The sequence below is a fragment of the Cohnella herbarum genome (genome assembly GCF_012849095.1).
GTDB classification, from domain to species: domain Bacteria; phylum Bacillota; class Bacilli; order Paenibacillales; family Paenibacillaceae; genus Cohnella; species Cohnella herbarum.
The window spans coordinates 4,615,172-4,730,514 of the sequence record NZ_CP051680.1 but is presented as its reverse complement, the minus strand read 5'-3'; the positions used below and the strand labels follow the sequence as shown (position 1 = coordinate 4,730,514).

General features: G+C 45.5%; 103 protein-coding genes and 2 pseudogenes (2 of these 105 running past the window's edge). 95 read left to right on the top strand and 10 right to left on the bottom strand.

Annotated features, from left to right (window positions below):
- From HH215_RS20220 to HH215_RS37190, 8 genes and pseudogenes are all read left to right on the top strand, one after another.
- Positions 1 to 584 carry the 3' portion of a Gfo/Idh/MocA family protein gene (locus HH215_RS20220; protein ID WP_169284490.1) on the top strand. It extends 442 nt beyond the left edge of the window, so 584 of the gene's 1,026 nt are visible here — the last part of the coding sequence; its start codon lies beyond the left edge, outside the window; it ends in the stop codon at positions 582 to 584.
- A 5-nt stretch (positions 585 to 589) separates the two neighbouring features.
- Complete coding sequence (locus tag HH215_RS20215) at positions 590 to 1,711, top strand: DegT/DnrJ/EryC1/StrS family aminotransferase (RefSeq protein ID WP_169281534.1); 1,122 nt, start codon at positions 590 to 592, stop codon at positions 1,709 to 1,711.
- Positions 1,708 to 3,057: a nucleotide sugar dehydrogenase gene (locus HH215_RS20210; protein WP_169281533.1), complete on the top strand. Its 1,350-nt coding sequence runs from the start codon at positions 1,708 to 1,710 to the stop codon at positions 3,055 to 3,057. Before HH215_RS20215 ends, HH215_RS20210 begins: the two co-directional genes overlap by 4 nt.
- Before the next feature lie 11 nt (positions 3,058 to 3,068).
- Positions 3,069 to 4,145, top strand: a complete 1,077-nt coding sequence (gene wecB, locus HH215_RS20205; RefSeq protein WP_169281532.1) for a non-hydrolyzing UDP-N-acetylglucosamine 2-epimerase — start codon at positions 3,069 to 3,071, stop codon at positions 4,143 to 4,145.
- Positions 4,146 to 5,200: 1,055 nt separating this feature from the next.
- Positions 5,201 to 5,641: a DDE-type integrase/transposase/recombinase gene (locus HH215_RS36105; RefSeq protein WP_217362230.1), complete on the top strand. Its 441-nt coding sequence runs from the start codon at positions 5,201 to 5,203 to the stop codon at positions 5,639 to 5,641.
- Positions 5,563 to 5,742 carry an ATP-binding protein gene (locus HH215_RS20195; protein WP_169281531.1) on the top strand — a complete coding sequence of 60 codons (180 nt, stop codon included), beginning with the start codon at positions 5,563 to 5,565 and terminating at the stop codon, positions 5,740 to 5,742. Before HH215_RS36105 ends, HH215_RS20195 begins: the two co-directional genes overlap by 79 nt.
- Entirely contained in the window at positions 5,690 to 6,094 is a 405-nt protein-coding gene (locus tag HH215_RS20190) for an ATP-binding protein (protein WP_310735491.1), read from the top strand. The genes HH215_RS20195 and HH215_RS20190 overlap by 53 nt, the downstream gene beginning before the upstream one ends.
- A gap of 211 nt (positions 6,095 to 6,305) precedes the next feature.
- Positions 6,306 to 7,375: pseudogene (locus HH215_RS37190) on the top strand (IS3 family transposase).
- Positions 7,376 to 7,796: 421 nt separating this feature from the next.
- On the opposite strand, the gene HH215_RS20170 reads toward HH215_RS37190, so the two are convergent.
- The 5 genes from HH215_RS20170 to HH215_RS20150 are packed head-to-tail and all read right to left on the bottom strand — an operon-like array spanning position 7,797 to position 13,596.
- Positions 7,797 to 8,774: a sulfotransferase domain-containing protein gene (locus HH215_RS20170; protein WP_169281527.1), complete on the bottom strand. Its 978-nt coding sequence runs from the start codon at positions 8,772 to 8,774 to the stop codon at positions 7,797 to 7,799.
- 50 nt (positions 8,775 to 8,824) lie between these two features.
- On the bottom strand, positions 8,825 to 9,424 hold the full coding sequence (gene cysC, locus HH215_RS20165) for an adenylyl-sulfate kinase (protein ID WP_169281526.1): 600 nt from the start codon (positions 9,422 to 9,424) through the stop codon (positions 8,825 to 8,827).
- Positions 9,425 to 9,448: 24 nt separating this feature from the next.
- A complete protein-coding gene (asnB, locus tag HH215_RS20160; protein WP_169281525.1) occupies positions 9,449 to 11,365 on the bottom strand; it encodes an asparagine synthase (glutamine-hydrolyzing) in 1,917 nt (638 codons plus the stop codon).
- A 51-nt stretch (positions 11,366 to 11,416) separates the two neighbouring features.
- Positions 11,417 to 12,301 carry an NAD-dependent epimerase/dehydratase family protein gene (locus tag HH215_RS20155; RefSeq protein WP_169281524.1) on the bottom strand — a complete coding sequence of 295 codons (885 nt, stop codon included), beginning with the start codon at positions 12,299 to 12,301 and terminating at the stop codon, positions 11,417 to 11,419.
- Between the two features lie 23 nt (positions 12,302 to 12,324).
- Positions 12,325 to 13,596, bottom strand: a complete 1,272-nt coding sequence (locus tag HH215_RS20150) for a hypothetical protein (protein ID WP_169281523.1) — start codon at positions 13,594 to 13,596, stop codon at positions 12,325 to 12,327.
- 344 nt (positions 13,597 to 13,940) lie between these two features.
- Between HH215_RS20150 and HH215_RS37075 the strand changes: the two genes are divergently transcribed.
- The 6 genes from HH215_RS37075 (at position 13,941) to HH215_RS20120 (ending at position 20,360) form a co-directional block, all read left to right on the top strand.
- Complete coding sequence (locus HH215_RS37075; RefSeq protein WP_169281522.1) at positions 13,941 to 14,690, top strand: ABC transporter permease; 750 nt, start codon at positions 13,941 to 13,943, stop codon at positions 14,688 to 14,690.
- A 4-nt stretch (positions 14,691 to 14,694) separates the two neighbouring features.
- A complete protein-coding gene (locus HH215_RS20140; protein WP_169281521.1) occupies positions 14,695 to 15,441 on the top strand; it encodes an ABC transporter ATP-binding protein in 747 nt (248 codons plus the stop codon).
- A gap of 38 nt (positions 15,442 to 15,479) precedes the next feature.
- Positions 15,480 to 16,847 carry a hypothetical protein gene (locus HH215_RS20135; protein ID WP_169281520.1) on the top strand — a complete coding sequence of 456 codons (1,368 nt, stop codon included), beginning with the start codon at positions 15,480 to 15,482 and terminating at the stop codon, positions 16,845 to 16,847.
- Between the two features lie 85 nt (positions 16,848 to 16,932).
- Positions 16,933 to 18,165: a glycosyltransferase family 4 protein gene (locus HH215_RS20130; RefSeq protein ID WP_169281519.1), complete on the top strand. Its 1,233-nt coding sequence runs from the start codon at positions 16,933 to 16,935 to the stop codon at positions 18,163 to 18,165.
- Between the two features lie 14 nt (positions 18,166 to 18,179).
- Positions 18,180 to 18,920, top strand: coding sequence for an acyltransferase (locus HH215_RS20125; protein ID WP_169281518.1), 741 nt, complete (start codon positions 18,180 to 18,182; stop codon positions 18,918 to 18,920).
- Positions 18,921 to 18,989: 69 nt separating this feature from the next.
- Positions 18,990 to 20,360, top strand: a complete 1,371-nt coding sequence (locus tag HH215_RS20120; RefSeq protein ID WP_169281517.1) for a sugar transferase — start codon at positions 18,990 to 18,992, stop codon at positions 20,358 to 20,360.
- A 64-nt stretch (positions 20,361 to 20,424) separates the two neighbouring features.
- Here HH215_RS20120 and HH215_RS20115 read toward each other — a convergent pair whose 3' ends face one another.
- Positions 20,425 to 21,351, bottom strand: coding sequence for an NAD-dependent epimerase/dehydratase family protein (locus HH215_RS20115; protein ID WP_169281516.1), 927 nt, complete (start codon positions 21,349 to 21,351; stop codon positions 20,425 to 20,427).
- A 184-nt stretch (positions 21,352 to 21,535) separates the two neighbouring features.
- On the opposite strand from HH215_RS20115, the gene HH215_RS20110 reads away from it, so the two are divergent.
- From HH215_RS20110 to HH215_RS20060, 11 genes are all read left to right on the top strand, one after another.
- Complete coding sequence (locus HH215_RS20110) at positions 21,536 to 22,033, top strand: hypothetical protein (RefSeq protein WP_169281515.1); 498 nt, start codon at positions 21,536 to 21,538, stop codon at positions 22,031 to 22,033.
- A gap of 161 nt (positions 22,034 to 22,194) precedes the next feature.
- Positions 22,195 to 22,746, top strand: a complete 552-nt coding sequence (gene rfbC / locus HH215_RS20105; protein ID WP_169281514.1) for a dTDP-4-dehydrorhamnose 3,5-epimerase — start codon at positions 22,195 to 22,197, stop codon at positions 22,744 to 22,746.
- A 13-nt stretch (positions 22,747 to 22,759) separates the two neighbouring features.
- Positions 22,760 to 23,740, top strand: a complete 981-nt coding sequence (gene rfbB, locus HH215_RS20100; protein ID WP_169281513.1) for a dTDP-glucose 4,6-dehydratase — start codon at positions 22,760 to 22,762, stop codon at positions 23,738 to 23,740.
- Entirely contained in the window at positions 23,737 to 24,585 is an 849-nt protein-coding gene (rfbD, locus tag HH215_RS20095) for a dTDP-4-dehydrorhamnose reductase (protein ID WP_169281512.1), read from the top strand. Before rfbB ends, rfbD begins: the two co-directional genes overlap by 4 nt.
- A 118-nt stretch (positions 24,586 to 24,703) precedes the next feature.
- Positions 24,704 to 24,967, top strand: coding sequence for an alpha/beta-type small acid-soluble spore protein (locus HH215_RS20090; RefSeq protein WP_169281511.1), 264 nt, complete (start codon positions 24,704 to 24,706; stop codon positions 24,965 to 24,967).
- A 130-nt stretch (positions 24,968 to 25,097) separates the two neighbouring features.
- Positions 25,098 to 26,300, top strand: coding sequence for a methionine adenosyltransferase (metK, locus tag HH215_RS20085; protein ID WP_217362229.1), 1,203 nt, complete (start codon positions 25,098 to 25,100; stop codon positions 26,298 to 26,300).
- Positions 26,301 to 26,648: 348 nt separating this feature from the next.
- Positions 26,649 to 30,689, top strand: coding sequence for a SwmB domain-containing protein (locus HH215_RS20080; RefSeq protein WP_169281509.1), 4,041 nt, complete (start codon positions 26,649 to 26,651; stop codon positions 30,687 to 30,689).
- Complete coding sequence (locus HH215_RS20075; RefSeq protein WP_169281508.1) at positions 30,686 to 31,039, top strand: MmcQ/YjbR family DNA-binding protein; 354 nt, start codon at positions 30,686 to 30,688, stop codon at positions 31,037 to 31,039. Before HH215_RS20080 ends, HH215_RS20075 begins: the two co-directional genes overlap by 4 nt.
- A gap of 194 nt (positions 31,040 to 31,233) precedes the next feature.
- Positions 31,234 to 33,939 (top strand): stalk domain-containing protein, encoded by a 2,706-nt coding sequence (locus HH215_RS20070; protein ID WP_169281507.1) that lies wholly within the window; start codon positions 31,234 to 31,236, stop codon positions 33,937 to 33,939.
- Positions 33,940 to 34,083: 144 nt separating this feature from the next.
- The gene (locus HH215_RS20065; RefSeq protein ID WP_169281506.1) at positions 34,084 to 35,262 is read left to right on the top strand and encodes a sensor histidine kinase; all 1,179 of its coding nucleotides are present in this window, start codon (positions 34,084 to 34,086) and stop codon (positions 35,260 to 35,262) included.
- The gene (locus HH215_RS20060; protein WP_169281505.1) at positions 35,252 to 35,974 is read left to right on the top strand and encodes a response regulator; all 723 of its coding nucleotides are present in this window, start codon (positions 35,252 to 35,254) and stop codon (positions 35,972 to 35,974) included. Before HH215_RS20065 ends, HH215_RS20060 begins: the two co-directional genes overlap by 11 nt.
- A 437-nt stretch (positions 35,975 to 36,411) precedes the next feature.
- Here HH215_RS20060 and HH215_RS20055 read toward each other — a convergent pair whose 3' ends face one another.
- On the bottom strand, positions 36,412 to 37,095 hold the full coding sequence (locus HH215_RS20055; RefSeq protein ID WP_169281504.1) for a putative endonuclease domain-containing protein: 684 nt from the start codon (positions 37,093 to 37,095) through the stop codon (positions 36,412 to 36,414).
- Between the two features lie 307 nt (positions 37,096 to 37,402).
- Between HH215_RS20055 and HH215_RS20050 the strand changes: the two genes are divergently transcribed.
- The 62 genes and pseudogenes from HH215_RS20050 to argF all read left to right on the top strand — a co-directional run bounded on the left by HH215_RS20050 (position 37,403) and on the right by argF (position 99,852).
- Positions 37,403 to 37,789: a hypothetical protein gene (locus HH215_RS20050; protein WP_169281503.1), complete on the top strand. Its 387-nt coding sequence runs from the start codon at positions 37,403 to 37,405 to the stop codon at positions 37,787 to 37,789.
- A gap of 189 nt (positions 37,790 to 37,978) precedes the next feature.
- Positions 37,979 to 40,153: a helicase-related protein gene (locus tag HH215_RS20045; protein ID WP_254450157.1), complete on the top strand. Its 2,175-nt coding sequence runs from the start codon at positions 37,979 to 37,981 to the stop codon at positions 40,151 to 40,153.
- 66 nt (positions 40,154 to 40,219) lie between these two features.
- Positions 40,220 to 40,975, top strand: a complete 756-nt coding sequence (locus HH215_RS20040) for a ComFC family protein (protein ID WP_169281502.1) — start codon at positions 40,220 to 40,222, stop codon at positions 40,973 to 40,975.
- A gap of 123 nt (positions 40,976 to 41,098) precedes the next feature.
- Positions 41,099 to 42,286, top strand: a complete 1,188-nt coding sequence (locus HH215_RS20035; protein ID WP_169281501.1) for an acyltransferase — start codon at positions 41,099 to 41,101, stop codon at positions 42,284 to 42,286.
- An 89-nt stretch (positions 42,287 to 42,375) separates the two neighbouring features.
- Positions 42,376 to 42,795: a flagellar protein gene (locus HH215_RS20030; protein WP_169281500.1), complete on the top strand. Its 420-nt coding sequence runs from the start codon at positions 42,376 to 42,378 to the stop codon at positions 42,793 to 42,795.
- Positions 42,796 to 42,878: 83 nt separating this feature from the next.
- On the top strand, positions 42,879 to 43,145 hold the full coding sequence (locus HH215_RS20025; RefSeq protein ID WP_169281499.1) for a flagellar biosynthesis anti-sigma factor FlgM: 267 nt from the start codon (positions 42,879 to 42,881) through the stop codon (positions 43,143 to 43,145).
- A gap of 19 nt (positions 43,146 to 43,164) precedes the next feature.
- A complete protein-coding gene (locus HH215_RS20020) occupies positions 43,165 to 43,665 on the top strand; it encodes a flagellar protein FlgN (RefSeq protein ID WP_169281498.1) in 501 nt (166 codons plus the stop codon).
- A gap of 49 nt (positions 43,666 to 43,714) precedes the next feature.
- Complete coding sequence (gene flgK / locus HH215_RS20015; protein ID WP_169281497.1) at positions 43,715 to 45,292, top strand: flagellar hook-associated protein FlgK; 1,578 nt, start codon at positions 43,715 to 43,717, stop codon at positions 45,290 to 45,292.
- A gap of 14 nt (positions 45,293 to 45,306) precedes the next feature.
- A complete protein-coding gene (flgL, locus tag HH215_RS20010; RefSeq protein WP_169281496.1) occupies positions 45,307 to 46,197 on the top strand; it encodes a flagellar hook-associated protein FlgL in 891 nt (296 codons plus the stop codon).
- A 62-nt stretch (positions 46,198 to 46,259) separates the two neighbouring features.
- The gene (locus HH215_RS20005) at positions 46,260 to 46,688 is read left to right on the top strand and encodes a DUF6470 family protein (RefSeq protein ID WP_169281495.1); all 429 of its coding nucleotides are present in this window, start codon (positions 46,260 to 46,262) and stop codon (positions 46,686 to 46,688) included.
- A 27-nt stretch (positions 46,689 to 46,715) separates the two neighbouring features.
- The gene (gene fliW, locus HH215_RS20000) at positions 46,716 to 47,153 is read left to right on the top strand and encodes a flagellar assembly protein FliW (protein WP_254450156.1); all 438 of its coding nucleotides are present in this window, start codon (positions 46,716 to 46,718) and stop codon (positions 47,151 to 47,153) included.
- Positions 47,153 to 47,413: a carbon storage regulator CsrA gene (csrA, locus tag HH215_RS19995; RefSeq protein WP_169281493.1), complete on the top strand. Its 261-nt coding sequence runs from the start codon at positions 47,153 to 47,155 to the stop codon at positions 47,411 to 47,413. The genes fliW and csrA overlap by 1 nt, the downstream gene beginning before the upstream one ends.
- Before the next feature lie 5 nt (positions 47,414 to 47,418).
- A complete protein-coding gene (locus HH215_RS19990; RefSeq protein ID WP_169281492.1) occupies positions 47,419 to 47,832 on the top strand; it encodes a flagellar protein FlaG in 414 nt (137 codons plus the stop codon).
- Between the two features lie 51 nt (positions 47,833 to 47,883).
- Positions 47,884 to 49,308 carry a flagellar filament capping protein FliD gene (gene fliD / locus HH215_RS19985; protein WP_169281491.1) on the top strand — a complete coding sequence of 475 codons (1,425 nt, stop codon included), beginning with the start codon at positions 47,884 to 47,886 and terminating at the stop codon, positions 49,306 to 49,308.
- A gap of 43 nt (positions 49,309 to 49,351) precedes the next feature.
- Positions 49,352 to 49,747, top strand: a complete 396-nt coding sequence (gene fliS / locus HH215_RS19980) for a flagellar export chaperone FliS (RefSeq protein WP_254450155.1) — start codon at positions 49,352 to 49,354, stop codon at positions 49,745 to 49,747.
- The gene (locus HH215_RS19975) at positions 49,734 to 50,159 is read left to right on the top strand and encodes a hypothetical protein (RefSeq protein WP_169281490.1); all 426 of its coding nucleotides are present in this window, start codon (positions 49,734 to 49,736) and stop codon (positions 50,157 to 50,159) included. The genes fliS and HH215_RS19975 overlap by 14 nt, the downstream gene beginning before the upstream one ends.
- 149 nt (positions 50,160 to 50,308) lie before the next feature.
- Positions 50,309 to 51,124, top strand: coding sequence for a flagellin N-terminal helical domain-containing protein (locus tag HH215_RS19970; RefSeq protein ID WP_174887632.1), 816 nt, complete (start codon positions 50,309 to 50,311; stop codon positions 51,122 to 51,124).
- 111 nt (positions 51,125 to 51,235) lie between these two features.
- Positions 51,236 to 51,829 (top strand): DUF8042 domain-containing protein, encoded by a 594-nt coding sequence (locus HH215_RS19965; protein ID WP_169281489.1) that lies wholly within the window; start codon positions 51,236 to 51,238, stop codon positions 51,827 to 51,829.
- Positions 51,826 to 53,664 (top strand): motility associated factor glycosyltransferase family protein, encoded by a 1,839-nt coding sequence (locus HH215_RS19960; protein ID WP_169281488.1) that lies wholly within the window; start codon positions 51,826 to 51,828, stop codon positions 53,662 to 53,664. The genes HH215_RS19965 and HH215_RS19960 overlap by 4 nt, the downstream gene beginning before the upstream one ends.
- Positions 53,665 to 53,670: 6 nt before the next feature.
- Positions 53,671 to 54,684, top strand: a complete 1,014-nt coding sequence (locus HH215_RS19955; protein WP_169281487.1) for a UDP-N-acetylglucosamine 4,6-dehydratase family protein — start codon at positions 53,671 to 53,673, stop codon at positions 54,682 to 54,684.
- 44 nt (positions 54,685 to 54,728) lie between these two features.
- On the top strand, positions 54,729 to 55,880 hold the full coding sequence (locus tag HH215_RS19950) for a glycosyltransferase family A protein (protein ID WP_169281486.1): 1,152 nt from the start codon (positions 54,729 to 54,731) through the stop codon (positions 55,878 to 55,880).
- Between the two features lie 125 nt (positions 55,881 to 56,005).
- On the top strand, positions 56,006 to 56,776 hold the full coding sequence (gene rfbF / locus HH215_RS19945; RefSeq protein ID WP_169281485.1) for a glucose-1-phosphate cytidylyltransferase: 771 nt from the start codon (positions 56,006 to 56,008) through the stop codon (positions 56,774 to 56,776).
- A pseudogene (gene rfbG, locus HH215_RS19940) lies at positions 56,773 to 57,851 on the top strand (CDP-glucose 4,6-dehydratase). The gene rfbF and the pseudogene rfbG overlap by 4 nt, the downstream one beginning before the upstream one ends.
- Complete coding sequence (locus HH215_RS19935) at positions 57,841 to 59,076, top strand: class I SAM-dependent methyltransferase (protein WP_169281484.1); 1,236 nt, start codon at positions 57,841 to 57,843, stop codon at positions 59,074 to 59,076. The pseudogene rfbG and the gene HH215_RS19935 overlap by 11 nt, the downstream one beginning before the upstream one ends.
- The gene (gene rfbC, locus HH215_RS19930) at positions 59,037 to 59,606 is read left to right on the top strand and encodes a dTDP-4-dehydrorhamnose 3,5-epimerase (RefSeq protein WP_254450154.1); all 570 of its coding nucleotides are present in this window, start codon (positions 59,037 to 59,039) and stop codon (positions 59,604 to 59,606) included. The genes HH215_RS19935 and rfbC (HH215_RS19930) overlap by 40 nt, the downstream gene beginning before the upstream one ends.
- A gap of 23 nt (positions 59,607 to 59,629) precedes the next feature.
- Positions 59,630 to 60,715, top strand: coding sequence for an ATP-grasp domain-containing protein (locus tag HH215_RS19925; RefSeq protein ID WP_169281483.1), 1,086 nt, complete (start codon positions 59,630 to 59,632; stop codon positions 60,713 to 60,715).
- The gene (locus HH215_RS19920) at positions 60,672 to 61,961 is read left to right on the top strand and encodes an NAD-dependent epimerase/dehydratase family protein (RefSeq protein ID WP_169281482.1); all 1,290 of its coding nucleotides are present in this window, start codon (positions 60,672 to 60,674) and stop codon (positions 61,959 to 61,961) included. The genes HH215_RS19925 and HH215_RS19920 overlap by 44 nt, the downstream gene beginning before the upstream one ends.
- Entirely contained in the window at positions 61,954 to 62,742 is a 789-nt protein-coding gene (locus tag HH215_RS19915; RefSeq protein ID WP_169281481.1) for a class I SAM-dependent methyltransferase, read from the top strand. Before HH215_RS19920 ends, HH215_RS19915 begins: the two co-directional genes overlap by 8 nt.
- A gap of 16 nt (positions 62,743 to 62,758) precedes the next feature.
- Complete coding sequence (locus HH215_RS19910) at positions 62,759 to 62,923, top strand: hypothetical protein (protein ID WP_169281480.1); 165 nt, start codon at positions 62,759 to 62,761, stop codon at positions 62,921 to 62,923.
- A gap of 1 nt (position 62,924) precedes the next feature.
- Positions 62,925 to 64,061 carry a DegT/DnrJ/EryC1/StrS family aminotransferase gene (locus HH215_RS19905; protein WP_169281479.1) on the top strand — a complete coding sequence of 379 codons (1,137 nt, stop codon included), beginning with the start codon at positions 62,925 to 62,927 and terminating at the stop codon, positions 64,059 to 64,061.
- Positions 64,062 to 64,149: 88 nt separating this feature from the next.
- A complete protein-coding gene (locus HH215_RS19900; protein WP_169281478.1) occupies positions 64,150 to 65,529 on the top strand; it encodes a glycosyltransferase family A protein in 1,380 nt (459 codons plus the stop codon).
- A 588-nt stretch (positions 65,530 to 66,117) separates the two neighbouring features.
- A complete protein-coding gene (locus tag HH215_RS19895; RefSeq protein ID WP_169281477.1) occupies positions 66,118 to 67,149 on the top strand; it encodes a glycosyltransferase in 1,032 nt (343 codons plus the stop codon).
- A gap of 36 nt (positions 67,150 to 67,185) precedes the next feature.
- Positions 67,186 to 68,292 (top strand): glycosyltransferase family 2 protein, encoded by a 1,107-nt coding sequence (locus HH215_RS19890; RefSeq protein ID WP_169281476.1) that lies wholly within the window; start codon positions 67,186 to 67,188, stop codon positions 68,290 to 68,292.
- A gap of 24 nt (positions 68,293 to 68,316) precedes the next feature.
- On the top strand, positions 68,317 to 69,516 hold the full coding sequence (locus HH215_RS19885; protein WP_169281475.1) for a glycosyltransferase: 1,200 nt from the start codon (positions 68,317 to 68,319) through the stop codon (positions 69,514 to 69,516).
- 52 nt (positions 69,517 to 69,568) lie between these two features.
- Positions 69,569 to 70,654 (top strand): GDP-mannose 4,6-dehydratase, encoded by a 1,086-nt coding sequence (gene gmd, locus HH215_RS19880; RefSeq protein ID WP_169281474.1) that lies wholly within the window; start codon positions 69,569 to 69,571, stop codon positions 70,652 to 70,654.
- Between the two features lie 52 nt (positions 70,655 to 70,706).
- A complete protein-coding gene (locus tag HH215_RS19875; RefSeq protein WP_169281473.1) occupies positions 70,707 to 71,648 on the top strand; it encodes a GDP-L-fucose synthase family protein in 942 nt (313 codons plus the stop codon).
- Positions 71,649 to 71,661: 13 nt separating this feature from the next.
- Complete coding sequence (locus HH215_RS19870) at positions 71,662 to 73,050, top strand: sugar phosphate nucleotidyltransferase (protein ID WP_169281472.1); 1,389 nt, start codon at positions 71,662 to 71,664, stop codon at positions 73,048 to 73,050.
- A 93-nt stretch (positions 73,051 to 73,143) separates the two neighbouring features.
- Positions 73,144 to 74,145: a CatB-related O-acetyltransferase gene (locus tag HH215_RS36890; protein ID WP_310735489.1), complete on the top strand. Its 1,002-nt coding sequence runs from the start codon at positions 73,144 to 73,146 to the stop codon at positions 74,143 to 74,145.
- A 937-nt stretch (positions 74,146 to 75,082) separates the two neighbouring features.
- The gene (locus HH215_RS19860; protein ID WP_169281471.1) at positions 75,083 to 75,811 is read left to right on the top strand and encodes a cytidylyltransferase domain-containing protein; all 729 of its coding nucleotides are present in this window, start codon (positions 75,083 to 75,085) and stop codon (positions 75,809 to 75,811) included.
- Positions 75,808 to 76,881: a UDP-2,4-diacetamido-2,4,6-trideoxy-beta-L-altropyranose hydrolase gene (pseG, locus tag HH215_RS19855; RefSeq protein ID WP_169281470.1), complete on the top strand. Its 1,074-nt coding sequence runs from the start codon at positions 75,808 to 75,810 to the stop codon at positions 76,879 to 76,881. The genes HH215_RS19860 and pseG overlap by 4 nt, the downstream gene beginning before the upstream one ends.
- A 1-nt stretch (position 76,882) precedes the next feature.
- Entirely contained in the window at positions 76,883 to 77,935 is a 1,053-nt protein-coding gene (gene pseI / locus HH215_RS19850; protein WP_375140454.1) for a pseudaminic acid synthase, read from the top strand.
- A 34-nt stretch (positions 77,936 to 77,969) separates the two neighbouring features.
- Entirely contained in the window at positions 77,970 to 79,289 is a 1,320-nt protein-coding gene (locus tag HH215_RS19845) for a DUF4910 domain-containing protein (RefSeq protein ID WP_169281469.1), read from the top strand.
- The gene (locus tag HH215_RS19840; protein WP_169281468.1) at positions 79,286 to 80,086 is read left to right on the top strand and encodes a formyltransferase family protein; all 801 of its coding nucleotides are present in this window, start codon (positions 79,286 to 79,288) and stop codon (positions 80,084 to 80,086) included. Before HH215_RS19845 ends, HH215_RS19840 begins: the two co-directional genes overlap by 4 nt.
- A gap of 31 nt (positions 80,087 to 80,117) precedes the next feature.
- Positions 80,118 to 80,657, top strand: coding sequence for a UDP-4-amino-4,6-dideoxy-N-acetyl-beta-L-altrosamine N-acetyltransferase (gene pseH, locus HH215_RS19835; RefSeq protein WP_169281467.1), 540 nt, complete (start codon positions 80,118 to 80,120; stop codon positions 80,655 to 80,657).
- A 53-nt stretch (positions 80,658 to 80,710) separates the two neighbouring features.
- Positions 80,711 to 80,905, top strand: a complete 195-nt coding sequence (locus HH215_RS19830; RefSeq protein ID WP_169284483.1) for an acyl carrier protein — start codon at positions 80,711 to 80,713, stop codon at positions 80,903 to 80,905.
- A gap of 3 nt (positions 80,906 to 80,908) precedes the next feature.
- Positions 80,909 to 82,153, top strand: coding sequence for an ANL family adenylate-forming protein (locus tag HH215_RS19825; protein WP_169281466.1), 1,245 nt, complete (start codon positions 80,909 to 80,911; stop codon positions 82,151 to 82,153).
- Positions 82,150 to 82,875, top strand: a complete 726-nt coding sequence (locus HH215_RS19820) for an SDR family NAD(P)-dependent oxidoreductase (RefSeq protein WP_169281465.1) — start codon at positions 82,150 to 82,152, stop codon at positions 82,873 to 82,875. The genes HH215_RS19825 and HH215_RS19820 overlap by 4 nt, the downstream gene beginning before the upstream one ends.
- Positions 82,876 to 82,935: 60 nt before the next feature.
- A complete protein-coding gene (locus HH215_RS19815; protein WP_169281464.1) occupies positions 82,936 to 83,883 on the top strand; it encodes a dTDP-glucose 4,6-dehydratase in 948 nt (315 codons plus the stop codon).
- 47 nt (positions 83,884 to 83,930) lie between these two features.
- On the top strand, positions 83,931 to 85,010 hold the full coding sequence (locus tag HH215_RS19810) for a nucleoside-diphosphate sugar epimerase/dehydratase (protein WP_169281463.1): 1,080 nt from the start codon (positions 83,931 to 83,933) through the stop codon (positions 85,008 to 85,010).
- A gap of 18 nt (positions 85,011 to 85,028) precedes the next feature.
- Positions 85,029 to 86,201, top strand: coding sequence for a UDP-4-amino-4,6-dideoxy-N-acetyl-beta-L-altrosamine transaminase (gene pseC, locus HH215_RS19805; protein WP_254450152.1), 1,173 nt, complete (start codon positions 85,029 to 85,031; stop codon positions 86,199 to 86,201).
- Positions 86,202 to 86,342: 141 nt separating this feature from the next.
- Entirely contained in the window at positions 86,343 to 86,540 is a 198-nt protein-coding gene (locus HH215_RS19800; RefSeq protein WP_115993872.1) for a cold shock domain-containing protein, read from the top strand.
- A 219-nt stretch (positions 86,541 to 86,759) separates the two neighbouring features.
- The gene (hpf, locus tag HH215_RS19795) at positions 86,760 to 87,323 is read left to right on the top strand and encodes a ribosome hibernation-promoting factor, HPF/YfiA family (RefSeq protein WP_169281462.1); all 564 of its coding nucleotides are present in this window, start codon (positions 86,760 to 86,762) and stop codon (positions 87,321 to 87,323) included.
- 262 nt (positions 87,324 to 87,585) lie between these two features.
- On the top strand, positions 87,586 to 87,990 hold the full coding sequence (locus HH215_RS19790; protein WP_169281461.1) for a hypothetical protein: 405 nt from the start codon (positions 87,586 to 87,588) through the stop codon (positions 87,988 to 87,990).
- A 229-nt stretch (positions 87,991 to 88,219) separates the two neighbouring features.
- The gene (secA, locus tag HH215_RS19785) at positions 88,220 to 90,733 is read left to right on the top strand and encodes a preprotein translocase subunit SecA (RefSeq protein ID WP_169281460.1); all 2,514 of its coding nucleotides are present in this window, start codon (positions 88,220 to 88,222) and stop codon (positions 90,731 to 90,733) included.
- A 35-nt stretch (positions 90,734 to 90,768) separates the two neighbouring features.
- Positions 90,769 to 91,888 (top strand): peptide chain release factor 2 gene (prfB, locus tag HH215_RS19780; protein WP_217362227.1). Its coding sequence is split into 2 segments (ribosomal slippage): positions 90,769 to 90,846 and positions 90,848 to 91,888, totalling 1,119 coding nucleotides; the frame shifts between segments, so codons are not numbered across the junction.
- Positions 91,889 to 92,014: 126 nt separating this feature from the next.
- Positions 92,015 to 92,818, top strand: coding sequence for a hypothetical protein (locus HH215_RS19775; protein ID WP_169281459.1), 804 nt, complete (start codon positions 92,015 to 92,017; stop codon positions 92,816 to 92,818).
- A 35-nt stretch (positions 92,819 to 92,853) separates the two neighbouring features.
- Positions 92,854 to 93,768 carry a YitT family protein gene (locus HH215_RS19770; protein ID WP_174887631.1) on the top strand — a complete coding sequence of 305 codons (915 nt, stop codon included), beginning with the start codon at positions 92,854 to 92,856 and terminating at the stop codon, positions 93,766 to 93,768.
- 255 nt (positions 93,769 to 94,023) lie between these two features.
- Complete coding sequence (gene argC, locus HH215_RS19765; RefSeq protein WP_169281458.1) at positions 94,024 to 95,076, top strand: N-acetyl-gamma-glutamyl-phosphate reductase; 1,053 nt, start codon at positions 94,024 to 94,026, stop codon at positions 95,074 to 95,076.
- A 29-nt stretch (positions 95,077 to 95,105) separates the two neighbouring features.
- The gene (gene argJ, locus HH215_RS19760) at positions 95,106 to 96,335 is read left to right on the top strand and encodes a bifunctional glutamate N-acetyltransferase/amino-acid acetyltransferase ArgJ (RefSeq protein ID WP_169281457.1); all 1,230 of its coding nucleotides are present in this window, start codon (positions 95,106 to 95,108) and stop codon (positions 96,333 to 96,335) included.
- 14 nt (positions 96,336 to 96,349) lie between these two features.
- Positions 96,350 to 97,141 carry an acetylglutamate kinase gene (argB, locus tag HH215_RS19755; RefSeq protein ID WP_169281456.1) on the top strand — a complete coding sequence of 264 codons (792 nt, stop codon included), beginning with the start codon at positions 96,350 to 96,352 and terminating at the stop codon, positions 97,139 to 97,141.
- A gap of 42 nt (positions 97,142 to 97,183) precedes the next feature.
- On the top strand, positions 97,184 to 98,374 hold the full coding sequence (argD, locus tag HH215_RS19750) for an acetylornithine transaminase (protein ID WP_169281455.1): 1,191 nt from the start codon (positions 97,184 to 97,186) through the stop codon (positions 98,372 to 98,374).
- Between the two features lie 518 nt (positions 98,375 to 98,892).
- Positions 98,893 to 99,852, top strand: a complete 960-nt coding sequence (gene argF, locus HH215_RS19745) for an ornithine carbamoyltransferase (protein WP_169281454.1) — start codon at positions 98,893 to 98,895, stop codon at positions 99,850 to 99,852.
- A 433-nt stretch (positions 99,853 to 100,285) separates the two neighbouring features.
- On the opposite strand, the gene HH215_RS19740 is transcribed toward argF, so the two are convergent.
- Positions 100,286 to 100,423: a hypothetical protein gene (locus HH215_RS19740; RefSeq protein ID WP_169281453.1), complete on the bottom strand. Its 138-nt coding sequence runs from the start codon at positions 100,421 to 100,423 to the stop codon at positions 100,286 to 100,288.
- A 30-nt stretch (positions 100,424 to 100,453) separates the two neighbouring features.
- Between HH215_RS19740 and HH215_RS19735 the strand changes: the two genes are divergently transcribed.
- Both HH215_RS19735 and argH read left to right on the top strand, forming a co-directional pair.
- A complete protein-coding gene (locus HH215_RS19735; protein WP_169281452.1) occupies positions 100,454 to 101,695 on the top strand; it encodes an argininosuccinate synthase in 1,242 nt (413 codons plus the stop codon).
- 246 nt (positions 101,696 to 101,941) lie between these two features.
- Complete coding sequence (gene argH / locus HH215_RS19730; RefSeq protein WP_169281451.1) at positions 101,942 to 103,357, top strand: argininosuccinate lyase; 1,416 nt, start codon at positions 101,942 to 101,944, stop codon at positions 103,355 to 103,357.
- A gap of 80 nt (positions 103,358 to 103,437) precedes the next feature.
- Here the strand turns inward: argH and HH215_RS19725 are convergent, their stop codons facing one another.
- Both HH215_RS19725 and HH215_RS19720 read right to left on the bottom strand, forming a co-directional pair.
- Positions 103,438 to 104,982, bottom strand: a complete 1,545-nt coding sequence (locus HH215_RS19725) for a response regulator (protein WP_169281450.1) — start codon at positions 104,980 to 104,982, stop codon at positions 103,438 to 103,440.
- Entirely contained in the window at positions 104,975 to 106,801 is a 1,827-nt protein-coding gene (locus HH215_RS19720; protein WP_169281449.1) for a cache domain-containing sensor histidine kinase, read from the bottom strand. The genes HH215_RS19725 and HH215_RS19720 overlap by 8 nt, the downstream gene beginning before the upstream one ends.
- Positions 106,802 to 107,028: 227 nt before the next feature.
- On the opposite strand from HH215_RS19720, the gene HH215_RS19715 reads away from it, so the two are divergent.
- From HH215_RS19715 to HH215_RS19690, 6 genes are all read left to right on the top strand, one after another.
- Entirely contained in the window at positions 107,029 to 108,351 is a 1,323-nt protein-coding gene (locus HH215_RS19715) for an ABC transporter substrate-binding protein (RefSeq protein ID WP_169281448.1), read from the top strand.
- An 84-nt stretch (positions 108,352 to 108,435) separates the two neighbouring features.
- Positions 108,436 to 109,305, top strand: a complete 870-nt coding sequence (locus HH215_RS19710; RefSeq protein WP_169281447.1) for a carbohydrate ABC transporter permease — start codon at positions 108,436 to 108,438, stop codon at positions 109,303 to 109,305.
- 1 nt (position 109,306) lies between these two features.
- Positions 109,307 to 110,173, top strand: a complete 867-nt coding sequence (locus HH215_RS19705) for a carbohydrate ABC transporter permease (protein ID WP_169281446.1) — start codon at positions 109,307 to 109,309, stop codon at positions 110,171 to 110,173.
- Between the two features lie 43 nt (positions 110,174 to 110,216).
- Positions 110,217 to 111,161, top strand: coding sequence for an alpha-amylase family protein (locus HH215_RS19700; protein ID WP_169281445.1), 945 nt, complete (start codon positions 110,217 to 110,219; stop codon positions 111,159 to 111,161).
- Entirely contained in the window at positions 111,098 to 114,370 is a 3,273-nt protein-coding gene (locus HH215_RS19695) for a DUF4082 domain-containing protein (protein WP_169281444.1), read from the top strand. The genes HH215_RS19700 and HH215_RS19695 overlap by 64 nt, the downstream gene beginning before the upstream one ends.
- 77 nt (positions 114,371 to 114,447) lie before the next feature.
- Positions 114,448 to 115,343: the start of a DUF4838 domain-containing protein gene (locus HH215_RS19690; RefSeq protein ID WP_169281443.1), read on the top strand. Its footprint extends 1,075 nt past the window's final position; only the first 896 of its 1,971 coding nucleotides appear in the window; its start codon is at positions 114,448 to 114,450; its stop codon lies beyond the right edge, outside the window.

Sequence of the window (115,343 nt, the reverse complement as noted above, 5' to 3'; positions counted from 1 at the left end):
CAACAGTAAGATGGAACCGAAATAAGGAGTATTATGAACAAGCGCCATGGAGAGGAACAAGGGTAATGGATGGCGGAGTGCTGATGAACCAAGCCATCCATAACCTTGACCTTCTACTCTGGCTCATGGGGCCGGTTGGTGAGCTTCAAGCATACACGGCAACACGATTTCGTGATATCGAGTGCGAGGACGTAGCCGTAGCCGTGGTTACTTTTGAATCAGGAGCATTAGGAGTCATTGAAACAGCAACTACTGTTTATCCTAAAAACCTTGAAGAATCTATTAGTATATTTGGTGAGAAGGGGACTGCTATTATCCGAGGGACGCATGCTAATAAGTTCGAACATTTGGTGATAGAGGGTTTATCAGATGACGAAACGAAAACCATAATGGATATAGGAGAAAAACAGCAAGAAAAGTCAGGTCATGCATGGATTATCGAAGATATGATTGAATGTATCAATAATGACAAACAGCCTATAATAGGCGGTCAAGATGGACTCAACGCGGTAAAGTTGGTTAATGCGATTACCGAGGCAGCGGAAAGCAAACGGCCTGTTATATCTACTACTAATAAAAGGTGACTGAGATGACGCAAAATATTCAATTGATAGACTTGAAACGACAATATGAAAGCATAAAGGATGAAATCAGAACATCGGTGTTCGATGTTCTTGATAGCGGGAATTATATATTAGGACCTCACGTCCAGAAACTCGAGCAAGAAATCGCTGATTATTGCGGGGCTCAATATGCGATTGGAGTGGCTAATGGTACAGATGCGCTGTTACTGAGTTTAGATGCTCTAGGTATCGGTCCAGGCGATGAGGTGATAACAACACCCTTTACTTTTTTTGCAACCGCAGAAGTAATCTCACAATTAGGTGCCATTCCGGTATTTATCGATATCGATCCTAAAACTTATAATATAGATTGTTCCAAAATCGAACATTCCATTACCGAGAAAACTAAAGCCATTATCCCTGTACATATATTCGGACAACCAGCCAATATGGATGAGATCTTATTGCTTGCAGATAAATATAACCTGCATGTCATAGAGGACGCGTGTCAAGCTATTGGATCAGAATATAAAGGGAAAAGAATAGGCTCTATGGGAACGGTAGGATGCTTCTCGTTCTTCCCAACCAAGAACCTCGGAGGGTATGGGGATGGTGGCATCATTGTTACCAATGACGAGCAACTGGCCAAACGATTAAGAATCCTAAGAGCGCATGGAAGTAATCCGAAGTATTATCATTCCATGATCGGCTATAATAGTCGTCTTGATCCTTTGCAAGCCGCGATGCTGTCCGTAAAATTAAAGTACTTAGATGGCTGGAATACAAGAAGGAAAGAGTTGAGCTTAAGGTATAACGAAGCGCTTAAGGATCTTCCTATCACGTGCCCCTATGCAGAGGATGATCGCAGACATGTATATCATCTCTATATCATTCAATCCGATAATAGGAATGAATTGATAAGTTATCTAGAGAATAACGGAGTAGCATCGGGTGTCTATTATCCAGTTCCGCTACACAGACAGGAAGTTTATTCGGACCTTGGGTACCAGGAAGGTAGTATGCCGGTATCGGAAGAAGCATCCAAACGGACTTTAGCATTACCATTGTATCCGGAAATGACAGATGGAGAACAGAATTACGTAATTAGTATCGTCCGGAATTTCTTTGAGAAGAAGGTGAGTCAATGAGCGCGGTTTCAGCAGAACAACTAGCAACTGCTTCACTGGCGGATCAGTTGATGCAGAAGCTTGCCGAGAAAACGGCTGTAATTGGCGTAGTTGGCTTAGGGTATGTAGGATTACCGTTAGCCGTCGAGAAAGCTAAAGCTGGATTTCGCGTAATAGGTTTCGATGTTCAGTCCAATCGAGTAGATATGGTTAATCAAGGGGTTAATTACATCGGCGATGTGGTTGATTCAGATCTAAAGACTATCATCAATGATCGATTACTTAAAGCCACTACAGATTATTCCTTCATCGATGAAGTTGATGCGGTTGCCATCTGCGTTCCAACACCGCTTGATCGTTATCAACAACCGGATACAAGCTACGTGGAGTCCTCAACGGAAGCCATCATGAAGCATCTCAAGCCAGGAATGCTTGTAGTGCTAGAAAGTACTACGTATCCGGGTACGACTGAAGAAGTCGTTAAACCGATACTTGAAAAATCAGGGCTCAAGTGCGGCGTGGATTTCTTCCTCGCCTATTCGCCTGAACGAGTGGATCCGGGCAATAAGAGCTTTAATACGAAGAACACTCCTAAGGTCGTTGGAGGCGTCACGCAACGTTGCACGGAAGTAGCCGCAGCCATGTATGGGGCAGTGTTAGAAGGCGAAATTCATCAAGTCTCAAGCCCAGCCGTTGCCGAGATGGAGAAGATCTACGAAAATACGTTTCGTCACATTAATATAGCCCTTGCCAATGAAATGGCTATCTTGTGTAATCGTATGGGCATCGATGTGTGGGAAGTGATTGACGCAGCGAAGACTAAACCCTATGGATTCATGGCGTTCTACCCTGGTCCTGGTCTTGGCGGGCATTGTATTCCGATCGATCCATTCTATTTGACATGGAAAGCACGGGAGTATAACTACCATACAAGGCTGATTGAGCTAGCTGGCGAGATTAATAATGCGATGCCTGAGTTTGTTGTAGAAAAGATGAGTCACATTCTCAACATGGATCGAAAAGCTTTGAACGGTTCGAAGATCGTTATCGTTGGCGTTGCGTATAAAAAGGATATCGATGATTATCGGGAATCGCCAGTACTAAAGATCATAGAACTTCTTGAGTATAAAGGTGCAGAATTAGTTATTTGTGATCCATATGTGAAGAGTTTTAAACATAATAAGAGGGTTTATGAGACGGTTAATGTAGGAGCTGATGATTATGCAACTGCAAACCTTACGCTGATTACAACCGATCATTCTAACGTAGATTATGAATCGATCTTGCGTTATTCAAAGAAAATTCTCGATACCCGAAATGCTTTGAAGCATCTAAGTCCAAGTAAGGACAACTATTTCCGTCTGTGAAAGGAATAGACATGAAAAAGATCGTAACTGTAGTCGGGGCTCGCCCTCAATTTATTAAAGTTGCACCAGTCTCGAGAGTATTGAGAAAGCAATATCATGAAATAATTGTAAATACAGGGCAACATTATGATGCCAATATGGCAGATGTTTTTTTTCAGCAATTAGACATCCCATTGCCAGATTACAATTTGGGTGTAGGCTCCGCGACACACGGAAAACAAACCGGTCAAATGTTGCAGATGATCGAATCCGTGCTTATAGATGAAAAGCCGGAGGCAGTGTTAGTATATGGGGATACTAACTCAACTCTTGCTGGAGCGCTTGCAGCATCCAAGATGCATATTCCAATAATTCACGTTGAAGCCGGATTAAGAAGTTTTAATAAAAAAATGCCGGAAGAAGTCAATCGTGTTATGACGGATCATATATCGACGTTACTTTTTGCTCCCACGGATACTGCAGTGTCCAACCTTTCAAAGGAAGGAATTGTGAATGGGGTTTACCAAGTGGGCGATGTAATGTACGATGCAATGATTTACAATATCGAGTTGGCACAACAACGCTACTGTATCGAGGATTTTGGATTGAAATCGAAGCAATATTATTTATCAACTATCCATCGGGCTGAAAATACGGACAACAGGGATTTGTTGAAGAATATATTGTTGGCATTGTCAAATTTGAATGTCGATGTTATACTTCCGCTTCATCCTCGAACAAAAGTAAAAATGAACGAATACGGCTTAGGAAATATTCTAGAATCATCAAATATTCGTGTAATAGAGCCAGTATCTTATTTAGAAATGATTTTATTGGAACAGCAAGCGAGAGGAATTATTACAGATTCGGGAGGAGTTCAAAAGGAAGCATACTTCTTGCAAGTTCCATGTTATACATTAAGAACGGAGACGGAATGGGTTGAGACGGTTAATTGTGGATGGAACCAATTGCTCCATCCGGACACTCCCGATCTTGCCCATGCTATTTTAAGAGAATGTGAACGCCCATATATCCCAAATCTGTTCGGTGACGGGAGAGCTTCAGAAAAAATAGTTAGTTCTATTCGTACACTTTGGAGAACTGAATAATAGACATGCTACTTCAGAAGTATAGTTAAGTGTCATCAGCCACTTGAGTTGACGGTCAATCCGAGACCACCAATTCCAGTGGTTTTTTCAATTGATACTGGCTCAACGATCAAGAATCGTTTAATGTAATGTACTGGTGTTTAAGTAATAATTTTTCTCTACCCACCAGGATGCGACTTTAGGCTTGGGCTTTACTACGGACGACTTGTTACTATTCAGATCCCCTCAAGCGAAACTTTCAGAACAGCATTCCCTTCTTTAAATCAGCTCTTGCGGTATCGGATTTTGGCGACATTGTCGAATAAATGATGCGAGTGACCCTTTTGCCTTATGGCCTATAACCGTTAATCGTACGAACGGCTCGTTTTAAATGACTTCGCCTTTGTAGGCGAGCCCGGCGACAAGGGTCTTCATGTTGTTAGGCATTGCGTGATCCCCAAAATTATTTGAACGTCTCTTAAGGCAGCCCACGAGCGTGTCAAATCGCTCATTCAGAGTTAACTCTACATAGAATATAGCCCTCGAAAATCGAGTACTCTGACGAAATGTACGCAGTAATGGTAAAATCCCCATAAACAGCAATTGAAAATTCCCCACTTGAGGCCGACATACTCTTCGAGCAGAGAGTAAAATGGTCAAGAATGGGGAGCACTTCATGATTAAAGAAATGCATCAAAAATGGATGAGTATTTCTCAAATTGCGAACGAGCTCGAAGGGGGCGGAAGACGATTCGCAGTTGGCTGAAAGAGAGTGAAACCGAAACGTATCAACGCCAACTGACGATTAAACCTTGCTTGCTGGAACCGTTCAAAGATTGAGTGAACGGCGCATGGAAGTTGCCTCAAAGCTGTCGTCCTCTTCGACGAGATCAAGGCGCAAGGCTTCGCCGGAAAAACAAAAATGCTGCGTCACTTCATGAGTCCGCTTCGCCCAGTTGTTATCTCGCAAGCGATTGAGCGCTATGAGACGCCACCGGGATAGCAAGCTTAAGTAGGACTGGGGGCTGTTCAAAGCCAAGTGGAATGGCACCTATAAGCGTTTATATGCTTTCGTTATGGTCTTGGGTTACTCACGTATGTTGTATGTGGAGTTTACTGAAAACGAGCGGCTCGACACGTTAATGGGCTGCCATCTCCGCGTCATACAGTACTTCAGCGATCGTACACAGACCTGTCTGTATGACAACATGAAAACGGTCGTTTCCGGGCTAGATGCCCAGGGTGAGGTGGTATGGAACGAGCGGTTTACTAAATTTGCAAATCAACATGGCTTTGTCTTGCGCCGGTGTCGCCCCTATCGCGCTCGAACCAAGGGAAAAGTTGAAAGTGGCGTGAAATATGTACGCAGGAACTTCTGGCCTCGCGTACAAACCTTCACGGATTTACACGATCTAAATCTCTCCAAGCAAGAACACGGATGGACAAGACAGCGAACGTGCGGGCCATTTTTCTGGGACCGCTGGGTGTTGGGAAATCGCATTTGGCTGTCGCGCTAGCCTACGAAGCACTACAGATGCGTTACACCGTGTACTTCGTAACTGCGCATGATCTGGTTCAGAGCTTACAACTGGCGCATCAGAACCATACGATTAAGTAGCGAATGCGGACATGTACAAAGCCGGACCTGCTCATTATTGCCGAAATTGGTTACCGAAAAATGGATGGCACGGCTGCACATTTCTTTTTCCAGATTGGAAAGGATAAATCATTATATCTTAACTAGCAACAAGTCGTTTGGGAGCTGGGGTGAGATCTTCGGAGTTTCCGTGTTGGCCACAGCAATTCTTGATCGTTTGTTGCAACACTCCAGCACGATCAATATTAAGGGTCAAAGTTGCCGAATTAAAAAGAAGAAAAAGGCAGTATTTTTAAAATCGGAGCCCAAGAAGAAAAGAAAGTTTATGGATATTTTTCAAATTCCCTCTCGGGGGGTGGATATAAACCCTTGAGTGAGGAATATTCAAGTGTTGATAATGAGTAAAATTCATTTGCTGTTGACAACGGGGGCAACAGAGAATAATGCTGTTGCCCTTCAATGACAATAATTCCGTCAGGTTCTGGACAGAATACACCGTAGATTTCCGGACATTATGCGGCGTCAGTAACAATATGAAACAGATCAAGCATGATGAAGGGTAAAAGAAGCAAACAGTTAAATATATAAAGGAGAGTGGGAAATCGGTAGCAGAGATCGGACGTGAGTTAAATATTAATGCAAATATTTTATATGGCTAGGAGAAAAAGTATGGCAGTGAGCCGGAAATCGTTGCTGTACAAGCGCTAGTCCCAGAGGATTAGAGAATAAAAGAGATGCAAAAATATATTCATAATCTCCAAGAGGAGAACGAAATCTTGAAAGAAAGCGATGCACTTCTTCGCGAAAGACCGTCGGTAAAATATATGTTCATCTACGAACACCGCTCCGAGTACCGACTAGAAAAGATGTGCCGTGTAATGGAAGTGTCTCGAAGCGGCTATTACAAATGGCTAGGACGCTCTGAGAGTGAACGCGAGCGTCAGCACAAGGAATGGACTGAACAAGTCAAGGAAGTCTACGACCAGAATCGGCAACTATACGGAAGTCCTAAGATAACTGAGCGAAAGCATCAAAAAGGCATCACAGTCTCACAGCGTACCGTCAAACGCATTATGAAAAAAAACGGGATCCGTTTCGTTCAAGACCGTCAAAAAATACAAGGCTACAACCAACTCTAAGCACTCCCTACCGGTTCAAGAAAACGTAATGAACAAGGAGTTTACAGCAAGTAAACCGAATGAGAAATGGGTGACTGAGATTACATATGTCTCCACCGATGAGGGTTGGCTTTATTTGGCGAGCGTAATGGATTTGTACTCGCGTGAAATTGTCGGTTGGCATATGAGTGAGTGGATGACGAAAGAGCTGGTATTTCAGGGTTTAAGGCAGGCTCATGGCCGAAAACAGCCAGGAGCAAGATTATATTGCACCACTCGGATCGCGGAAGCCAGTACGCATCTCACGATTACCAGAAGTAACTCAAGATTTATGAGATGACAGGTAGCATGAGTCGTAAGGGAAATTGTTACGACAACGCTTGCATCGAGTCGTTCCACAGCGTTCTGAAGAAGGAACGAAAAAGAGTATCTTTGAATACATCGAAGTTTTTTACAACAACCAACGTATCCATTCTGAGATTGGATACCACACGCCTTCTGATTACGAACGTATTTACCCTCGTCAGGCAGCGTAAGAAAAAATCTGTGTCTACTATCTTGACAGAGGTTCAATTATGAGCTAATTGCAAAGTTAACCAACGTTTTTGTCAATGAAAAGATAGCGTGAGCACTCAGTTAAACGTTTGGAAGCAGATAAAGAATATGCTACTGCAGTACGGACAAATTCGAGTGCTACTGAAAATCGAATGAACTGGCTTGTCTGATTGTCTAGAAGGGAGGATATAACATGATGATTAATAACATGAAAAATGCCAGATTCGCAAGTAGCCGATGTTTACGGATCTAGACTGTACATACATTGTGATGATAGCGTTGAGCTTATCAACAGGTTTTTATCGGTAATATTTTCGGGCTACTCTGCCAATCCAAATAGAGAATCCATGGCTTTTTCCGTCATGGGGTAAGGAATTGTTTGGAAGTAGAGCCTATTGAATATTAATCATGATACCCAAATATTCGATTTAAGTCATGCCCCCCTAAATTTCTAAAAATCTCATCTACTTTATCACTCCAATATGCCTTCCATTCCGTTCTCTTTCCCGACGAAGTAATGGTTTCAGTTGATTTAATAGCCTCGATGTCTTCAGTATTTAAAAGAGAACCATTTCCCGTTGTAAATTTCGCTATTTCCTCGATTACTTGCTTTTTTTTGAAATCTCCGTTATCACCAACAATATCTTCGTAACGAACGGTTAATACATCACTTTCATTAAGCCATCCGAGCATCGGATTAGCTAAATCAAAAAATACACTGCCATCAAGTTCTGCGAACATTTCCATTTGCAGACGCTTGTCATCTAATGAACTCCAGCCTTTTTCTATTGCGGATCCAAAACCATTCTGGGCGGAATATCTCATGAATGATACAAAACAATCCCTTAAATCACGAATCAGAAAAATACTTTTAAAATCAGACGAGGTAGAAAACACCTCTGGGTCAGCAGGCAAGTGGGAAAGCACGTACTCGCCGCTTCTCACTAATTGGATGTAATCTGACAAATTAATTACTTTGTTTTTTTGCGCTAAATTTTTAAGGATACTACTTTTATGATCAAATCGTAAATCGGCAAACCCCCATTTTGCAGCATGGACCCCTGAATCTTTAAACCTTAATCGTTTTAGGATTTCGCCCATCATGTAAGTACCGGCTTTGGGAATGGATAGAACTAATACTTTTTCGGTCCATTCAACATGAGTTGAGTTAAAATAGGTTTTTTTATTTGCTCCGACATATATAGGAAAGTCACTTCCGGCAAGTGCTGAAATAGACTCGTGAATCGTATTTAATTCAGAAAGTTTAATGCTGGCATGGTCCAATTCATTTGAAATCCTCTCTTTTTCGAGAAGCAGGTTAATATATTTAACATTACGAATTAATGTGAAACCTAGTTTGCGGAAAAGATTTTGTATCATAGAAATAACCAACTCCTTATTCGAGAGTTTGTTGTCCTGAATTAACTATGTTAAACCATTTTCGTTCTTTCCAAATAATTAATAATGATTTCTACGGATTCTTCTACAGTTAACCTATCCGTTTCAAGAGTTAGTTCCGGGTTTATAGGCTCTTCATAGGGAGCACTAATCCCTGTGAACTCTTTAATAATTCCCTCACGGGCTTTTTTATATAGACCTTTAGGATCGCGATTTTCACATTCATGAATACTGCACTTTACATAAATCTCAATGAACTCATTTTCTTCGAAGTTGTATCTTACCATTTCGCGGTCATTTCGATACGGCGAAATGAATGCTGATAATGTCATCAAACCTGCATCAACCATTAGCTTTGATACATCGCCTATTCGACGGATGTTTTCTGTACGATCTTCTGGACTAAATCCAAGATTTTTGTTTATCCCATGGCGTACATTGTCTCCGTCCAAGACATAAGTGTGAATCCCTCTTTGATATAGTGCAGCCTCAACTGCAACGGATAAGGTAGACTTTCCGGCACCGGATAAACCTGTGAACCATAACACGGCACTTTTATGCCCTTTTAAGGATTGGCGATTTTTTTTAGTTATTTGCCCATCATGCCAAGTAATATTTGTTGACCTCACCATATCAACCCACCCTTAAACGACAATCTATAAGTTGCATAATTCCGTTATACTACCGTCATTAGGCGTCAGTTCAACATCATTATCAATAAAAATTCGGAACCATAATTCTACATTCAACAACATCCATATAAAAAGGGGTTGATCACCTGAATTCAACAAGTTTTTTAATTCCTTCGGATTAAAAAGTTCTCTTTTCGTTGAACGTTCATCAAGCAAGATGTTCTCAAGTCGTTTTTTATCGTTTCTCATCCAAAATTCAATCGGGGTAGGAAAACCTTTTTTATCTTTTCTACTTATAATCTTTTTGGGAATAATACCTTTGACTGCCTTCTTCAAGATATACTTTGGTTCATAATGCTTTACTTTAATATCCAATGGAATAGTTGCGGCAAACTCGACAATTCTGTGGTCCAATAGCGGAACTCTAGATTCTAGTGAGACTGCCATACTAGTACGATCTTCGACGTGCAGCAAAGCTGGCAAATAGCTCTTCAAATCATGATACAACATCTTATTAAAATTACTAAGATCCTGTCTTTTATTTAAATATTTTAGAAAAGTTTGCTTACTGTCATATGTGACGATTCTTTCTTTGAACTTGTTCGAGACTACGGGGTGTGAGAGATCAATGCGGGTATTCATTTTGGTCCATATATCATTAAATGTTAAATGGGCTGAAGCCTGACTCTCCATTGTTTTTCTCAGTTTTTGAATCGTTCTTTTTATTCCGTGTTGATTAATGTTGTTTCTCAGTATTCTAAACTTAGAGATGATTTTTGGTGTTAATTTTTGACCTTTTAGCTCGGATGAGACGTAATAACGGTTGTAGCCCCCGAATAATTCATCTCCGCCTTGTCCGCCCAAAACAACACGAACATGTTTACTTGCTTTCTCGCTGACCAGAAACTGCGATATCATACCCGGTCCAGCGCAAGGTTCGTCCATATGCCATATTAACTTCGGCAAAACTGTTCTATAATATCCTTCTTCCGGGCTAGCCTCGATATAATTCGTATTCGCATGCTTAGAGACGATCTTAGCATATTTGGTTTCATCAAAGTATTTTGACTCACTAAATTTCCCCGTGAATGTCATCAGGGGCGCGGCGATCTGATTGGATGACAAGCAGCTTACTGTACTGGAATCCAAGCCGCCGCTTAAGTGACAACCAATCTGAACGTCACTTCGTAATTGCAACTTTATTGAATCCGTGAGAAGGTTCTGTAACTCAACAATGTATTCCTTTTCCGATTTATTATTTATTGAATAGTCGACATCCCAATATTCCGATATTGTAAGTCCCTTATTAAGATTGAGAGTACCAAAATGGCCCGGAAGAAGTTTTTTAATTCCTTGAAAAAAAGTCTTCTCGTCCGGTATGTACATAAAATGAAGATAATCTGAAATTCCCTCGTAATTAGGTTCTCGCGGGATAGAATCATCGGCAATAATCGCTTTAATCTCGGATGCAAATACAAAACGAGAGCGATCAAAATAATAGTAGAAAGGTTTAATTCCAATGCGATCCCTTGCGAAAAATAATTCCTTGCTCTTGGAATCCCAAACTGCAAAGGAAAACATTCCATTCAGGTCCTGTAAGCATGCAAAACCCTTTTGTACAAATAGCTGCAATAATACTTCAGTATCGGATTTCGTAATAAAAGTATGTCCTTCTGCAATAAGACGATGTCTTAATTCGACATGGTTATAAATTTCACCGTTAAATGCAATGGTATAACGGCCATCAACCGTTGTCATAGGCTGATGGCCGTTCTCTATATCGATAATACTTAACCTTCTGAAACCTAATCCAAAATTATGATCCGTATAAATTCCGGTATCATTCGGTCCCCGATGAGTTAGTACATCTCTCATTTTAATTAAGTTAATTTCGTTTATTGGGTTTCCAGTAATATCGTATATCCCAACAATCCCGCACATGATTTTTTACCTCATTTATCAGAACTGTCACTTAGATCTTTAAGGAGAGAATTAGAATTTCGACAGGACTCGCTTGATTCCCTCTGCTAAACCAACTTCCGGAACTATACCCAAAAGGTTTTTCATTTTATCCAACTTTGGTCGTTTAACCAGTGTCATTTTATTTGGCAATTCTATGAAGTTCGCATATTCTTCAAGATTAACGTTCAGTTCTGTTGCAACTAATTTTGCAAGGTCTTCAGTTTTTACAAATTCATCCGATCCGATATTTATGATTTCGAATTGTTTAAGATAAATTACCTTTTCAAGCGCTCTTACAGCGTCGTCCAGATGGAACCAAGCCCGTTCGCTACCAACATGTACTTCGATTTGTTTACGGTTGGACAAGCCCTCAATAAACCGGATCATTGCCGAACGATGATCTCCTCGCGTCTCATCTTCATGGTAAAACATGAAGGGCCTCACAGCTACCGCTTTCAATCCATTGTTTAGGGCTTCATATTGAACTAGTTTTTCTCCGAGGTATTTCGTTAAACCGTATCGATTATTAGGTTGAGGTACCGTAGTATCTTCGTCCAAATATCCTTGAATATTGCCATATACTTCGGAAGTTGAGAAATAAACCATCTTGGAGTCAAACTTTTTGCATAGTTGAATGACATTATTTACGCCCACAAGGTTTGTCTCTACAGCTAAACCGCTGCTCGCTTCGCAAGTTACACGACTAACCATTGCAGCTAATAAATAAACAACATCGGGTTTTTCTTTCATAAATACGTCCATCAAATCAATTGCAATATTGATATCCGCTTGGTAATAATCTTTTCTCCAGCCCGGAATAATATCGCACTCAATTACATGATGGTTTTGTTTGCGAAGGTATTTTACTAATTCCTTTCCGATATTTCCTTCCGAACCAATCGCCAAAATTTTCATGAAATATTCCCTCCAAAATTAAATTATGCCCGTATTACAGTTATGTAAGCTTTATAAAACCGCCACAAGTAATATAGGGGTCTTCCAACTTTTCTTAATAGGTACTCCGAGATAATGTTACATGTTTTTCCCGCTTTATCAACTAAAGATCGAGTATGATTGTCTTGATGCTGAAGCGAGTTGGAGTTATGCAGACATTTGAGAACAATCTCGTTAGCGAATTTCTTGTACGTGTATTTGCCGCTTTGAACAATGTCGGAATAGGCTCTTTCAGTGATTTCATTTCGTTTCTTGTCATTTTTGATTATGCTAATAACCTCGTCTAAATTGCTATAATCTTTTTTTAATTCAACGAAGTGTAAACCCGGCTTAAGGATGCCATTATAGTGGCCTTCAAGAAGCACTTGACATGTCTCCGTTAAACATGCTTCCAAATGTCTAGGTGAAATTGCGAATAAATCCAAATTTCCATCGAGACTCGGAAAGCAATGCTCCTCTACTTCCGAATAACTTGCTTTCGGATTTTTTGATAAATAATTTTCAGTCTTCTTTCTGATGTCACCGGTCGGATCCAAGATACTGGCTCCACCTTCTACACCTATCGTAAATCTACATTGCAATAAGAATTCTAACCACTTATCCCCGTAAATTGTGTCCTTATCCTCATTAGATATATCGGAGAAAAGTCCGTTTGAATCGCAAGCTTGCTTGAATACTTCGCCAATTTTTACTTTAGTTAATCCATGTTTACCCAGCCACGGGGGTGCCCTCCAGGCCCGGTAACCCACGTCAATTTCTCTCTTTTGAATCTGCTCTTTTAAAGTATGAACTTTATCGATCGTCTTGTCGTCAATATATCCGGTAAGCACTTGTTCAATTTTTACATTTTCAAAATCAACATTGCTGTAGATTTTTTTCCATTCGGACTCAGGAGAGACGGTAAATATATAATCGATACTGAAACGATTGATCAAATTATTTAGGCAGTCTGTGTATACAAATTCATCCTGAGGTAGAATAGCTTTTATCGCACTAGACTTACTAAAGAAGATCAATTTGCTCAATAATTTCTCAAAACGCCGTGAATTCCATCTGGCAGCAAGAAAAGTTGTATGGAAAATAATTAAATCGAATTTGATTATTTTTAAGTACCAAGGGATCTTTAATACAAACAATGCGTTTAGGTAATAGATTCGGTGGTTGGTATAATTCTCAAAAGAAGATAAGTGTTCATTAATCGAATTACGAACAGGATAATGTAAACTACGGTAAATAATTAATATGTTATAGGACAATGGTTCATCCCCTAGCTACCTATATTTACTATATAGAGTTACATGATTGATAGTATAACGTATTGATTTTACCCGTTGTTAGCAGTGCCTGTCAAATACACATGATTGTAAAAGAATATTCATGGTAAATCATCGGTTATAGGCTTTCCGTTGTCCGTTGTCTATCGCAAACTAAATTCAGCCTTTAACTATTAGGTGTAGAATGCAATAATTGTATGTATGATTAAGGAATCCAGATAGATTCCCGAATCGCTTGATAGATTTCCGGAATAAGATTAATATGAAGGGCGACTGACGATCCTTCTTCTCAGAATCAAGATTTTCATAAAGGTGGGCTAATAATTATGTCACTATACTCGGTTCTCCAGTGGCTCTACTTGGGTTGGATTGATATTAAGGGGCGATATAGAAGAACTGTACTTGGCCCATTTTGGCTTGTTGCAACGACTTTTTTATCGATTGCAATGATGGGTGTGATATACAGTTCAATATTTAAAGTGGAGATTAATGAATTTATTCCTTATATTGCTGCCGGTATAGTTGCATGGTACTTTATTAGTGGAGTCATTATGGAATCTTGTAATGGCTTGATCTCGAATAAGTTTCTCTTGCTATCCAAGCCAATACCTATTTTTTTGATTAATGTGCGTATTCTATCGCGTCATCTGATTATATTCCTCCATAATATGATTGTTTTAATTTTATGCCTTCTTTATTTTGGCCAACTTCAAAATGTATTAATTTTTCCTACTATTCTTGGCATTATTATTAATTGTGTAATTGTAATCACTCTAGGCATTTTTTTATCTTTAATTTGCGCTAGATTCAGAGACGTCGTTCAGGTCGTAACATCGTTAATGAACATTCTTTTTTTAATAACCCCAATCGTATGGAATAAAAAGGTTCTTGAATCGAGGGACTACTTAGCCGAGTGGAACCTATTTTCACATCTTGTTGACCTAATAAGGTCTCCCCTGCTTGGTCAAGTGCCATCCATCGAATCGTATATGATTTCATTTGCTTTTTTTGTCTTTATCTTACTCCTGGCCTATACTTCCTCAAGAAAATTACGAAACTTTATGTATTGGTTGTGATCCTATGGCAAGTATTACACTTGAGAATGCCGGTATTGATTTTCCAATTGGGTTGATGGATTCCGGAAGCTTACGCTCATGGATTGTTTCTAGATTCAACTCAGAAAAGCACAAACAGTCTAAGTTAACATTCGAAGCGTTGAGCCCCATTAATGCAAGTTTCCAAGATGGTGAAAGAATTGGCCTTATAGGTTCGAACGGCGCAGGAAAAACAACGTTTTTAAAAATGCTGGCTGGCGTTTATTTGCCTACGAGGGGGAATATATACACAGAGGGAAAAACATCGACCTTATTCGATCTTTATCTTGGCATGGATGACGAGGCCACCGGGTATGAGAATATTCGAATTGCCAGTTCTGTGCTGGGGTTTAAACAAAGTGAGATAAGTCATGTGGTTAAAGATGTAGAGCAATTTACGGAATTGGGTGAGGCATTATACCGACCTCTCAGGACTTATTCAGCGGGAATGCGGGTCCGATTAGCATTCTGCATTGCTACTTCGATTGATACGGATATCATGCTGATTGATGAAATCATCGGAGTAGGGGACAACCATTTTCTGGATAAAGCGAAACAAAGAATGCTGAATAAAGTAGGCCAAACAAAAATGCTTTTTTTAGCTTCCCATGCGTATTTTGTTCTAAGGGATTTTTGCCATAAGGGCCTGGTTTTCAGCAAAGGGAAAATCGTATATGAAGGTAACATCGATGATGCGATTGATTATTATGATCGGAATAAGCATGTCCTTTAGAGTGTGTATGCAAAAATTAACTATAAGCGTGGTGGACTATGAATATCCTGTTGCTTTGTAATTATGATCCCTATAATGCTGCAATGGTATCTGATCACATTAATGCATTTTACAATTTTTCAAAGCACAACATTTTTGTTTATACACAGCTGGTGAGAAATGGAGGGAATCTCGACGGCGAATTGGAGTTGGGCCAATTCGATGCGGTTATCGTCCATTATTCCATTTTTTTATCGGTGGATGCATACGCTTCCCAAAAGACCCGATATCAGTTGAAGAAATATAAAGGAATCAAAGCTGTATTTATTCAGGATGAATACCGATCAATCCAAAGAACGATAGATTCCCTTAATCAAATTGAAGCGGATATTCTTTTTACCTGTGTACCAGAAAAACATATTGAAGATGTCTACCCGACCAGCCTATTGCCAAAGCTAAAGAAAATTCAAGTTTTGACTGGATACATTAACGAAGACTTGCTTATCTATCCTCCAAGAAGGCTTTCCAAACGGAAATTCGACATCAGCTACCGCGGCAGGAAATATCCGGCTTGGCACGGACGATTAGGTCGTGAAAAGTGGATCATTGGCGAGCGCTTTAATGAAGAGGCGAAAAAATTAGGGCTTAGAACAAATATTAGTTCGGACGAGAATGACCGCTTATATGGATCTCAATGGATTGAACTAATTCGAAACTCTAAAGCTGTATTGGGTGTAGAAAGCGGAGCGAGCATATTTGATTTTACGGGCGAAGTTTCTGCTAGGGTAGAAACTTATTCCTCTTTGATTAAGAAGGCCCCGAAAAAAAATGAAGAGCATCACTATGAACAACTCAAAAAGAAGTTTTTTGAAGACATAGAAGACATTTACGATTTATCGCAGATCTCTCCAAGGGTACTTGAAGCTATCACTCTACGTACCGCATGCGTATTGTACAAAGGAGATTACTCGGGACTACTGATTCCATGGCGCCATTATATTCCATTAGAGAAAGACCACAGCAATATGGGGCAGGTCATTGCATATTTAAAAGACGATGAACGATTAGCTGAAATCATTGCAAATGCGTATGCAGAAGTCGCGCTTAATCCTAACAATAGCTACAAGAGCTTTATTAAGAATTTTGATGAGATAATTGAAGACAATTTTTTGCAAATCGAGGAAATTTTCGACCGCAATTATCTTGAAAGTAAAGCGAATAAAGGGTTTACAGAGGTTTCTGCGGCTTTACACATGCATCGTACTTCAGAGCCTGACCCTAAAGAATTTAATAAGAAGTATCCGTTTTTTTATGTGAAAAACCCGCATGCATTTCTTATTTCAAAGCGATATTCATTGATAAGGATACTTTGGTCGAAGCTGCCCTATAAAATTAAGATGCGGCTAAAGAAGGTTGTTTTTAAGTGAAAATAAATGATCATTCAAATTATAAGAGTGTTAACAAACACTTTCTTTCACTTCGGCGGAATAAAGAATTAACGGGTACACGACGATGAAACCTGAGGTGTGGATCGTCAATCAATATACCGTAACCCCCGACTATCCGGCCAGTACGCGGCATTACGAGTTGGCTAAGTATATGTCTCCCTATTTCGATGTTACGTTATGGGGCAGCAACTTCATACACCACAACAAAACGTTCCGTTTTGACAAGCGGTTCAAAACCTACGAAGAAACGCTGGAAGGCTTCCGGATGGTATGGTTGGCGAGCAAAGCCTATAAAGACAATGGTGCCGCCCGAGTCGTAAACATGCTGCTGTATGCAGCCACCTTGTTTTTTAAAGGTGTTTTTCGAAGGAAGAAACCAGATGTAGTTATCGGTTCATCGCCGCCTTTATTCGCTGCCTTTGCTTCGTGGATGATTGCCAGATGCCGCGGGGCGAAGTTTGTCCTTGAAGTTAGGGATTTGTGGCCAGATTCTCTGGTGCATATCACTGGCGACGACAGGAAGTTCATAGTCAACATCCTCAAGAGGATGGAAAGATTTCTATACCGCCACTCCGACAACGTGATCGGACTCACAGAAGGAATTGTGGAGAAGCTAGTCGAACGCGGCGTTCCGCGGGAAAGAGTTGCGTTTGTTCCGAACGGCGTTGACTTGGAGACAGAGGGACGGCAAATTGCGGATAGGAATTCGCTTCGAGAGAAACTAGGCTTTGCACCTTATGACAAGATCATAATGTATGCCGGAGCTCATGGGCCTGCTAATAATCTGGCGCAACTGCTGGAAGCTATGAAGTGCCTTCAAAATGAGACTAGCCTCAAACTCGTCCTGATGGGAGAGGGAGTCGAGAAGTCGGAATTAATAGAATTGGCCAAACAGCAACATTTACATCAAGTTGTTTTTCTTCCCGCGGTCCCGAAATCTGATGTTCAGACGTATTTATCCATTGCGGACGCCTATATGATTTGTTTAAAAGACATCCCTCTGTTCGAAGGGGCGTTACCGAATAAATTGTTCGATTACATGCTGCAGGACAAGCCGATTATTTCCACGGTGGCAGGCGAAGTAGGGCGGTTTCTTGATAGGCACGGATACGGTAGGTATGGCAATATGAAAGAGCCGGAAGAAGCATTCTTGCCAACGGTGATTCGCAGCATTATGAACCATAAACCGCCGAAGCAAAAAAGTTCCGAGTACGTGAGGATGCACTTCTCACGCAAAGCGCAAACGGAAAGTCTTGCAGCAATGTTACAAACCCTAGTACATACAAAAAATAGATAGGAGTGAACGATACCATGGCGAATTACATTCATCCCGACGCATCTCTAGGCGAGAATGTGACTTTCGGTTACAATTGCATCGTCGAAGAGGGCGCACGTATTGGAAGCAATGTCACGATCGGCCACTACGTTATTATTTATGAGGATTCCGTGATCGGCGACGGCTGCATCGTTCACGATAATGTCGTTATCGGTAAAAAACCAATGAGAGCAGCGCGCTCGATTCTAAAAGCCCAGAGTGATTACCCTCCGACGATTATAGGTCAACGTTGCACGATCGGAACGAATGCCGTCATTTACAAAGATGCAAAATTGGACGATGAGGTTTTTGTAGCAGATTTGGCAACGATCCGTGAAAAAGTAACGATCGGTAAGCAAACAATCATTGGCCGTAACGTTGCTATTGAAAATGAGACAACTGTTGGAGCTTACTGCAAAATCGAAACGAATGCCTATATCACGGCGTTTTCCACGATTGAGGATTATGTGTTCGTTGCCCCGGGGGTTGTGACCAGCAATGATAACTATATTGGCCGCACTGAAAAACGCTTCAATGCGTTTAAGGGGTGTACCATCAAACGCGGAGGACGTATTGCTGCCAATGCGACACTGCTACCAGGCGTGATCGTTGAGTCGGAGGCGGTTGTGGGAGCGGGGAGCGTGGCTAGAAAAACGTTGAAATCCGGCATGGTGTACGTTGGAAATCCAGTCAAAGAGTTACGACCCGTTGACCCGGAGCAACTACTCAAGGATTGAAATAGTCTCTTGCTGTTCGACAAGTTATGATACAATTACTTCATCAGGCTTGAGTCGGGAGAGTATTGAATGTCAAACATGAAAGAAAAGAAAACCCTTAAATCGTTATTGCTTATCGTTGATATCGTTCTTATTATGCTCGCGTACATAGCTGCATTTTATTTGCGTTATGACGAAATTCCTCAACGAAATTGGGAATCATTCGTATCTCTTATGCCTTGGATTGCGCTACTGGCGCTTTTCTTTTTATCCATTAATGAACTCTACTCAATAAATCGCAAGACGATCTGGGATATGATACGAAGCTTATTTGTATCCATGACGCTACTGTCTTTTCTAACGATGTCTATTTCATTCTTATTCAGGGAGTTTGCACTGCCAAGATCGGTTATCCTGATTGCTTATATACTATCTCTTTTATTCTTAAGCTTGTGGAAATCGACATTTGTATTTTTCGGTCACCGGAATGAGAAAATACGGATGTTATTAGTAGCCGACGAGGAAGAGGCGGCTAAGCTAGTCTCTCAAATCAAGACGTCAACACTTAGAACGAAAATTACACATATTCAACCGAATACTGAACTCTCGCGCATCTTTCAATTGATTGAGGATCACGATAGCATCATGTTAAGTTCGAATACCGATCAAGAGAAAAGAACGCAATTACTATATCATGCAATGAAAGCCAATAAAATTATCTATGTCGTCCCATCGCTGTATGATTTACTATTATCAAAGTCGGCGATTACACAATTAGATGATTCGATGGTCATGGCTGTCAAACCTTTCGGGCTCACGATAGACGAAAGATTTATTAAACGTGTGTTTGATATCCTTCTATCCGGTATTGGACTGATCTTCTTTACTCCGCTTATGTTGTTGACGTTCATAGTAATCAAACTCGATAGTCCGCGCGGAAGCGTAATGTACAAGCAGAAAAGAATCGGTCAGAACAATAAGGTATTTACGATTCTTAAGTTTAGGACGATGGTAGAAGACGCAGAAGTACATACGGGGCCGACTTTAGCGGTTCAAAATGATCCGAGGATTACAAGAGTCGGTCGGTTTCTAAGAAGATGGCGCCTAGATGAGATTCCGCAAATTATTAATGTGTTAAAAGGCGAAATGTCAATCGTTGGACCGAGACCGGAGCGAGAATTCTTCACGAGAACATTGAATCAACAATATGAATCCTATCAATACCGGAATACCGTAAAGCCAGGGATTACGGGGTATGCACAGATTATGGGGAACTATACGACCAACGTACAGGACAAATTAGTGTTCGATTTATACTATATCCGCAATTACTCGCTCTGGATGGATATCGTTATTATTCTAAGAACGTTGTCGGTTGTGATGGATCGTACCAAATCAGAGGGTCATAAACAAAAGACGGAACTAACTAAACCCAACAATGCAATGAAGATGGATGCATAAGAAGTTGTCATTCTGAACGCCCTTACACCGTGTGCAATGGTTAGACATTCAGAATGTGCGCTTGTTATGTATTTATTAAGTTTTCTCTATAATAGTTGATGGTTTCCTGTAACCCGTGTTCGAGATCGTACTGGGGTTTCCACCCAAGTTCAAGAACGGCTTTCGTATTATTCAAACAACTATGAATAATCTCGCCTTTACGAGCAGGGGAGTACATGGGTTCAAACGATCTACCTGTAAGTTTACATATCAAACGTAATAGCTGATTGATAGATGTCTGACGATTGCAGCTCACATTGTAAATCTGGTTCCGTCCTTCTGAGATTGCAGCCAGATTGGCAGCAACGATGTCTTTCACATAAACAAAATCCCTTGTGTGCTCTCCGTCACCGAATATAACGATAGGTTTTCCTTTAAGAAGCTTGGACAAGAAGATAGAGACAACGCCGCCTTCACCACTAGGATCTTGGCGCATTCCGTAAGCATTGGCATAACGGAGAATCGTATAATCAAGACCGTGCAGTTCGGAAAAAAGTTCAATATATCTTTCCGGTGCATATTTAGAAGCTCCATAGAAAGAAATTGGGTTTTTGGGATGCTCCTCCGATAGAGGTATAAAACTAGGCACACCGTAAACGGCTGCAGTGGAGGCATAAATAATCTTTTTTACTCCATATTTAATACAGCATTGCAGAACGTTTATCGTTCCGATGATATTAGACATGGCATCATGTTCTGGTCGGTTCATGGAAGTCTGCACATCCACTTGAGCCGCGAAATGAAAAACAACTTCAGGGCAAGTATCGGAAAAAATCCGATCTAACTTATTATCCAGTATATTAGCTTGGTAGAAACTCGCCTTTGCAGAAACGTGGCTTGAATCTCCCTTTGTGAGATTATCGACTACCGTAACCCTATATCCTTCATACAGAAGCGAGTCCACCAAGTTAGATGCTATGAATCCCGCTCCTCCAGTTACTAAAACGTTCATGCACGAACCCTTCCTTCTGGCGCATTCTTTTTAAGTCATTATAACAAAGATAGTGTTGAGAAATACGATTAACACTTAACTAATTCTTGCTAGATACTAGTTTTGTTTTACAGGTGTACCGCAACTTTTGCGCATTGAACAACGTAGAAAAACATATAGTTTGTCGAAACGGGGGAGATGAATCTTGCAGAAATCGAAGAAATGGGCGGTTTGGGGTGCGACGGCCGTGCTGGCTGTTACGATAGGTACAATTGGGATAATGTCGACTGTCGAAGCGGATGGCAATTCTAATCCCGGATCCGTAGACGATCCCATCGTGACCAAGGGCTATGTTGATGCAGCGGTTGCAAAGCTCGTCAAGGAGGAACTAGCAAAGATAGGCTCATCCGGTAGTGGCGGAGGGTCTGCGAAGTTGGAGGTCGTCACTGTGCCGTGGGGATCGAAGCTGATTGTCGGTGACGGCGGCGAGATGATCGTAAGATCGGGCAAAGCGATCGCATATAGTGGGGATAAGAATGGTTTATCCGATTTAACCGACGGTTTAGATATTAGTCCCGGCAAAACTGTTGGAAACAATCATCTCATTCTTAACCCAAGAGGAGAACGAGGCGTAGAGGCGGATCCTAAGCAATCGAAGGGTCTCATTGTATTGGTTCGCGGCGAGTATAAACTTCTGCAATAGCAATTATAAATATATCCTTAAAGTGAACTGCCGGGCAAACAAGCTTGGTAGTTTTTTGCGTTCTGAAGAAGCCGCACCAACCCAAGAGCAACGTAAAGCTCCCATGAATATCATATACGATGCCGAGAAAAGCGGTAATTTGTCAAATGTCGGGTGATTGAATGAAGGTTATAGAAAGTAAGCTTCAGGGTGCCAAACTCATTGAACCGTCGCTCTTCGAGGATCATCGGGGTTTCTTTATGGAGAGTTATCATGCTGAGGGGTATGCTGCTATAGGGTTGCCAAATACCTACGTGCAAGACAACCATTCTTTATCTATCCAGGTGGGAGTCTTACGCGGACTGCATTACCAGCTCAATCCGAAAGCTCAGAGTAAACTTGTTAGAGTAACAGCAGGTTCGATCTTCGATGCGATAGTAGATATTCGAAAAGGGTCTCCTACCTTCGGGCAATGGGAGGGCTTTGAGTTGTCGGCGGAGAACAAAAGACAGTTGTTCGTTCCTAGCGGCTTCGCGCATGGTTTCTGCACGGTGGCTCCAAATACGGAAGTTCAATATAAAGTAGACAATTTCTTCTCCCCGGAGCAGGATAGAGGAATCCTATGGAACGATCCCACGATCGGAATCGAATGGCCTACGAATGCGCCTATCCTTTCGGATAAGGATTCACGACATCCCGGATTATTGAATGCGCACAATAATTTTGTTTACTAAAAGGATGAGAAGCATGAGATTGCTTATAACGGGAGGGGCCGGATTTATCGGCAGCAACTTCATCCATTATTTGAGGCGAGAGCACCCATCCTATGAGATCGTGAATGTGGATTTACTAACTTATGCCGGCAATCCGGATAATTTATCCAACGTCGAGGTGTCCCGGCAATATCGTTTCATCCAGGCGGACATTGCGGATTCGGATGCCATGGAGATCTTATTCGCTGATGGCATTGACTCTATCGTGAATTTTGCCGCGGAATCTCACGTGGATCGCAGTATTACGGATCCTGGGATATTCGTAAGGACGAATATTACTGGCACGCAAGCATTGTTGGATCTAGCGATAAAATACAAAGTGCCCAAGTTTTTGCAAATTTCCACGGACGAGGTGTATGGAAGTCTTGGGGCAGAGGGGTTATTTTCAGAGGTGACGTCGCTTGCTCCGAATAGTCCTTATTCCGCAAGCAAAGCAGGGGCAGATCTGCTCGTTCGCGCTTACCACGAGACGTATGGTTTGCACGTCAATATTACCCGGTGCTCCAACAATTACGGCCCTTATCAATTTCCGGAAAAGCTTATCCCTCTTATGATACGCAACGCACTGGATAATAAACCTTTAACTGTCTATGGGGACGGCTTAAATATTAGGGATTGGTTATACGTGGAAGACCACTGCAATGCAATTGCTCTTGTGCTTCATCAAGGGCGCGCTGGGGAGATTTACAATATCGGGGGGAACAATGAACGGACGAACCTGCAAGTCGTCCGTACGATCCTCCAAGAGCTTGGCAAGCCGGAGAGTTTAATACATTATGTCGAGGATCGGTTAGGTCATGACCGTCGTTATGCGATTGATGCGACGAAGATTCGCAATGAACTTCGTTGGCAGCCTAAGTACGAGTACGAAACGGGTATTAAATCAACTATTAAATGGTACCGGGAAAACGGGGAATGGTTGAACCGAATCGCTACCGGAGCTTATCAATTATGAACGATTCCTCCAAACGGATACTGGTGACCGGCGCGGGAGGACAGTTAGGTCAAGAGTTCGTCCGATTGGAAAATAATCAAGATGAGGTGATAGGCTGTAGGCGTTCCGATCTAGATATTACAAATGCGGAACAATGCCGGCGCATCGTTGACGAACGCAAACCTGACGTAATTCTTCATGTCGCTGCTTACACGGCAGTAGATCGAGCGGAGATCGAACCGGATCTGGCATATGCCGTAAATGTCACGGGAACGAAAAATATGGCTGAGGCTGCCGAACGGATAGGGGCAATATTTTGCTATATCAGTACGGATTATGTATTTGACGGTATGGAAACGATGCCTTATGAAGTATCCCATCCAACAGATCCCCGATCCGTGTACGGTAGGACAAAGCTGGAAGGCGAGCAAATAGCCTCGGAAACTTGTTCTAAAGTATTTATTGTACGCACATCATGGGTTTACGGAAAATACGGCAATAATTTCGTAAAGACCATGCTCCGACTAGCTAATGAACGCCAGGAGATTTCCGTAGTGAACGATCAATTCGGGGCTCCGACGTATACCTATGATCTAGCTGTCCTCCTTGCGGAACTCGTACGATCCGATCAATATGGAACCTATCACGTATCTAATGAGGGGGTCTGTACATGGTTTGAATTCGCGCAGACGATTTTTAAGGAAGCCGGAATAGAGGGAATAACTGTGAGACCTTGTTCAACGTTACAATTTCCCCGTCCTGCTCCAAGACCCGCTTATTCCGTGCTAAGCCCAAACTCCTTGATCGAAGCGGGATTCAAACCGCTTCGTCACTGGAAGGAGGCTTTACGTCATTTTTTATCATGAAAGTCGCTGTTTCAGTAGCATCCTCCTGATTTTCCCCCAACACCCATAATGTAATACGCCTTGATTGCGGTGACCCGACACATACTAAGTTCATCAACATTCAAGGAGGCTTATCATTATGGCGAGAAGCAACAAGTTGGTTGTACCGGAATGCGCGAATGCGTTAAAGCAGATGAAGTACGAGATTGCGTCGGAACTTGGCGTGCCCATCGCTGCATCGACCGGTGACGTGGATTCGGAATTTTCCGGTGAGCTCGGTAGCATCGGATCAGCTGGATATGGACAACAATATTTAGGTAACCTGACTTCTAGGGAAGCGGGATCCCTCGGCGGCGGAATTACGAAACGCCTGATTCAACAAGCGCAACAAACGATCATTTAGCAATGGTTTTTCTGGGCTGACGCGCATTGACACCCCTCGACAAATCCGGTATCATTATTAATCGAAGGTTTCTCTTAACAGCCTTTTCCAATTGGAAAAGGTTGATTTTTATATGTGGGGGTTGGAGACTTTGTCGATTAAAGGACGGCATCTCTTCACATCCGAATCGGTCACCGAAGGCCATCCGGATAAAATATGCGATCAAATCTCGGACGCGGTATTGGATGCGTTCTTGGAAGTGGACCCTTATGCTCGCGTAGCTTGCGAAGTTTCCGTAGCTACAGGACTTGTGCTTGTTATTGGTGAAATCAGCAGCAAAGCCGATTTTATAGATATTTCCGCCATCGCGCGTCGCACGATTAAAGAAATCGGTTATACCCGCGCCAAGTATGGATTCGATTCCAGTACTTGCGCCGTTCTGACATCCCTGAACGAACAATCCGCAGATATCGCGCAAGGCGTAAATGCAGCTTTGGAAACCCGTGACGGTAAAGACATCCAGCAAGAAAATGAAGATATCGGCGCAGGAGACCAAGGTTTGATGTTCGGTTTTGCAACGAACGAGACTCCTGAGTTGATGCCGCTTCCGATCGCGCTGGCGCACCGTTTGTCCCGTCGTCTGTCCGAAGTTCGCAAGAACGGCAAGCTGCCTTACCTGCGTCCGGATGGAAAAACGCAAGTTACGGTACAATATGAAGACGGTAAACCCGTTCGCGTAGATGCTATCGTCGTATCGACGCAGCATTCCGAGGATATTACTCTAGAACAAATTCAGAGCGACATTCGCGAGAATGTGATCTATCCGGAAGTTCCTTCTGAATGGTTGGATGCCGATACCAAATTCTTCATCAACCCGACAGGGCGTTTCGTTATCGGCGGACCTCAAGGGGATGCAGGATTAACCGGTCGTAAGATCATCGTGGATACGTACGGCGGATACGCTCGCCATGGCGGCGGTGCGTTCTCCGGTAAGGATCCTACAAAGGTTGACCGTTCGGCGGCTTATGCGGCTCGTTACGTGGCTAAGAACATCGTTGCTGCTGGCCTGGCTGACAAATGCGAGATCCAGCTCGCATACGCGATCGGCGTAGCAAGCCCGGTTTCCATCAACGTAGACACATACGGTACTGGCAAGATCGAAGAGGAGAAGTTGGTTGAATTGATCGTGAACAACTTTGACCTACGTCCTGCGGGCATCATCAAGATGTTGGATCTACGTCGTCCGATCTACCGTCAGACAGCTGCTTACGGCCACTTCGGCCGCACGGACGTTGACCTTCCTTGGGAGCGTCTAGACCGTGTTGAAGCATTGAAGCAGGGCGCCTTAGTATAAAATTAGCTTTTATTTTAGACCTGAACCGAAGTGGGTTCAGGTCTTTTTTGCGTATTTTGAACCCCGCGCATGTGATAGTGATCTCGATACGGTTCATGTAGTGGATACAAGCGATCTTGTTCCAGGGGAATACCGTTTGTTCGCTTGGTACGGACAATCCGTTTGGTTAACGCTAACGCCTTAACCGAAGGATAGAGAAGGCTCTTGCGGCTGGGAGTAACCTAACGCAAGAGTCTTTTTATTGACGAATTGAAAATAATCCCTTAGTTTAGTCGGCAAGTCCCTTAATTTCTATGCCTAACTCGCCGAAATATAAAGTACTACTGTGTCTTCGGGAGGTTATTTCTTTTGCAGCTTAAACGTACTCTATCGCTTCTCTTATTCATTAGTTTAATCGTGCAGTCACTATCTATTACGGTTGCAACTGCAGCACCGGTTAAATCGGAAGTTCATGCTTTGGCGGGAGAAACAAGTTTCGAACCTTCGGGGTTCTTTCCAATCAAAGGGGCAACATCTGTGGTTCCCAATACGATCTTAAAGCTTACGTTTAATGAGGCAATTATTCTTGGAACGGGCAATATTGTGTTGACCAATGTGGGAGGTACGGCTTTTAGTGAATCCTATGCTATAACAGATACTTCTGTCGTGCAGCTTGATACGGTTAGTACATCGATTATTATCAAACCGCGGAACCCGTTGCCAGCTGGAACTTATCAGGTTACGGTACCTTCTACTGCAGTAATAAGCTACGGAACCCCGACCAAAGCTTTCGTGGGAATCGACGGCATTACGAAACAATGGACGTTTCAGGTCGAAGATCTGCTTGTTACGTATTTATTTCCAGCCATAGCCTCCCAAACCGTTGATCCAGTCAACCAGGCTAATCTATCCATGTCTTTTAATCGGGAGGTCAGTGCAGGCTCAGGGTATATTCAGGTGAAGAGAGCGTCTGATAATGTCACGGTCTATACGAGTGAAATTAAACCGGAGTATATTACAGGACTTACGGTCAACGTTCCAATAAGCGGACTGGACTATAATACGATCTATCATATTCTTATAGACTCAGGAGTACTGAGAGACAAGGTAAATGGTGGTGCATATGCTGGCTTCAGTGCTGGTTTGTGGTCTTTTAAGACTAAACCTGCATTAGATACGATAAAACCGAAGGCAGTATCTTATGCGCCGGTTAATAACGGAACTGTGGGGGACTTGAAGCTCGCCTATTTGTCCATGCAATTCGACGAGAGAGTGTTCGCGAACGAGAACAAAAGTCTAGTTATCACTAACGCGGCTAACGGGAGCTTGGTTTGTACAATCCCGGCAAATTTAACTGTGGATCCGGTTGACGGCAGTAAAATTAATGCGAATCTTAAAGGGGCTTCTTGCCCGGATCTAGTTAATAACACTAATTATACGGTTACGATCGGACCGGATGTTTATCGTGATGCGAGCGGTAATTATTTTGAAGGAGTTTCCTGGAAGTTTAAGGCGTTAGTCGATACTATCCCTCCTGCGATTTCAGCCTATGCGCCTATGGTGTCTTCTACGAATGTAAGTATTTCGACTACCGTTCTGAGCTTGACGTTTAATGAACCGCTTGGTGCTTTGTTGGGAACAGCCAAGGCATATATTTTTCCGCAAAACAGTCCATCAAGTAGGAGAGAGTTAACGATGACTCTCGATTCAGCGAATAACAAAGTATTATTTAGCCTTACAGGAAGCGGAACTCTCAGTAACTCGACACAGTATTCCATATCTGTTCCGGAGAATACTATTCAAGATACGACAGGTAATAAATTCGCCGGGATCTCCAATCCGCTGCAATGGACGTTTCAAACAGGAACGAATAGTATGCCGGTAATTAATAGTTCATCAATCGACGGGGCTAACATTGTGCTAACCTACAATGAGAACCTTGATTCTAATAAGGTTCCAGCTGCTAGTAATTTTTATGTAACGGTCAATGATGTCGTAACTCCCGTAACGGGTGTAACCATCTACAATAGTGAGGTCCGAATATCGTTACAATACAATGTTCTCATTGGACAGACGGTAAAGGTTTCTTACTTTCAAGATGCCAACATTCCTGGAAGACGGTTGCAAAACATAAGTGGAGTCGCAGCTGAATCGTTCAGTAATCGAATTGTAACAAATATGACGGATTCAACGTTACCTAAGCCGGTGAGCGGTACAATTTATGGGGATACATTGACATTAACGTTTAATCGCTCGATACCGTTGCTACCTACTGGTGCTCAGAGCCAATTCACTGTGAAGCAGAATGGCAGTACGATCGGAATTAAATCTGCCGTGGTTTACGGCACGACCTTGAACTTGACATTCAGTTCGAATTCTACAAGTCCGATGCCGGTATCCATAACGTATACGCCAGGCGCAAATCCCCTTAGAGATCAAAGCGGAAACTTGGTGCCGGCATTTACAGACTTCTATGTGCGGAATGTTCATGACAATGCTCCTCCGACGTTATCTTCTGCCACTCTAAACGGTAACAAGATCGTTTTGAACTACAATGAGGGCTTAAACACGACAAGTGTTCCGCCCAAAAATAGTTTCTCTATTGTCGCGAGCGGTACGAACACGGCTTTGCCGACAATCACAAATGTTGCCGTAATTAATAACACGATAGAACTGACCTTGTCGTCTAGCGTCGCAGCCAATATTCCGTTGTTATTGTACTATTACCCTACTTCACCTGCGATTATTGATCTTTCGAGTAATGCAGCGCCGGCTATAGTAGGATTTAGCTTCACAACGGGGTCAAGCGCTGTTGCCCAACTATCGACGTTAAATGCTACGAACAATCAAATCGCGCTGACCTATTCATCGACCTTAAGCGCGACATCGATTCCGTATATCACGCAATATGGGGCGAAGTTTGATGGAGTCGCCGTTCCAGTTACAGCTGTGTCAGTCTCGGGTACCCAGGTCATACTAACATTATCTACGGCTGTTAGAGTAGGACAGCGAGTAACTCTATCCTATAATGTCTCCGGAGTCCCTCTGAAAGACTCCCTTAGTCAATCCGTGGTCGCATTTACTGATTTAACCGTAACGAATAACGGGGGCAGTGGAACTCCTCTTCCGGGTAATTTGCCGGAATATCTGGAATCCGACGGCGCGGGAGGAGTGCGGTTTATCGTTGATAAAGTCTCGACGGCCGTTTCGGCGGCAACGCCTTCAGGTCGAACGGCTAATAGATATATGATCAACGGGGACAAACTGTTAGCTTCTTTTGATGCTATTAAACAAGGTAGCGGCATAACAGTGCCCATGATTACTTTCAAAGTTCCAACGACGGAAGCTGGAGCGCTTGTAGGTATTCCTTTGAGGGCCATCATGGATGCGACTTCTAAAGCATCGAATGCTTCGTTTCGATTGGATTACGGAGATGTCCAGTTCACGATTCCTTTGAAAGCTATTAACTACAATAAACAATTACAATCAACAGGTGGAGATGTGTCCACAGCTTATATTTTACTGAATATCGAGAAGGTTCAGAACACTCCGCTCGCTTCTTCACTTGCGGGTAGGGGAGCACAATTGCTTGCTACGCCAGCGAATTTCTCTGCAAGTATGTTAGCAGGAGGCAGGGAAAGGGAGATTGACGGTTATGAGACGTATGTCACAAGAACGTTCGTTCTCTCGTCTACAGGAGGTACAGGGAACGGCGACATCTCCGTCGTTCGGATCGACAACGATTCTGGGGATGTGACTTATGTGCCTACCAATATCCAGAATGCAACAGGCGGGGTAAATGTCAACTTTAAGCGTAAAGGAAATAGCACCTATGCGGTAATTCGGAATAACGCTGTTTTCACGGATATGACGAAGCATTGGGCAAGAGATGATGTAGCGATATTAGGTTCTAAATTTATTGTTCGTGGACCGACACTGACTACGTTCTCCCCGGGGAGAGAGATTACGCGGTCTGAGTTCGCCGAGTATATTGCAAGAGGATTAGGGCTAAACGGAGCAACAGCCTCGGCGGCAAAGTTTAAAGACGTGGGAACGACATTCAAAACGGCGTCATATATCGGAGCTGTTAGCGATGCTGGGATTGTTGAAGGTGATACATCAGGGAGATTTAAACCGAATGCGCCGATTACCCGGGAAGAGATGGCAACGATTCTCGTACGGGCTATGAAATACGCCGAAGTGCAGACGACTCCTAACAGTTCCGCGCTTAATGAGTTCAAGGACAAAGCCAAAGTAAGTAGTTGGGCTAAAGACGGGATGGCGACAAGCGTAACAGCAGGTTTCATCAAAGGTTCGACGACGAAGACCATTAACCCGCAAAGTAACGCAACTCGTGCGGAAGCGGCGATTATGATTAAACGATTCTTGGAATATGTGGATTTCTTATGAACCATAGTAGACTAGTAGAACACGGTTTAGAGTGGGTAGGTACAAGTCTACGTCACCCCTTCGATCCAGACTTGCCGGTTCTGTTCGTAGGAAGCAAGATGTTTGCTTTACTAGGCAAGACTGGAGAGTATGAGAGCGTCAACCTCAAGGCGGATCCGGAGGAAGCATGGCTACTTCGGCAGCAATATTCCGGGTCCGTTCTTCCGGGTTATCATATGAACAAGAAACATTGGAACACGGTTGTTCTTGATCGCAAGGTGCCTGATGACGAGGTGCTTGCGATGTTAGAGCAGTCTTATCAGCTTGCTTGGAGCAAGCTGAGTAAGCGGGAACGATTAGAGCTTAAGTAAGGCTTAAATAGGTAAGGCGGCGAACTTCGCCGCCTTTTTTATGTTCGTAGCAAATTTGTCCAAACTATTATTTTTGCCGACTTCCTCTCAACGGTGTAACTTTTCGCCTCTTAAAGAGTCTAATAGAGTAGGGCAATCTAGGAGTCTACGTACTTCTGCCAAATTCTAATAGACTTACGGGAGAACAGAATTACATGCTGCAATTACAACCTACACAAGCTCGACATAAACGAAACCGCCTCATTTTGCCATTTCTCGCAGGGGTATTGATTTTTACCGGACCGTTCAACACGGGTGCCATTCCTACCGCGCATGCCGCCTCTACTGCCTCACAAGCTGCTGTTACTTACAAGCTAGTTCAGCAAAGCGAAACCATCGTAACTTCGGGAGTTCGCCAAATTTCTTACGCATGGGTGCCGTCCGACAAGACTAAAGCAACCGAAATGCTTCACGTACTGCAAGTCGATCTCCAGAATCCGTATGTTCAGCTTAACGCGATGGGCGGCCAGAAAGGCAGCGTAACGTCGAGGCAATCGATTGGAGCGATGACGAAGGAGACGGGAGCGATTGCCGGTATTAACGGAGACGTATTCCGTACGGCTAGCGGTACCGAAGGCGTGCCGATGGGAGCGCAGATTACATCCGGACAACTTCTCGTAAGTACGGAGAAGCTGCAAGGAATGTACGCATTCGGAGTGACGAAGGATCGTCAGCCGATCATCGACAACTTTGTGTTTACGGGCACGGTTACGGCTGCCGACGGCGTAACGACTTTCCCGCTCGCGGGCCTCAATAAGTCCGCTTACCGGACAGAACCAGACAAAGCTTATAGCCATGTTAATGCTTTGTACATGTACACGAACGCTTGGACGGCCTCAGAGCGTCCGGCGAACAGCGCGGCGACTCCAACCGAGGCGCTTGTGGTGGATGGTATCGTGACCGAGATTTCAGTATCAGGAGCCATTCAGACGGCGATTCCAGCCAATGGATATATTTTGCGAGGCCATGGAACGGCGGCAAACTTCATCAAGACGAGTCTGATCGTCGGAGACCGAATCAATACGACAAGCTCGCTCCAATCCGCCGACGGTAAATCCTACGACCCGGCCAGCTTCCAGATGATGGTCAGCGGTCATACCCTGCTGCTGAATAACGGAGCTGCGGTACCTTTCACTAGAGATATCAGCGGAGTGAGCGGAAGCGCGGATCGGGCGCGTACGGCAGTCGGATATTCAAAGGATGGCACAACCGCCTATCTGTTAACCGTCGAAGAAAACGGCGGGCGCGAAGGCGTTACTCTTAAAGAATTACAGCAAATGTTAGTAGAGCTCGGCGTATGGAAAGCGGTCAACATGGACGGCGGCGGATCGACGACGATGGTGTCCCGACCGTTAGGAGAGTTCCAGACCCAGTTAACCCACCCAACGTTTTATGGAACGACGCAGCGACAGGTGACGAACGGAATCGGCGTGTATACGACGGCTCCTCAAGGAACGCTGAAAGGGATCGTGGCCAGCGGTGCCCGTACGTTATTCATGGGCCAGCAAGCGACCTACTCTCTGAAAGCTTACGATTCCTATTACAATCCGATAGATCCGAACGGCCTGCAGCCGACATGGAGCCTGGATAAACAATTGGGAGCGTTCGTTGGCGGTACGTTCACGGCATCGAAGCCGGGTTCGGCAATGCTGCAAGTGAACGCGGGCGGCAACGCTTCGGATTCGATTCCGATCGAAGTCATCGGAGAAGCCCAAGTGTCGAAGCTGCTGGTCGAGCCGAACACGGCGGTACTTAAGCCCGGTGCTGTCATTAGCATGCAAGTTAAGGCGCAGTTGACGGACGGCAGACAGCTTAACGTTCCTGCATCCTCGGTGTCATGGGAATTCCGCGGTTTCACCGCGACTTCAAGCGACGGCAAAATAACCGTCAATAAAGTTCAGAACAACATTGCAGCCGGATATGCGATAGCCAGGTATGACGGATTCGGTGCGGTTGCCGTGTTAGCGCCGGGTACGGAGAGGGCGTTGGAAGATTTCGAGAACGTTTCCTACAACGTCGGATTCAGCGCTACGCCAATCGAGACTGTCGGAGCCGCGTCGATCATGACGGGAATTCCGGGACGCGAAACTTCCAAAGTACTGGCGATGGATTATGACTTCACGGTCGGATTTGGCAAGAGATTCGCCAACGCCGTCCTCAATAACGGCAAAGGAATTACGATCGAAGGCACGCCAAGCTCGCTTTCCCTGGATGTGCTCGGCGACCAAAGCATGCACTGGTTAAGAGCGGAGTTTACGGACGTTAACGGCAAGACCGTATACGCTACGATCGCGGATCAGATCGATTGGGCGGGATGGAAGAACTTCCGCGTCGACTTGGCTGCTGCCGGTCTTAAAGGCACCTCCAAACTGACCAAGTTGTATATCGTGAACAAGGAAGAGGACCAGGACGAGCGGGCTATGCAAGGGCAGCTTGCGTTCGACAATCTGTCCTTGCAGTATCCTCCGGATCAGATCGCGGTTGCTCAACCTACGATCGTGATGACGGTCGGGAAGAAACAAGCTACGGTCGATGGCAAGAAAACGATGTTGCCGGGAGCTCCTTTCGTGCAGAAGGGGACCAATACCAACTACTTGCCGCTACGGTTCGTCGCGGATAGTCTCGGGGCGCAGGTCGTCTGGAACAATAAGGCGAAAAGAGTAACGGTGCTGCGTGGAGATAAAATGTTGGAATTGTGGGTGGGAAGCGACAATATGACGGTTAACGGAGTTCGTCAACCGATCACGGTTGCCCCTATGGTCATTAAAGGCAGCGTCTACGTTCCGGTGCGCGTGATTTCGGAACAATTAGGCCAGAAGGTAGATTGGGAGAGCAAAACGAAAACCATTACAATTCACTAATTTTACCCGAAACTCCTAAACCGTTCACGATGAAACTAAGAAATATGATATGATGTAAACAATGCTAGCAAGTGCCGAGAGGCCTTGCCTGGCTAATCTTGCAGGATTTTCAATCGGGCGAACTTTGATTAGGGGAGTCGTATTATGGATTTACATGTGGACCAAATAGATCGCGTGATCCAGAATGCGATCTCCGTTATGGAAGATAGCAAAGTTCAAGTTTTTGAAATTTGCGAGGTCGCCCGACGAGAACTTCTTACCCTAAACCAAGAGCTGGAAACCGTATTAAGAGATACCTCGGAAACGATAGATAAGGTAGACCGACTGGAGCGGGACTATCGTCTTGCGCGAATCCGGCTCACGGAAGTGAGTCGGGATTTCGTAAGGTTCTCCGAGCAGGATATTAAATCCGCTTACGAGAAGGCAACCCAGTTGCAACTGGATCTGATGGTGTACAGGGAGAAAGAAAACTACCTGAAAGCCCGTCGGGACGAGTTGCAGCAACGCGCGAAAAACGTAGAGCTTTCCATCGAAAGAGCGGATACAATTAATTTGCAGATGAGCGTCGTGCTTGACTACTTATCCGGCGATCTGACTCAAGTGACCCGCATTTTAGAATCGGCGAAAAATCGGCAAATGATCGGACTCAAGATCATATTGGCTCAGGAAGACGAGCGTAAACGGATCGCTAGGGAAATTCATGACGGTCCGGCGCAATCTCTGGCCAATCTGGTGCTGCGAACGGAAATCGCGGAGAGATTGCTCGATACGAAAGACCTTGAGGTCGTTCGCAGCGAACTCATCGATCTGAAATCTCAAATCCGCATCGGTTTGGAAGAAATCCGTAAAATCATTTTCAACCTTCGACCGATGGCTTTGGATGACTTGGGACTAGTGCCTACTCTCCGGAAATTCGTCCAGGATTTCGAGGAGAAGACGAGGATCAGGGCGGTTTTCGATACATCGGGTAAAGAGAAGCGACTGCCTAGCGCCATGGAAGCCGCGATGTTCAGGCTTGTGCAAGAAGGGTTCAATAACGCTTTGAAGCACGCTCAGCCGACATTCGTGTCGCTCGAAATGATTTTTCTCGAAAATACGATACAGTTACTGATAGAAGACAACGGTGTTGGTTTTAGTATGGATCAGATAGAAGCCAGAGCGAAATCTCACGCTAATTTCGGTTTGATCGGAATGAAAGAACGCGTAGAGTTACTTCAAGGGAAAATCGATTTCGATTCTAAAATAGGGCAGGGCACCCAAATCAGGATCAACGTCCCCATTAAAGCGGAGTCAGGAAAGGAGTTAATCGCACATGGAGAATAAAACGGCTGTACGTAAGATTAAAGTACTCCTTGCCGATGATCATCAGCTTTTTCGGGAAGGGCTTAAGCGAATACTAAACATGGAGAACGATTTGGAGGTCATCGGAGAATGCGGTGACGGAATCCAGGTACTCGAGTTCTGCAACAAAGAAAAGCCGGACGTTGTCCTGCTCGACATCAACATGCCGACGGAGAACGGCGTAGTGGCGACCGAGAGGCTTCGCGATATTTTTCCGGAGATCAAGGTGATCATCCTCTCTATCCACGATGACGAGAGCTATGTGTTCGAAACTCTTCGCAAGGGCGCGACGGGTTATCTGCTCAAGGACATGGAAGCGGAATCGCTCATCAATGCCATCCGCACGGTGGCGGAGGGACATGCATACATACATCCAAAGGTAACGGGCAAATTGATCAATCAGCTTCGCCGGATGACCTATCTCGACGAGATCGGCGCGACGTCCGGAGCTGCGGCCAGCCGGGAGACGGTTACGAAATTCATCCCGCGCGGCAACAACCCGCTTACTCGCCGCGAAGCGGAGGTGCTTCGCTTGATGGCCGAAGGCAAGAGCAACAAGACCATCGGAGAAAATCTCTTCATCAGCGAGAAAACGGTCAAAAACCACGTCAGCAGCATTTTGCAGAAAATGGAAGTGGACGATCGTACGCAAGCGGTTATCAACTCGATCAAATACGGCTGGGTTACTCTTTAAGCTGGCAGCGAAACCCCTACATAATCGAACTTCACACCGTTCGCGGCAACTGGTCTTTCAACCGACCTGGTGCCGCGAATTTTTGCGTTTTGCCACCTCGCACCAAACACTCCGCCACCCCGTAGACTCGCTTCTCCAACCAACTAAATCGCTTCGGGTCATATTCCCTGCAGCTTGCTGCGAAGAACTAACACGAAGTTAAGAGAGTACCCCTCAACTTACTGCGGGGAAGTGTATTCTTGCTTGTTACGGTCAATATGACCGTAACAACGAGGAAAAACTAAAATTAGTATATTGAGACGGTCAAAAAGGCCGTATCAGCAAGCATTTTCACTGATTTACAGCAAAAAAGAAGGTTGTAACGGTCAAAAAGGCCGTGTCAGACAGTAAGGGAAGAAGAAACTGATCCCAGACGTTCAAATTGACCGTGTCACAAATCAAATGCCTAATAAATCGAGACTTACAGATGGACTCACGCGGTAAAATTTGATTTGTTGGGGTTGTATGTTGGTTGGTGGAAGAAGCAGGTTCTGATCAAGGAGACCATGCAGCAGTTTGCGAGCTTTTTTGTCGCCAATATGGAGATGCGTACACACTTCTGAAACGACCAGTTTGCTGGAGCGGCGTAATCCGAGTCTTAGAATATCCCTTTCCTCTGCTGATAGCCTAACGATTTGATCTGTATTTTTACCATAAACCCAGCGGCCCATGAACTGTTGCAGTATCTGCTGGCACATGCGAGGTCGTTCAACAACATCATCAAAGGAAAAGCGAAGGACTTTCCAACCATCAAGGATGAGATGATTCTGTCGCATGAGGTTGTCCGAGAACTTCGTACGACTAATGTCTTTGGCATGAGAATTAAACCCATTAAATTCAATATCAAGCATGACATGATCTAACAAGAATGCGTAATCCAAGAATCGAATGCCATCCTTAAAATCGCTGACTTCATGTTCTGGATATAAGTTGTCAAAGTTCTGGAACGCAGGCCACCATACATTTTCGAGCAACAACTTCTCACCATGCCCATGCCCTTCAACTAGCCTTCTCAAGCTTTCTCCGCGCCTAGCTTTCTTGTGTCTCTCTAAGAAATGCGTGTAAGCAGTTTCGAAATCCATCCGTATTGCCTCCCTAAAATAAAATAGCCACTCACCCGTTCAACTAGAGCTGAACGAGAAAGTGGCGTGTGCTTCACGACCATAATAGATACGGATTTGAAATTATGCTTATTGTAGTTAACGTGGATAAAAATGTCAATCGCATTTCGCGGACTACGATAGATATGCAGAGTGGCTCAACAATTCATGAGTTCGGAACTCCCTTCCCGTCTAAGGCATATATTGTTGAACGAGTAGACGAAACGACGGAATACGGCGATATTCTTCGTTTGCGTCGCTCACCTTCAGATTAAAGGAGGTGGCCGCGATGATTCCCGGATTATTGTGGATTATCGGCTTTTACGCAGCGGCTGTGGCACTCGTTCACTGGCTAATCAGGCGGAGTTCGGGCGAAGAACGACGCCACTATGTGCTCGTAGCGGGCAACCACCAAATGCAGATCGAATGGTATATTAGGGCTTTGCAACAATTTTCGAGACGAACCGGGACGGAAATCGGGATTACGGTTGTGCTGGAGCAGTCTTCGGACGATACGGGTAAGATCATGGAACGGTTTGCCCGAGGGGGAACCGGGATTGACTGGGTAAGAAAAGATGCGGGCGCAATGGAAAGCAGGCAATCCGTGTCCGCGGATCCCAAAGCCGTATGGGTGGAACTGGCTAGCACGGAAGACTTGGCCCGACTGCCGTTGTGAGTGGAATTGTAGAAGAGGAGTGCTGAAAAAGAATTGCCGAAGATCCGATTTTGTCATACAATCAACTTAATAAGTATGGAATGGAATTCCGGGTGAAGCACACTTCGGATCGCCGCGACGGCGATTTGGGAGTGTGTTTTTTTGTCGTTTGGCTTGTAGGTGGAATTAGCGAGGGGAGAGGGTGAAGTCATGAAGGTTGTTCTTTATGCGGTTCAAACGAGGATAGGATGCAGGGCGTTGCTATCGGTTGCTTGGGAGGTGGATCAGGAATATTGGAGCAGCAAGGCCGATCTGATGATAAGGGCAAGAGAACTTGTGCCGCTGGGGATGGCTGATCGGGCATGCAAATTGCTGAATGCGCGTTGGGATAAGGAATCGAGTCCGGTTGGAAAACAAGTCGACGAAACGAACTCGGATTGGGTGGAAGTATTCGGACAGGCGGTTGGAATTGCATGGGCTGGCTTCAATCATGAGGGAGGGGGCTCACCTGAGATCGTACAAGTGAAATCTATGATTACGCGCCCGAAAGTTGCGAGAGAGCTCGCGGAGGCAGCCCGCTTGGCCGGAGAGCTCCTTGCAGGTCGCTCCCTGCTGAAGGAAGAAGCGACTCAACTGCTTGCCAGCGTTTCGTCCATTGCGACGGCGGATCCTCTCGCCGTCCTGCAGCAAGCTTCGCTTGCCGGAGCCCTGCAGCTCGCCGCTGCCGTGGCCCCTCTCCCGGCCGCTCCGCCGCAAAGCGGCTTCCGCGGTTGGGCTTCGCGGCTGCGCCTCGCTCGCCTCTACGGGCCGGGCGGCAAGCCTAGCCGGCCCGAAGAGCTGATCTGCGGCCGCTGCGGTAGCGGCAGGGATAAGCTGCGACGCACGCCTTGCGCCGCCTGCGGACAAGCCTGCGCTTATTGCGAGGCTTGTTTAGCGATGGGGCGCAGCCGCGAATGCGAGCTGCTCGTCATTGGCGTGCCGCGGCAGGGTGCTGAGCAATCGCGTCTGTCCGTGGCTTCGCGTAACGCTGGACACTCACGTAGCTTTTTTTCCGCGCCGCAAGGCTCTGTGCAATCGTATCTGCCCGTTGTTCTAAGCAACGCCTCACAATCGCCCAGCTCATTATCCGCGCCGCAACTCGCCGATCCATCACGTCTGTCCGAGCCTTCGCGTAATGCTGCCCTATCGCCTGACTCTTTTTCCGCGCACAACAATGCACGTTCCGCACAAAATGTTTCCCTCCCCACCTCCAATGAAACCACCCCAAACCTCACCGATCGCTGGGGACTAAGCCCCGCCCAAAGCGACGCAGCCGCCAAAGCGCTAGCTTATCTGAACGCTCCGTACGAAACACGGATAGGCCATTCTTTCCTGCTCTGGGCAGTCACGGGCGCCGGCAAAACCGAAATGATATTTCCGCTGCTGGAAGCGGTGCTTGCCCGGGGCGGGCGGGCGCTGGTGGCGACCCCTCGCAGAGATGTCGTGCTCGAGCTTGCGCCAAGGCTTGCTAAAGCTTTTCCGCATTACGAACGCGTCGTCCTGTATGGAGGAAGCGCCGATCGCTGGGAGAATGGGGCACTAACGCTGGCCACGACGCATCAATTAATGCGGTTTCAGGAAGCATTCGACCTCGTGTTGATCGATGAGTTGGATGCGTTCCCCTATCATAACGATGCCATGCTTCACTACGCGGCGGACAAATGCCGCAAGAAAAGAGGCACCACCGTCCTGCTCAGCGCGACTCCTCCTTTACCCTTACAGCGGGCGGCAGCCAAGGGACGACTCCCGAATGCGAGAGTCCCGGTGAGATATCACCGCCATCCCTTGCCGGTACCGCAACGCGTCACCCTCGCGTCGGTCACCGATATGCTTCGCAAACAAAACTTGCCGCCGAAGCTAGTTAAACCACTTCAACATTCTATCCAGCGCGGCGCGCAAATTTTTCTGTTCGTTCCCTACGTCAAACAAGTCGAACCGATCGTCCAGCTTCTTCGGCGCTACGCCCAACAGCTTCGGATTTCGCCGCTAGCCATATCGGGCACCTCCTCCAAAGACGAAGTACGCACGGAAAAAGTCGTTTCGTTTCGCGAGCACGCTATCCAATTGCTTGTGACGACTACAATCCTTGAGCGGGGAGTAACGATTCCCAAGAGCGACGTGTATATTTTGGATGCCCATAATCGCTTGTTCGACGCTGCATCGCTTGTTCAAATGGCCGGAAGAGCCGGTCGTTCGGCTGCCGATCCATACGGAGGAGTGTTTTTCGGGGCTCCCGAATGGACATCATCTCAGCGCGGAGCGATCCGGCAAATTAACGAAATGAACGGATTGGCCAAGCGGCGGGGATATTTCACGCCATCGTTAGAGCCGGATCCCGTTCGCTGAGCGGTAAAAAATGCCACGGTTTGTAACTTTCCAACCTTATCCTTCGTCTGATTAGGAGAGAATGAGATGCGATTACATATCAGTACATGGTTTGCCCCGAGCGGATTACCCTGTCCCATATGCGGACGAAACGCTCAACAAACGGATTCAGGCGCAGTAGCAATACCTATCCAGCACGGAGAGCCCCGGAGGATTCTATCCGCTTTATGCTTCTCCTGCAGACGGTCGATCCCATGGATCATTCATCCGGTTTGCCGAATATGCGGCAGGGCGGAACGCTGCGAGGATTGTATACGAAGACAGCATCGTAGCTATTCCATCAGCCGGTGCGCCGTTCGTTACGACAATCAGATGAGGGATTGGCTGGCTCTCTACAAATATCGCGGTAACGAGGGGGTCGAGTCCGTACTTGCGGCTATGCTTGCTTTTGCTTACGAGCGGCTTTGCCTAAGTACATCCGCTAGTTTCGATGCGATCACTTCCGTGCCGTTGGCGCCCGAACGATTGTTGGACAGGGGATACAACCAGGCGGAACGATTAGCGCAGCGATTGGCCGAATGGTATGGGCTGAACTACCATCCGATGCTCCTGCGTCTCCGTCACACCGAGAAACAAAGTCTCAAAACTCGTCGAAGCCGCGTCACAGACATGAGAGGCAATTTCGCGGCCGTCTCGTCAGATTTATTTTCCGGAAAAATCCTTCTCGTAGACGATGTTTATACGACCGGAAGTACTCTCGACGAGTGCGCGCGGATCTTAAAAAAAGCTTCCCAAACGAATGACTCCACGGAAATTTACGGACTTCTATGGGCGAGATCATAGTAATTTCAGTAATAGATGACAAAGGATTGTTCTTTTCGACGAGATTCGTCCGTGCTATGATAAAGTAACCTGCGATTCGGCAGGAAAATAGATTAGGTGAGTTAAGCACCGGAAGGAGGCACCATGGAACGTCGCGCAAAATTAACGGAAATCGATATCGTTCGTGGGATCGCCATCCTCGGCGTGCTAATGGTCCATTCCACTTCGTTCGCTACGGTGGATATGAAGGAAGCTAGCGTGTACGGGGTATATAATTTTCTAAATATCTTTTCAAAAATAGGGACGACCTCGTTCATCCTGTTAAGCAGCTTTGTCCTCTTCTACAACTATTATCCGCAACCGCTCACGGTTCAGCGTTTTAAGAAATTTTACCGCAACCGGTTGTTATATATCGTTGTGCCTTATTTGATTTTTTCGGCCGTTTACTTCTTGCTCCGATGGTATCAGAACGGCTTCGCTTGGGAAATTTCCGAGATGTGGCCTAGCTTCTGGAGTAAAGTATGGAGAGGCCAAGCCTATACGCATTTGTATTTTGTGTTCATCAGCATTCAGTTATACCTGTTGTTCCCGATTTTGCTGCTCCTAATGAAACGTTTCAAGTGGCTGGCGGCTTCGGCTGTCTTTGTTGGCGTTGCACTACAGTGGGCGTTTTTCCTTTACAACAGAGAGTATTGGCAGGTCACTAACCGCGGCAGTTGGTCGCCGACTTACTTCGGGCAGTATTTCCTCGGGGCATGGCTCGGTATTTACTTCGATCGGATTAAATCGTGGCTGATCATCGCGAAGGAAAATATAACGAAATCCAAAGTTACCGTATGGATTGTTCTATGGGCGGCATGGCTGGCTTCCGGAATTGCTTACGTTAATATTTTCTATAACGCGCGACTTCATGGGACCCGTTACAGTAATGCCTTGTATGACGGGCTTTGGGATATCTATACGATGCTCACGCCGCTCGTTCTCATTCAAGTTGCTTTTCTGATCGGCGGACGGATGACATCCTCCTTCTGGGTCGGAAGACTTCGCCACTTGGGAATCGTCTCGTTCGGCGTATACTTGTTCCACCCGTTGGTGTTATTGGTATATAGGAAATATCCACTGACAAGCGGCGGGACGATGGTCCATCATGCTTGGTATGCCGGCGGATTCCTCTGCGCGTTGATCATCTCGTGGATCGTCGTAACGGCTCTTAGCCGATTGACCGGTTGGTCTTGGCTGTTGTTCGGCAGCGTTCCTGCCCAATTGAAGTCAGCCGGCGAAGCGAAAAGACCGACCGAACCGACGACTTCATCGCCTTCGGCTTCTGCCTAATAAACAAATGAATGGCGATATTTTGCAAAATTTAGTACAATACATGTAATTTGAGGTCGTTTAATGTCGGAGAACGGGGAGATGATTCAGTGAATTTAACTTACTGCCCACGGTGCGAAAAATTGTTCGACAAAAATTTCCGCGATGTCTGCAATAGTTGCTATCAAGATTTGGAGAAGGATTACGAGAGATGCGTCGAACATCTGCGCAAGAACAAAGGCTTGGATATCCAGCAGCTATCCGATGAGATGGAAATCAGCATCAAACAGATTACTCGTTGGATCCGCGAAGGCCGGATATCGTTGGTTAATGCTCCCAATATGTCCTACCCGTGCGAATCTTGCGGTATCCTCATTAGGGAAAGCCACTTGTGCGAATCTTGCAAGAAACGGCTGCAACGGGACGTCAAGAATGCGGGCTCTAAAGGGATGCTGCAGCATAATCCGAATGACGATAAGAACAGAGGCGCGTATCGGATCGGAGATCGTCTTCACGATCGCGGTAAATAATAGAAGCTCTAAACATTTCATAAACTTTGACCGATAATAGGGGTAGACATTATCGGTTTTTTTATTTATAGAGGTGATCTTACGTGAAAATTAACGATACACAGCGCATTGGTGCTTACCGCACTTATCAGCAACAGAATGATGCTCGCGCGAACCAAACCACGGGCAAACGTCGTAAGGACGAGGTTCAATTTTCCGCGGAGGCTATGGAGATGTTGAATTCCAGACAACCCGCAGCCGATCCGGACAGAACTAAACGCATTGAACAGTTGAAGAATGATGTAGCTACTGGCAATTATCATGTTGAAGATAAACTCATTATCGAGAAGCTTTTGCCTTTCTTTAGATAACGGGAACGGGGGATGACAAGTGGCTTTTCAACCTCTTATGGATTCATTGCTTCAGATGCATTCCTTATATGCGAAGTTAGTAGAGCTTGGTCATCAGAAGAAAGATCGAATCGTGCACAATCAATTAAGCGATCTTACGCTGACCTTGTCGCATGAATCGAAGGTGTTGAAGTCTCTTGCTGCCGCGGATCAAGTTCGACTAAGCGCTTTAACGGCCTTCCAACGGGAAGCGGGACTTAAGGAAGATCCGAATATGCGATTGGAAGATGTCGCTACATATTGTACGGGCGCGGCGAACAAACAAGCCATCAAGGAAATTTCTATGGGAATGTCCGAACAAATTCAGGCCTTGAAAACATTGAACGAGACGAATCAGCTTCTCGTTCATCATGCGTTGGATATTGTTAATCACACATTGGATTTGTTAGTAGGTAGTCCGGAAGACGAGATGGTTTACAGGAATCCAACCCAAAGCGGTTCCTACGCGAAACGAAATTCTTACTTCGATACCCGAGCATAATCGGGGATATTCGTAGAATAATACCCGAATTAACGGAGGGGTTCACTTAATGAGATCCACTTTTCATGGTCTTGAGACAAGCAAACGCGCCATTCTTACCCAAACTACGGCATTAACCACCCTGGGGCATAATATTGCGAATGCCTCGACCGAAGGTTATACGAGACAAAGGGTAAACCTCTCTGCTACGCGACCGCTTGAAGCGTCGGGGATGAATCGCAGCGTCAACCCGGGACAGATCGGTACGGGCGTTCAATATGATTCCATTACCCGCGTTAGAGATAGTTTTCTTGATCTGCAATATCGCAGAGAGAATCAAACGTTCTCCTCTTGGGAAGTTCGTAACAGTACGATCAGATCTATCGAAGGAATTATTAATGAACCGTCCGGTACGGGGTTGAGCTCGGTCATGAATAAGTTTTGGAATTCGTGGGAAGTGTTGAATAGGGATCCGACGCTATTAAGCGCAAGGATCGATGTTGTAGGATCTGCCGTTAACTTTGCGGATACTCTGCAGCATGTCGGCAAATCTCTGGTAAACGTAAGCGCGGATATCGATAGCAATATTTCTTCTAAGGTGAACGAAGCGAACGTTATTACTCAAGAGATATCGCAACTGAATGCCTTTATTCGGCGCACGGAAGCATTCGGCGATAACGCGAACGATTACAGGGATCAACGGGACGTGCTGATCGACAAGCTTTCGGCTATCGTGGACGTTCAAGTGACCGAGACGCCTGAAGGCGAAATTTCAATTTTATCCGCCGGCGTTGAAGTCGTGAACGGCGATGAGTTTACTCTATTGACCGATGCCAATGCGGAAACGGCTACAGCGGGGCAACTACATGGTTATGTTCAGTCCAAGGATGAAGTCAGCCATATAACGAACCAACTGAACGCGATGATTAATACGCTCGTACAAGGCGAGGCTAAAGTCACTCTGCCGAATGGATACGTGACTAGCACCGATATGATTGCGGACAATGATGTTACGCTATCTGACGGTACGGTGATCACGGCTGGTTCCACGATTGCTGCGGGTTCCCAGATTGCTTCGGAAGCTAAGTTCACCGTTCAAGGCTTTAACGGTCTTCATCAACTGGGTTACAGTCAATCTGATCCGGCGACTTCCGGAATTCCTTTTTTCGTTACGTCGGATGGAACGACTACTTTCGATATCATGAATATCCAAGTCAACCCGGCGATCCAGCAAGATACGAATTTAATAGCTGCATCTGGGAAATACGAATCCAACGGGGCTGTCAATACGACTATTAAGGGGAATAGCGATATCGCCCATGCTTTGGCGAGCCTGCGTGATTTCGCGTTCAGCTTTCCTTCGGCATTAACGAACTTAACATCTGGGACTACGGATGATTACTTCCGTGCCGTCACGAGCGACTTGGGAACGAGATCCGCTAACGCCGAACGGTCAATGAATAATCAACAGGAATTGGTCGACTCCGTAATGATCCGTCGCCAATCCGTTAGCGGAGTGTCGCTTGACGAGGAAATGGCAGATATGATCAAGTTCCAACACGCATATAATGCAGCCGCTCGTAATATGACCGCGGTAGATGAAATGTTAGATCGTATAATCAACCAATTGGGATTAGTTGGTAGATAAGGAGGCTTAAGGCGATGCGGGTAACGAGCATGATGAAAACAACGCAACTATTAGGCAATTTGCGAAACATGAACTCCGAAATCAACGATTGGCAGAATAAGTTGGCCACGGGACAGAAGATTCATCGGCCAGGGGACGATCCGGTCGGGATTGGTTACCAGATGAGATACGATACGGAATTGGGCCGTAGCGAGGAATTTCTCGAGAACTCAAGAACCGGCGGCGGAATTCTGAAAACGATGGATTCTTTAATGCAACAGACGAACGATGTACTGAAGAGAGCGAAGTTGATTACTCAACAAGCTTCGACCGGAACGGTGCCTGCGGACGTCAGGGAATCTATTGCGGCCGAGATGAAGCAACTTAAAGAACAGTTAGTCCTCATAGGTAATAGTAGCTATAACGGCCGGTACTTATTCAATGGACAGAAGACCGATCAAGCCCCGTATACATCGGGTAATGCGGCTAACGACATAACCGATAAAGGGGTTTATTACCTAAACATTAGTTCGTCGGTTTCCGTGCCGGTAAGCCTGACTGGCGAAGAAATTTTCGGAACGGCGGGAGATCCGGACAATACCTTTAAGATATTGGAAGATACGATCGATGCTCTTGAAGCTAACGATCAAACGGCATTACTGGCGAACATGGATCGTTTCGACATCGGAGCGGACAGAATTTCGAAAATGTGGGCGGAGATCGGGGCGCGGACCAACCGCTTCGAACTCGTGGAAAATCGGATTCTGGATCAGCAGGTTTCCTTGAAAGAGCTTAGAGGGAAAGTAGCCGATGTCGATATGCCGGATGCGATCATGCAGCTTAAGATTCAAGAAAATGTCCTGCAAGCGGCGCTCTCTACCGGTGCTAGAATCAGCCAATTATCGTTGATAGATTTCATTCGATAATATAATCCTCTATTTATCACGAGGGGGTGTTCGATATCAATGAGATCAGGTCAGGTCCTCCTATGGGAATCCCCAAAGCTCAGCCTGTGCGTACGGTAACGCCCCCGGTTGAAGTGAAGGCGGGACATATCGCCGCCAAGCTGGAGATCCGTAATCACCAAGCCGAGATTACTACGGACTGGAGACAGGTGTGGGACGAGCTGGGGCTGCGCAGGCCATCTTCTTTTCAACGAGAAATTGAAGGCAAGATGGCTGCCGAATACGCGCAAGATCTCGCTGCTAACGTTAGCCAGGGAGATGAGTCCGGGGATTTACGAAGGCCTTCCAAGCCTAATATTTTCGGCAGGCAAGCGTACGAGGATTATATGCGGAAGAGCAGGGTGGAAGTAGCGATTGACGTAGCTCCGAAGTCGCCCGTTAAGTTCGATGTCCGAGTGCATCCGCCGGAAATCGACGTGCAGACCCGTCCTATAGCAGGAACGAAGACATGATTATGGAAATGAAAGGTGAGTGGCGTCGTGGCGCATCAAGAGTCGATTATTCACAGTGAACGTTACGGCGAACTTCGCCTATCAGACAACCAGATCATTCGGTTTGACAAAGGGATTATCGGATTGCAGGAGATCGGTGCTTATGGACTTGTTGCCATAGAGGATTCACCCTTCTACATTTTGCATGCGTTGCATGAACAGCTTAGCTTCGTACTCATACCGGCAGAGAAAGCGGTTGAAGACTATGGTTTCAACATTGACGCCGAGACGATAGAACTGTTGAGTATCGAAAGTTATGAAGACGTTGTTATTTTTTTGATCGTCAACATTATTGACGATGTGTTGCACGTGAATTTAAAAGCTCCCATATTAATAGCTCCCAATCAACGTACCGGCTGTCAATTCATCATTCATCAGAGCGATTATCCGATCCGGCTTCCATTGACCGGCAAGGAGGAGAACTGATGCTTGTACTGAAGAGAAAAGTCGGAGAAAAAGTCATGTTGGGAGACTCTATAGAAATACAAGTGCTTGCAGTCGAAGGGGAAACCGTAAAATTAGGCTTCGTCGCTCCACGTCACATCCAGATCTTACGCAAGGAGCTATATGAAGGCTTGCTCTTGGAGAATCTCCAAGCAGGCCAGCCTGATTCCTTACAAAGTTCACAAGTACTCGGTTTGCTTAAGAGCTTCAATAAGCTGAGATCTGATAAGGATGAGGAGTGATTGACATGGCTAGTTTCGGCGGTGTTAGCGGTGTTCAGAAGACGGAGATGCCAAAGTACGAATTCGGCGATCAAAGGAACTTGGCGAAGGATAAGTACGCAGGAGAAAGTACGGTTGAGGCTAAGGCCTCGACAACTTCCTTCGTACAAAAGGAAGATTTGACTGCGTTCGATATTAGTAACTTGAAAGAGGAAGAAAAGAAGAAGCTGGATGAAGAGCTCAAGAAGATGAACGATACGTTGGCGTCTTCCGGGAAAATGCTGAAGTTTAAGTATGACGAGAAGGCGAAAGCGACTTATGTTGAAGTCATCGATGCGGAATCGCAGAAGGTTCTCGTAAGTTTACCGCCGGAATTTCTAATCGATCTTTCAGTCAGGATGAAAGAGCTAATCGGGATGTTTCTTGATAAACGGTTGTAATTTGGAAAGGCTGCATAAAAGGGTTATATAAGTTGGGGGGAGGATTAAGCGATGAGCGGAATAAGTTTGAACGGATTGGCGTCAGGACTAAATACAGGCGAAATGATAGAATCTTTAATGAAGCTTGAACGCATTCCATATGAAAAACTTGGTACGAAGAAGAGCACATTGTCCGAGGAACAAGGGTTAATTAGGGGTATTAATACGAAGTTGGTTACTTTACGGAGTGCCGTAGCCGACTTAATGTATAGTACTTCTTATAATTTGACATCTGCTAAAGCTAGCGACAGTTCTGTATTTAGCGTAACTGCAACGGATCAAGCCGTAACGGGAAGCTACAATGTTAATGTTACTCAATTAGCTAAGAAACATGTGGTTAGTTCGGGCGAGTTTTCGAAAACGGGTCAGGACCTAACGGCAGGGGCTAAGTTTAACTTGTTTGGAAGCGGTGGTGCCACAGCTGCCGAGATTACGATAAAGGGTGCCAATAATCAGGAAGTTCTGAATAATCTTAAAAACGATATTAATGCCGCCAAGAAGGGCGTAACTGCAAGTATTGTGGAGACCACGCCGGGTAAACAAACGTTGGTGCTGACAACGGATAAGTTCGGTGCGGATGCGGATATACAATTTGGGACAATGCCTGGAACCCCGGATGGTCACGTTTATCTGGATGGTTCGGATGCATTGCTTAAATCGCTCGGTATTAAGAAAGCCGATAATAGCTTAAACACAAGACAATCGGCTCAGAATGCGACTGCGGAAGTTAACGGGATAACGGTCTCATCGGCTAGCAACGAGCTGAAGGATATTATTCCCGGAGTTACGATTAACTTGTTAAAAGAAAATGCTTCCAGCACGATCACGGTAGCAACCGATACGGACAAGATAGCCGCGAAAATCCAAACCTTCGTCGACGCCTATAACGATGCGATTACCGCGGTACGCTCAAATAGTGCCAAGGATGCTAAAATGCAAGGCGATTCAACGTTGCGCACTTTACAATCCGAATTAAATGAACTAGTTAACGGTCAAGTCAAAGGTACCGGAGCTTATAAGTTCTTATTCGAAATCGGACTTGAAATAGACAAGGGTGTTACAAGCGGAAAAGAAATGACCGGTAAACTGACCTTTGATAAAAATAAGTTTACCGAAGCTTATAATAAAGATCCGGGAGCGGTTGCCGACTTATTCAGTTCCAATGCAGCTGCTGCTAATAAGGATAAAGGAATAGCTACTCGTCTATACAATGGATTATTCAATTGGACTAAAACCGGGACGGGATTATTGGCTTATAAGGTATCCGGTTATGATGCGGATCTGAAGACCATTACGCAGCAAATGGAAGATATGAATTTGCGTTTAACGATGAAAGAAAAGCAGTTACAAAAACAGTTCACTGCAATGGAGACGGCGCTGTCATCGCTTAATAACGAGAAGTCGTGGATGTCAAGCCAAATCAATTCGTGGGGCTAATTTCCGTTATCGTAGCAAGAAGTGACAAGGAGATGGAAATTCGGTGACTGTACAACACATGCCTGGATATCAAGCTTATCAGAAGAACAAATACGAGACAGCATCGCCTCACCGACTTATTCTAATGTTATATGACGGAGCATTAACCAACATAAACAGAGCTAAACAAGCCCTTGATTCAAGTCGGCAAGCCGATGCTCATAAGTTTATCCAGAAAGCGCAGGCTATCGTGTTTGAGTTGATGGCGTGCTTGAACGAGGAGCAGGGCGATGTTATCGCTAAGAATCTTAAGGAGATCTATTTCTATTTGGTTAACCAGCTTACTCAAGCGAATATTCATAAGCAAAAAGAACTTTTGCTAGAGTCTGAAACTATCCTTGGCGATCTCCGCCAAACATGGAACCAGTTAGGGAAAGAGGTTGCCAATGGGAACGGCTGATGTTGCCGCGAGAATTCGTGAGTGGCAGATGGGCTACGAACAGCTAGCGAAGATCAGTATGGAGCAGCTTACACTGCTTAAGTCCATGTCTCCGGAAGATCAACTTTGGACACGTATGCAGCAATTAACGGAAAAGAAAACGGCTACTCGGGTTGAGATAGAACGGATTCAGAAGTCGCTGAAAAGTGATCTCGGCACTGAAGAGATGAAACGATTATTTCAAGCAGAAATACAAGCAACGGCTGAATCAGCAAGAGTTCTGACAACCGAATCGGCTTTTAAGATCGAAACGATGATGGTTTCAACCGGTGCTGAGTTGGGTTCGGCTAAGACTCAACGAAAAGTTTTCAATGCTTATAGCGGCATGAATTCCGACGATCAGATATCGTATTACTTCGATGAGAAAAAGTAATTCGATGTATGGGAATGATACATGAAAAATATCTGAAAATTTTTCCTGAAAAATAGATCAAAAGTATTAATATTCTGTTTTGACTATCCGATATATTATTTAGGTCGCAAGGATGTGACCACTATCTAATATCATGGAGGATGATCATTATGTACATTAACACAAACGTTAGTGCAATCAACGCTCATCGCAACTTGGGATCCAACAACACCCAAATGGGCAAAACAATGGAAAAACTTTCTTCCGGTTACCGTATCAACCGCGCTGCTGACGATGCTGCAGGTTTGGCGATTTCCGAAAAAATGCGTTACCAAATCGGCGGTTACAACCAAGCGATCAGCAATGCTCAAGACGGTATCTCCTTGATCCAAACTGCAGAGGGTGCGCTTACTGAAGTTCACTCCATGTTGCAACGTCTGAACGTATTGGCTAACCAAGCTTCCAACGGAACATTGGCTGAATCCGACCGCGAGAAAATCGGTCTGGAAGTAACTGCGCTTGTTGCTGAAATCGACAACATTGCTACTAGCTTGAAGTTCAATGGCATCAGCTTATTGAATGGAACTCAATCCAGCGTATCTTTCCAAGTTGGTTTCGAAGCTAACACGACAATCTCCGTATCTTTGGGTAGCGGTATGCAAGCATCCAAAATCGGCGTTGGTAGCCTTGATGTAAGTACTGCAAGCGGTGCTCAAACAGCAATTGCTGCTATTCAATCCGCAATCAGCGTTGTATCGCAACGTCGTGCTGAGTTCGGTGCTGTACAAAATCGCTTGGAGCACACGATCAACAACGTTGGCGTAAACTCCGAGAACTTGTCCGCTTCTGAATCCCGTATCCGCAATGCAGATATGGCTAAAGAGATGACAGACTTCACTCGCAGACAAATTCTTGTACAAGCTGGTACAGCTATGTTGGCGCAAGCAAACTCCGTACCGCAAAACGTACTTCGTCTACTTGGCTAATATCCTTGAATTGGAAACTCCCCAGTCTAATGACTGGGGAGTTTTTCTATTTAGAAAATGTCGATAAATGCCGATATATAGTGTAAATAAGCCAATAAGGTGTTGAGTTAAATGATTATTGTATCCATACATGGAACTATAGATTTACGCAATCAGGATCAAGCGGCTAGACTAGAGTCGTTGAACGCTTTGTTTAAGGCGTTGTATGACCAGCTAGAGATCGTTCAAGAAGTTATTATTGACGGGGTTGCTTATAGAGAAAACTATAATAATTACTTACTTGAGAATCTGATGAATATAAAGTCTATTGAAATAAAAACAGTTCATGAAGCGATAATAGTGAATGATATTAAAGCTGATTTGAAGGATTACCTTCCTAAGTTGATTAAGGCTTGTGATTCAATCTCTGAATTGTTTTATGGGGTGATGAAAGACGAAGATTGGAATCATTTCGGTCAATTGACGGAAGGGATGCAATGGGTCGGGCAATCCGTGCATGTTCTATTAGAGAATGCCAAGAGAATGGAAGGGATACCGACCATCATTCTCACTCGTTTCGTGTCTGAAGTGGAAGGTCAGATAGAGGATCTTGAAGCGGGTTTACAGCAGAATGACTATTCTAGGGCGGGCGATATCATTAAATATGAGCTGCCCGATACTTTCAAGGCATTACTGAATCATTTAGAGGCAGAGGTATATTCATGAAGAAGTATGCAGCAGATAATTTGATGTTTCTTAGGGAGCAGTATCCGGAAATCTATAAGCTTGTTAGGAATCAAACTTATAATAAGGAACTTGTTGCCATAGAACCAGCTAAGAACGGACAATCAAACTTACTTATTCCGTCGGAAGATGGTGTGGGTTTTCATATGTATAGTAAGTATGATCCGGAGCTTGAAACTAAAAGATGGGTTGAGTCTATAGACGATAACATCCTAAATTCGAATGATGTGTTGGTGGCCGGATTTGGATTGGGCTATCATCTGGACACCCTTTTAGTCCAACACCCGGATAAACGTTTATATATCTATGAACCGGATTTGAATGTTTTTCTTGCAGCTATTGAAACGGTGGATTTAAGGCCGATTCTCGGGAGTCGACAAATTGCGATGTTCGCAATTGGTAATGATGAAGGTGTAATAACCGAATTGTTAATAGGAATGTATAAGACCTTAAAGGGACAATTCGGTTTCACTGTACTTCCTTATTGCAGGAAGTTAGCCCCGGACCTGGAGAGCCGACTTTCTGATTTAATTCCGAAGTTGGCATTGAGTTATGGCACAGATGTTAGAACCATCTCGCACTACAAGGCGGAATGGTTGGAAAACATGATTTTGAATATGGAGAGAAATTTACGGACGCCTACCTTCTTCCCTTTGAAGGATATATGTCATGGGATGGCGGCAATCATTGTAGGATCAGGTCCATCTTTGGGTATGGAAGCTGATATATTGCGTGAACTTAAAAAGCATGTCTTTATTATTGCTGCTGGTTCAAGCGTTCAGGGGCTATTGCATCATGGGATTGAGCCGCATTTGATTGTCTCAATGGATGGCGGTGCACCTAACCAACGCGTTTTCGAAAAGCTTGATGTTGGCCATATTCCCTTCTTATATATCCCGAGTATTAAATATGAGGCGATCAGGGATGATCGGTCTCCGTATTTGATGCATGGATTTTTCGATATGGATGTTGTTTCTCATTATTTCATAGATTTAACAACAGAAGATGGAATTCTTGCTTCTACTTCTTCTGTTACAGGGACTTGTATTCAAGTTGCGGCGCATCTTGGATTTGCAGAGATTACATTTATAGGTCAGGACTTCTCCTATCCTGGTGATAGAATGTATTCAGATGGAGTTAATCACCTTATTGAGTGGGAGAAATATGGGGTTGTCAATTCCATACTCTCGGTAGAAAGTGTAGCTGGTTATCAAAATAGAACGAACCATTCCATGTTAAATCTCAAAAGAGATGTGGAAGCCGTGATCGGGGCTTTTCCGAATATTTCATTTTATAATGCATCAACCGTAGGAGCGGTGATTGAACATACCGAGCTTAAGAAATTTGAGGAAATGATTGAGGAGCACCAACATCACATAATCGCCGATGATTGGTTTAGAGAAAAAGTAGTTCAGACATTATCTGTTTTCCCAGAAGTAAGAAGGCAGGCGATCTTAGATAAAATTAAACTTACATATCTAGAGTTAGCGGACTTGCATAAGAAGTTAAAGATGTTGGAAAAGCATATTCAGTTCAAATCGAGGGATATTCAAGGTTGGTTACAAAAATTTGTAGCACTCTGGTCACCGGTTATAGAACATACGTTATATACAAAGATATTTTCGTTCCTGTTAACTGCTGAGAGAAATCATACGGAACGTCATTGGAGCGATATGTTTAACGAGGCGGATAATGAACTGAAGCACATTAAGTTGATAGAATGTATTAGCCCCTTAATAGTAGGTCTACATGAACTTGTTCCTCTTATGGATATCTATATAACAAATCTACTAGAGAAGCTCAATGAAAGAGGATAGGAAACCATGGGGATATATACGGACAAGAAAATACTTATTGTTGGCGGAACAGGAACAATCGGATACCATTTGACAAAACGATTGTTGCAAGAAAATCCAAAGGTCATTCGTATATTTAGTCGTGATGAATATAAGCAATACGAAATGGGACTAGCTTTTCAAGAAGATGCCAATAAACTCCGATTTCTGATTGGCGATGTTCGCGATCAACAGAGATTAGCGAGAGCGATGGAGGATATCGACTATGTCTTTCATCTGGCGGCTATGAAACACGTGCCATTCTGTGAATATAACCCATTTGAAGCTGTACAGACTAACGTAATCGGTACCCAGAACGTGATACAATCCGCGATTCAAGCAGGCGTTGAAAAAGTACTGTTTACGAGCACGGACAAAGCGGTGTCGCCTTCCAATACATATGGGGCTACCAAGTTAACTGCTGAGAGATTAATTTCTGCAGCGGGTTATCAGAAGGGGTCGAAGGTGACTTCCTTTGCTTCCGTTAGGTTTGGTAATGTTATGGGTTCTAGAGGGTCGGTAATTCCGCTATTCAAAAAACAGATTCTTGAACAACAAAAAGTCACGATTACAGATTTAAGAATGACAAGATATATGATGACCCCTCAACAAGCTATTAGTCTGTTGATGGAAGCTAATGGAATGTCTTATGGGGGGGAAGTATTTGTATTAAAAATGCCGATAGTTAGACTGGCAGATCTCACTGAAGTAATGATAGAGCAATTAACAAAGGAGACTCCTTATCATGGAGATGTGCGAATCGAAGAGATAGGACTTCGCCCCGGAGAGAAATTGGAAGAGGAATTAATGACGGTAGACGAGCAGCACAATGTACTCGAAACAGATTTAATGTATATTATTCCTCCTATTTATGGTCAACAGATAGATAAAAATAGTTACTCTTCGGGAAATTGGTTGTCCGACAAAATGAAATATTCTTCGAATGAGATTATTGGTAAGGAAAAACTTCTTGACTGGTTGATGTATGAGAATCTCCTTTAAGAATTGTTTGATTTAAAGGCATTAAGAATAGGAGACAACAAAGAATGAGAATATCCGCCATTGTCCCCCTGTATAACGGCGAGAAATATATTTTAGAAACGCTAAGGCATTTGGAAAATCAAATCTATCCCTTAAATGAGATTATTGTAGTTAATGATTGTAGTACGGATCGCTCAGCTGAGATCGTGGATGCGTTTATAGTAACAAGCGAATTAAAAGTTCGTCATATTATTAATGACTGCAATAGAGGGGTATCTTTTTCTAGAAATAGGGGCATCAGGGAGTCCGTCGGCGAGGCTATATTATTTATGGATGCGGATGATCTTGCCCATGATCGACTAACGCAATCTCATGTGGAATTATGGGGAAGCGCAGACTCCAAAAAGCACTGGGTACTATCGCATAGCGCATTTCAACAAATGAATGAACAGGGTGAAGTTCTTGAGGGGGTATTCCGATTCAAACAGGTTTTGCCCGAGGAGATATTAGGTTATGAAATTGTGCGGAATTATGTGTATTTATCAGGGACTATAGTAGATAAGGAAGAGATATTAGCAGTTGGCGGTTTTGATGAGAATTTAACTCACTGTGAGGACTGGGATCTGTGGCTTCGTTTGGCAGCTAGAGGAGGATTTTTGTATCAAGATGAGCCTTTAGCCTTAATCAGAAGACATCATGAAAATGCCTCCAGAACAATTGAAAGTGTTGCCGTTGGAGAACGAAAGGTGCTCGAGAAGTACAGCACTTCCTCCTTACAAGAAGCTATCCATAAAAGGAATCTAACCGAGGAGAAAAACACCGTTGACTTTGTTTCTGTAATGTATAGGCTTGAACGATGGGATCTCGGGTATGAAATCATTTTGAAACTTTTGGAAACCCATCCTGATTCTATAGCCGGTTACTTATTTAAAGGAATGTATGAAGTACATAACAAAGATTTTGAGAAAGCGATAATAACCTTCCATACAGCATTAGCCCGGGACTCAAATCGGTGTGAAATATTAAATAACTTAGGAGCTTGCTATTTATCTTTAGATAAAGTCATTGAAGCGAAGAGTTATTTATTACGTGCTTTCGAACTTCTCCCTAACTATATGGATGTGAATAAAAACTTATCGATCATAAATGGTAATAAGAATGAATCACCGCACTTTACTTGGAGAGAATTGAGACCGGTCTTGCTTAGTTACAGTTAATTAATCCTGATTTTTAATGCTAATTAGTAGTTTAACCGATATATAGGGTATGCAATTGAGGAGAATCATTGAGCTAGTATTCAACCTATGAGCCGTGTCTATCAAAAAGCCAAAGGAGAGAGTTTATGAAAGCAGTCATCTTGGCTGGGGGATTCGGAACTAGAATAAGCGAAGAAACTCACCTAATGCCGAAGCCTATGATTCAAATCGGTGGAAAGCCGATCCTTTGGCATATTATGAAGTTGTATTCTTTTTATGGGGTGAATGATTTCATTATTTGCCTTGGTTATAAAGGGTATATGATTAAAGAGTACTTTTCAAATTACTTTTTACATACATCGGATGTAACTTTTGATCTTAGATCTAATGAGATGACGGTTCACCAGAACAAGGCGGAGCCTTGGCGCATTACGCTTGTCGATACGGGAGAAAATACGATGACAGGAGGAAGGTTGAAGCGAGTACGATCGCATGTTGGCAATGAAACTTTCTGTTTTACCTACGGTGACGGGGTAGGGAATGTGAATATAGAACAATTAATTAAATTCCACAATCAAAAAGGAAGACTTGCAACTGTAACGACTGTACAACCCCCTGGACGTTTTGGTGCTATAGACTTGCATGAAGATCGTATTGTTGGCTTCAAAGAAAAACCGCAAGGAGATGGTAATTGGGTCAATGGTGGTTTTTTCGTTCTTGAACCGAGCATTTTTGATTACATAGAAGGGGATGGAACCACATGGGAGCAAGATCCCGTTGAGGAACTGGCAAGAAGAGGTCAATTATCCGCGTACTTACATGAGGGTTTTTGGCAACCGATGGACACCATGAGAGATAAAGTGAAACTAGAAGAGTTATGGCAGACTGGAATAGCCCCGTGGCAGGTATGGTCATGAGTAGTGCGTTATTCTGGAAAAATAAGAGAGTTCTGATTACGGGGCATACAGGGTTTAAAGGGAGTTGGTTATCTTTATGGCTTCAATCAATTGGAGCTGAAGTTTTTGGATATGCACAGAAGCCAATAACCACCCCTAATCTATATGAGTTATGTCAGGCATCTGATGGTATAACATCCTTCTTTGGAGACATAGGTGACTTGAAACAACTAGATGCGGTCTTAAAGGAAGTGGAGCCTGAAATTGTGTTTCATTTGGCAGCCCAACCTTTGGTTAGATACTCCTATCATAATCCGGTTGAGACGTTTCAGACGAATGTCATAGGCACGGTAAATCTTCTGGAAGTTGCCCGAAGATCGGATTCGGTAAAAGTGGTCGTAAACGTAACTAGTGATAAATGTTATCGGAATTTGGAATTAGAGCGTCGAGAATTTATTGAGAATGACCCGATGGGTGGTTTCGATCCCTATAGTTCGAGTAAGGGCTGCGCGGAATTGGTAACTCAAGCTTACCGTAGTTCCTTTTACTCAACTGGGGGAAATATCTGGCAACTGCTAGGGCTGGAAACGTTATTGGAGGCGGAGATTGGTCGCAGGATAGACTAGTTCCGGACATGATCCGTTCTGTTCTTAACGGAGTGCCGATGGTTGTTCGTAATCCAAGAGCCGTTCGTCCATGGCAGCATGTACTAGATTCTCTGCATGGCTATCTGAAACTTGCTGAACACCTATGGGAGCATGGTGATGAATATGCCGAGGGATGGAATTTTGGACCTGGGGAAGATTCGTTAGTCACCGTCGAAGAGTTGATCCGTATTGCATCGGAAGCATGGGGAAGCCCAATTGAAATCAAATTAGAAAATGAAGATCAGCTTCATGAAGCATCTTATCTAATGCTCGATAGCACTAAGGCCAAGAGTGCTTTAAACTGGTCAATTGATTTGCCAGTTAGGGATGCAATAGAGTGGACGATGAACTGGTATAAAAGTTTTGCCGAGAAAGAAGAAATGAAACAAGTAACTTTGGATCAAATTCGAAGGTTTAACGAACTAAGGGGTCTGAATAATGGGAACTAAGAATTGTCGTTGTTGCAACCAGCCTTTAATTCATACATTTGTTGATCTGGGGATTTCCCCATTAGCTAATTCTTATGTGACAAAGGTTAAACTTAGCCATATGGAGCCTATGTACCCTTTACTCACATTCGTATGCGAACATTGTTTTCTGGTACAAGTGGAAGACTTTGAGTCACCAGAACATATTTTTAGCGACTACGCTTACTTTAGCAGTTATTCAGATAGTTGGCTGGAACATTGTCGTGTATACGTCGAAAGAATGACTAAGAGATTCTCTCTATCTGGAAACCATCAGATTGTAGAGATTGCAAGTAATGATGGATATCTGCTCCAGTATTTCAAAGAGAAAAACATCCCCGTACTAGGAATTGAGCCAGCTGCAAATGTGGCCGAAATAGCTACACAGAAAGGGATTTCAACGGTTGTAGATTTTTTTGGCAGCCAACTAGCGCAAAGCTTGCGAGAACAAGGAAAGCAGGCAGATTTACTGCTAGGTAATAACGTCTTAGCACACGTTCCGGACTTGAACGATTTTGTTGCCGGAATGAAATTGCTCTTAAGTGATCAGGGCATCATCACGATGGAATTCCCCCATTTAATGAGGTTATTGGAATCCAATCAGTTTGACACTATTTATCATGAACACTTTTCTTACTTTTCGCTATCTGCTGTCAACCGTTTGTTCGAAAATCATAACCTGGTGATTTTTGACGTAGAACAATTACCTACTCATGGGGGGTCCATTCGTATTTTTGGACGACATTCTCATGATGAGAGTAAAGCGGTCTCTACGAAAGTAGCGGATTTGTTGGAAGAAGAAGTCGTCGCTGGTATGACCAAGTTGCAAACGTACAAGGAGTTTTATGGCAAAGTAGTCAGGTTAAAAAGGCAGTTAGTCCGCTTCCTGATTGATATCAAGGAAAGAGGAGAAACTGTAGTTGGTTACGGTGCGCCTGCAAAGGGGAATACGCTATTAAACTATTGCGGCATCGATCAAGACTATTTGGATTATACGGTAGATCGCAGTCCGTATAAACAAGGCTTGTATTTGCCCGGTTCAAGAATTCCTATTTATGCTCCGGATCAACTCAAAGAAACCAAACCCGATTATGTTCTTATCTTACCTTGGAATTTGAAAGAAGAGATCATGGTTCAGACGGATTTCATTCGTGAGTGGGGTGGCAAATGGATCGTGCCGATTCCGGAAGTGACGGTGTTGGGATGAAGTTCACCGAAACTCCATTGAGTGGGGCTTATATTATTGATCTGGATCGAATTGAAGATGAGCGAGGTTTTTTTGCCAGAACTTTTTGCGTAAAAGAGTTTTCCGCTCGCGGAATAATCCTAAACATAGTACAAGCCAATACTTCCTACAACAAGAAACGCGGTACGGTTCGAGGTATGCATTATCAACTTCCACCTCATGCTGAACCGAAGCTCATCCGTTGCGTGCGTGGGAGCATTTATGATGTAATAATCGATCTGCGCGAAGATTCAGAAACGTATTTGAAGTGGTTCGCTGCGGAATTGAACGAACAAAATCAAAAAATGATCTACGTCCCAGAGGGCTTCGCTCATGGTTTTCAAACCCTAGTGGATGATACGGAAGTTTTTTATCAAATGGGGGAGTATTATCATCAAGAAGCAGCAACGGGAGTTCGGTGGGATGATTCTAAATTTCAAATTTTCTGGCCCCTCGAGGTGGCAGTAATTTCTGTGAAAGATCGAAGCTATCCTTTGTTTCACGTAAAGTAACTTTAACGTGGCATAGAAAGGAAATGAATATTATTAATAATTTAACGAATCCAATTAAAGTATTGGTCGCGGGAATTGGTGGAGCATCCTTAGGAACAGAAATTATTAAAACGTTAATTTGCGCTAACTCCTATAAAATATATGGTTGTGATATATCTCCTTATGCTTTCGGTCACTATGTATCTGATATGGAGAAAACAATATTAATTCAGTCCAATAACTATGTTCAATCTGTAATTAGTATTTGCAACGAGGAGGGGATAAAATATGTGATTCCCGGTGGGGAACAACCCTTGATGTTACTAAATCTAAATAGAAACTTACTTGAGCTTAACGGGATTATTCTTGTAGCAAATTCGCCGGAAATAATTGGAATGTGCTCTGACAAAAGAAAAACCTTCCAAGTATTATCGGAATTAGGTGTTGAAGTTCCTTGGACCGTTGGTGTTACAGACATTAAACAAGTAAAAGATTTGATATATCCATGCATCATTAAGCCCTCAAAAGGTTCGGGAGGAAGTAGTGATGTCTATCTAGCATCTAATAAAGAAGAAGCAACGCTTTATATAAATTACTTGATGATCAACAAGAAGGAGATTATTGTTCAAGAGTATGTAACACATGCGGATGGTGAGTTCACAGTTGGAGTTCTTTCGTTAAGTAATGGCGAACTAGTGGGGTCAATAGGTCTAAAAAGATTGTTGAATTCTAAATTGTCTGTGTTGTTTAACAGTGAAGCAGGAATAATTTCGAGTGGATATACGCAAGGTTTAATTGATGATTTTCCTGATATTAGGTCAACTGCAGAAAAGATATCGAAGCTAATCAATAGCCGAGGACCGATAAATATTCAGGGTAGAATAAAGAAGGGCAAGTTTGTACCTTTTGAAATCAATCCACGGTTTTCTGCTTCAACCCATTTGAGGACGATGGCGGGATTTAATGAGATAGATGTTTTATTGAAGTATATGGAATTTGGACAAGTAAGTATGCCAAAACAAATTAAGTATGGCTACTATCTTAGAAGTTTCAACGAGGCTTTTGTTGCAAAGGGGGATATTATTAGTGATCAAATGGATAAAACCATACTTAGGAACAGCGAGTTATAATCATGTTCAGATAGTACTGAATGAATCCCCCCAGGATTGGAATATTATTGACGTAAGAGATTTAGTTGATAAATCAGGGAATTCGCCCAAGAAGGTGAAACAGTATATTGATGAGGCTGTTGATTTAATAGAGAGTGGAAAGAAAGTGGTGATTTGTTGCGATTATGGAATGTCGCGTAGTAATGCTGTGGCTTCGGGAATTCTATCGAAACAGGAAGAAATCCCTCTAGATGATGCAGTTAGAACCGTTCTTAAATCAACAGGGGAAACATCGATTAAGATTGAGATGATAAATATAGTCAGGAATGCAATCGATCGGAATGATACCAGGAAATCTCAATCATCAGGAAAATCAGCGGTTCTAATAACTGGGGCTATGGGGTTTATTGGGTCGCGGTTAGTGAAAAGATTAGGCGAATTAGATGAAATATCAATACATATTCCTAATCAACTTGATCTTGAGAATGAAGCGGTACAATTGGATTTGTTTGTGAAAGATCATGGAATCGACAGTATTATTCACCTGGCAAACCCCAGGATTTATACAATAAACCGTTCTGTGGGAAAAAGCATTACGATGTTAACTAATGTTCTTAATGTTTGTTTGGAAAACAACATTCGATTGATTTATCCGTCTAATTGGGAAGTTTATTCCGGCTATCAGTCTGAAAAGATGTATGCGAATGAAGCTCTACCATTATTGCCAAAAGGAACGTATGGAGAGACTAAATATCTCTCCGAGTTATTAATAAAGCATTACATTAATTATTTCAACCTAAATGTAACAATATTACGGTTCTCAACAATATATGGACATGGATCGGATAAACCAAGGTTTATATATAATTTTATTAATAAGGCGAAAAAAAATGAGGATATAATAACGCACATGTATACGAATGGTATTCCTGAATTAGATTTATTACACATTGAAGACGCTGTTGAATCATTGCATCTTGCTCTACAAAAAAATATATCCGGTGACTATAACATTGGGAGTGGTATTGCCATCGCAACGAAAGATGTGGCAGGTTTAATTGTTGATTTATCAAACTCCAAAAGTTCCATTAGTCATGTTGATATCGATGGTTTTACTGCAAATATTACAATGAATACCTCTAAATTTAATAAAATGACAGGCTGGCAGCCAAGTAAATGCTTTAATGACTGGATTAAAGAACGTGTCAACAAAGTGACTACAAATAACACAAAAGCAAACTATCAATGGGGGGAAAACAATGATTAACCAAAGTGAAAAGGATAATCAAGAAAAATATCCGTGGGAAAGATCAACATTTTTTGAAGAGTACAATAAAATACTAGGATACTATCAAGCGATATCTTGTATTGAAAACTCTACCGGAAACAGTGCTCTCGATTTACCGTGTGGAGATGGATTTATTACGGAGATTTTTGACAGGCACTTTTCTCGTGTTGTAGGAGTTGATGCTTCAAGTGCTCATTTGGAACAAGCTAAACAAAGACTCCCACATATCCCATTTCATGAAAGTTTGATAGAAGAACTCACGCTGACTGAGAAATTTGATAATGTGTTTATGATCAATGTTTTAGAGCATGTCATCGATCCTATTCAAGTCTTGAAAAAAGCCGCAAGTTTTTTGAATAAAGGAGGTAATCTGATTGTCCATGTCCCAAATGCAAATGCAATAAATAGGAAGATTGCAGTAAAAATGGGGACGTTGAGAACTTGCAATGAGTTATCACCTTTTGACATCGATATTGCAGGGCACCGAAGATACTATACCTTGGACTTACTGCAGAAAGATATTGGAAATGCAGGTTTAAAGGTAATCAAGACGGGTGGAGTTTTCTATAAAATGCTCTCATCTCCACAAATGGACTGGTTTCTAAAGCAGGGCCCATGGGAAGAAGGGGGATTCGGTTGGGGGCGAGTAGGTGAGTCCGACAAGGATTGGAAAAAGGAATTTAGTAGAGCATGCTATGAGGTGGGTAAAGAATATCCCGAAGAGTGTAATATTGTATATGCATGTATTCAAAAAGAATAATAGAGGATGATGACAGATGCCTCATGGCGAGTTTGAACAGGAAAAAATCAAAAATATTAATTTACAGGCAGAAGATCAGAACTTAACTCAAAATCAAAGGTTTGTTATTGATACAAAAATAGAACAAAAGCTGTTATTAACCGTAGCCCCAAGCGGATTTTTATTATGTGTGGAGGACTAATATGGAGCGTAATAAAATACCCGTTTCCGGTCCTTCAATTACCGCTAAAGAGTTAGAATACGTTAGTGATGCTGTCATGAATGCATGGTACGATAATGCAGGGATCTACAATAATAAGTTTGAGAAAGCTTTTGCTGATTATGTGGGAACCAAATATGCGGTATCTTTGCCATCTTGCACATCAGCGATTCACTTGTCTTTATTGGCGATGGGTGTTGGTCCAGGGGACGAAGTAATAGTGCCTGATATCACTTGGATAGCGACGGCAGCCCCCGTAATATATGTGGGAGCTACTCCAGTATTCGCAGATATAGATCCTCAATCATGGTGTCTCTCCGCAGAGAGCTTCGAGAAGAATATTACAGAAAAAACCAAGGCAGTGATACCCGTTGATCTATATGGGAATATTCCTGATATGGAAACAATCCGCGATATCGCAAAAAAACATAATATCTGGATTGTTGAGGATGCCGCTGAAGCGATTGGTAGCGAGTATAAGGGTAAAAGAGCTGGAGTGTTCGGAGATACTGGCGTCTTTAGTTTTCACGGTTCTAAGACCATGACAACGGGTGAGGGGGGGATGCTGGTAACTGACAATGAGGAAATATTACATAAGGTTTTATCCTACAGGGATCATGGGAGAACGCCTGGTGATAAATTTTTTTATAATCAAGAAGTTGGGTATAAATATAAAATGAGTGCTCTCCAAGCTGCATTAGGACTAGCTCAACTAGAGCGAATGGATGAATTAGTCGAAAGAAAAAGGGAGATTTTTCAGTGGTATAGAGATTTCTTGGCCGATATTCCTGATGTAATGCTGAATTCGGTTGCACCCCATATTAATAGCACATATTGGATGGTCACCATAATTGTTAAAGTAGAACTGAAACTTCCAAAGGAATATTTTATGAAAGAACTAGAGCTGTTAGGGATAGATACCCGGCCCTATTTTCATCCACTAAGTTCTTTACCGGCATTTTCTAATTTGAAAGAGGTTCAGCGGTACAGGGATAATAATCTTTATTCCTACATGATTTCCCCTTATGGAATCAACCTTCCGTCAGGGTTAAATATAACCAAAGACGATGTTCAATATATTAGTAAGGCTGTAAAAGATATTTTATATAAAAAGAAATAGAAATAAAAATGTGATTCATGAGGACAAGTATTCTAAAGGCTTGTTAAAGGATGAAAGACCAAATATTCAAAAAAGGAGGAGGCGAAATATGCTCTCATCTACCCCTCAGTTCTCCATTATTCTTCCTACACGTAACCGCAGTTTCATTGTAGAAAAAGCTATTCAGAGTGTCATTTATCAAACATGTGAGGATTGGGAACTTATTATCGTAGATAACGATGTTGATAATAAGACATACGAAGTTGTTCAATCCTACATCAGCGATAAGATTAAATATATCCGTACGGGTAATTTGCCTATGCACGAAAACTGGGAGCGGGGATTGCAAGTAGCAACTGGGAACTATATTACCGTGTTACAGGATAAAGCCCATTACTCGCCGCAGGCTTTTGAAGTTATCGATAGTATCATAAAGCAAAGCAAACAAGCATCTATATTTGTATGGGGATATGCTTTTAACGAAGAAAGCTTCCCTCCACAAGTAGACAGTATTAATACTTTTGAATTCACTACAAGTGAGATCATCCAGTTGTTTCTGAATGAAGATCTAAACAGCATTAATCCGATTTTACCAAAAATGATTTTTTCTTGTTGTCATCGCTCGATTCTTAAGTACACTAATGAGATACATCAAGACTTCTTTCAGCCATTATCTCCTGATTATACGTCAATGTTTACCCAGTTGTCCTATTTTGACCGTTTGATATTTATTGATACGCAATTGATTCACTTTAATGATCAATTCAGTAGCGGGAAAAACTTTGCACAGAAAAAATTTAATACCATAGATACCGAAGATTTTATTGCGTTAACGTTAAATGGTCGGTTTGAAACATGCTTCCAAAAAAGCGGAGTGAAACTGAATACCGCATATAATTCTTTGCTCAGTGATTTCAATGATGTAAAAACCAAATATAGCGGGAATCTGGGCCCATTTCAAGTGAATAACATTCATGTTTATAAAGACGCAATTAATCAAATATATGAATTGAAAAATTGCGGAGTTAACATGGATTCTGAGAGGTTGCAATTGGAAAAGGAACTGAATAAAGTTCCGGGTTTTATCAGACAGCTTGTCATTCAATATGAGGCCCAAGTGCAACTGAAATACCAAAAACCACAATTCGAGTTTACCACCGCTTTTATTATAGAAATGTTGCATTGTCTGTTAAGTTTTGATCAGAAAATTGCCATTTGGGGAGCAGGTGATACCACCAGGTTTGTTCTAAGTTATTTGCAAGAAAACAAACGTATTCAATTTATAGTTGATTCCGATACATCGAAACAAAATCAAACATTAATGGATATTCCGGTTAGAGCTCCGCGATTATTAAAAGAGCATGCAGTAGATATCGTATTTGTTTCAACTTTGAAATGGCAAAATGAAGTCAAAGAAGAAATTCAAGCAATGAATCTTGGCTGCAAAATACTTACGCCTTCTAATATTAAAGATTTTATTAAAATTTAGTCTATTGGAAGTAAGGGTTAGGAATGATAAAAACATACATTATGATGTAGTGATTTCTATATGGTAGAGCGATGGGAAGTATATTGGGGAACAGATCATATTACTCGGGTACTTTCCATAGTTTATTTATAAAAATGTAAATCAAAATAAGCAATGAATAGCATAAGCCCAAAATCAATATACAGTAGCACTGCATTATGTAGATGAACAGATAAGTTTTGCTCGGAGTGAAGGATTTATCGAAGCTCCTCCTTGATCTTACAAAAAAAGATAGACTCAATATTGAGCTTCGTGAATACGTAGAAATGCAAAGAGGTTCTATTCTAATTAAAAAAATGAAGGAGGATCCCCTCTTTTCAAAACCTGAATCCAAACCTTTTTCATGGTTGCAAAATGGAACGAGGACAGTTCGACAAATATGTGCTGTACGACAATGGAATTGAAGAGTATTATGTTCTGCCGGATGAAGATAATCCTGTAGTGGAACCGGGTGTTCAAATCATTGATAAATATCGTAAATTGGTCGATAGTTGTTTTTACTACAATTCAACGGAGCATTAGTTTTGTCTCGTTGTAGGAGGAGAACCCATGAAGCCGCGACTTTCGGTAGTCATGCCTGTTTATAACCCGCGAGAAGAATGGCTAAGGGAATCTATTGAAAGTATTCTGGGACAAACTTGTTCCGAATTTGAATTTGTTATTGTGGACGATGGTTCAACGAATAATAGTAATTCTATCTTAAACGAGTATGCTAGGTTGGATAATAGAATTAGACTGCATAAATTTAATACCAACCGGGGTATTGCTGCAGCTATGAATTATGGGATTAATTCCTCATCGGGCGATTACGTCGCTATTCATGATGCGGATGATGTTAGTCTGCCGAATCGGTTGGCATTACAAATAGAACGAATGATTGATGATCCAGAACTCACATTATTGGGTACGAATATGCAATTTTTATATGAATCATCCGTATCCGAGGAAGAAAGAAGTAATTCCAACAGGTTTCTCAGGTGGTACAACTCTTCAGTAGGCGATAGATTACCTACAGAGATGTTAAAAGGAAGTTGTATAGCCAATGGCACTGCAATGTTCAAAAGGAGTATTGCTATCGAAGCCGGATTGTACCAGCAAAGATACAAACAACTTCTGGATTGGGAAATGTTTTTACGTATTAGAGAGAGGCATAAAATCGGGAAAATACAAGACGAGCTCTATCGGTATAGGCGTCATACGGACTCGTATACTTATCAGATAGATACAATAAGTTTAACACTTCAAATCCAAGCAGAATATTTCAGTAGAAATATTTCATCCGACAAAAAAATATTAGTCTGGGGAACTGGGCAAGCGGGTAAGAAGTTTTTGAAGGAATGTGATCGGAAAACATCAACACTGCAAATTATTAAAATCGTTGACGGATCATTAGGTCTGGTTGGAACAACTCTATATGGAACAGAAGTACATTCTCCTGAAATTGAAACTTTTACTGGAATAGACGTAGTTATTATCGCAGTTTCCATACCTAGTGCAATGAATGACATTAAGTGCTTCTTAATGAATAGTGGTTTCATTGAAGAGAATATTATCGAATTATTTCCTGAATTTATTATATAGAAATCTTAAAAATTTGCTTGAAGGGGTACTAGTACAATGCTGCCCAAAATTACCATTGTTACTGCCTGTTACAATAGTGAGCGATATATTGAGGATACAATTCGTAGCGTAGCAAAACAAACTTATCCTAATATTGAATATATAATAGTTGATGGATACTCTAAGGACCGAACTTTGGAAATTGTAGATCAGCATAGAGGGGTTATTTCCATTGTCATTTCAGAGGAAGATAACGGTATTTATGACGCCTTTAATAAAGGGGTACAGGCTTCGACGGGCGAAATTGTATACTTTTTAGGATCGGACGATTACCTAGCGGATTCCGATGTCATTAAGGATGTTGTGAATTTTTTTATCGAGACTAATGCTGTATTAGTATATGGCAATGTACATTTGAATGAAGCTCCCGATGCGAACGCACCATTCAGAAAGATCGGAAGGGTATATACGGTAAATGACTTTAAACAAGGTCATATGCCTCATCATGCTGGAGTATTTGTACGTAGAGAATTGTTTGACGAAGTTGGCTTATTTAATACAGGATATCAAATTTCTGGAGATTTTGATTTTGTTCTTAGGTGTTTTATGAATTCCTCATATACAACACGATATTTCAAGCGAAGTATTAATGTTTTCCGTGAGGGCGGTGTATCCAGCAACATTAGAACGAAACGGAAAAGCTTATCTGAAACGTTTGACATCGTCAACAAACATTTTGGTATCGATATGTCGCCAACAATTACGAATATAATGATTAACGAATACTATAAGCGTTGGTTAACTCAATCGATTCTAACGAATAGGGATATTACTGCAGTATTGAAAGAAATGGGTAGTAATAAGGTAGCCGTATTCGGTACGTTGCTTCTCTCTACTATTCTTGTGACTGATATGAAGAAACAGGGAATTCAAGTTCAGGTATTATTGGATAATGACCCAGAGCGGCAAGATTATCTTGTAAATGGCTTGCACATTTATTCACCTGATTGGCTGATCCAACATCCAGGGGAATATGACGCGGTTCTAATAGCAATCGAGTCCGACAGTGATCAGATTGTCAAGCAACAGTTGGAGCAATTGTTGAACAGCCATAAGAAAACAATTATTACTTGGAAAGAATTGATTGAAAAGAGTTATTTATAGCGAAAGCTGGAACTATTGGAGGACATGATGAAACAAATTCTGATGATGAGTCCTTACTTATTGTATCCTGTAACCTTTGGTGGTCAAAGCAGGATGCTCAGCGTTGTACAGTTACTAGAAGCGAGTGGTTCTAAAATTGACTTCTTTATGTTTAATTCTCCTCCGAAAGATGGGGAAATTTGCTTGGAGACGATTCAGATGCAGCATCCTTCGTCGAGCATTTTTCTAGCTGAACCTGATCGGAGCCACTATCAGGACTATTTTGAGAAAGTACTTCCACATGTCACTGTTCCGGACCCTGTGCTTCGATTTTGTAGTCAGCAAACACAAGATCACTTAGCAACTGTCCTGTCTGAGCAAACCTATGATCTTATTGTGATGGAACATTCTTATTTTGGTTCGCTAATTTCATTCATTCGAGAACGGTCTGAAGCAAGAATTATTCTAGATTTGCACAATATTGAAGCAAGGTTTTACGAGAGTACATGGCAAGCACAGGATGATTTTTTCGAAAAAATGAAGCAGTACTTAAACTGGAAACGGATGGATACTTACGAACGGGAAACTTATCCTTTATACGATCATTGCTTTGCTCTCTCGACGATAGAAATGGATATGTTTAAGGAAATGGCGCCTAAAGTCGGAGTCTCTTTTATCCCAACAGGGATAGAGACCTCATCTGTCATTCCGTCGGACTATCGGGGGCAATCGATTTTATTTACGGGAGATATGGGTTATCTCCCTAATATTCAGGGTATCAGTTGGTTTGCTGATCGAATTTGGCCACAAATTCGAGATCAAGCAGACCGTCTCCTTATTGTAGGAAGAAATCCAAGTCCCGAACTTGTGAACCAATATGCGCATGATGATAGAATTGTTTTCCTTGGCTTTCAGAAAGACTTGACTCCATATATTCACGAAAGCAGGGCGTTTATAGTTCCGATTTTCTCAGGTGCTGGAGCGAGAATTAAATTGTTAACGGGTTGGGCAACTTCTCTACCAATGATTAGTACTACATTTGGAGCTGAAGGAATCCAATATAAAGCAAATGAAAACATACTAATAGCAGATGATAAAGAAAGCTATATTTATGAAATCAAACGTGTATTATCAGATGTAGAATATGCTCATAGAATCGGTTCGTCTGGTAGAGAATGGGTATGGAACAACTACGATAATCAAGTACTGAGTAGCAAGGTTACAGCGGTAATAGGTAAACTGTAGACAGATACATTTAGGGATACAAAAAAATCAAGTTAGCCGGAGGCGATACGTTTTGAAACGTGCATTAATAACTGGCGTAACGGGTCAAGATGGAGCCTATTTAACGGAATTTTTGCTTGAAAAGGGTTATGAAGTTCATGGTATTAAACGCAGGTCTTCCTCCTTCAATACGGATCGAATTGATCACTTGTACCAAGATCCACATGAGGAGAATGTTCGTTTAATCTTACACTATGGAGATTTGACAGATTCCACGAATATAATTCGTATTGTACAAGAAGTTCAACCTGATGAAATATACAATTTAGCAGCGCAAAGTCACGTGCAGGTTTCATTTGAAACACCAGAATATACGGCAAATTCGGATGCTTTGGGTACTTTGAGACTTCTTGAGGCAATCCGAATACTCGGACTTTCAGAAAAGGTGAAGTTTTACCAAGCGTCTACAAGTGAATTGTATGGTAAAGTTCAAGAAGTTCCGCAAAGTGAGAAGACCCCTTTTTATCCTCGTAGCCCATATGCCGCAGCGAAAATTTACGCTTATTGGATCACGGTCAATTATAGAGAGGCTTACAATATGTTTGCTTGTAATGGTATCTTGTTTAATCATGAATCTCCATTGAGAGGAGAAACTTTTGTAACCCGGAAAATTACACGTGCAGTATCGAGAATTAAACTTGGACTTCAAAAAAACATTTACTTAGGGAACCTGGATGCAAAGAGAGATTGGGGATTTGCCGGTGATTACGTAGAGGCTATGTGGTTGATGCTTCAACAACAGAATCCGGAAGACTTCGTAATTGCTACTGGAAGAACTTACTCGGTGAGGAGCTTTGTCGAAGCAGCATTTAAAGAGGTTGACATCCCAATTTCCTGGGAAGGCCATGGGATTAATGAAAAAGGGATCAATTCATTAACTAGAGAGGTGTTAGTTGAGATTGATGCCAGATATTTTCGACCAACTGAGGTAGAGTTACTGTTAGGAGATCCGTCTAAAGCCAAAGCCCAGCTAGGTTGGACACCCAAGGTGACTTTTGAAGAATTGGTTAAAATGATGGTTATGTCAGATTTTGGTGGAGCTAAGAAAGAACTTGTTATGAAGCAGGAAGGGTTTCAAACGAAAAATTATTTCGAATAATAACGTCTGGAAACTTTACTGACATTATTAGATTGATTCAGGAGAATGCTCAATGCAAAAAGATTCTAGAATCTATATTGCTGGACATCGAGGGTTAGTGGGTTCAGCTATTAGGAGAAGACTAGAAGCTTCAGAATATAGTAACATCATAACTTGTTCAAGTCAGGAACTCGATTTACGAGATCAACATGCGGTTAATCGATTTATCAATAATCAAAAACCGGAATATGTATTTCTTGCCGCAGCAAAAGTAGGCGGAATAGGAGCTAATAATACGTATCCTGCAACTTTTATGTATGACAATCTAGCAATACAGACGAATGTGATTAACGCAGGTAAAGAAAATAATGTCAAGAAGCTTCTCTTTATGGGTAGTTCATGTATCTATCCCAAATTCGCGCAACAACCTATTAAAGAAGAGTATTTGTTAACGGGATTATTGGAACCTACAAATGAACCTTATGCTATTGCAAAGATATCGGGCATAAAAATGTGTGAAGTATATAATCGACAATACGGCACGAATTTCTTAGCCGTTATGCCCACCAATTTATATGGAATTAATGATAACTTCGATTTAAGTAATTCTCATGTGCTTCCAGCGCTTCTAAGAAAGTTTCATGAAGCCAAGCGCGCTAATCTACCATTCGTTGAAGTATGGGGAACTGGTAAGCCCAGAAGGGAATTTCTCTACGTAGATGATTTAGCGGATGCATGCGTGTTTCTCATGGAGAACTTCGGGTGGCAGGAGATCGGGACGCACGTGAATATTGGAACCGGCGAAGATATCACAATTGCAGAGTTGGCTAATACTGTAAAGAACATTGTAGGCTACAAGGGTGACATTAAATTTAATAGTAGCATGCCTGACGGTACACCGAGGAAGCAATTGGATGTATCTTCGATAAATCGACTAGGATGGAAAGCAACGACTCCGTTAGAGGCAGGCATTCGTCAGACGTACGAATGGTTCATTTCTCGTAACGACGATTAGAAGGGATTAAATTATGAAGCTAATATTGCTGTCCGGGGGATCTGGAAAACGCCTTTGGCCATTGTCTAACGATGCTCGTTCAAAGCAGTTTCTCAAAGTGTTGGATGACGGTGAAGGCGGAATGGAATCGATGGTCCAAAGAGTTTGGCGACAGTTGAGTTCATTTGGATTGGACAGAATCTCATATATTGCTTCGAATAAAATTCAAACTGATATGTTAAGAAGCCAATTAGGATCTGAAGTGCCGATTATTCTGGAACCGGAACGTAGGGATACTTTTCCCGCAATCGCGTTAGCGGTTCTTTATCTGAAGGACATCGAGAAGATAGATTCAGAGGAAATAATCTGCGTTTTACCAGTAGATCCTTTTGTTGATTACTCGTATTTTCAAAAAATTTTGGAAATGAATGAAGTACTCAATAGTTCTACGGCTGATTTGGCTTTACTTGGAGTAAAGCCATCGCATCCATCCGAAAATTATGGGTATATCGTGCCGGTGGAAGGAGAATCGACAAGTAATTATTCTAAGGTTAAGTATTTTGTGGAAAAACCGGAGGAACGGCTAGCCTCTGAACTTATAGCTAGTCAATCATTATGGAACTGCGGAGTATTTGCTTTTCGTCAGAAATTTTTGCTCAATGTTTTGCACTGTAAGGGAATTAAGTTAGATTACCAATGGATTTCAGATAATTATAATAGTCTTCCGAAAATCAGCTTTGATTTTGAAGTCGTAGAAAAAACAGAAAATATAGTTGTACTGCCGTATGAAGGATCATGGAAAGACCTTGGTACATGGGTTGCATTATCGGAGGAGTTTCGGAAGCCGGTATTAGGTAAGGGCGGCCTTAGCAATGATTGCGTGAATACACATATAATTAATGAATTAGACATTCCTATTAAGGTAATGGGAATAACTAATGCTATTGTTGCAGCAAGTCCTGACGGGATTTTAGTAGCGGATAAGGATGCTAGCTCACGACTTAAGCTCATGATTAGCGATATACAGCAGCGGCCGATGTATGAAGAACGCTTGTGGGGGTGGTATCGTATTTTAGATTATGCAAAAAACGATAGTGGCCATGAGGTTTTAACGAAACGCATCGGAATACATAAAGGTAAAAATCTCAGCTATCAGGTACATTACGATAGGACGGAAATTTGGACGGTTTATACAGGAAATGGAGAATGCGTGATAAACGAAGTACGTCGACTAGTTAGTCCAGGTTTCTCGATTACGATTACTCCCGGAACCCGACATGCGATAAAAGCAATTTCCGATTTGGAACTCATCGAAGTACAAATGGGTCGGGAATTAATAGAGGAAGATATTCATCGTGAATTTATGGATTGGGATCAGATAATTCAACGCGTTGAGCTAGATCATGCGATTAGGCCTCTTTGATTTTCAGGTCAGACAATTTGATTACATTTTTTAGCATATTGAGTCGATAGATATTGAATTACTCTACTTGTCTACATCTGATATTGGAAAGTAGTGGTTAAAATTTTAACGAGCATTATTGAAAACCTATTTGAAATAGAAAGCAACATTGCAAATAAAAAAATAGTAATATTCGGAACTGGAAAAGGAGGGAAAATGACCCTTTCGGCATTAAGACTTTTATCCATTCCTGTAGCCTATTTTGTAGATAATGATCACTCTAGACATGGAACTTTTATTATGGGGACAGCTATTAAGCAGCCGGGTGTACTAATAAGAGAAAAAGGAGATAATTTGTTTATTCTTATTGCAAGCATGCATTATGATGTGATTTCAAGTCAATTATTAGATATGGGATATAGAGAAAGTATTGATTTTTGCACAACCCTAGAAAGCCATCAGTTGATAAGCAAGGAAGCACGCTCAGAACGAGTGGTTAATGACGTAAGAATAGGAAAGTATAGCTATGGCGCTGACAAGCATTGCTATCCTGGCGCTCTTATTGCAAGTATAGGTGCTTTTTGTTCAATAAATGAACATTCTCTAATTGGCATGGCTAATCACCCTACTACTTTAATTTCGACACATCCATTTCTATATTATTCAGGTAAAACAATTGGAAATGGAATTCCTAATGATCTGCTAGAAAAAAAAATCCTTTCGGGTGATTGGGAGTCTAATACAAAAAACGAGAGGGTCGTAATTGGGAATGATGTGTGGATCGGTGCAGGAACAATTATCTTACCCTCTGTAGAGATAGGTAATGGAGCAATTATTGCAGCCGGGGCGGTCGTAACTAAGGATGTTCCAGACTACGCAATAGTTGGTGGAGTACCTGCCAAAGTAATTAAGTATCGATTTAGTCCTGAGGAAATTAGCATCTTAAATCGTGTAAAATGGTGGGATTGGTTAGATGAAAAGATCGCATCTATGTCAGACTTTCTAAAGCACCCGAATAAATTTTTTCAATACTTCTCCGAGGGCGAGGTGGAGGTGGGAGGAGTGGAAGGATTGCGCTCCTCAGATATACATGTTTTTAACCGAGAGGTACTTTAAGGGGGGGAGACGGTGCGCGTTTGGCAAGCTGACTTACTTGAGTGTTGCGATTCTTGCATGAATACCGGAAGCGGTTAACGACCTGATGGAACAGGTGAACTTTTTGAAGCAATAAGATAAGGACAATTTGAGTAATTGCAATGCACGATTCAGGAACCACACTTATGTGAGGTTGTTGAATCGTTTTTTAGATTAGTTCTTATGGATTCAAGGTAGTGGAGACGATATTATCGACCAACCATCTATAGGTAAGCACGACCTTTCGTTCGGTTGCATAAGCAGTTTTATCACGGTGGATTCTGTGAAACTCATCGAAGCAATCGCAACGATTACAAGCTCTCGCCCGGCCTTCGCGTTAAAGTGCTACTCATTTAATATCCTTACAGAACGCAATGCACTGTACAAGTTAAATGACTGCGCAGTTACATACGCCCTAAGCAAATTCTAGACGTCCAGATCGGCTTAGAATTCCTCGACCCGGTAGAGCGGTCGCCTGGCACACAATGCGTTGATGATAAACGCTTTGACAAGCGGCGGGTGATTGCTTCCATTGAGCTAGACCCCAATGGGCCATTTTGTTCACTATACGCTCGACGCGGAGCTTACTGCATAACGCAGTATTAAGCCCACTTGGTCCCGCATGGACAGGAACAAGGGATTCACTTGCCATCGCCATACCTCCGGGTCAATCCCTGCCGGGTATATGAAAATTACTATTTTATTCATGCGGAATATGGGGTGATTAGGTAGTTGATAATATCGATTCAGAGGTGAAAGTATACGCTTTGCCTGCACGTCATTTTAGCCTTTCTTATTTCCAGAAAGGATGTTATTAATAGAACTAAGATGGGAAAGCGTCTAGATAAAAAATCACGCTCAATGGATTTATAGTATATTTGCATTTCGATTAAATTGATAGTGGGAAAGGGACAAAATAGTGAAAACTATCGTTATCATACAAGCAAGAATGGGGTCAACTCGACTTCCGGGTAAAATACTGCTTCCTCTTGGAGAAAGTTGTGTTCTAGATTATGTAGTTCATCGCTGCAGACTGATTCCGAACGTAGAGGAAGTGGTAGTTGCAACTTCCACGCTACCTTCTGATGATCGGATAGTGGCCTGGTGCGACCAACATAAGGTTTCTTGTTTCAGGGGTTCCGAGGAGGATGTTCTTGCGCGCTTCTATGAGTGTTCATTATTGTACGATCCAGACTATGTGATCCGTGTAACATCGGATTGCCCTTTTGTCGATTATCGTCTTGCTAGTATTTTTGTAGAAACAATGACAGATAACCCAACAGATTTTGCGGTATTAAAAGGAAACCTCCCGCGTGGGCTAGCAGTTGAGATGATCTCGATGTCGGCGCTAAAGAAAATATATGAAATTGGCCATGAACTACGACATCGTGAGCATGTTACCTATTATGCATATGAGTTCGCTGATCAATTTACTCAAACGATGGTCCAAGTGCCGAGCGATTTACAGTATCCTGAGCTTCGCGTTACCATGGATACGGAGGAGGACTATACTCTTTGTTTAGCGATTGCTAATGCATTTTCGGGTCAGAAAGATGTTTTATCTAGTGAAGTTTTAGATTACTTACTGAGGAATCCGGATGTATCCGCATTAAACAAACATATTGAACAAAAGCCGGTGGTAAGGTGAACAGAAGAATAGCAGTCATAAGAGCGGATGCTTCTCTTGCAATAGGAACCGGTCATGTAATGAGGTGTCTAATTATTGCAGATGGCTTGAGGTGTGCGGGATTCAAAGTCGTATTTATATGTCGAATGACAGAGGGCAATATGGCTGACTACATCGAATCTCGTGGGTTTCAAGTATACCGAATACTAGCGGAAGCTCCTATAGACTTCGCGAATGTATCTAGTGACGCCGAGTTTACCAAACAAATCATAACAAGCTTCTTAAATCCACCAGATTGGTTTATTGTGGATCATTACGGCATAGACGAGAAATGGGAAAGCGTTATAAAACCGATTGTCGGTCGCATGCTGATAATCGATGATCTAGCCGATCGCCCCCATATTGGAGATATGTTATTGGATCAAAATATTAGTGATATTACCAAAAAGCGTTATGCAGGTCTAGTTCCGGAGAAGTGCATACAACTCTTGGGACCGAAGTATCTATTGCTTAAACCTTCCTTTTACGAGTCAAGGCGTAAACTTAGGAAGAGAAACGGCAAAGTTAATAGAATTTTGGTTTTTTTTGGTGGGAGCGACCCAACGAATGAGACAGCAAAGGTCTTAGATGCGCTTTATGGTATAGACCTGAATTTCATGCGGGTTGATATTATTATTGGTCAAATTAATACTAATCGCTTTGAGCTAGAGCAAAGTTGCATAAAGATGCCCAATGTCAAATTGCATGTCCAAGTGGAAAACATGGACGATTTCATCTCTCAAGCGGACTTCGCCTTAGGATCAGGAGGAGTCGCCATGTGGGAGCGTTGCTATCTTGGGTTGCCTTCAGCCGTAACAATCGTGGCGGATAACCAAAGAGATGGCGTACGTTTTGCAGAATCATCGGGTTGCATCTGGAATATGGGATGGCATGAACAAATAAATTCGGGTCATTATGCCGATATATTATCTAATGCCCTTGCTATCCCTGAAGATCTGCTAAAGTTGGGATTAAACGGGCTTACATTAATGGAAAGCCAGCCAGAAGCCGCATATAACAGGGTGTTAGAAGCTCTATTGGAGGAAATTTAAAGTGATTCAAGACATCGCGATTGCAGGCCGTTTAATAGGTAAAGGCCATAAGCCGTTTCTCATTGCTGAAATGTCAGGCAATCACAACCAATCTTTGGATCGTGCACTGGCAATCGTCGACGCTGCGGCTGATGCAGGAGCCGATGCGCTCAAGCTTCAGACATATACAGCAAGCACGATGACATTGGACGTTCACGAAGGCGATTTCTTTATTTCGGACTCGAATAACATATGGGAAGGAACTTCTTTGTATAAGCTATATGAGGAAGCGTATACCCCTTGGGAGTGGCACAAACCAATCTTTGATCGCTGCAAAGAACGTGGAATACTCGCTTTCAGTACTCCGTTCGACGCGAGTGCAGTCAATTTTTTAGAATCTTTAGATGTTCCTGCGTATAAAATCGCCTCATTCGAGAATACGGATCTACCATTGATCCGGAAAGCTGCGTCAACTGGGAAGCCGCTTATTATTTCTACGGGGATGGCTTCCATTTCAGAACTTCATGAAACCGTGATTACTGCTCGGGAGGCAGGGTGTACAAACCTTATTTTGTTAAAATGTACAAGCACTTACCCATCCAGTCCCGTCAATTCGAATCTGGCAACTATTCCCCATATGGAACAACTCTTTCAATGCCAAGTCGGTCTATCCGACCACACGATGGGAGTTGGCGCGGCTGTTGCTAGCGTTGTTTTGGGTGCAAGCGTGATCGAGAAGCACTTCACGTTCTCCAGGGCAGATGGGGGAGTGGATTCCACCTTTTCATTGGAGCCGCAGGAATTTCGATCTCTTGCGATAGAGACCGAAAGAGCATGGCAATCGCTTGGACGTATTTCTTATGGCGCTACGGGTGCGGAAAAAAACTCTTTGAAATATAGACGTTCCTTATATATTGCTGAAAATATGAAGGCTGGGGATATATTTAACGAACAGAACGTTCGGGCGATTCGTCCCGGGCTTGGTCTTCCTACCAAGTACTTGGAACGAATTCTAGGTAAATCCGCGAAAGAAGATATTAAGAAAGGAACTCCTCTTTCTTGGGAGTTGCTCTAAACCGAACATGGACAAAAATCATGAACTCCAACAAATGGATCAATTGTTCGACAGTTTATTTCCGATATGCCGAAGCATCACGGGGGAAGGGCTCCGTGAGACCCTTTCATTGCTAACAGAGCATCTCCCGCTTGAGAATTTTGCCGTACCCACAGGTACTCGGGTATTTGATTGGGAAATCCCGCAAGAGTGGGTTATCCGCGATGCTTGGTTAAAGGATCCTCATGGCAATGTGATTGCTGATTTTAAGGTATCCAATTTACACATTGTCAACTATAGCGAACCCATACATGTTAAGTTGTCTCTGGATGAAATGAAAAAGCACTTGTATACCGTTCCACATCTTCCGAAGGCTATCCCTTATGTGACTTCTTACTACAAGAGAAGATGGGGGTTTTGTATTTCTCATGAAGTGCTGGAAGCATTGCCGGAAGGCGAATATGAGGCATTTATCGATAGTTCATTTATTCAAGGTGAGCTGAACTATGGACACTCTGTTTTGCCTGGGAAGAGCGATCGTGAGGTGCTCATCAGTAGCTATATTTGTCATCCTTCTTTGGCCAATAATGAACTAAGTGGACCTCTCGTTGCAACATTTCTGTATAAGCGGATAGCACAATGGCAACAACGCAGGTTTACTTACCGATTTGTCTTTTTACCCGAAACGATTGGGAGTATTTCGTACTTACATCGTTTTGGAGACCACTTAAAGCAGAACTTGCATGCTGGGCTTGTTTTAACGTGTCTGGGTGGAGAAAAATCATTAAGTTATAAGCTTTCCCGATCGGGATTCAACCCAATTGACAGGATATGGAAGCAAATGCTTGCCCAAGAGTCTCTCCAAGGCAACACACGTCATTTTACGCCTGAACATGGATCAGACGAACGCCAATATTGCTCTCCGGGGTTTAATCTTCCTGTAGGGCAAATGTCGCGAATGGTTTATGGAGCATATCCTGGCTATCATAATTCGCTAGATACTAAGGAAACCATGACAATTGAAGCTCTTCAGCACAGCGTGGACGACTTGGAAAAAATACTCCTTGCGAATGAAGCAGAAGGATATTACATTAATCGTTTCCCTTATGGAGAGGTAAAGCTAGATAAGCATGGTTTGTACCCAGATATGAACTCATCTACGACATTTGTACGATCGAATAATCAAATAGAAGATAATCGAGTTCAGTTAAATCGAACCTTAACCTTTCTTAACTATGCGGACGGAGAGCACTTATTAACTGAAATTGCTGACCTATGTCGATGCAGCATTGAAAGCCTCCTCCCCTATGTTAAGTTATTATCACAAAAAGGGATAATCGATGGGCCATATTTTGAGAAGGGGGTTTCATTATGACTACGATTTTCATGACCGGCTCACACCCTAGGCACTTGCATATCGCTAAGAGATTATACGACGAAGGCCTTCTTTGCGGATTACTCGTCGAGAAGCGTGAGGATTTTGTGCCAAGTCCGTCTTTAAGCTGGCCTGAAATAGATAGAAATAACTTCATCAGGCATTTCCATGATCGTGATCTTTCCGAGCAGAGATCATTTGGCGTGATTAAGCTCGATTACTTTAAGGGAATTCCTATTAAACAAGTAACCATTGATCAATTGAATAGTCTGGAGACGGCTCAGTGGGTTGGCTCTATGTATTCGGAAACCGTTCTCAGTTATGGCATTCATAAGCTGAATGACGACATGCTGGCCGCTTTGCCCGAACGCGCATGGAACATCCACGGAGGTCTTTCCCCATGGTATAGAGGCAACACGACGCTGTTCTGGCCTTTTTATTTCCTGAAGCCGAACTGGGCGGGGATGACTATCCATCATCTAACCTCGAAGCTGGACGGTGGATCCATTATTCATCATTCAGTACCTCAATTAAGCCAAGGGGAAGGAATACATGATGTGGCTTGCAATGCTGTAAAGCAAGTCGCGGAGGATCTGATCCATATCCTCAAGCTTGTTCGCAATAATCAGAAGATCGTAGCAGTTCCGCAGAGAAGCAACGGCAAGTTATTCATGTCCGCGGATTGGATGCCGCAGCATCTCAGATTAATTTACAACACCTTCGACAATGATATCGTAGATCGGTATTTGAACGGGGAGTTCGCACCGGATGCTCCGAACTTGGTTAAAGCATTTTAAATCCGATTTAAGCCATTAGTTGGAGGATGTCATGATAGAATTTGTCAAGTTGCAAGAATGTCACCTTGAACAAGTGCTAGGTTGGAGAACGAAAGCTGCTGTCACTCAATATATGTACAATGATATCGAGTATAATTTAGAAAATCAGATAAAGTGGTATGAGACAATTTCCCAATCAAACTCGGAAAAGTATTGGGTTATATCAATTAAAGGTCTTTTGGTAGGTTTAATTTCGTTGAACGGAATCGACCAAAAGAATAAAAGGACTAGCTGGGGTTACTACATCGGAGACGAGCAATACGGAATATATGGGGGGATTATTCCCCCTTACTTATATAATTATATATTTTATGAACTGAATTTTAATAAAATTACGGCTGAAGTGATGGAAGGAAACGAGAACATCATGAAAATCCATAAGCTGCATGGATATCGAGATGTTGGCGTTTATCAACAACATGTGTTTAAGTATCAAAGGTTTCATGATGTTTATGTTATGGAGCTAACTAAGTCACAGTGGGAACTGAAGTCAAAGCTATTCAAGAATTATAAAGGCCGGTTTGAGGAATAGATGAACATCAGGAGGCGATTGCGATTAACCGATTATTGAAAATTATAAATGAAATGTTCGAGGAGTCCGGCAGACAACAAATAAGCAGCATAGAAAGTTCAATGCATTTAAGAGACGACTTAAACATGGATTCTCTTATGTTAGCCGAGTTAACGGTTCGGATCGAAGCAGAGTTTGAAGTCGATATTTTCGAGAACGTCATTGTACAGACGATCGGGGAGATCATTTCGCAGATTGAAGGGAAATAACCTATGGAATCTATTTTTCTAGTTCACGGGGAGCATCAATATACGTTTAACAAGTTAATTGAGGATTTGAATAGTAAACGACATTGTAGCCCTTACTTATACATCGAACATAACGAGCCGTATGATATATTCTTATCGATCATCCATAGCCTGGTATACGATTATTCCCTTGAACTACTGGATGGAGACTTCTCAGAACAAGAGCTCGAAAACATCGGTATAGAGAAGGCAATGTTATCAGTCACTGTTGAAGTGGATCTCCAGCTTAGAGTTATGGATAGGAACGATTTGTTCCATCGGATAAAACAAAATAAAAAGTGGACTTTGACCTTATATACCTCTGGTACAAGCGGTCGACCAAAGAAGGTAAGCCATACCTTCAATACGTTAACTAGGAATATTAAAGTAAATGATAAGTTTGATGGGGCTATCTGGGCGTTTGCTTATAACCCAACCCATATGGCTGGATTGCAAGTGTTTTTCCAATCTCTGCTCAACGGCAATACGATGATTTATTTTTTTGACGAGCAACCCAAGAACTATCCTCAGTTATTAGAGAAGTACTCAATTACGCATATTTCGGCCACGGCTACGTTTTATAGAAATGCTATACATTATTTTCATAACCAAGTCTATCCCAGCGTAGGAAGTATAGCATTCGGCGGTGAAAAATATGATTCGGCTCTAGAGAGCGCATTCAAGCAAATCTTTCCTCGGGCTGTAATTAGAAATATATATGCATCTACGGAAGCGGGGAGCTTGTTTGTCGCTAGAGGCAATATATTCTATATCTCGGAATCGATTCGTCCCTTTGTAACTATAAGAGAAAACCAATTATTCATTCATCGGGCACTGTTGGGAGCATCAGAGTCTTTGGTATTGGACGGTGAATGGTTTAATACGGGTGACCTTGTGGAGCAACTTGATAGATTTAGTTTCAAGTTTCTATCGCGTCAATCGGATCTTATTAACGTCGGCGGTTACAAAGTAAATCCGATAGAAGTCGAGAACATATTGATGAAGGTTCCGGGCGTTGTTGAAGCGCTGGTGAAAGGCAAAGAAAACAGCGTAACAGGCATGATTCTTGTAGCGGATATCGTGAAAGAACATGGTCTTGAAGAGAAAGATCTCAAAAAAACGATCAAACAGGCAGCATCGCTACAATTGCAGGAATGGAAAGTGCCTCGGATCATTACGTTCGTGGAAGAAATTTTGACTACCAGAACGGGAAAGAAGGCTAGAAAATGAAGTGGATTATAGTTACGGGGGATTCCAAGGGGCTCGGGGAAAAGACCGTTAGCCAAATCCTCTCGGAAACAGACTATGGAGTGATAGGGATCAGCCGATCGGCAGGGGACCTGTCCGAGAAGCTTATGGAAGAATACCCCGAAAGATATAAACGCCTAGCCTTCGATCTGTCTGACTCGAGTGGAATCAAACAGTTGTATATGCAGCAAATCCGCAAAATAGGACCGATATACGGACTGGTGAATAATTCGGCATCGGCTTACGATGATATCGTTTCCAACCTGAACTTGGAGCAATTGGAGAAAATGTTTCACGTTAATGTATTCTCCGCAATGAATCTAACTAAGTATGCAATAAGAGATATGCTGCTAAATCACGTTGAAGGGTCTATCGTACATATCTCGTCTGTAAGCGCGCATACGGGATACAAGGGATTGAGCATGTATGCGGCTAGCAAAGGTGCAATAGAAGCATTTTCGCTTAATGTTGCTAGGGAATGGGGCAGCAAGGGGATACGATCCAACTGCGTAGTTCCGGGATTCATGGAAACGGCTATGAGCGCTTCTTTAACTTCAGAACAGAAGGATCGTATTTACAAAAGAACTTCGTTGAAAAGAGATACGGACGTGGAAAGCGTAGCAAATACGGTATTGTTCTTGCTTTCGGAGAAGTCGCGTTCAATAACGGGAACGGTTATACATGTAGATAACGGCACGATTTAGAACAAGTGTTTCTATATATTTGATATATTCTAAATGAGAGTTCGAAAGGTTGGTTAGCTAATGAACATCCTACTCACCGGCGGAGCCGGATTTATCGGAAGATGGGTTGTCAAGAGGTTGCTAGACGATGGGCATGCCGTCTGGATACTTGATGATCTATCCAACGGACGCGAAGTAAATATCGAAGAGTTCAGTAGCCATCCCGGTCTTAAATCCTTCGTACATGGTTCATTGCTGGACGAGACTTTATTAGCTGATCTATTTGCTACGAATTCGTTCGATATATGTTATCACCTAGGCGCGTCAATCAACGTACAGGATTCAATCGATAATCCCCGTACGACCTTTAATAACGATACGATCGGCACGTTCTATATTCTTGAGCAATGTCGCAAGCATCGAGTCAAAGTCGTCTTCATGAGCACATGCATGGTTTATGACCGTTGCAACGATGATACGGGCATTACCGAAGCTCATCCGATTAAACCTGCTTCTCCTTACGCAGGCGCTAAGATTGCCGCAGAGAACATGGTGCTATCCTATTATTACGCTTATGGGCTTCCGACGGTCGTCATCCGGCCTTTCAACACCTACGGTCCGTTCCAGAAGACGGGCGGGGAGGGCGGGGTAGTCGCGATTTTCATCAAAAACAAGCTGGCGGGCAAAACTCTCAATATTTATGGCGAGGGTAAGCAAACCCGGGATTTGCTGTATGTGGAAGATTGCGCGCGTTTCGTCGTAGAAGCGGGGTATTCCGATCAAGTCAACGGTGAGATCGTGAATGCGGGTTTAGGTCGCGACATTACAATTAATGATCTAGCGGAGCTCATCGTCGGGGATAAAGCCCGAATTGCTCATATTGAGCATATTCACCCGCAAAGCGAGATCCAAAAGCTTCTATGTAGCTATGAAAAAGCGAATCACCTTCTTGGTTGGAATCCGGAAGTCACATTGGAAGAGGGAATTCGAAGAACGGAAGATTGGATTCGTATGACCAATCTGATTTAGTAGAAACGGATATGCTTTTTATTTCTCGATGAGGTCTAAAGAAAGATATGAAAAAAGTTATTATTTATGGCATCGGAAGTGGATGCAATCGTGTGCTTCATCATCTTAAGGAAGATGTTATTATCGTTGCTTATACTGATAGTTATCAGGCGGGACAATTGTATAAAGGCATGAAGGTACTTCCTCCGCTTCATGCTGTTCAACTAGATTATGATTATATTCTAGTTGCTAGTTCAGCTTTTTCCGAGATAAGTAAGCAGCTAGTAACGCTCGGTGTAGAGGAATTTAAGATTCTTCCGGCTGTTGATTTTGTAATGCATAACAATATACCCGAAGAACTCTATAAAACAACAATTACTGGACTTTCGTATGCTAAGGGAATCTTGAGCCATCAGTTAGCACAACCCGCAGCAAATCTTGCTGCACCTTCTCAAGATTTGTTCATGGATTACTGTTGGCTGGAATCTTATCTGGACCGTTGTAAAGAATATAATTTCAAACCAAAGACGGCAGTTATCGGTTTGGCCTACTATAGCTTTGATTATGATTTATTCAAAAGTAATTTTATAAACCAACCATCGAGATCATTAGTTGGTTTATACAGCAGATTGAATTTGATTCGAGATAAAATTAAAGAACATTCTTTAGATAGATTTATATTAGCAGACCAACATTGTGAAACCTTTATGCGTGAAATTCATGAGTTAAAATCTTTGTTTCAGTTGAAGGAAGTCGATGATACTTCTTGTTTTAGAGTTGGTCAAAATTTAGAGATAGCTAGGGAAGAACTTGGTCGTAGACATTCAAATAGGAGTTATAAGGAAACCGTAGAGGAAAACATCGAAATACTTTCTAAGTATTTATCTTTACTTAGTGAAAATGAGATAAAACCTATAGTTATTATCAGTCCTCAGCTTAAGGAGTACCGAATTGGATTTGGTGATAAAAAAGCGGATGAGTTTAAGAATATAGTTTGGGGAATTCAGCAGCAGTTTGATTTTCAAATGATCGATTTATATGATAGCTCTGACTTTAATTACAATTACTTTGCCGACTACGATCACTTGAATACCAATGGATATCTCAAATTAACTAATATATTAAATGAAGTTATAGCCTTAAAGTGATTCTACGATACTAGAGAGGTGGTAAAACTGTTGCACTGCCATCACCGTCCGAAAAGAACGTCTTTTCTTCCCTACGGCAAGCAATCCATTGATGAGGATGACATCCAAGCCGTCGTTAACGTTTTAAGAAGTGACTTCATTACGCAAGGCCCTTCTATTGAGCGGTTTGAACGTAAAATAGCGGAACACGTTGGGGCGAAATATGTCGTAGCCTTCTGTAATGGAACAGCGGCATTACACGGGGCTTGTTTCGCGGCGGGAATCGCGCCCGGGGATGAGGTTATTACAACGCCGATCACATTCGTGGCAAGTAGTAACTGCGTGTTGTATTCCGGCGGAACTCCGATATTCGCGGATATCCGTCCTGACACTTATAATATTGATCCGGATGAGGTCGCCCGTAAAATCACCCCTAAAACTAAAGCAATCATAGCTGTGGATTTTAGCGGGCAACCGGCGGAAACAGACCGATTGTCAATGCTTGCGCATGATCACGGCTTGGTGCTCATACAAGATGCCGCGCATTCGATTGGAGCCTCTTTCGGAGGTCGAAAAGTCGGATCACTAGCGGACATGACGATGTTTAGCTTTCATCCCGTTAAGCATATCACTACGGGTGAAGGAGGCGTCATTGCAACGAATAGCGAAGAGTATAGGAATCGGTTATTGATGTTCCGCAGTCATGGGGTTACGAAAGAACCTGAGCAGATGGAGCGTAATGACGGACCCTGGTACTATGAAATGCAAACTTTAGGCTACAACTACAGAATGACGGATATCCAAGCTGCGCTAGGCGTTTCTCAGATGGACAAGCTCGATCGTTTCGTTGCACGACGTAGAGAAATTGCTGCACAATACAATCAAGCATTCTCGGAAAACGAAGGTATTACGATTCCGTATCAACATCCTGCAGCGGAGTCTAGTTGGCATTTATATGTCATCAGGTGGAATCAAGGAACGGATCGAGCGAAAGCTTTTGAGGAGCTGCGTAGTCGCAATATCGGGGTTCATGTTCATTATATTCCCGTCTATAATCAACCGTATTATAGGGATCTCGGATATGAGCAGAAACAATGCTTACACGCCGAAGCATATTACGAGGAAGCGATGTGTCTACCGCTTTTTCCGGGAATGACTGACGATGACGTACAAGATGTCATATATGCGATTAAAGAAGTCTTACGAGGATAAATAATCGTTTACGAGCACACTCTGTATCCGCTTACAAAAAATCATTGACACCAATCTTTACCTGATGTTATATTCGAAATGTGGGCTAGGCATAAATGCTTACGTCTAACGTCATTTGAATATGAAGGGAATGTTTAACACATGCAAGGTAAAGTTAAATGGTTTAACGCGGAAAAAGGTTACGGCTTCATTGAAACAGAGCAAGGTGGCGACGTGTTCGTTCACTTCTCCGCTATTCAAATGGACGGTTACAAAGCTCTTGAAGAAGGCCAAACGGTTGAATTCGATATCGTTCAAGGAGCTAGAGGCCCTCAAGCAGCTAACGTTACTAGAGTGTAATCATTCCGGCGCATCCGCGTCGAACAATCATACAAGATGTGGATTACATGTAGCAATGTTTGCCACGTGCCCTGGAGAAATCCAGGGTTTTTTATTTTAAAGCTCCACCATCGTAACAATTTAGTCAAATATTCTGATAATTCAAATTTATTTTTGGAATGTTTTGAAACGTCAGCCCAGTGTGTGTTATCATAGAGTCATGCAAAGGAGGAGTGCCCCATGAAATACAACATTCGTGGTCAGCGTTTGGAAGTGACAGATGCTCTTCGAGAGTATGTGGAGAAGAAGCTGAGTCGACTGGAGCGATATTTTGAAGCACCTCCCCAATCTGATGTAAATGTAACCCTAAGCGTTACGAAAGGCCAACAAGCCATCGAGGTTACGATCCCTCTTCCAGGAGCGCTATTGCGGGCGGAGGAGAAACGCGAGGACATGTACGCATCGATTGACTTTGTAGTGGACAAACTCGAACGCCAAATTCGCAAACACAAAACGAAAATTAATCGCAATTTCCGTGAAGCCGGATCGGCAAGAGCTCTCTTTAAGGAAGACTTCGGCAATGGCAGCGGAGTTACGACGCTTGCCAGGGATGAAGAGGACGACCTCGAGCTCGTAAGGACGAAGAGATTCAATCTGAAGCCGATGGACGTGGAAGAAGCGATTCTCCAAATGAATCTGGTAGGTCATAACTTCTATGTATTCGCCAATACGGAGTCGAAGGAAGTCAGTGTCGTGTATCGTCGGAATGACGGGAAGTACGGGTTAATCGAATCCGCTGAATAAACTAATAAAACGTAAGCCTCGGCCGCTCATAGCCGGGGCTTTTTTGCGAATTGTATAATCGTTCGAACTGCATAGGTAATGAGCTGAAGGGGTTATACCCGAAAATATTGCTTAACCATCTAAATCATGATACGATCAATCTAGTTAGATATCACGGACGTGAAGCACACGCCGCTCGTTCTCCTAATCGGAGAATTGGGCGGCTTTTTCTGTTCACTTCATTTGTCCGCATCTGTTATAATTCTTTTAAGGAGCTGGTCCAATGGATGAAACGAAGGAAATCTTGTTGGCAATTAAACATGTCGTTGAAGTCATGGATGCGAAAATTACCGGGATTCAAAAGGATGTCGCAGTACTGAAAGAAGACGTCGCAGTACTGAAAGAGGATGTTGCAGTACTGAAAGAGGATGTTGCAGTACTGAAAGAGGACGTTGCGGTACTGAAAGAGGATGTTGCGGTACTGAAAGAGGATGTTGCAGTACTGAAAGAGGACGTTGCGGTACTGAAAGAGGACGTCGCCGTTCTGAAGACAGACGTAGCCGTCCTGAAAGAGGACGTCGCAGAATTGAAATCTGGTCAAGGCAGACACGATCGAGTACTAGAAACGTTAGCTCTTCATTCTTTAGAGCAAGAAACGATTATCCGGAAAATGCAACGGACCACATAAAGCAACTACGGCAAGCGTTCTCCATCGCAATTTCATAACCAAATAAATACTGCCGAACCAAGAAGCTTCTGCTCCCTATGCGGCAGTTTTTTTTGTACCCAAAACCCGCATTATTGTTGTTTTTCTTAACCTCCTTCCATTTCCAGATTCCCTTCCTTGCCCCAATTTCCCCAAACTGATAAAATGAGAAGATGTTGTTAGACCCGCGAGAGAGAGGGGTACATCCTATATGTTGGGACTTGTCAAAAAAATATTCGGAGATGCTAATGAACGTGAGGTGAAACGGCTCCTTAAAACCGTTGAACAGATTAACGGTTTGGAGTCATCAATCACCCCGCTGAGCGACGATCAGCTTCGCGCGAAGACGGATGAATTCCGTGGCCGCATCGCCAAAGGCGAGTCCTTGGATGACATTCTTCCAGAGGCGTTCGCAGTCGTAAGGGAAGCTTCCAAGCGCACGCTGAACATGCGCCATTTCGACGTACAGTTAATCGGGGGCATGGTTCTGCATCACGGCAAGATCGCCGAGATGAGAACCGGTGAAGGGAAGACGCTCGTCGGTACCTTGTCCGTGTACTTAAATGCGCTGCAAGGCGAAGGCGTACACGTTATCACGGTCAACGACTATTTGGCGCAACGCGATAGCGCACTTATGGGACAAATCTATTCCTTCCTTGGCATGACGGTCGGCTGTAACCTTCACGGGCTTTCCCATGAAGAGAAACAAGCCGCTTACGCGTGCGATATTACTTACGGTACGAACAATGAATTCGGGTTCGATTATTTGCGCGATAACATGGTTCTTTATAAGGAACAAATGGTGCAGCGTCCGCTTCACTACGCGATCATCGATGAAGTGGATTCCATTCTCGTCGACGAAGCACGGACTCCGCTCATTATTTCCGGCCAAGCCCAGAAATCGACGGAGCTCTATTACGCCGCCGATCGTTTGGTTAGCCGGCTTACCGATACCGAGGATTTCACAGTCGATATCAAATTGCGCAGCGTAGCCCTAACCGAAGCAGGGGTTACGAAGGTAGAACGCGCTTTTAACATCGAGAACTTATTCGCGCATGACAACGTGACGCTTAACCACCACGTCAATCAAGCGCTACGTGCTAGATATATTATGAAACGCGATGTCGACTACGTCGTTCAAGAAGACGAAGTTATTATCGTCGATGAGTTTACCGGACGTTTGATGGCCGGCCGTCGCTATAGCGAAGGTCTGCATCAAGCGATCGAAGCGAAGGAGCAGCTCACGGTTCAGAACGAGAGCATGACGCTCGCCACGATCACCTTCCAGAACTACTTCCGGATGTACGGCAAGCTTGCCGGCATGACCGGTACTGCGAAAACCGAGGAAGAGGAGTTCAAACGGATCTACGGCTTGGACGTTATCCAAGTGCCGACGAACCGTCCGATGATCCGTAACGACATTCCGGACGTTGTCTACAAGTCCGAGAACGGCAAGTACCGCGCGGTCGTCGAAGAAATCGTAAGACGGCATTCGACGGGACAACCCGTCCTCGTGGGTACCGTATCGATCGAGAATTCCGAGCGCATCTCGGATATGCTTAAGAAAAAAGGCGTCGCTCACCAAGTATTGAACGCCAAGTACCATGCCGAGGAAGCCGCGATTATCTCCAACGCCGGTCAATATAACACCGTTACGATCGCGACCAATATGGCCGGTCGCGGTACGGATATCCATCTTGGAGAGGGCGTAGCCGAAGTCGGCGGCCTTCATATCATGGGAACGGAACGCCACGAATCCCGCCGGATCGATAACCAATTGCGCGGACGCGCGGGTCGCCAAGGGGACCAAGGTTCGTCGCAATTTTATCTGTCGATGGAAGACGAGCTGATGCGCCGTTTCGGAGCGGACAATATTATGGGCATGATGGAGCGCCTCGGTTTCGACGAGGATTCTCCGATCGAGAGCAAGCTGATCTCGCGCGCGATCGAATCCGCGCAGAAGCGCGTCGAAGGCAACAACTTCGACACCCGCCGCATCGTGCTTCAGTACGATGACGTCATCAACCTGCAACGGGAGAAAATCTACGGAGACCGCCGCGCGATCCTGAATTCGGACAACATCCGCGACGTAATTACGGGCATGATTCGTTCCGTCATCACCCGCGCGGTGGACAGCCATTGTTCGGATAACGACGTTCCCGAAGATTGGGATATGGATAGCCTCGTCACTTATGCTCATCAACATTTCTTGCCGGAAGACCGGTTAAGCAAAGATGATCTGTGGGGCAAGGAAAAAGAAGAAATTATCGAGTTTCTCGTCGAGGGAGTCGATAAGCTGTACGATGAGCGCGAAGAATCGATCGGTATGGAAACGATGCGCGAATTCGAGAAGGTCGTCGTTCTCCGCGCCGTAGATAGCAAATGGATGGATCACATCGATTCGATGGATCACCTTCGTCAAGGGATTCATCTCAGGGCGTACGGCGGTAACGATCCGCTTCGCGAATACCAATTCGAAGGACATAACATGTTCCTCTCCATGATCGAACGGATCGAAGAAGAGATCACGATGTACATCATGAGAGCTCAAGTTCAGACGACGCCTAAGCGCGAAGCGGTAGCGGAAGGCCAAGCGGTCGATTCGAAAGCCGAGGAAGCGCCTAAGAAACCTAAGACCCGCAGCGCCAGCGCTGTAGGCCGTAACGATCCGTGCCCATGCGGTAGCGGCAAGAAATACAAATTGTGCCACGGTCGCATAGACTGATTCGCAAGCACAAGATTTTATGAGGTGATTTCAACATGTTCGAGCTAGACGTATCCGTTAAGCAAGATCTTCGTGGGAACGCGAAGCGACTTCAGCAACTCAGGGGGTCCCTTTGACTTAGATCTGAAGAAAGAACAGATCGAGAACTACGAAGTGAAAATGAGCGATCCGAACTTCTGGGACGACAACGAGAAAGCGCAAACCGTCATCGGCGAGATGAACGCGATCAAAGCGATCGTCGATCAATTCGAGGGTTTGGCGAACGAATGCCAGGACTTGCTGGATATGCTCGAGATTCTTGAAGAAGAAGCGGACGAATCGATGGCGACGGAATGGTCGGAGAGCGTCACGGGGTTAACGGCCAAAGTCGATTCCTTCGAGCTTCAGTTGCTGTTAAACCAACCGTACGACAAACTCGACGCCATCCTGGAGCTGCATCCGGGTGCCGGGGGTACCGAGTCTCAGGATTGGGCGCAAATGTTGTACCGGATGTATACGAGATGGGCCGAGAAGCGCGGCTTCAAGGTTGAACTGCTCGATTATCTTCCGGGCGACGAAGCGGGGATCAAGAGCGTAACGATCCTTGTCAAAGGCCACAACGCCTACGGCTACCTCAAGGCGGAGAAAGGCGTGCACCGACTGGTTAGGATATCTCCGTTCGACGCTTCGGGCAGACGGCATACTTCATTCGTATCTTGCGATGTCGTGCCGGAGATCAATGACGATATCCAGATCGAAATCCGTACCGAGGATTTGCGAGTCGATACGTACCGCGCTAGCGGTGCGGGCGGACAGCACATCAACAAGACGGATTCCGCGATTCGGATTACGCATTTACCGACGGGGATCGTCGTCGCTTGCCAAACGCAGCGTTCGCAGATTCAGAACCGCGATAAGGCGATGAAGATGCTCCAGTCCAAGCTATACGAGCTCAAGATTCAGGAGCAGCAGAAGGAATTGGCCGAGGTTCGTGGAGAACAGATGGATATCGCATGGGGCAGCCAGATCCGCTCCTACGTTTTCCACCCGTACAGCATGGTCAAGGATCACCGTACTTCCGTGGAAACGGGTAATATCGGCGCGGTAATGGACGGCGATCTAGATTCCTTTATCGACGGTTACTTACGTCATCAGATTAAGCAGGAAGTCCAATAAACACATAGCGATTCACGACGCTTCTCGCACCTATCCGGTGCGGGAAGTTTTTTTCTTTACTCGAAGATCATTACCGACTATAACTAAATAGGAGAATGTTACATCGAGTAGAAAAGGGGAACATAAGTGAGCAGGATTTGGAAATTCAATTTGTTTTTATTGGCTCTCATTATCATTGCGATTTTATATGTCATGTTCATGAACAAAAGCGAGGAAGTTGCGCCTGCTCCAAAACCCGTAATTGCAGTCAAGCCTTCAGTTGAAATCATAGAACAAGGCGAAAGTATTTATGGATATACTAGCACGGGGGAAACGCCGCAAGGTGACAGTGAGAGGGTGTATTTCGCTAAAGCGTTAACGATAACCAATCCTCATGATTTTCCGATCACGATTATCGGCGCAATAAACGATACGTACGATACGTCGGATTCCCGAATTTCCTCGGACGAGGGGTTTGGGTTTGTAACGCGTCGCACGTTAGCTCCGGGGGAAGTTGCTCATGTGGCCGGTACCGTTTACCTTAGCGAAATTAACTTCCGCGAGGATTTTGGTTCAAGCGAGATTACTTTCGATTTGGTTAAGGAGGAAGGTGCGAGCGTTCCTTATACAAATCTGGATACACTAAGCACGAGTTATCGATTCGAGGATGCGGATCCGGGAAATACTCTGTTGAAAATCGATGCCGAATTCGGTAATTCTTCTACCTTAAATGTGGACACGTCAAAACTGCAATTCGTCGTGTACTTTTATGATTCAAATGGAACTCTTATTGGTGGCGATACGAAAACTTATATCACTTATACCCCTGAAAGAATCAGACCGGGAGAGCAGAAACAAATTTCATTCGACGGAGCCTTGCTGGGAAGAGAATTATCACGGGACGTCGGTTCTATTAAAGTGTTTGCAGGCTGCGGAAATTGTAAAGCATGATCGCTTGGCGTAGATGCGGGAGATGAGGAGAACGGATGACTGGAAGCGATAACCCGAATAGATCCATACCGACATTATCGAGCAAAAGGGCAAAGCCCAAGCTTACGCCGCGTTTGAGGATGGTTTTCAGTTATTTCCTTATGCTGCTCGGAAGCTTCATTGTGGCGGCTAGTTTTAATTTGTTTCTGCTGCCCAATCAGATCGCTTCGGGCGGCGTGTCGGGCATTTCCGTCATTCTCGATACGTTAGCGGACGTTCCCCCTGCTTATTCGCAATGGGCGCTCAATATTCCGTTCTTCATCGCCGGCGTTGTCGTATTGGGCAGGCCGTTCGCGGTTAAGACGGCGGTGGGTTCGGTCGTGCTGCCATTATTCGTATTATTAACCTCTAACTGGACGCCTCCGACCCATGATCCGCTGCTCGGTTCCTTATATGGAGGGCTTGGAGTCGGGCTTGGTCTGGGGCTAGTCTTCCGAGGGAGGGGCTCGACGGGCGGACTGTCCGTGGCGGCTCAGATTCTTCAACGCTTGATCGGGATTCGAATCGGTCTTGCGGTCGCCTTATTGGACGGACTCGTTATTCTCTCCGCAGGATTGTTCATCTCTCTCGAGAATGCGCTGTATGCGCTAATTGGATTATTCGCAACGAGCAAAACGATCGACCTCATCCAAACGGGGTTCGAGAATTCCAAGGCGGCGTTCATTATTTCCAAACATCCGGACTTGGTATCGAACGCGATCTTGCATGAATTAGACCGGGGGCTTACAAGACTGCATGGAGTCGGCGGATATACGGGCGATGACCGTCCCGTCTTGCTGGCGGTGGTCGGACAGAATGAAGTGGTGCGATTGAAGCTGCTTGTCCGGGATGCGGATCCGGATGCATTCGTCATTATTACCAACGCGGCGGAAGTGTTGGGGGAAGGGTTTCATGACGAACGGCATCTATAGTAATAATCAGCTTTATTTTTGAATCGGACCATTGAATAAATAATACTTTGAATGTATAATAATACATAACTTATCAATCGGTGACTTCTTTTTTCCTTAAAAAGCATAGCCGCTTGGCTATAATCCTAGCTTTCATTCCCGTTCGTTATTAGGTACAATGAGGATGGTTTTGCCAAAAAGCGAAAGTTCAAAAAGCAAACATTTTTGAACGACTTTCATAAAAGCAATAAGTACGCTATGTCTGGGGGAATCGTTATGAATTCATCTTCAATCCGCGCGGCGATCGTCGGGTCTACCGGCTATGGCGGCGTCGAACTTATTCGTTTACTGCAATCGCATCCTAAAGTCACCGTTACGTCGGTCATTTCCTCCTCCGCTTCGGGCACTCCGATCGCGGAAGGGTTTCCTCATCTGACGGAAATCCGCACGGACCTGCTCGACGGGATCGATGTTGATCTCATCCGTTCGAAGGCGGATGTCGTATTCCTGGCGACGCCGCACGGCATAAGCATGAAGTTGGTTCCCGAGTTTCTCGAAGCGGGACTTAAGGTCATCGATCTATCCGGTGATTTCCGCTTGAAATCGGGCGAAGTGTATCAACAATGGTATAAGCACGAGCCGGCTGACGCGGAACTCGTTCAACGGGCCGTCTATGGGCTTGCAGAAGTATACGGCGAGCAGGTCGCGAAATCCGACTTCATCTCCAATCCCGGCTGCTTCACGACGACCGCGCTGCTCGGACTGTATCCTGCCGTGAAGGCCGGCTGGATCAATCCCGACAGCATCATTATCGATGCCAAATCCGGAGTATCCGGAGCGGGACGAGGCTTGAGTTTAGGCGCTCATTATTCCGAAATCAACGAAAATTTCAAGGCTTACAAAATAAACAAACATCAGCACACCCCCGAAATCGAGCAAGTTTTGTCCGAAGCGGCCGGACGTCCGGTCATTACGACTTTCACGACGCATCTCGTGCCAATGACGAGAGGAATTATGTGCACGATGTACGCGAGCCTCACCGAGAAGCGGTCGAGCGCGGATTTCGTTGAGCTGTATCGTCAATTTTACGAAGGGCGCAAATTCGTCCGCGTGCGTCAGGATGGCAAATGGCCGGCGACGAAGGAAGTATTCGGCACGAACTACTGCGATATCGGCTTCTCGGTCGACGAGAGAACCGGGCGCATTACTTTTATTTCGGTCATCGACAACCTGGTTAAAGGCGCGGCCGGCCAGGCTATTCAGAATTTGAACTTATTGATGAACTGGGACGAGACGCTCGGACTTCAGTTTACCCCGGTTTACCCTTAATTCGCGGACGAGAGGAACGACGGACAATCATGGGAAATAAGCGTTATGAGATCGTGGAAGGCGGAGGCGTTACGACGCCTAAAGGCTTTAAGGCCGGAGGCCTTCATTGCGGTTTGAAAAAAACGGATCGGCACGATCTGGGCGTTATCGTATGCGAGGTACCGGCTGCTTCTGCTGCCGTATATACGACGAATTTGTTCCAAGCGGCACCGCTGCTGGTCACCCGGGAAGCTCTTGGCGAGGGAGGTATTCTCCGCGCGGTTGTCGTGAACAGCGGCAACGCCAATGCCTGCACGGGAGCGCAAGGCGAAGCGGATGCGCGCGCGATGCAAGCGAATACGGCGGAAGCGCTCGGCGTAAGCAAGGATCAAGTGGCGGTAGCGTCTACCGGCGTGATCGGCGAGTTGCTCAAGATGGATCGCGTGAACTCGGGCATCGAGAAGCTGCCTGCTAAGCTGCGAAACGATATTCAAGGCTCCGACGATTTCTGTCAAGCGATTCTGACGACGGATCTCGTGAAAAAAGTCAGCTGCGTAACCTTGACCGTAGATGGACGGCAAGTGACGATAGCGGGCGCGGCCAAAGGCTCGGGAATGATTCATCCGAACATGGCGACGATGCTCGGGTTCGTCACGACGGATGTTCGTATCGGCGCTTCGCTTCTGCAAGAGCTGTTACGCGAAGTGACGAATGTCAGCTTTAACATGATCACCGTGGACGGCGACACGAGCACGAACGATATGCTGGTGGCGATGGCAAGCGGTTTGGCCGAGAACGCGGAGTTGACGCGAAGCCATCCGGATTTCGCGGCATTCGCAGACGGCTTGAGGCATGTTTGCTCGGAGCTCGCCAAGGCGATTGCCCGCGATGGAGAAGGCGCGACGAAGCTGATCGAGACGACGGTCGTCGGCGCGGCAACTGACGAAGCGGCGCAAGCGATCGCGAAGACCATTATTGGATCCAGCTTGGTGAAATCGGCCGTATTCGGCGCGGATGCCAACTGGGGACGCATTATTGCGGCAGTGGGCCGGGCGGGACAGCCGGTTAACATAGCAACTGTAGACATCCGTTTGGGGGATATCCTCGTGCTGGAGCAATCGCGGCCGATCCCTTTTGACGAAGCGATAGCATTAGAGTATTTAAAAGGCGATACCGTCGGCATCAACGTGAACCTGAACATGGGCAGCGGGCAAGCGACGGCATGGGGCTGCGATCTCACCTACGATTACGTGCGCATCAACGCCGCATATCGGACGTAAGGGAGCGGATACGCATGAGTAAACGACGATTTGTCATGAAATGCGGCGGCAGTACGTTAGCGGCGCTTCCGGATGCTTTTTTCGAGGATTTGCGGGATTTGCAAGCAGGCGGCACGCAGCCCGTCATCGTGCACGGCGGCGGTCCGGCGATTAACGAAACGCTCGGCAAGTTGGGGATCGAAAGCCGGTTCGTCAGCGGACTTCGCGTCACGGACGAAGCGACTCTCGACGTCGTCGAGATGGTGCTGGCCGGACGCATTAACAAGGAAATCGTACGCAAGCTGCAACAGAACGGCGCCAAGTCCATCGGGCTTTCCGGTACGGACGGCAAACTGATCGAGGCTAGGCCGGTCGCCAACGCGCATGAAGTCGGGCTAGTCGGCGACGTTACCGGCGTGAATGCTTCTCTTGTTGAAGGCATCATCGAGCTCGGATACTTACCCGTGATCGCTCCGATCGGCATAGACGACGCGGGCCAACGGTACAACATCAATGCGGATACGGCAGCGGGCGCGGTGGCTTCCGAACTGGGCGTGGATACGATGATCGTCGTTACGGACGTTCCGGGCATCATGCGCACGGTAAACGGGGAGAAGGTCGTGCTTCCGCAGGTTACTTTTGCAGACATAGAAGAAATGATTCGAACCGAAGAGATTTACGGCGGCATGATTCCGAAAGTCAGGGCGGCGATGAGCTGCTTGCACGGCAACGTGAAGGAAGTGCTGATCGTGGACGGTTCCGCGGAACGCGTGCTAAGCCGCGCGGTAACGGAAGGCAACATCGGAACGAGGATCGTAAGGTCTTAAGTGTGCGAGAATCATAATCGGTTGAAAAAAGGAGAGAGCGAAATGAGCGACAGCGCGTTGTTTCAGACGTATGCGAGGTTTCCGATTACTTTGGTGAAGGGGAAAGGAAGCCGCCTGTGGGACGATCAAGGGAAAGAATATCTTGATTTTATGGGCGGCTTGGCCGTAACGAACCTTGGGCATGTTCCGGATGCCGTTAAGAACGCCCTCGTGGACCAGTTGGATCAACTGTGGCATATGTCCAATCTGTTCAGCAATCCCAACCAAGAGAAAGCGGCGAGACTGCTCGTGGATAACAGCTGCGCCGACGCCGTATTTTTCTGCAACAGCGGCGCCGAAGCGAACGAGGCGGCGATCAAGATCGCGCGTCGTTATCACCAGAAGGTGAAGGGAAACGGCCGTTACGAGATCATTACCTTTAACCAATCGTTCCATGGCCGGACTTTGGCGACTTTGACCGCTACGGGACAAGAGAAAGTGAAAGAAGGCTTCTTGCCGTTGCCGGAAGGCTTCAAGCACGTGCCTCTTCATGATATCGCGGCTTTGGAAGCTGCCGTTAACGATAAAACGGCTGCTATTATGCTGGAGCTCGTGCAAGCCGAAGGCGGCGTTATCCCCGTCGATCAGGACTTCTTAAGGGAAGTTCGCGCGCTGTGCGATCGCCATGGCATTCTCTTGATTTTGGATGAAGTTCAGACGGGTATGGGACGTACGGGTAAAATGTTTGCTTATGAGCATTACGACGTCGAGCCCGACGTATTCACGTTGGCGAAAGGCATCGGAAGCGGCTTCCCGGTCGGCGCGATGCTGGCGAAAGCCCACTTGAAGCCGGCATTCGTGGCGGGTGCCCATGCGACGACGTTCGGGGGCACTCCGATTGCGATGGCAGCGGTAGCGGCGACGATCGAAACGATGCTGAAGGAAAACGTGGTAGAACGCGCGGCTGAAGCTTCCGAGTACTTAATCGGACAGTTGCAAGAGAAGCTTGAAGGATTGCCGAATGTCGATCAAGTACGCGGCAAAGGCCTCCTGATCGGAATTCTGTGCAACGTTCCTGCCGGCGAAGCCATTGCGGAATTGCACAAACGCGGGTTGCTGGTCGTCCCGGCGGGTCCTAACGTCATTCGCTTGCTCCCTAACCTTCTCGTGACCCACGAAGAGATCGATACGGCGGTCGGCCTGATCGCTTCCGTGCTTACGGAACAGGCCGCGGCCAAGACGGTCGGTTCTTGAGAAGACGCATTCTGACATTCTGAATCGTCGCTGACTTAAACGTTCCCTCGCCATCGAAGGACGGTAGCCAGGGCTAGCGCATTAGACTTGTTTTGCTGCTAAATGCGTATAACGGTTTAAATCCAGCGAAAATTCGCTGCTGTAACGGTCCTTTTCAACGTAAGGCCGCCTACAGTCCGTCGATTGATCGTACATTGCCAACCTGTCATGCGTTAGTTTCTAACGGCTGCCACAGACGCTATTTAGTCGAAAATAAGGGTTTTAAAATTCTAACGGAGCTGAACGCCTCTATCTATGCTCAAATGGCATGTTTTCACTGGAATACACTTAAATAAGAGCGCTCATTTCCGTTAGATTTTGAGAAGTACCTTTTTGAGCAGAATAACGGCTGCTGCTTCCGTTAGATGGAAGCTAAACTCGTGTAGTGATCCTAAAATACTAAGCGATTCGATTCCTAATGCGATTGCCCTGCGGCGTTGCCGTTAAGCCTGACACTTAACCATAGAGGAGGGGTTGCCATGCCTACGGCTGCAAACCTGGAACAAATAGCATTGCAACTGAAAGGCCGCGATTTTCTAGGCCTTGTCGATTATTCGCCCGAAGAAATCCGCTACCTGCTGGATTTGGCGATAGAGATCAAGCGCAAGCACAAGGCAGGAGAGGCGTACCAGCCGCTTAAGGGCAAGTCTCTCGGCATGATTTTCGAGAAGTCGTCCACGCGTACTCGCGTATCGTTCGAAGTCGGCATGTACCAATTGGGAGGCCAAGCGCTGTTCCTTAGCCGTAACGACATTCAGATGGGACGAGGCGAGACGATTCTCGACACGGCTCAAGTCATGTCCCGCTACTTGGACGGGATGATTCTGCGCACGTTCGGTCACCGCAACGTCGTGGAGCTGGCGCGCGGAGCGACCATCCCGGTCATCAACGCGTTGTCCGACCAATCGCATCCTTGCCAAGCTCTTGCCGACTACCAGACGGCATTGGAGCATAAAGGGAAGCTGGAAGGGCTTAAAGTCGCCTACATAGGCGACGGCAACAACGTGCTTCACTCACTGATGATGGGCGCGGCTAAGCTTGGCATGCACTTCGCCAGCGCATCTCCGGAAGGCTACGATCCGGACGAACGTTCCGTGAAGTCGTCGATCGAAGCAGCGGCGGAAACGGGCGGCAGCGTACGGATTTTGCGGGATGCCCGAGAAGCGATCGAAGGCGCGGACATCGTATATACGGACGTCTGGGCGAGCATGGGGTTCGAGGAAGAGCAGAAGGAACGCGAGAAAGCGTTCAAGAACTATCAAGTGAACGAAGCGCTCGTCAGCCATGCGAAGCAGGATTATCTCTTCATGCACTGCCTGCCCGCGCACCGCGGCGAGGAAGTGACGGAAGGCGTCATCGACGGCAAAAACTCCGTCATTTTCGACGAAGCCGAGAATCGCCTGCACGCTCAGAAAGCAATCATGGCCGCGATTATGTAATCACGGATCTCGCCGCGTTAACCCGCTTGCAGCGGCTTAAACAGTCCGAACATGCTCGAACTGACCGAATAACCCGCCAGGAGCTGCTTAACCGGCCCGAACATGCACGGGAGACCGTTCGCTATTCAAGACTAATTGTAATTTCTACACTTAGATAGGAAGAGAGCATGGTTTTCATCAAAACTAATTGTAATATCTACACTTAGATAGAGTGAATCATCGACGACAGGCAAGATGTTGTTAAACTAAGTGTATGTTTTACACTTGCGTAACTGTCAGTACTTTTTACACGTGTAATTAAGTGTATATTTTACATTTAGATTTACTCTAAGTCGATAAAGTCTGCATGCAACACTACGGATCTATAATGTTATCATTTTCGCCTGAGCGAACGGGATAGTGGCAATATGGGCAGGACAGCGGTATTATCCGGTCAAATTGACTTCCTATTCCTGAGCGAACGGGATAGCAACACCAGCAACACCAGCAACACCAGCAACACCAGCAACACCAGCAACACCAGCAACACCAGCAGCACCAGCAACACCAGCAACACCAGCAACACCAGCAACACAACTAATCTAAAGGAGCTTTCATCCCCATGGCAAAAAATAAAATCGTGCTGGCCTACTCCGGCGGCCTCGACACTTCGGTTATCCTAACGTGGCTTAAAGAAACGTATGACGCCGAGATCATCACCTTCACCGCCGACATCGGCCAGAAGGACGAACTCGACGGCTTGGAAGAAAAAGCGCTCAAAACCGGCGCATCCAAAGTGTACATCGACGATCTTCGCGACGAGTTCGCGAAAGATTTCATCTACCCGATGTTCCAAGCCGGCGCTTTGTACGAAGGCCAGTACCTGCTCGGCACCAGCATCGCTCGTCCATTGATCGCGAAGCGCATGGTTGAAATCGCCATCGCGGAAGGCGCAACGGCTATCGCGCACGGCGCGACGGGCAAAGGAAACGACCAAGTCCGTTTCGAACTGACGGCCGCGGCTCTGACTCCGAACATCGAAGTTATCGCTCCTTGGCGTCTTGAGGCGTTCCGCGAAGCTTTCCCCGGACGCGCGGAGATGATCGCTTATGCCGAGAAACACGGCATTCCGGTCACGGCATCGGCTTCCAAGCCGTACTCCACGGACCGCAACCTGCTGCACATCAGCTTCGAGAGCGGCATGCTCGAGGATCCATGGTTCGATTCGAGCGCAGCCGATGTCGAAGACATGTACGTCCTCAGCGTTTCTCCGGAGAAAGCTCCCGATCAAGCCGAGTATATCGAGCTCGATTTCGAAGGCGGCAACTGCGTAGCGATTAACGGCGAAGCCCTTAGCCCGCTCGCCGTCATGGAGAAGCTGAACGAAATCGGCGGCAAGCACGGCGTTGGCCGCGTCGATATGGTGGAGAACCGCTTTGTCGGCATGAAGAGCCGCGGCGTGTACGAAACTCCGGGCGGAAGCATCCTGTTCACCGCTCATCGCAAAATGGAATCGTTGACCATGGACCGCGACGTTATGCATCTTCGCGACTCCTTGATCTCCAAATATAGCTCCCTGGTATACAACGGTTTCTGGTTCGCGCCCGAGCGCATCGCGATTCAAGCGCTGGTCGACGAAAGCCAGAAGAACGTGACGGGCACGGTCCGTCTGAAGCTGTACAAAGGCAATATCATGGCGGCTGGACTGAAGAGCCCGGTCAGCCTCTACAATCCGCACATCGCGACGATGGAAGCGGACCCTACGCAAGCGTACGATCAAGGCGACGCTACCGGTTTTATCCGCCTGAACGCGCTTCGCCTGAAGGTATCTTCGGGCGTTACCGGCGCTTCCGGCATTAACTGATAAAAGACAAAAGGGAGATCCGGGCGCGAAGCCTGCCGAACCATCCCCCGCCAGGCGGGGCAATGCGGGAGGCACCTTCGCTGACGGCGCTCCCCTTTTGCCGTTTTACTAGATCATTCAGAATTTATATGTTTACGCATATTCATTTCTGAATGACCTCCGACATAAACGTTCCCTCGCCATCCCTAAGGACGGCGGTAGCCGTTTATGCTTGGCATTAAATCAAAGCAGAGGGGTATACCGAACATGAGTAAGTTATGGGGCGGCCGTTTCACGAAAAAAACGGACCAGCTAGTGGAAGAATATACGGCGTCGATTACGTTCGACAAAGAATTGGCCGAAGAAGATATCCAAGGTAGCCTAGCGCATGTAACGATGCTGGGACATTGCGGCATTTTGCCCGCGGACGACGTGGAAACGATCAAAGCGGGATTGCTCAAAGTTCGCGAGCGTATCCGCAGCGGGGAGCAACAATTCCTGATCTCCGACGAAGATATTCATATGAATATCGAGAAAGCGCTGATCGACGAGATCGGTCCGGTCGGGGGCAAACTGCACACGGGCCGCAGCCGTAACGATCAAGTGGCGACGGACATGCACTTGTACTTGCGCAAGCGCGTGGTAGAGTTCGTGGATCAGCTTCATAAGCTGCAAGCCGCGCTGATCGGACAAGCCAAGCAAAACCTGGATACGATCGTTCCGGGCTACACGCATCTGCAACGGGCGCAACCGATCCTGTTCGCGCATCACCTAATGGCTTACGTATCGATGTTCGGCCGCGATATCGAGCGCCTGCAAGACAGCTACAAGCGGATAGACTCCCTCCCTCTTGGAGCAGGTGCTTTAGCAGGCACGACTTTCGCGATCGACCGCCATTTCACGGCGAGCCAGCTTAACTTCGGCCGCGTTTACGAGAACAGCCTCGATGCCGTCAGCGACCGCGATTTTATCGTGGAATTCCTGAGCGGCGCTTCTCTGATCATGACGCACTTGTCGCGCTTAAGCGAGGAGCTGATCCTCTGGTCCAGCACCGAGTTCCAGTTCGTGGAGCTCGACGATGCTTTCTGCACGGGCTCCAGCATTATGCCGCAGAAGAAGAACCCGGACGTGCCCGAACTCGTTCGCGGTAAAACCGGTCGCGTCTACGGCAACTTGATCGGCCTCCTGACCGTCCTCAAGTCGCTTCCGCTGGCTTACAACAAAGATATGCAGGAAGACAAGGAAGGCATGTTCGACACCGTCAAAACGCTTCAGGGAGCGCTGCAGCTATTCGCGTCTATGATCGAGACGATGAAGGTTCGCAAAGACAAGATGCGCCGCGCGGTCGATCAAGACTTCTCCAACGCGACGGACATCGCCGACTTCCTCGTTGGCAAAGGCTTGCCTTTCCGCCAAGCGCACGAAGTCATCGGCAAGACTGTGCTGTACTGTATCCAACAAAACAAGTTCCTGCTTGATCTTACGTTAGAAGAATTCAAGCAGTTCTCCGAACTGTTCGACGACCGGATCTATGCGGTGTTGCAGCCGGAGGCCGTTGTTAATGCCCGTAACGTCTACGGCGGTACGGCTACGCCTCAGGTGGAGGCGGCTATCGCTCGCGCCGAAACCGGGCTGGCCGGAACGGCCGAGTGGATCTCGGAGTACGAGGCGAAAAGCAGGTAAGCCGGAGAATTAAAAAAAAGAAGCGTGCCCCAGCCATAATCGCGAGGGCGCGCTTCTTTTTTATCTTGAGGAGGGCTGGGTTACTTATTCCGAACCTCTAAGCGTTTTCGATAATCGGAAGGGCTGCATCCTTCGAACTTCTTAAAGAGACGACTGAAATAAAACGGATCGGCGAACCCGAGCAGATCGCCGATTTCCTTCGCGAGCAAGTTCGGGTCGGAGCGGATCAATTGTTTGGCTTTCTCGATCTTGAGATAGGACACGTATTCGATTAAAGGCATTCCCCTATAGAGCTTGAATAGTTTACTTAAGTAAGGAGCGGTAAGTCCTACGCTTAAAGCCAACCGCTTGATGTCTATGTTCGAGTGGCAGTTGGCTCTTAAATGATCGTCCAGCAAGTCCACGACGCTTTCCGGAGAATTTCGCGGGCTTTCATTCTCGAACAAGGCACCTTCAAGCCATGGCCACAGTTCATCGCGGACGGCATCGTAGGAAGAACGGCTCTTCATCGCTTCGTCGATGACGGAATCGATCTCGGACGATTGCGGCCAATGAGCGTCCCCTAAGGCATGGATCGTCCTCTTTAGAAGTGCCGCAAAGTCTACGGCATGAAGACGGGAACTTTGCCAGGTTTCGAACAGAGAAGACATTTCGGCTTTGAACAGGCTTTTTTGTTGCAGTTGGATCATCGTCCGCAACGAGTCTATGCGTGCATCCGACAGAATGGCAACCGGATAACTCGGTTCCTCTTGAGAAGTCGAATGTTCCCTTATCATTTTCGACACGCCGAACTCGGACCTTTGGCGCAGCAGCTTTCTAAGCGAGAAGAGCGAAGCGCCGATGTCGCGCAATCGGGCGATCGGCTCGCCGATCGCGACGTTGATCGTCGTCCTTGACTGCGCGCTTAGCGAGTTTTGCAGGGCTAACGCCAACTCCGCCGAATCCTCCGTTACCTGCGCTCCTTCGTCGTCGCAGACGAAAATCGCGATTTTTTCCGTGGGAGCGCTGCCGTTAAACGCATGTATCTTATTGCCCGGGCCGAGCATGTTAGCCAGCCGAATTTCGATTTCCGAGTTGGTAGGCAAGGCCATCGATGGAGTCGTTCCGCTCGCTTCCGCAAACATTCCTCCGCAGTGTGCAACCAACAACACGGCCGTTCTGCCTTTCAAGAAGAGTTCGTCGACTTCGTTCTCGAGCATTTCTCCGTGCAGTGCCGAGGCCAACGCAGACCTAACCTTCTCTTCCTTCGTACCATCCAGTTTCGACCGAAGCTTATGCAGCACTTCTTGCAGATCGTCAGGGGAGACGGGTTTCAATAGATAATCGTAAGCATGGAATTTCAGCGCTTCTTGGGCATAGCCGAAGTCTCTGTACCCGCTTAGAATGACGAAAGGAATATCGGCGTCGCGCTTGCGGACTTCTTTGATCAGTTGCAGCCCGTCCATGACCGGCATCCGAATATCGGTGAAAATAACGTCGGGCGTTTCCGTTTCCAGTTTCTTCAGAGCTTCGGCGCCGTTAATGGCCGTCATCGTAACCTTGAAAAAAGAGGAGATTCTCTCGATCTCGTATTGGATATCCCGAATTAATGGAGGTTCGTCTTCTATGACCATGACTCTATACATGTTGTCCCTCCGCTCGTGAGTTGATCGTTCCCCCGAATGAGACGCGCAGCCCCCGTTCGGGAAGATTTTCGATCGTCATCCACGTATTTTCCCCGAACAAGAGGACAAGCCTCGCAAATGTGTTGACGATGCCCAACCCTTCATCTTCCGTCTCCGTCGAAGCGGCGTCTTCCGACCGTTCGCCGTTCGCGATAATCGCATCGATTCGTTCACGGATGGCTTTCAACCGGTTTTCGTCGGCGCCTGCCCCGTCGTCGCTTATCGATAGTTCCCACTTATTCTCCCGACATGAGCCGAAAATACGAATATGCCATGGAGGAGGGACGCTGTTAAAAGCGTGCTTCATCGCGTTTTCGACGAATGGTTGAATGGTTATTCTCGGGATTTCGATATCAAGAAGTTCGCGATCGACGTCGATCGCGAAGCCGAAATGTTCCTCATATCTGTATTTCAGTAGATTCAGATAGTTTCTCGTATATTGCAGCTCGTCCTCGACCCGAACGCAGTCGGCCGAAGAAGTCGTGTAATGCAGCAGAGATGAGAGCTGCCTGCACATCTCCGCCACTTTCTCGCGTTGATCGGCATGTTTGGCCGCGGCTCCGATCGTCGCCAGCGTGTTATGGATGAAATGCGGATTGATCTGGGATTGAAGCGCGAGAAGTTGTGCTTTCGCCTCTCGTTCCTTGGCTTCCGTAAGCTGCTCGATCGAATGCTGCAAACGCGAGAACATCTTTTTGAACATGCGGTCTAGCAGCTGCATCTCATTGTTCTTGTCCGTATTTTCGATATTCAGCGCAAGGTTGCTCAATGAAACTTGTTTCAGCGAACCGCCTAACGTACGAAGCGGGAGGGTCAATCTCTTCGAACTGCTGTACAGAACGATCAGGGTGACGATCAGGAATAGCAATCCTGCGCTCGTAATCAAGGTGCTGAGCAGATGGACGGAGGCAAGCGCTTCTTGCCGGGATTGGGAGATGACGATGACGTGTCCGGTGAGCGGAGATTGGCGGTACGTCAGAAGGCGATCTTCTCCCTCGCTGTTCCTGACGGTGGTCGAGCCGCTTTTGCCGTCGAAAACGGACGTTCGGTATAAAGCGGCGTCTTCGGGAGATTTCAATGGTTCTATCGATGGCTGGGGATAAAAGAGATTTCCGGTTTCGTCGAAGATATAGAACTCCGAATCGATGGAAGGATCGGAATCGTATAGCCTGCTTAGGTCGCTATATCTTTGCTGAACTTCGATATAGCCGTATTCCTTGCCCGCCGTGTCCATGATTTTACGGCTTAGAGAAAATACCGGGACTTGCAATTGGGACCAATTGTCGTTGTGCGGGGGAAGCAGCTTGAAGCCTCCGTCGCTATTCGCCAGCGATTCGAAGATCGGAATGCCTTCGATTCCGGCTTTGAACAGCGTATCGGCATTATCGACGGATTGCGGAGAGAGCGCGTATTCGTGTTCGAAATTAAAGGCGACGATCTTATAGGCGGAGCTGAACGGGCCGTTGATCGAGAAAATGGAATTCGTCAGCTTTCTCGTTTCTTGTACGCCGAGGCCGGGGATGCTGCCGGGGTTGTAAAGGTGCTTGTTCAAGTTTTCGTCCATGAGAAGGCTGACGTTGATTCTTTCCATGTCTCCGATCAAGCCGTCAAATTGCTCCGTGATTTTCTGAAGCAGGCGTTCCGTGCCGGAATAGATGTTATTCTGAATCATTTTCGACGCGTAAACCGCGAACGCGGCGACGAAGCAGACGATTATAAGCACGATAATGATAGAGTACGTCGCGAATATTTTTTTCTGAAGGCTCCAGTTTCGAAACATCCGGTCGACCCCGCTTCTGGATGATCTTGCATTTCAGCATAATGTATCAAATGGATCGGGAATCCGTCAAACCTTTCCGCGGGAAAGGATTTTTGTGCTAAATCGTGCATGCAACTTTCCTAATTGATCTATTCTTATCGAAAATGAACGCGTTTACAATAGAGATCGGGACATGTCCATCGCAAACGAATCGAATCAGTCATCCAAACGAACGGGGGAATAAGCAAGTGAATTTGCGCCAAAAGAAATCCGTGATCGTGCTCCTCATGTGTATCTCTCTGACGTTGCTCGCGGCATGCGGATCCGGGAAGACGGCCCAACCGTCCGCCAGCGGCTCGCAGCCCGCGACGGAAACGCCTGAGGTTAGTCAATCGGCCAGCCCGGATCCCGCGCCGGAGAAAGTCACGCTCTCTCTGATGGTCGGGGGCAACAATAAATTTTATGAAACGATTACGAAAGAGTACAGCAAACGGAACCCGCATGTGACTTTCGATCTTCAAACCGTTGACGGCAGCCAATACGACTCGTTGCTTAGAACGCGCATCGCGACGAAAAACTTGCCGGACATCATCGGGCACAACGTCTCGGACATGGCGAGAAGATACAATCCGGCCGACAATTTCGTCGACTTGTCCAACGAGCCGTGGGTCGCGAGACTCGTTAATCCGGAGATTATCAAAATAAACGGCAGCATCTACAATTTGCCGTTCGCCGCTTCAGGATCGGCTCTGGGCATCGTATACAACAAAAAAATGTTTGCCGATCTGAATCTGAGCGTGCCGAAGACGTTCGAAGAGCTTCTGCAAGTGTGCGAGACGTTGAAGACGAACGGCATTACGCCGTTCTACCTCGGGAACAAAGACGGATGGGTCGCGCAAATCTGGGGCTTGACCACGTTCTCGGAAGTCATTAAAGGAACCGACATCATGGACAAAATCAACTCCAACCAGCTCAAGCATGCTGACGTTCCGGGATTCGAGGAAGCTCTGGGACAAGTGATGCAGCTGTTCGAGAAAGGCTACGTGAACGAGGATCATCTCTCCGTGGGCTTCGACGGCTTGGGAGCGGCGATGAACTCCGGCAAAGCGGCGATGACCGTGCTGGGAGACTTCCTCGAAGCGGGAGACAAGGTCGGCGATTATGGCATTTTCGCTACGCCGGGCGTTGATAATCCCGACTTGACCGTCGGCACCGTGACGGGCTGGTTTATCTCGAAAAACTCCAAGAACGTCGAGGAAGCGAAGAAGTTTCTTGATTTCTGGAGCCAACCGGACATCATGAGCATCCAATACGCGGAAGATCCGAGGTTCTCGGCGTTCAAGGATATCGAAGTAAACTTTAATCCATTAATGCAGGGCGAGTACGACGAGTATATCTCCCAAGGAAAAGTCGTACGTCAATACAACGATTTGATCGCGGTGGATACGTCCGAGCTGTTCCGGCTCTATCAAGACATGTTCGGTAAAGGGAAAACGCCGAAACAAGTGTTGAAAGCTTGGGACGAGAAGGTCGAAGAGTTGGCTAAAGCCGCTGAATTACCGGGATGGTAAGCCGCGGGGCATAGCCGCCGAAGAAGAGGCCGACGCAAGGAAGCCTCTTCTTATTTTATATCTACGGTTCGGAGGAATGGCTCCATGATAGGCAAACGGCTTTACCCTTACTTTTTTATTTATCCGGCGCTGCTCGTCTATTTGGTTCTGTTTATTTTCCCGACTTTATTCAGCTTCGTCTACTCGTTTACCGATTGGAACGCCTATCGCGACAACATCCGGTTTACGGGCTTGGACAACTTCACGAAAATCGTAACCAACGGCGACTTAATGTTGTCGATCGGCAATACGGTGCTTTTCGCGGTCGTGACCAGCATCGGGAAAAACGCGCTCGGCCTGTTGCTCGCGGTAGCCCTGTGCAGCCGGATCGGAATGAAGCGGTTGTTCCGTACCGTGTTTTTCCTTCCGACCGTGCTCAGCTTTATCGTCGTCGGCGTATTGTTCACGGCGCTGCTGCACCCCGAGGGATTCCTCAATCAGTTCCTGGGAGAAGTCGGGCTTGGGTGGTTGCGGCAAGAGTGGCTGGTGGATCGGAACGTCGTCATGTTTACGGTCAGTTTCGTCGACGTGTGGAAAGGAACGGGCTTTCACATGATTATTTTCATGGCGGGCCTGCTTGCCATTCCGCGCGATTACGGAGAAGCCGCCCAGATCGACGGAGCGAACGCTCTTCAGGAATTTTTCCGCATCAAGCTGCCTTTAATGATGCAAGCGGTCAGCGTCAATATCGTGCTCAGCCTCATCGCGGGCTTCAAAGTGTTCGAGCAGGTGTTCGTGCTGACGAACGGCGGGCCGGGCTACGCTTCCTCCGTGCTGAACTCGATCGCTTTCCAGATGTTCGGCGACGGCAGATGGGGGCTCGGTACCGCGATGAATCTCGTATTGTTTCTTCTCATAACGGCAATATCTTTCGTGACGTTGGCCTATTTCAAAAGAAAAGAAGTGGACATCTAGCATGACGACCCGTACAAGCTCCGGCGCGGCCCGAAACGGACTAGCCAAGTTGGCGAAGGGGAAGGGGAAACTCCTTTTGGAGATCGTGCTTACCGTTGCCGCGTTCTTTTATTTTTTTCCCGTCTTGATGATGATTCTCGGTTCGTTTAAGAGTTCTATGGAGGCGGCTTCCTTTAACAAGCTTTGGCCCGAGGTTTGGGAGTTCGGGAATTTCCGGCAAGTGTTATCCGGCGATAGAATCCTGCAATCTTTGAAGAACAGCGTGTGTATCTCTTTTCTTTCGATCTTCCTGACCATCATGCTTGCGGCGATAGCCTCCTTCGTCATGGCGAGAAGGAAGAGCGGATTTTCGGCTGGCGCGTATTTTCTGTTTATCGCGGGTCTCGTCGCTCCGTTAATGTACATTCCGACGATCAAAACGCTGCAATTTCTGAATTTGATGAATACGCTCACGGGATTGATTCTAGTCGTCGTCGCGACGAATCTTCCGTTCGCCGTCTTTCTTTTTACCGGCTTCATCAAAGGCATTCCACGAGAATTGGACGAATCGGCTTTCGTGGACGGCTTCGGAACGACGAGAATTTTTTTGCATATCATTTTGCCTCTGCTTACCCCGGTCATTACGACTCAAGCGATTCTGTCTCTCGTCGGGGTATGGAACGATTTGAGCATGCCGTTGTTTTTCCTGAACGACAGCAGCAAGTGGACGCTTCCGATGCTCGTGTACAACTTTATCAGCCAGTACGTCCGAAATTGGAACTTGGTGTACGCCTTTTTGATCATGGTTTCGCTTCCCGTGGTCGCGTTGTTTATATTCGGGCAGAAACACTTCGTGTCCGGACTGATGTCCGGCGCGGTTAAAGGGTAAGTCGATTCCGATTACGACGAGAAGATGAGGAGATGGGATTATCATGAACCGCATATCATCGACGCTTCGCTTCTGTTTGGCAATCGTATTGTGCATGACGGGGATCGTGCAGTTTTCCCCGGATAAACCTTCCCGGGCTTACGCATCCGCGGATTGGCCCGTGACCGCAACGATGGGCAACGAGAACGGCGGTCCGGTGTTCAAAATCAACGGAACTCCGGTCGTACCGCAATTTCTGTACGGCAGCACGATGAAGATCCACGCGAACTACGTTCCTTTTCTAGATACGATCAATATGGCGAATTCGCGCGACGTGCACGTGAAGTTCTGGATTAACGTGCTTGACGATATGGCGTGGAACGAACAAGTTAACGAAGACGTGTTCCAGCGCGATCCCGGCGCTTACGGCATTCTGAGAATCGGCATCGCCGACGAGCAGTTGTTCGATCTGTCGGCCGACCAATACGCGGTCACGGAAAGGGGGCTTCGTTCCGGGTGGCCGTCGTTGGCTTCCGCGGATTGGCGGAATCAGTTGAGCGACTTAGTGACCGATTATATCGCATGGCTGAAACAGCAGCCCTATTCGGATCGGATTTTGGGCTTTCAGATTATGAACATGGATAGCGGGGAGTGGTACTTCGACTCCAATAGCGAGGCGAGGATCGGAGCGGGGGAAGATTACTCGCCTCCGATGGTCGCGGCGTTTCGGCAATGGCTTAGCGAGAAATACGCGACGGACTCGGCTCTGCAAGCGGCTTGGAACGATGCCGGCGTAACGCTTGCCTCGGCAGGCATTCCGACTCTTGCCGAGAGGGACTATTCGGCGGAGCGCTTCTTCCGTTCGATAGAAACCGAGTGCAAAGCGATCGATTACCAGACGTTCTACAGCAAGAAAATCGCCGAGACGATCGACTTCGCGGGGGATTGTTCAAGCAGGCGACCGGCGGGCAGACGTTGCTCGGCTCCATGTACGGTTATCACTACGTAGCCGCTCACTATGCCCGTCCGTCCAACAACGGTCATTACGCATTGGGCGATCTGCTCGATTCTCCCAACGTGGATTTCATCAGCGCTCCCGTCAAATACGGGGATAGGGCGATGGGCATCAACGCGGGGCCGATGGGCTCCTTCGACTCGCTGGCTCTGCACGGCAAGATGTTTATTTTGGAGAACGATACGCGTACCCATCTCGTGGACGATTTGCCATATCCGGCAGATATTTTATTTACCCCGAGAACGTACACGCCGGAAGAAACATTGGAAGCGCTGCGGCGCGAGACGGGCAATCAAATCGTTACCGGCGGCGGGCAATACTTGATGGACATCAACTCCAAGGGGTGGTTTAAGGAAGAGGGGATATGGGACGAATACCAGAAGCTCCTTTCCGTTCAGGCAAGCCGTTACCTCCAAAGCCAAGATAGGCAGTTCAGACCGGACGTGGCGGTCATCTTGGACGAAGACTCGCTTCCTTACCATACTCTCAACGTCAATCAGGTTACGCCGACCAACAATCCTTACGGACCCGCGGGTTATCTGGATTACGGATTCTTTCATTTGTTCGAGCAGCAACAGCGCGAGATGGCCCGCAGCGGCGTGAAGTTCGGATATTACGTCATGTCCGATCTGACGAGTATTCCCGATTCGGTGAAGACGTTCGTGTTCATGAACGCTTACCGGGCCACGTCCGCCCAAAGGACGGAGATCAACGGTTTAAAGAAAGACGGCAATGTGCTGGTGTTCCTGAGAGCGCCCGGTTATTTCGACGAATCCGGTTCAGATACGGCTAATATTACGGACTTGATCGGCATGACCGTGGCGAAGGCCGACTATTCCAGCGCCGCGACGATTGTTTCGAATTTCTCCGATCCCGCGACCGAAGGCAGCGTTGCGACGACCGTCGGGGGTTGGGTCATCGGAGAAGACAGCGGCGGAGTGGAGGCCGAATATGCACATACCCCATCCTTTTACGTGACGGATCCTACTGCGGTGCGGCTCGGATATTACGATGCGGATCCGGGCAAAACGTCCTTCGCAAGGAAAAACATGGGTTCCTGGACTTCGATCTTCAGCGGCTCCGGTCCGCTTAAAGCGGGTTTGATCCGTTCGATCGCTAGCAATCTGGGCGGCGCCCATGTGTATTCCTACGACGGCAAAGACAATATTCGCACCGACGACAAGCTGCTAATGCTCCATTCGGCTGCCGGGAACGCGGGGATGAAATCCATAAGGCTGCCGAATCCGTCGCGAGTGGTGGACGTGCTGAACCAGGCGACGGTAGGGAAGAACGTGACCTCCTTCCGGTACGATATGGAAGCGGAATCGACGTCCTTGTTTGCCATCGTTCCTAACGATACGGCGAATACCGAAGCCGAAAGCAACGAGGTCGTTCGAACCGGAACGTGGAGCGCGGAAGCCCGCGCGTCTTACGTCGGCGGGGCGGCGTTGAGATCGAATGCGCAAGGCGCGAAGCTGTCGTATTCCTTCCAAGGCCCTTACCTTTCGTTGATCGCGTCTACCGGTCCGGACCGAGGCCGAATCGACGTCGAGATCGACGGAGTCGCTTATCCTTACGTCGAGCTGTATTCTCCTCGAACCGAATACGGCAAGGAGTTCGTTCTGGCGCTGGATTTGCCGGCGGGGCCACACACCGTCACGTTGACCGTATCCGGAAACAAGCACCGCCTATCCTCGGGCACCGTCGCGATCGCGGACGCTTTCGTCGCGGCTTCCGCTCCGACGACTGCGATTCCCGCGGGCGATCCCGTGACGGGACGCGAATCGATATTCGCGGGAGAAACGCCGACGGCAGCCGGCAACGACGCCCGATACGAACTGGGTACGCGATTCAAGACGACCGTGGACGGCACGGTTACGAAAGTGAGACTCTACGCTCACGAGAACGAAGGCGGTCAGCATAGCGTATCGCTTTGGAGAGTCGGAGACGGCGTACGGGTAGCCGGACCTTTCGCTTGGACGTTCCCTGCGGGATCCCCGGGCTGGAAGCTGTTCGAGCTTCCCGAGCCTCTGTCCGTCCAAGCCGACACCGATTACATCGTGTCGGTCACGAACAGCGCGACCGACAAACATTACGTCTATACCCCGCAAGGCTTCGTCCAGCCTTTGAACAACCGGCATCTCGTCACTTATGCGGGCAGCGGAGTTAACTCTTCCCAACTGGGAGCGATGCCGACTTATTCTTTTAACAACACGAACTATTTCCGGGACATCGAGTTCGTGCCGAATAACGGCAGGAGCTTGCTCTCCTCGCAAACGCCGCAGCGTTTCGACAACGATGCGAGCTACGAGTTGGGCACCCGGTTCACGGCGCTGACGGACGGATACGCGACGAAAGCGAGAATCTACGCGCACGAGAACGAAGCGGGCATTCATCGCGTTTCGTTATGGAAGGCCGGCGATGGGACGCTTCTTGCGGGACCTTACGATTGGAACGTAAACGCAGACTCATCCGGGTGGAAGGAATTCTCTCTCCCGACCCCCGCGAGGCTCAAGGCAGGAACGGAATATATCGTGTCGGTCACGAACAGCGTGTACGACAAGCAATACGCCGTTGCCGAGCAAGGGTTCTCAACCCCGATCGCGAACGGACGGCTGATCTCTTACGCGGGCGGCGGAGTGAGCACGACCGCGATCGGAACGATGCCGACTTATTCGAATAACGATACGAACTATTTCCGGGACGTCGTTTTCGTTCCGGATCACGAGCAGACCGTCATGGATACGTCGGTTCCGCAGAGCTTTTCCAACGATCGCCGTTACGAGCTGGGGACGAAATTCCGGCCGACGGCCGACGGCCGCATCGTCGGCGTTCGATTCTATGCCCATCCCGACGAAGGAGGAGCTCACCTCGTGTCCCTCTGGAGGGTAAGCGACGGTCAGCGGATCGCCGGTCCGTATACCTGGAACGTGTCGACCCGGCATCCCGGCTGGCGCGAGTTTATTGTTCCGGAGCCGATTAGCGTGACTTCGGGGACGGACTATATCGTCTCGATTACGAACGGTCCGTCGGATTTCTATTACGCGGCTTCCCCGCAGGGTTTCGCCAATCCGATCTCGAACGGAAATCTAGTTACCTATTCGGGCAGCGGGGTAAGCACGACCGCGATCGGAACGATGCCGACCTATACATTTAACAATACGAACTATTTCCGGGACGTCCTGTTCGTGCCGGAAGAATAGAAATACGGGAAGGCACGGCGCTTATTGCGGGCCGTGCCTTCCCTATACCGCACAATTATACTTGGGGGAATGCCGCAATGAGCAAGAGCAATGTAGACGGCTTTAATTTAACGGAAACGATTGAATCGGGCTTACGGATTTGTATTCCCGCGTCGGCGCATGAAACGTTGCGTTTCGCGGCGGACGAGCTTAAGACGAACCTGTCGCTTGTTGGCCGCGCCGATTGCTCCATTACGGAAGGGGAAATGGAAGCAGGGGGAAACTCTATTGTTCTGCGATTGACCCATCCGCAAGGAAACGACGGCGATTCGGAGAACTTGGACGAATTCGAGATTCGCGCCGAGTACGGCAACGCGGTCATTGCCGGAGCAAGCCCAAGAGCCGTCTTGTTCGGAACGTACCGTTTTCTTGAGGAGCATGCGGGAATCTCATGGCCGACTCCCGCGTACCGTCATATTCCCGCAACGCCGGTTAACGTGCCGATTATCGGCAGGACAACCCGTAAGGCGACGTTCGCCAGAAGGGGGCTCGTGCTGGAAAGCTCGGAGACGACCGAATACGCGATGAATTTAATTGACTGGTCCGCCAAGAACGGCTTGAACGATCTGTTTTTTACGTTCGATCTGTGGGAGCGATACCAAGACGAGTTGAGACCGGAACTCGCGAAGCGGCAATTAATGCTGACGTTGGGCGGCCATAATCTGGGGATGTTTTTCCCGTCAGGGGAGCATTTCGCGGAACATCCGGAGTGGTTTGCGTTACCGGTCGAAGGCGGGAGAAGAATAGCCGATCAGCCTTGTTATTCGAATGAAGCGGGCGTCGCAGTGATGGTCGATAACGTCGTTCGTTACGTGGAGAGGGAGATCCGTAGAGGGACCGTTCTGGCGACGCTCTCCTTGTGGCCTAATGACAACAAGCACGTATGCAATTGTCCGGCTTGCCGGGAAGCCGGATTTATTTCTACTTATATCGG

Bases quoted from the DNA above. Each gene is read 5' to 3' on its own strand.
- HH215_RS20215 (WP_169281534.1), top strand. From the start codon at position 590: ATGACGCAAAATATTCAATTGATAGACTTGAAACGACAATATGAAAGC.
- HH215_RS20210 (WP_169281533.1), top strand. From the start codon at position 1,708: ATGAGCGCGGTTTCAGCAGAACAACTAGCAACTGCTTCACTGGCGGAT.
- wecB (WP_169281532.1), top strand. From the start codon at position 3,069: ATGAAAAAGATCGTAACTGTAGTCGGGGCTCGCCCTCAATTTATTAAA.
- HH215_RS36105 (WP_217362230.1), top strand. From the start codon at position 5,201: ATGGTCTTGGGTTACTCACGTATGTTGTATGTGGAGTTTACTGAAAAC.
- HH215_RS20195 (WP_169281531.1), top strand. From the start codon at position 5,563: ATGGACAAGACAGCGAACGTGCGGGCCATTTTTCTGGGACCGCTGGGT.
- HH215_RS20190 (WP_310735491.1), top strand. From the start codon at position 5,690: ATGATCTGGTTCAGAGCTTACAACTGGCGCATCAGAACCATACGATTA.
- HH215_RS20170 (WP_169281527.1), bottom strand. From the start codon at position 8,774: ATGATACAAAATCTTTTCCGCAAACTAGGTTTCACATTAATTCGTAAT.
- cysC (WP_169281526.1), bottom strand. From the start codon at position 9,424: ATGGTGAGGTCAACAAATATTACTTGGCATGATGGGCAAATAACTAAA.
- asnB (WP_169281525.1), bottom strand. From the start codon at position 11,365: ATGTGCGGGATTGTTGGGATATACGATATTACTGGAAACCCAATAAAC.
- HH215_RS20155 (WP_169281524.1), bottom strand. From the start codon at position 12,301: ATGAAAATTTTGGCGATTGGTTCGGAAGGAAATATCGGAAAGGAATTA.
- HH215_RS37075 (WP_169281522.1), top strand. From the start codon at position 13,941: ATGTCACTATACTCGGTTCTCCAGTGGCTCTACTTGGGTTGGATTGAT.
- HH215_RS20140 (WP_169281521.1), top strand. From the start codon at position 14,695: ATGGCAAGTATTACACTTGAGAATGCCGGTATTGATTTTCCAATTGGG.
- HH215_RS20135 (WP_169281520.1), top strand. From the start codon at position 15,480: ATGAATATCCTGTTGCTTTGTAATTATGATCCCTATAATGCTGCAATG.
- HH215_RS20130 (WP_169281519.1), top strand. From the start codon at position 16,933: ATGAAACCTGAGGTGTGGATCGTCAATCAATATACCGTAACCCCCGAC.
- HH215_RS20125 (WP_169281518.1), top strand. From the start codon at position 18,180: ATGGCGAATTACATTCATCCCGACGCATCTCTAGGCGAGAATGTGACT.
- HH215_RS20120 (WP_169281517.1), top strand. From the start codon at position 18,990: ATGTCAAACATGAAAGAAAAGAAAACCCTTAAATCGTTATTGCTTATC.
- HH215_RS20115 (WP_169281516.1), bottom strand. From the start codon at position 21,351: ATGAACGTTTTAGTAACTGGAGGAGCGGGATTCATAGCATCTAACTTG.
- rfbC (WP_169281514.1), top strand. From the start codon at position 22,195: ATGAAGGTTATAGAAAGTAAGCTTCAGGGTGCCAAACTCATTGAACCG.
- rfbB (WP_169281513.1), top strand. From the start codon at position 22,760: ATGAGATTGCTTATAACGGGAGGGGCCGGATTTATCGGCAGCAACTTC.
- rfbD (WP_169281512.1), top strand. From the start codon at position 23,737: ATGAACGATTCCTCCAAACGGATACTGGTGACCGGCGCGGGAGGACAG.
- HH215_RS20090 (WP_169281511.1), top strand. From the start codon at position 24,704: ATGGCGAGAAGCAACAAGTTGGTTGTACCGGAATGCGCGAATGCGTTA.
- HH215_RS20075 (WP_169281508.1), top strand. From the start codon at position 30,686: ATGAACCATAGTAGACTAGTAGAACACGGTTTAGAGTGGGTAGGTACA.
- HH215_RS20070 (WP_169281507.1), top strand. From the start codon at position 31,234: ATGCTGCAATTACAACCTACACAAGCTCGACATAAACGAAACCGCCTC.
- HH215_RS20065 (WP_169281506.1), top strand. From the start codon at position 34,084: ATGGATTTACATGTGGACCAAATAGATCGCGTGATCCAGAATGCGATC.
- HH215_RS20060 (WP_169281505.1), top strand. From the start codon at position 35,252: ATGGAGAATAAAACGGCTGTACGTAAGATTAAAGTACTCCTTGCCGAT.
- HH215_RS20055 (WP_169281504.1), bottom strand. From the start codon at position 37,095: ATGGATTTCGAAACTGCTTACACGCATTTCTTAGAGAGACACAAGAAA.
- HH215_RS20050 (WP_169281503.1), top strand. From the start codon at position 37,403: ATGATTCCCGGATTATTGTGGATTATCGGCTTTTACGCAGCGGCTGTG.
- HH215_RS20045 (WP_254450157.1), top strand. From the start codon at position 37,979: ATGAAGGTTGTTCTTTATGCGGTTCAAACGAGGATAGGATGCAGGGCG.
- HH215_RS20040 (WP_169281502.1), top strand. From the start codon at position 40,220: ATGCGATTACATATCAGTACATGGTTTGCCCCGAGCGGATTACCCTGT.
- HH215_RS20035 (WP_169281501.1), top strand. From the start codon at position 41,099: ATGGAACGTCGCGCAAAATTAACGGAAATCGATATCGTTCGTGGGATC.
- flgK (WP_169281497.1), top strand. From the start codon at position 43,715: ATGAGATCCACTTTTCATGGTCTTGAGACAAGCAAACGCGCCATTCTT.
- flgL (WP_169281496.1), top strand. From the start codon at position 45,307: ATGCGGGTAACGAGCATGATGAAAACAACGCAACTATTAGGCAATTTG.
- HH215_RS20005 (WP_169281495.1), top strand. From the start codon at position 46,260: ATGGGAATCCCCAAAGCTCAGCCTGTGCGTACGGTAACGCCCCCGGTT.
- csrA (WP_169281493.1), top strand. From the start codon at position 47,153: ATGCTTGTACTGAAGAGAAAAGTCGGAGAAAAAGTCATGTTGGGAGAC.
- HH215_RS19990 (WP_169281492.1), top strand. From the start codon at position 47,419: ATGGCTAGTTTCGGCGGTGTTAGCGGTGTTCAGAAGACGGAGATGCCA.
- fliD (WP_169281491.1), top strand. From the start codon at position 47,884: ATGAGCGGAATAAGTTTGAACGGATTGGCGTCAGGACTAAATACAGGC.
- HH215_RS19975 (WP_169281490.1), top strand. From the start codon at position 49,734: ATGGGAACGGCTGATGTTGCCGCGAGAATTCGTGAGTGGCAGATGGGC.
- HH215_RS19970 (WP_174887632.1), top strand. From the start codon at position 50,309: ATGTACATTAACACAAACGTTAGTGCAATCAACGCTCATCGCAACTTG.
- HH215_RS19965 (WP_169281489.1), top strand. From the start codon at position 51,236: ATGATTATTGTATCCATACATGGAACTATAGATTTACGCAATCAGGAT.
- HH215_RS19960 (WP_169281488.1), top strand. From the start codon at position 51,826: ATGAAGAAGTATGCAGCAGATAATTTGATGTTTCTTAGGGAGCAGTAT.
- HH215_RS19955 (WP_169281487.1), top strand. From the start codon at position 53,671: ATGGGGATATATACGGACAAGAAAATACTTATTGTTGGCGGAACAGGA.
- HH215_RS19950 (WP_169281486.1), top strand. From the start codon at position 54,729: ATGAGAATATCCGCCATTGTCCCCCTGTATAACGGCGAGAAATATATT.
- rfbF (WP_169281485.1), top strand. From the start codon at position 56,006: ATGAAAGCAGTCATCTTGGCTGGGGGATTCGGAACTAGAATAAGCGAA.
- HH215_RS19935 (WP_169281484.1), top strand. From the start codon at position 57,841: ATGGGAACTAAGAATTGTCGTTGTTGCAACCAGCCTTTAATTCATACA.
- rfbC (WP_254450154.1), top strand. From the start codon at position 59,037: ATGGATCGTGCCGATTCCGGAAGTGACGGTGTTGGGATGAAGTTCACC.
- HH215_RS19925 (WP_169281483.1), top strand. From the start codon at position 59,630: ATGAATATTATTAATAATTTAACGAATCCAATTAAAGTATTGGTCGCG.
- HH215_RS19915 (WP_169281481.1), top strand. From the start codon at position 61,954: ATGATTAACCAAAGTGAAAAGGATAATCAAGAAAAATATCCGTGGGAA.
- HH215_RS19910 (WP_169281480.1), top strand. From the start codon at position 62,759: ATGCCTCATGGCGAGTTTGAACAGGAAAAAATCAAAAATATTAATTTA.
- HH215_RS19905 (WP_169281479.1), top strand. From the start codon at position 62,925: ATGGAGCGTAATAAAATACCCGTTTCCGGTCCTTCAATTACCGCTAAA.
- HH215_RS19900 (WP_169281478.1), top strand. From the start codon at position 64,150: ATGCTCTCATCTACCCCTCAGTTCTCCATTATTCTTCCTACACGTAAC.
- HH215_RS19895 (WP_169281477.1), top strand. From the start codon at position 66,118: ATGAAGCCGCGACTTTCGGTAGTCATGCCTGTTTATAACCCGCGAGAA.
- HH215_RS19890 (WP_169281476.1), top strand. From the start codon at position 67,186: ATGCTGCCCAAAATTACCATTGTTACTGCCTGTTACAATAGTGAGCGA.
- HH215_RS19885 (WP_169281475.1), top strand. From the start codon at position 68,317: ATGATGAAACAAATTCTGATGATGAGTCCTTACTTATTGTATCCTGTA.
- HH215_RS19875 (WP_169281473.1), top strand. From the start codon at position 70,707: ATGCAAAAAGATTCTAGAATCTATATTGCTGGACATCGAGGGTTAGTG.
- HH215_RS19870 (WP_169281472.1), top strand. From the start codon at position 71,662: ATGAAGCTAATATTGCTGTCCGGGGGATCTGGAAAACGCCTTTGGCCA.
- HH215_RS19845 (WP_169281469.1), top strand. From the start codon at position 77,970: ATGGATCAATTGTTCGACAGTTTATTTCCGATATGCCGAAGCATCACG.
- HH215_RS19840 (WP_169281468.1), top strand. From the start codon at position 79,286: ATGACTACGATTTTCATGACCGGCTCACACCCTAGGCACTTGCATATC.
- pseH (WP_169281467.1), top strand. From the start codon at position 80,118: ATGATAGAATTTGTCAAGTTGCAAGAATGTCACCTTGAACAAGTGCTA.
- HH215_RS19830 (WP_169284483.1), top strand. From the start codon at position 80,711: ATGTTCGAGGAGTCCGGCAGACAACAAATAAGCAGCATAGAAAGTTCA.
- HH215_RS19825 (WP_169281466.1), top strand. From the start codon at position 80,909: ATGGAATCTATTTTTCTAGTTCACGGGGAGCATCAATATACGTTTAAC.
- HH215_RS19820 (WP_169281465.1), top strand. From the start codon at position 82,150: ATGAAGTGGATTATAGTTACGGGGGATTCCAAGGGGCTCGGGGAAAAG.
- HH215_RS19815 (WP_169281464.1), top strand. From the start codon at position 82,936: ATGAACATCCTACTCACCGGCGGAGCCGGATTTATCGGAAGATGGGTT.
- HH215_RS19810 (WP_169281463.1), top strand. From the start codon at position 83,931: ATGAAAAAAGTTATTATTTATGGCATCGGAAGTGGATGCAATCGTGTG.
- HH215_RS19800 (WP_115993872.1), top strand. From the start codon at position 86,343: ATGCAAGGTAAAGTTAAATGGTTTAACGCGGAAAAAGGTTACGGCTTC.
- hpf (WP_169281462.1), top strand. From the start codon at position 86,760: ATGAAATACAACATTCGTGGTCAGCGTTTGGAAGTGACAGATGCTCTT.
- HH215_RS19790 (WP_169281461.1), top strand. From the start codon at position 87,586: ATGGATGAAACGAAGGAAATCTTGTTGGCAATTAAACATGTCGTTGAA.
- secA (WP_169281460.1), top strand. From the start codon at position 88,220: ATGTTGGGACTTGTCAAAAAAATATTCGGAGATGCTAATGAACGTGAG.
- HH215_RS19770 (WP_174887631.1), top strand. From the start codon at position 92,854: ATGACTGGAAGCGATAACCCGAATAGATCCATACCGACATTATCGAGC.
- argC (WP_169281458.1), top strand. From the start codon at position 94,024: ATGAATTCATCTTCAATCCGCGCGGCGATCGTCGGGTCTACCGGCTAT.
- argJ (WP_169281457.1), top strand. From the start codon at position 95,106: ATGGGAAATAAGCGTTATGAGATCGTGGAAGGCGGAGGCGTTACGACG.
- argB (WP_169281456.1), top strand. From the start codon at position 96,350: ATGAGTAAACGACGATTTGTCATGAAATGCGGCGGCAGTACGTTAGCG.
- argD (WP_169281455.1), top strand. From the start codon at position 97,184: ATGAGCGACAGCGCGTTGTTTCAGACGTATGCGAGGTTTCCGATTACT.
- argF (WP_169281454.1), top strand. From the start codon at position 98,893: ATGCCTACGGCTGCAAACCTGGAACAAATAGCATTGCAACTGAAAGGC.
- HH215_RS19735 (WP_169281452.1), top strand. From the start codon at position 100,454: ATGGCAAAAAATAAAATCGTGCTGGCCTACTCCGGCGGCCTCGACACT.
- argH (WP_169281451.1), top strand. From the start codon at position 101,942: ATGAGTAAGTTATGGGGCGGCCGTTTCACGAAAAAAACGGACCAGCTA.
- HH215_RS19725 (WP_169281450.1), bottom strand. From the start codon at position 104,982: ATGTATAGAGTCATGGTCATAGAAGACGAACCTCCATTAATTCGGGAT.
- HH215_RS19720 (WP_169281449.1), bottom strand. From the start codon at position 106,801: ATGTTTCGAAACTGGAGCCTTCAGAAAAAAATATTCGCGACGTACTCT.
- HH215_RS19710 (WP_169281447.1), top strand. From the start codon at position 108,436: ATGATAGGCAAACGGCTTTACCCTTACTTTTTTATTTATCCGGCGCTG.
- HH215_RS19705 (WP_169281446.1), top strand. From the start codon at position 109,307: ATGACGACCCGTACAAGCTCCGGCGCGGCCCGAAACGGACTAGCCAAG.
- HH215_RS19700 (WP_169281445.1), top strand. From the start codon at position 110,217: ATGAACCGCATATCATCGACGCTTCGCTTCTGTTTGGCAATCGTATTG.